Annotated in this window: 60 protein-coding genes and 4 pseudogenes; 21 read left to right on the top strand and 43 right to left on the bottom strand. The window is 51.2% G+C overall.

The window, feature by feature from the left end:
* The first annotated feature begins 231 nt into the window (after positions 1-231).
* The 4 genes and pseudogenes from MWU62_RS17640 to MWU62_RS17625 all read left to right on the top strand — a co-directional run bounded on the left by MWU62_RS17640 (position 232) and on the right by MWU62_RS17625 (position 6167).
* Positions 232-2409, top strand: coding sequence for a TonB-dependent receptor (locus MWU62_RS17640; RefSeq protein WP_247116105.1), 2178 nt, complete (start codon positions 232-234; stop codon positions 2407-2409).
* 4 nt (positions 2410-2413) lie between these two features.
* The gene (locus MWU62_RS17635) at positions 2414-3349 is read left to right on the top strand and encodes an iron-siderophore ABC transporter substrate-binding protein (RefSeq protein WP_247116104.1); all 936 of its coding nucleotides are present in this window, start codon (positions 2414-2416) and stop codon (positions 3347-3349) included.
* Positions 3346-5349 carry a Fe(3+)-hydroxamate ABC transporter permease FhuB gene (fhuB, locus tag MWU62_RS17630; protein ID WP_247116103.1) on the top strand — a complete coding sequence of 668 codons (2004 nt, stop codon included), beginning with the start codon at positions 3346-3348 and terminating at the stop codon, positions 5347-5349. The genes MWU62_RS17635 and fhuB overlap by 4 nt, the downstream gene beginning before the upstream one ends.
* 50 nt (positions 5350-5399) lie before the next feature.
* Positions 5400-6167: pseudogene (locus tag MWU62_RS17625) on the top strand (ATP-binding cassette domain-containing protein).
* A gap of 22 nt (positions 6168-6189) precedes the next feature.
* On the opposite strand, the gene fhuF reads toward MWU62_RS17625, so the two are convergent.
* The 13 genes from fhuF to MWU62_RS17560 all read right to left on the bottom strand — a co-directional run bounded on the left by fhuF (position 6190) and on the right by MWU62_RS17560 (position 27898).
* Positions 6190-6945 carry a siderophore-iron reductase FhuF gene (gene fhuF / locus MWU62_RS17620; protein ID WP_247116102.1) on the bottom strand — a complete coding sequence of 252 codons (756 nt, stop codon included), beginning with the start codon at positions 6943-6945 and terminating at the stop codon, positions 6190-6192.
* A gap of 163 nt (positions 6946-7108) precedes the next feature.
* Entirely contained in the window at positions 7109-7921 is an 813-nt protein-coding gene (locus MWU62_RS17615) for a thioesterase family protein (RefSeq protein WP_247116101.1), read from the bottom strand.
* A 261-nt stretch (positions 7922-8182) separates the two neighbouring features.
* Complete coding sequence (locus MWU62_RS17610; protein WP_247116100.1) at positions 8183-9226, bottom strand: FHA domain-containing protein; 1044 nt, start codon at positions 9224-9226, stop codon at positions 8183-8185.
* 52 nt (positions 9227-9278) lie between these two features.
* Entirely contained in the window at positions 9279-10127 is an 849-nt protein-coding gene (locus tag MWU62_RS17605; protein WP_247116099.1) for a protein phosphatase 2C domain-containing protein, read from the bottom strand.
* Between the two features lie 43 nt (positions 10128-10170).
* A complete protein-coding gene (locus MWU62_RS17600) occupies positions 10171-11454 on the bottom strand; it encodes a cytochrome c family protein (protein WP_247116098.1) in 1284 nt (427 codons plus the stop codon).
* A gap of 85 nt (positions 11455-11539) precedes the next feature.
* A complete protein-coding gene (locus MWU62_RS17595; RefSeq protein ID WP_247116097.1) occupies positions 11540-15289 on the bottom strand; it encodes a hypothetical protein in 3750 nt (1249 codons plus the stop codon).
* A gap of 29 nt (positions 15290-15318) precedes the next feature.
* Positions 15319-17166 (bottom strand): hypothetical protein, encoded by a 1848-nt coding sequence (locus MWU62_RS17590; protein ID WP_247116096.1) that lies wholly within the window; start codon positions 17164-17166, stop codon positions 15319-15321.
* A 2-nt stretch (positions 17167-17168) separates the two neighbouring features.
* Positions 17169-19235, bottom strand: coding sequence for a heme-binding protein (locus MWU62_RS17585; RefSeq protein WP_247116095.1), 2067 nt, complete (start codon positions 19233-19235; stop codon positions 17169-17171).
* Complete coding sequence (locus MWU62_RS17580) at positions 19222-20991, bottom strand: cytochrome c3 family protein (RefSeq protein ID WP_247116094.1); 1770 nt, start codon at positions 20989-20991, stop codon at positions 19222-19224. The genes MWU62_RS17585 and MWU62_RS17580 overlap by 14 nt, the downstream gene beginning before the upstream one ends.
* A 4-nt stretch (positions 20992-20995) precedes the next feature.
* On the bottom strand, positions 20996-21889 hold the full coding sequence (locus tag MWU62_RS17575; protein WP_247116093.1) for a hypothetical protein: 894 nt from the start codon (positions 21887-21889) through the stop codon (positions 20996-20998).
* Positions 21886-24432 carry a cyclic nucleotide-binding domain-containing protein gene (locus tag MWU62_RS17570; protein ID WP_247116092.1) on the bottom strand — a complete coding sequence of 849 codons (2547 nt, stop codon included), beginning with the start codon at positions 24430-24432 and terminating at the stop codon, positions 21886-21888. The genes MWU62_RS17575 and MWU62_RS17570 overlap by 4 nt, the downstream gene beginning before the upstream one ends.
* 14 nt (positions 24433-24446) lie before the next feature.
* The gene (locus MWU62_RS17565; RefSeq protein ID WP_247116091.1) at positions 24447-25877 is read right to left on the bottom strand and encodes a serine/threonine-protein kinase; all 1431 of its coding nucleotides are present in this window, start codon (positions 25875-25877) and stop codon (positions 24447-24449) included.
* Positions 25878-25891: 14 nt separating this feature from the next.
* Positions 25892-27898, bottom strand: a complete 2007-nt coding sequence (locus MWU62_RS17560; RefSeq protein WP_247116090.1) for a caspase family protein — start codon at positions 27896-27898, stop codon at positions 25892-25894.
* Positions 27899-28353: 455 nt separating this feature from the next.
* Here MWU62_RS17560 and MWU62_RS17555 point away from each other — a divergent pair, with 455 nt between their 5' ends.
* A complete protein-coding gene (locus MWU62_RS17555) occupies positions 28354-28905 on the top strand; it encodes a hypothetical protein (RefSeq protein ID WP_247116089.1) in 552 nt (183 codons plus the stop codon).
* Here the strand turns inward: MWU62_RS17555 and MWU62_RS17550 are convergent.
* The 7 genes from MWU62_RS17550 to pedF all read right to left on the bottom strand — a co-directional run bounded on the left by MWU62_RS17550 (position 28902) and on the right by pedF (position 36810).
* Positions 28902-29792, bottom strand: coding sequence for an EamA family transporter (locus MWU62_RS17550; RefSeq protein ID WP_247116088.1), 891 nt, complete (start codon positions 29790-29792; stop codon positions 28902-28904). The two genes, MWU62_RS17555 and MWU62_RS17550, sit on opposite strands and share 4 nt — an antisense overlap.
* Positions 29793-29818: 26 nt before the next feature.
* Entirely contained in the window at positions 29819-31576 is a 1758-nt protein-coding gene (locus MWU62_RS17545) for a NahK/ErcS family hybrid sensor histidine kinase/response regulator (RefSeq protein ID WP_247116087.1), read from the bottom strand.
* Positions 31560-32723, bottom strand: a complete 1164-nt coding sequence (gene ercA, locus MWU62_RS17540; protein WP_247116086.1) for an alcohol dehydrogenase-like regulatory protein ErcA — start codon at positions 32721-32723, stop codon at positions 31560-31562. Before ercA ends, MWU62_RS17545 begins: the two co-directional genes overlap by 17 nt.
* A gap of 244 nt (positions 32724-32967) precedes the next feature.
* On the bottom strand, positions 32968-34488 hold the full coding sequence (locus MWU62_RS17535) for an aldehyde dehydrogenase family protein (RefSeq protein ID WP_247116085.1): 1521 nt from the start codon (positions 34486-34488) through the stop codon (positions 32968-32970).
* A 122-nt stretch (positions 34489-34610) separates the two neighbouring features.
* Complete coding sequence (locus MWU62_RS17530) at positions 34611-35573, bottom strand: quinoprotein relay system zinc metallohydrolase 1 (RefSeq protein ID WP_247116084.1); 963 nt, start codon at positions 35571-35573, stop codon at positions 34611-34613.
* The gene (locus MWU62_RS17525) at positions 35570-36340 is read right to left on the bottom strand and encodes a quinoprotein dehydrogenase-associated SoxYZ-like carrier (RefSeq protein WP_247116083.1); all 771 of its coding nucleotides are present in this window, start codon (positions 36338-36340) and stop codon (positions 35570-35572) included. The genes MWU62_RS17530 and MWU62_RS17525 overlap by 4 nt, the downstream gene beginning before the upstream one ends.
* Positions 36341-36384: 44 nt before the next feature.
* On the bottom strand, positions 36385-36810 hold the full coding sequence (pedF, locus tag MWU62_RS17520; protein WP_247116082.1) for a cytochrome c-550 PedF: 426 nt from the start codon (positions 36808-36810) through the stop codon (positions 36385-36387).
* Positions 36811-37178: 368 nt separating this feature from the next.
* On the opposite strand from pedF, the gene MWU62_RS17515 reads away from it, so the two are divergent.
* Together MWU62_RS17515 and MWU62_RS17510 are read left to right on the top strand one after the other, a co-directional pair.
* On the top strand, positions 37179-39029 hold the full coding sequence (locus MWU62_RS17515; protein ID WP_247116081.1) for a methanol/ethanol family PQQ-dependent dehydrogenase: 1851 nt from the start codon (positions 37179-37181) through the stop codon (positions 39027-39029).
* A gap of 72 nt (positions 39030-39101) precedes the next feature.
* Positions 39102-39752, top strand: coding sequence for a pentapeptide repeat-containing protein (locus MWU62_RS17510; protein WP_247116080.1), 651 nt, complete (start codon positions 39102-39104; stop codon positions 39750-39752).
* 46 nt (positions 39753-39798) lie between these two features.
* On the opposite strand, the gene MWU62_RS17505 is transcribed toward MWU62_RS17510, so the two are convergent.
* Complete coding sequence (locus MWU62_RS17505) at positions 39799-40482, bottom strand: response regulator transcription factor (protein ID WP_247116079.1); 684 nt, start codon at positions 40480-40482, stop codon at positions 39799-39801.
* 204 nt (positions 40483-40686) lie between these two features.
* On the opposite strand from MWU62_RS17505, the gene MWU62_RS17500 reads away from it, so the two are divergent.
* Together MWU62_RS17500 and MWU62_RS17495 are read left to right on the top strand one after the other, a co-directional pair.
* On the top strand, positions 40687-41217 hold the full coding sequence (locus tag MWU62_RS17500) for a rhodanese-like domain-containing protein (RefSeq protein WP_247116078.1): 531 nt from the start codon (positions 40687-40689) through the stop codon (positions 41215-41217).
* Between the two features lie 223 nt (positions 41218-41440).
* The gene (locus MWU62_RS17495) at positions 41441-42121 is read left to right on the top strand and encodes a response regulator transcription factor (protein WP_247116111.1); all 681 of its coding nucleotides are present in this window, start codon (positions 41441-41443) and stop codon (positions 42119-42121) included.
* A 16-nt stretch (positions 42122-42137) separates the two neighbouring features.
* Here MWU62_RS17495 and MWU62_RS17490 read toward each other — a convergent pair whose 3' ends face one another.
* The 3 genes from MWU62_RS17490 to MWU62_RS17480 form a co-directional block, all read right to left on the bottom strand.
* Positions 42138-44333, bottom strand: a complete 2196-nt coding sequence (locus MWU62_RS17490; protein WP_247116110.1) for a hybrid sensor histidine kinase/response regulator — start codon at positions 44331-44333, stop codon at positions 42138-42140.
* Positions 44334-44376: 43 nt separating this feature from the next.
* Complete coding sequence (gene nosP, locus MWU62_RS17485) at positions 44377-45531, bottom strand: nitric oxide-sensing protein NosP (RefSeq protein WP_247116077.1); 1155 nt, start codon at positions 45529-45531, stop codon at positions 44377-44379.
* A 254-nt stretch (positions 45532-45785) separates the two neighbouring features.
* On the bottom strand, positions 45786-46886 hold the full coding sequence (locus tag MWU62_RS17480) for a porin (RefSeq protein WP_247116076.1): 1101 nt from the start codon (positions 46884-46886) through the stop codon (positions 45786-45788).
* Between the two features lie 297 nt (positions 46887-47183).
* On the opposite strand from MWU62_RS17480, the gene MWU62_RS17475 reads away from it, so the two are divergent.
* On the top strand, positions 47184-49226 hold the full coding sequence (locus tag MWU62_RS17475; RefSeq protein ID WP_247116075.1) for a TonB-dependent receptor: 2043 nt from the start codon (positions 47184-47186) through the stop codon (positions 49224-49226).
* A 44-nt stretch (positions 49227-49270) separates the two neighbouring features.
* Here the strand turns inward: MWU62_RS17475 and sstT are convergent.
* Positions 49271-50330 (bottom strand): annotated as a pseudogene (sstT, locus tag MWU62_RS17470) (serine/threonine transporter SstT).
* Positions 50331-50762: 432 nt separating this feature from the next.
* Positions 50763-51356 carry a hypothetical protein gene (locus MWU62_RS17465; protein WP_247116074.1) on the bottom strand — a complete coding sequence of 198 codons (594 nt, stop codon included), beginning with the start codon at positions 51354-51356 and terminating at the stop codon, positions 50763-50765.
* Between the two features lie 327 nt (positions 51357-51683).
* Between MWU62_RS17465 and MWU62_RS17460 the strand changes: the two genes are divergently transcribed.
* Complete coding sequence (locus tag MWU62_RS17460) at positions 51684-52268, top strand: hypothetical protein (RefSeq protein WP_247116073.1); 585 nt, start codon at positions 51684-51686, stop codon at positions 52266-52268.
* Between the two features lie 3 nt (positions 52269-52271).
* Here MWU62_RS17460 and MWU62_RS17455 read toward each other — a convergent pair whose 3' ends face one another.
* Entirely contained in the window at positions 52272-52469 is a 198-nt protein-coding gene (locus MWU62_RS17455; protein WP_247116072.1) for a hypothetical protein, read from the bottom strand.
* Positions 52470-52638: 169 nt separating this feature from the next.
* Between MWU62_RS17455 and MWU62_RS17450 the strand changes: the two genes are divergently transcribed.
* Positions 52639-53091, top strand: coding sequence for a DUF302 domain-containing protein (locus MWU62_RS17450; RefSeq protein ID WP_247116071.1), 453 nt, complete (start codon positions 52639-52641; stop codon positions 53089-53091).
* Positions 53092-53206: 115 nt separating this feature from the next.
* Here the strand turns inward: MWU62_RS17450 and MWU62_RS17445 are convergent, their stop codons facing one another.
* The 4 genes from MWU62_RS17445 to MWU62_RS17430 form a co-directional block, all read right to left on the bottom strand.
* Positions 53207-54709, bottom strand: coding sequence for an NAD(P)/FAD-dependent oxidoreductase (locus MWU62_RS17445; protein ID WP_247116070.1), 1503 nt, complete (start codon positions 54707-54709; stop codon positions 53207-53209).
* A gap of 204 nt (positions 54710-54913) precedes the next feature.
* A complete protein-coding gene (locus tag MWU62_RS17440; protein ID WP_247116069.1) occupies positions 54914-56536 on the bottom strand; it encodes a GMC family oxidoreductase N-terminal domain-containing protein in 1623 nt (540 codons plus the stop codon).
* A 66-nt stretch (positions 56537-56602) separates the two neighbouring features.
* On the bottom strand, positions 56603-58258 hold the full coding sequence (locus MWU62_RS17435; RefSeq protein ID WP_247116068.1) for an acetolactate synthase large subunit: 1656 nt from the start codon (positions 58256-58258) through the stop codon (positions 56603-56605).
* A 76-nt stretch (positions 58259-58334) separates the two neighbouring features.
* Positions 58335-59948, bottom strand: a complete 1614-nt coding sequence (locus MWU62_RS17430) for an FAD-dependent oxidoreductase (RefSeq protein ID WP_247116067.1) — start codon at positions 59946-59948, stop codon at positions 58335-58337.
* A 146-nt stretch (positions 59949-60094) separates the two neighbouring features.
* On the opposite strand from MWU62_RS17430, the gene MWU62_RS17425 reads away from it, so the two are divergent.
* Positions 60095-61108, top strand: coding sequence for an AraC family transcriptional regulator (locus MWU62_RS17425; protein ID WP_247116066.1), 1014 nt, complete (start codon positions 60095-60097; stop codon positions 61106-61108).
* On the opposite strand, the gene MWU62_RS17420 is transcribed toward MWU62_RS17425, so the two are convergent.
* From MWU62_RS17420 to MWU62_RS17395, 6 genes are all read right to left on the bottom strand, one after another.
* Positions 61105-62847, bottom strand: a complete 1743-nt coding sequence (locus MWU62_RS17420) for an amidohydrolase family protein (RefSeq protein ID WP_247116065.1) — start codon at positions 62845-62847, stop codon at positions 61105-61107. The genes MWU62_RS17425 and MWU62_RS17420 overlap by 4 nt on opposite strands.
* A gap of 64 nt (positions 62848-62911) precedes the next feature.
* Complete coding sequence (locus MWU62_RS17415) at positions 62912-63613, bottom strand: FadR/GntR family transcriptional regulator (protein ID WP_247116064.1); 702 nt, start codon at positions 63611-63613, stop codon at positions 62912-62914.
* 117 nt (positions 63614-63730) lie between these two features.
* Entirely contained in the window at positions 63731-64714 is a 984-nt protein-coding gene (locus tag MWU62_RS17410) for a DMT family transporter (RefSeq protein ID WP_247116063.1), read from the bottom strand.
* Between the two features lie 127 nt (positions 64715-64841).
* On the bottom strand, positions 64842-65576 hold the full coding sequence (locus MWU62_RS17405; protein ID WP_247116062.1) for a ribonuclease activity regulator RraA: 735 nt from the start codon (positions 65574-65576) through the stop codon (positions 64842-64844).
* Between the two features lie 83 nt (positions 65577-65659).
* Complete coding sequence (locus MWU62_RS17400; RefSeq protein WP_247116061.1) at positions 65660-67237, bottom strand: aldehyde dehydrogenase (NADP(+)); 1578 nt, start codon at positions 67235-67237, stop codon at positions 65660-65662.
* Between the two features lie 90 nt (positions 67238-67327).
* Positions 67328-68104 carry an SDR family NAD(P)-dependent oxidoreductase gene (locus MWU62_RS17395; protein ID WP_247116060.1) on the bottom strand — a complete coding sequence of 259 codons (777 nt, stop codon included), beginning with the start codon at positions 68102-68104 and terminating at the stop codon, positions 67328-67330.
* A 532-nt stretch (positions 68105-68636) separates the two neighbouring features.
* Here MWU62_RS17395 and MWU62_RS17390 point away from each other — a divergent pair.
* The 6 genes from MWU62_RS17390 (at position 68637) to MWU62_RS17365 (ending at position 76134) form a co-directional block, all read left to right on the top strand.
* Complete coding sequence (locus MWU62_RS17390; protein ID WP_247116059.1) at positions 68637-69605, top strand: tripartite tricarboxylate transporter substrate binding protein; 969 nt, start codon at positions 68637-68639, stop codon at positions 69603-69605.
* A 26-nt stretch (positions 69606-69631) separates the two neighbouring features.
* Positions 69632-70102 (top strand): tripartite tricarboxylate transporter TctB family protein, encoded by a 471-nt coding sequence (locus MWU62_RS17385; RefSeq protein WP_247116058.1) that lies wholly within the window; start codon positions 69632-69634, stop codon positions 70100-70102.
* On the top strand, positions 70102-71607 hold the full coding sequence (locus MWU62_RS17380; protein ID WP_247116057.1) for a tripartite tricarboxylate transporter permease: 1506 nt from the start codon (positions 70102-70104) through the stop codon (positions 71605-71607). The genes MWU62_RS17385 and MWU62_RS17380 overlap by 1 nt, the downstream gene beginning before the upstream one ends.
* A gap of 185 nt (positions 71608-71792) precedes the next feature.
* Complete coding sequence (locus tag MWU62_RS17375; RefSeq protein ID WP_247116056.1) at positions 71793-73514, top strand: GGDEF domain-containing protein; 1722 nt, start codon at positions 71793-71795, stop codon at positions 73512-73514.
* Between the two features lie 27 nt (positions 73515-73541).
* On the top strand, positions 73542-74480 hold the full coding sequence (locus tag MWU62_RS17370) for a hypothetical protein (RefSeq protein WP_247116055.1): 939 nt from the start codon (positions 73542-73544) through the stop codon (positions 74478-74480).
* Positions 74458-76134 (top strand): S8 family serine peptidase, encoded by a 1677-nt coding sequence (locus tag MWU62_RS17365; RefSeq protein WP_348645660.1) that lies wholly within the window; start codon positions 74458-74460, stop codon positions 76132-76134. The genes MWU62_RS17370 and MWU62_RS17365 overlap by 23 nt, the downstream gene beginning before the upstream one ends.
* A 527-nt stretch (positions 76135-76661) precedes the next feature.
* Here MWU62_RS17365 and MWU62_RS17360 read toward each other — a convergent pair.
* From MWU62_RS17360 to MWU62_RS17345, 4 genes and pseudogenes are all read right to left on the bottom strand, one after another.
* The gene (locus MWU62_RS17360) at positions 76662-76961 is read right to left on the bottom strand and encodes a HigA family addiction module antitoxin (RefSeq protein ID WP_247116054.1); all 300 of its coding nucleotides are present in this window, start codon (positions 76959-76961) and stop codon (positions 76662-76664) included.
* 12 nt (positions 76962-76973) lie between these two features.
* Positions 76974-77066: pseudogene (locus MWU62_RS17355) on the bottom strand (plasmid maintenance system killer protein); the annotation flags it as partial.
* Between the two features lie 57 nt (positions 77067-77123).
* Positions 77124-77255 (bottom strand): annotated as a pseudogene (locus tag MWU62_RS17350) (ATP-binding protein); the annotation flags it as partial.
* 96 nt (positions 77256-77351) lie between these two features.
* Positions 77352-79106: a RyR domain-containing protein gene (locus MWU62_RS17345; RefSeq protein ID WP_247116053.1), complete on the bottom strand. Its 1755-nt coding sequence runs from the start codon at positions 79104-79106 to the stop codon at positions 77352-77354.
* Between the two features lie 198 nt (positions 79107-79304).
* Between MWU62_RS17345 and MWU62_RS17340 the strand changes: the two genes are divergently transcribed.
* Both MWU62_RS17340 and MWU62_RS17335 read left to right on the top strand, forming a co-directional pair.
* Positions 79305-82634 carry a tetratricopeptide repeat protein gene (locus MWU62_RS17340; protein ID WP_247116052.1) on the top strand — a complete coding sequence of 1110 codons (3330 nt, stop codon included), beginning with the start codon at positions 79305-79307 and terminating at the stop codon, positions 82632-82634.
* A 71-nt stretch (positions 82635-82705) separates the two neighbouring features.
* The gene (locus MWU62_RS17335; RefSeq protein WP_247116051.1) at positions 82706-83905 is read left to right on the top strand and encodes a hypothetical protein; all 1200 of its coding nucleotides are present in this window, start codon (positions 82706-82708) and stop codon (positions 83903-83905) included.
* A 205-nt stretch (positions 83906-84110) separates the two neighbouring features.
* Here the strand turns inward: MWU62_RS17335 and MWU62_RS17330 are convergent, their stop codons facing one another.
* Positions 84111-84830 (bottom strand): hypothetical protein, encoded by a 720-nt coding sequence (locus MWU62_RS17330; protein ID WP_247116050.1) that lies wholly within the window; start codon positions 84828-84830, stop codon positions 84111-84113.
* A gap of 234 nt (positions 84831-85064) precedes the next feature.
* Positions 85065-85385 carry a hypothetical protein gene (locus MWU62_RS17325; protein WP_247116049.1) on the bottom strand — a complete coding sequence of 107 codons (321 nt, stop codon included), beginning with the start codon at positions 85383-85385 and terminating at the stop codon, positions 85065-85067.
* Positions 85386-85482: the final 97 nt, after the last annotated feature.

The raw sequence follows: 85482 nt of genomic DNA, 5'->3' as shown, positions 1-85482 counted from the left end.
CTGGCAGCAGGACAAACAGGTCGAACAAGGAAAGTACCGATCGTTACGAACACTGCAGAGGTCTTAGCGTACGATTTTTTCCGTTTCGTGAGCTGACCCCTTTTACTCAAACTTACCTGCCCTTCCATTGGTTGAGAAAGCTCACCAAGTTTTTCGACACATCGCACACCCATTGAATCTATCTGATAATCATTTACAATCGCGCTCTAATTTTATCAGGAGAAAGTGACAATGGCTGCCCGATACACCGTTTCTCGAACCCTTTTATCTTTGGCCATAGCTGCGCCATTTGCAGTGCATGCCTCGTCAACGTCTTTAGATGAACTGGTTGTGGTTGGCAGCCGCGCGCCAGCTCAAATAAGCCAGATTCCCGGTTCTGTTTGGGTTCTTGAGGGTGAAGAATTGGAAGAGCAGTTCCACGCTGGTCAGGACCTGAAAACGGTCATCGGTAAATTGGTGCCCAGCATGGATTTGGCACCCGAGACCCGAACCAACTATGGCCAGAATATGCGTGGTCGAAGTGTGCTGGTAATGATTGATGGCGTGTCTCTCAATGGCTCCCGCGGGCTAAGCCGGCAATTCGACTCTATCGACCCATTCAACGTCGAGCGCATTGAAGTGCTTTCCGGTGCCACGGCAGTATACGGTGGCGGTAGCACAGGTGGCATCGTAAATATCATTACCAAGAAAGGTCGGGAGGGAGAAGCGCGGTTCAGTACAGAAGTAGGTGCTTCTAGTGGTTTCAATAATACTGAGGATCGGCAGTTTCGCTTCGGCCAATCCATTTCCGGAGGCAACGACACTCTCAAGGGCCGGCTCGCCTTTGCAACAAAAGACAATGGAGCAATGTACGATGGGAATGGCGATGCCATCATGCCAGATATTTCCCAGACAGATTTGCAGTACAACCGCAGCCTCGACGTAATGGGCAGCACCCAAATTCGCATCAATGAGAACCAGAAACTTGACCTGACAGCCCAGCTTTATAACTCCGGCTACCAAGGAGATCAGGGTGTTTGGTTGGGGCCCTATCTTGCCGAGATAAACAATCCTGAAATCCGTAAAGGTTTCTCCAGTGACCGGGATCCCCAAACCGACCGGTACATGTTCAATTTAGCTTGGCAACATCTAGACTTTCTGGGTCATACGGCCTATCTACAGGCTTCAATGCGGAATGAAGAGTCCAGCTTTCACCCCTACCCTTATCAGCGCGCAACCCTACCCCAAAGCTACTTCGGCGCCTCGCAGCAGAACACCCGGCAATACCTGATAAAAGGGCTTTTGGCTAAAGACATTGGCGCCGTTCGGCTTAACTACGGTATAGATCTTGATCGCGAAGACTTCTCCGCCAACCAAATGATCTTCGACAACGCAACCGCGTTTCCCAGCGGCGGCATGACGTTTGATGAAGAATTCACTATCGATCGCTATCCGGACTATCGTGTGGAAGGTATCGCAGCCTATTTTCAGGCTGAATGGCAGGCTACCAAACGGCTACAACTGAATGCCGGTATTCGCCAAAGGCATGCACGACTTGAGATGGAAGACTTTGTCGGCACCCAACAAGCTGTCGAGGTTGAGCGTGGATTGGTAACGGGTGCCGATACAATTCCGGGCGGCGAGAACGATTACGATGTCACCCTGTTAAACGCCGGTGCTATCTATAACTTAAATGACGATCAACAAGTTTGGGCCAATGTGAGCCAGGGTTTCGAGATCCCGGATCCCGGCAAGGTAGCTGGTCGCGGGAACTATAGCCTCAGTGAGGGCCGCTACGTGCTAACCGACTCTCTGAATATTGATGACAACACGGTTCCGGGGTTAAAAACCAATCAGGTTGAGCTTGGCTGGCGCACCTATCAGTTGCAATGGGATGTGCAGGTAGCTGCCTACTACACCTGGTCGGATAAAGAAGCAGTAACAAACCGAACTACGCTTACAGTGGATGTAGTTGATAACAAAACCCGAGATTACGGCCTGGAAGGGGCCCTCACCTGGCGAGCAAACCAGCAATGGTCATTGGGCGGAACCGCTCACTATGTTCGCTCTGAAGTTGAAGATGCGAATGGCGACTGGCAAAAGAATCTTGTAACTGCCGCAAGCTTGCCCAATGCAACCGCTTTTGTTCAGTGGAGAAACAGCCAAAACTCTGCTCGCCTCCAAGGCTCCCATGCATTCGGTATTGAAGACGATGCTGGCGATGAAGTCGACGGGTTTACAACGTTTGATCTGCTAGCTGCTCATGAGCTTCCTTTGGGTCGTGTCAATTTTTCCATAACCAACTTGCTGGACAAACAATACGACACTGTGTGGGGCCAGCGAGCGCAGCTGTTCTACGGCTTTGAAGATCTCTTTGATTTCAAGGGGCAAGGCCGAACTTATACGCTGTCTTATTCCGTGGACTATTAATGGCATGTTGGTTAGTAAACGCTCAGGGCTCGTGCTACGAGCTCTTGCTTTTATGCTGCTAAGCTTCACTGCCAGTGCGGATGGCCTAGAGCTACACAATGTCGGCGATCAGAAACCGAGCGCCGCGCCCAAGCGAATTGTGGCTTTGAATTGGTGGTTGGCAGAGCATTTGCTGGCGCTTGGCGTTACACCCGTAGGCGTGGCAGAAATCGAGCGCTACCGGCAATGGGTGGTAGAGCCGCAGGCCCCGGAATCTATAAAGTCTGTGGGTCGGCGTCAGGCCCCAAACCTAGAGGCTATTCGATCTCTCAAACCGGACCTGATCTTGGTGACCGGCCACTTAGAAGCAGCGGTGCCTGCTTTGCGAGCCATAGCACCAACATTGGTGCAAACCACCTACGAACCCGATTCGAATCCCTGGGTTAAGGCTCGCGAACACCTTCTTGCGTTAGGAAAAATACTTGACCTTGAAGATAAGGCTCAAGCTGTTATTGCGCAGGCGGAGCAGGACCTTGCAGCCACCCGGGAGCAGCTTTTAGAGGCTGGATTAGCAGGAAATACAGCTTTTATTGTCCGTTTTCTAGACGACCGGCGTGTGCGTGTTCACGGTGCCAACTCCATGTTAAACCAAGCTCTGGAACAAGCTGGCCTCACCAATGCGTGGGACCGACCTACCAATCTATGGGGTTTCACTCCGGGAACCATTGCTGACTTGGGCGGCGAGCCCGATGCTTGGTTAATCTATATACGGCCATGGCCAGAGGCAGACAGGGAGCGCCTGCAGGCAAGCGGCCTCTGGCCTTATCTGCCTATGGCCCGCAGTGGTCGAATAATTGGTGTCGGGCCGGTTTGGACGTTCGGCGGTGTGGTGAGCGTCCCCCGTATGGCTCGCATGCTTGCGGATCAATTGCTGCAAGGTGCTCAGGAGCAAAAACCATGAAGCAACTTGTTGTACAGCGCCAGCCTCAGCTTTGGCTGGCGTTTTTAGTGATGGTATCGCTATTGGCGGGTGTGTTCTTATCTCCTGCCACAAGCTTTGAAAACTTGTTGCGCTTGCCCGACGCTCTTGTACTTAGCCAGTCTGCAACTTTCGAACAAGCCGTGCTGCATTACACCCTACTACCGAGGTTAACCATCGCCTTGCTAACCGGTGCTGCCCTTGGCTTTGCGGGCACACTTGTGCAGCAAGTCTTGCGCAACCCCTTGGCAGCTCCGACCACATTAGGTGTTGCCGCTGGTGCTCAGCTAACGTTGGGGCTAATCATGCTGATGGCGCCTTCGCTCCTAGTTTGGCGGGAAATATGGGCCATGGTTGGCGGGCTCGCGGCCCTTGGTCTGGTTTTGTTGATGGGGGCTCGGCGCGGATTCGATCCGCTAACGCTTACCCTTTGCGGGCTGATTGTAAGCCTTTATCTAGGGGCCATAAACACGGTGATCTTGTTGTTCAATCAGGAACAACTTGCCGGTTTATTCATTTGGGGAGCCGGGGAACTCAGCCAAAACGATTGGCACAGCACTCTTGCATTGCTGCCCCGTTTGCTAATTGCGGCTGGGTTGGCACTGGCTCTCCTGCGCCCTCTGCAAGCGCTGGACCTAGGAACCGAGGGAGCAAAATCGCTAGGATTGTCGCCAAACACCATCCGCATTCTAGCGTTGACTCTGGCAGTCTATCTTACAGCTCTTACCGTAAGCCATGTGGGCGTGATTGGGTTCATTGGTTTGGCGGCACCCGCTATTACTCGCTTACTGGGCGCAAGAACGCTTCGCCAACGCATGTTCACCAGCGCCCTTACCGGCGCGCTAATTTGTTTGATCGCCGATGGTATTGCCCAACAACTAACGTTTGCGTTCGGACATATGTTGTTCCCCACCGGCGCCGCCACAGCATTAATAGGCGGGCCAGTATTGTTATGGGTATTAACCCGCAATCGGTTAATGTCCGCTCGGCCATCCCAGCCTGCATCTCTGGCCACAACCCGGCGTGAGTTCTCGAAAACCGGCTTGCTATTGTTATGCTTAATTACTCTGGGCAGTTTGGCAGTTACATTGTCGCTCGGCCCCACATGGGAAGGCTGGCGCTGGACCAGCTTCAACGGAGAGACAGCGCTCCTAGCCATGCGCCTACCGCGAATGACCACAGCGCTGATGGCCGGCGGACTACTTGCCGGTGCTGGCGTCATTGTTCAAAGGTTGACCCGAAACCCCATGGCTAGTCCAGAGCTACTAGGTATTAGCACAGGTGCGGCGTTAGGCATGGTGCTATTAATTCTTACAGTTGGCACAGGTAGCCGTACTCTGCAGATTCTTGCTGGAGGTGCAGGCGGGACTTTGGTTCTGCTGATGCTGCTCATACTGAGCCGGCGAAGCGGCTTTTCTCCGCAGCGCTTGCTCTTGGGTGGTATCGCTCTTTCAGCTCTTTTAGATGCAGGTATTCGCATGATTTTGGCCATGGGCGACGCCCAATCGATCATGCTCCTAAACTGGCTGGCGGGCTCTACTTGGCTTTCTGGACAATCCGACGCTTGGACCCTTGTTTTTGCAACACCTATCCTCGCACTGATGGCTGTTCTCGCAAGTCGATGGCTAGACCTTCTGCCTTTGGGTGACACTGCTGCCAGTTCGCTGGGCTTGCCCATGGCACCCGCTCGACTGTTGCTTCTATTGCTTGCGGCGCTCATGACCGCCGCTGCAACTCTGGTTGTTGGTCCCTTGTCGTTTGTGGGTTTGATGGCTCCGCATTTGGCGCGGCTTCTAGGTTACCAACGCGCCTTACCACAAATTCTAAGTGCTTTTGTTATTGGCAGTTTGCTTATGCTTTGGGCTGATTGGCTGGCGCGTTCACTAGTGTATCCCCATGAGTTGCCCGCGGGCTTGGTAGCCACTCTGATTGGCGGTGGCTATTTTCTGGTACGGATGTATCGAATGCCAAGTCGGCACTAACGCCAATACTTTGATCCTGTCCCCTCGACACTACAAAGAGAGATCGAGCCATGTTCGCACTGAGTGCTACCAGCTTTAGCTTGGCAGAGAAAACACTGCTTCACCCTATCGATCTTAAGGTTGCCCCCGGCCAGATGGTGGGGCTGATTGGCCACAACGGATCCGGAAAATCGACATTATTGAAACTGCTGGCTCGCCAGCTAAAACCTACCTCAGGCCAGATCACGCTGGAGGGCAAGGAACTGCATCGTTGGGGTGATCGTTCTCTCGCCCAGAAGGTCGCTTATCTTCCGCAATAACCACCCGCCACCGATGGTTTGACGGTTAAAGAGTTGGTTCGTTTTGGACGTTATCCGTGGCATGGCGCATTAGGCCGTTTCTCACATGAAGACGCAAAACAGGTTGAGAAGGCGTTAGCACTGACCGACACTGAAAGCTTTACTGACCGTAGCGTCGATGAACTGTCTGGTGGAGAACGCCAGCGAGTTTGGCTGGCAATGTTGCTAGCACAGAATGCTCGTTTCCTACTGTTAGATGAACCTACCTCTGCTTTGGACGTGGCGCACCAAATTGAAGTGCTTTCTCTTGTACGTAAATTGGGAAAGGAATTGGATATAGGCGTGGTAGTAGTGCTACATGACATCAACATGGCAGCCGGATTTTGTGACCATTTGGTGGCTTTGCACGGCGGGAGGCTGTTAACGGAAGGTTCACCTGATGAGTTAATGAACCAACAAACCCTGAAAGACATCTACGGAGTAACTATGTCCATACTACCGCACCCTCACCGAGAAGGTGCTCGCATCGCGGTAGCATAGTGCTCCAGCGATCTGCCGAATTTTAGCCTGGTAACAGCGCACCCTTCGGAGGACGCCCTATCAGTGGGCAGTTCTGGCACAGTGGCAGTTCCGGCAACCGGTAGCGTAGGCAGCACTGTTGTCGCAGGCGTTGTGGTTCTATCCCCTCTCCTCGTTCTACATAACGAACTGGATTTGCCATGGGGTTCGAGAGCCCATTCGGCCGCTTTCGCAGCTTAACCAGTTGTTGGCCATCCAACAGAAGACTATCGGGTAGACCTGCAGCCTCCAAAGTGCGTATAAGCCACTCGAAATAATTAGCCGCGTTGTTCCACAGCACACGGCGTGAAATCTTTATGTGGGTACACCAGCCTTCAATAAGAGGCGCGAAATTTAGATCCAACAAGGCCCTGAAACGCTCAAAGGAATCCAAAGGAGTTGTTTGAAAAGGTCCTCCTTCGTGCGGTAGGCGGAATGCTTCGGGCAACCCGCTTTCATCTAAAATCACTTCTACCTGATCAAGAGAAACCGGCAAATCATGCCCAGACATTAAATTGGCGACCACCACAGGCACAGTGAGTTTTGCGAAATAGTGCTTGGACCATAATGAGATAAGCGCACGCTGGTCTTCACCCGATTGCGACTCTCGAAACCGCGAAAGCAGCCGAGCCAGCCCCTCTTCTGAAGCCAAATCACTGGCAGGTACACCCACTCGTTGATCCTGACCCTTCATAACTAGCGCATCTCGGTAGCGCTCCAAATTACCGGTAAACAAATGATTGAGAGCAGGAATGGCCATGGCGTATCTACGTCATCCTTTGGCGTTACCTCTTTAAGAGGCAAGGTGATCTGGCAAATAATGATAATACGAATGTTTATCATTATACACGCAAAGGAGGTGTTGACGAACTCAGTAAAAGTGCCGAATGCAACGCATCCGAGCATGCACGGTGACTAGCTTCCTAACCTTTGGCCCCTGGCATCTCCATAGGAATAATTGCTTGTAGGATTTTTCCTATAGGACCCCCGCTATCAAACAAAGTGGTTTCCACCAAACCAACACCGGAATCCTGCATACGGCTGCAAGCGTCCAATCCTAACCACTCGCCAACGGGCTTTCGATGAAGGTATAAGCTAACGTCCGCGTTAATACAGCCTACGTTGCTGCTTAGGCTGAGTTGCGCAACACCATTACCAAAATCACTAAGTGTCGCTGCCATAACTGTTGGGCTGGTTTGGATTCCTTGAACAACCGGCACGGGTAACTTCATCCAGGCAATTCCATGTCCCTCGGCGTTCACGCCCTCAACAACCTCTGCTTTAGCTGTGCTGTGCAACCCTACCGGGCTGTAAAGATTCTGCCACCCGGCAGCTTCGGAAATATTTGCGTCTACTGAGCCGACAGGTGGGTCAAACTCTCCCTTCGGGAATCGACCGTGCTCCGGAACCGATGTTGTTCTATTTTCTAAAAAAAGTGCGCTTGCGCGAGCAACCTCATTAGTACCGTCGAATAACGAGGCCTCTAAAACCTGCAATCGCGCTCCGCCCCGAACCAACCTAGTAGACACCGTAAGCGGTGAATAAGGGACTGGTCGCAACAAGTCCACCGTAAGCCTAGACAAATTTAAACTTGTATTGCCGGACGCCTGCTCCACAGCATGAGCCATCAACCCCACTACCGGCCCACCGTGCAAATGATTAGGACTCCAAGGGCTACAACTTGCCGGCGTTGGTACATACAATTCGTTATCACGCTGAAAAAGTGCTCCAGTCATTGTTTTCCCTTCTTTTTATGATAAAACCAATGGTGTTCATTGGGTGAGTCAGGTACCCATCCTAGCATTCAGTAGAAATGTATCATTTTGAATTCAGCATCACGCAATAATTGAGTAGTGCCTTATACTTAGGAGGGAATGATTAACGCCTGATTTACCAGCAAGCACTATGTCGTGGGCATTAGCATTTTGCCGAGTCCGTGCAGAATTCTAACGGCACAAAATAAGAGAAGATCGCTCACTTTTATTGTGAGCGATCGTTTAAAAGAAGTTCGTTACAATGAGCAAGACAAGGCCAGCCACGGCAGCAGTCGCTATAAAGGCAATAGCGGCTGTTTTAATATCGGTGCCGGACACCTTCGCCGGGCTGCCAGACTCAACCATAGGTTCCGGCTGTTGCTCACCTTCCGGCAGCATAAAGGCACACTCCACACTGCCAAAGCAAACAATATCACCACTGGATAGATAGCCTGTTAGACACTTTTTACCGTTGGCGTATGTGCCATTAGCCGACATTAGGTCCACGACTTTCCAGCGACCTGCGTCGTTGATGATCTGTGCATGGGCGCCGGATACGCTCTCATGGTTCAGCATCACATCTGAATTCGGTGAACGGCCGATCTCCCATTGGTTTTTACCCTCCCCTATGAGCTGAAAGCGCAATCCCACAACCGGATCGCTCGTGCCGATCAGTGTGGGCTCTTCCACTGCTTGTTGAGGGATCTTTTTGTCATCGCTGTTAGGCTGTAACCCCGGCAACGAATCCTTGGAAAAGAATGCGGTGCCATCAACGCTTTGCTGGTTGTTAAGCACCCAAGAAGGCGGCGCTTTGGAGTCACCTGCTTCCCGCTTAGAGTCATCAACGGGCTCTTCTTTGGGGAGAGGCGTTTCATCGGGTGCTTGGGCTTCTCCCTTATCCAAATCACCATGCAGTAAAGTAGCATCGGGATCGGCGCTGGCACCGTACAGCAAGGTCGCATCTGGATCTTGTTCCACCACGGGGGCTTTGATGACGAGCGTGAATACCGATTGGCCAACCTGCAGCTGGTCACCCTCTTTGAGCAAGCAAGCCTGCTCAATGCGCTCACCATTCACAAATGTGCCGTTGGTGGACCCGCTATCCTCAACCCAAACCCCTTCTGAGTCTGGAGTTAAAACGGCATGCTGGCGGGATGCACCTCCTTGGTCCAACACGATATCGCACTCAGCGCTGCGCCCCATTTTCAGCTCCTTAGCAACCGGTAGCTGTTGCTCACCGTTCACGGAGCGGAGAAGAAATAACAGGCTATTTTGTTGTGTTGTCATGGCTCGCCTAACTCACTGACTATAAGAAAGAAGTTGTTGGTTACTCTCTACTCTACCCGCTAAAATGCCAGAGTAAGCCAATCGTTAACACTAAAACAGCAGCGCCTGCTCCTAATAGAATGGGCAATAAGGAATGCCGTTGTGCCGCAGCTGTTGTCACAACCTTTGGCTTATCAAGCATATCATCCGCCACATACCGGTTCTCTGCTATCAACACTGTAACGTTATCCTTGCCGCCTGCCTCAAGCGCTTCAGCAATCAGTTCATCCACTGCCACCGCACTGAAATCGTCAGCGCTAAGAGCTTGATTCAGCGTATTTTCAATAGAGCGGTCATCCAGCTCATCTGTCAATCCGTCTGAACATAGCAGCAAACTATCCCCCGCTTTCCATGCCACTGTGGTCAGTTCCGGCTGCGGAGCGCTAAGCCCCAAACACTGGGTAACCAAGTTGCGTTTGGGATGGTTGCGGGCTTCATCTTCAGTAATCTTGCCTTGAGAAAACAGCCAGTGTACGTAGGAGTGATCTCTGGAAACCCGCCTAAGGCCAGTTTCGCGGTTGAACAAATAAGCTCTTGAGTCGCCAGCCCAGCAAACGCTCAACTGTTTGGGCTCCAATTTGGCCACAACAACCGCTGCACCCATACCCTTGCTCTCCGGGTGAGCTTTGGAGTGCTGCAGAATGCGTGCGTGGCATTCCATTAAGGCGGCCACAAGTCCTCCAGAAGCGGGGTTCAGCTCACCCAGAGATTCCACAATAATAGCGCTGGCCACTTCGCCCGCAGCGTAACCTCCCATACCGTCAACCACAGCCGCCAACCCAGTTGAGTCATTGCTGTAAAATGCATCTTCGTTCTGCTCACGCACAGCCCCCGGATGTGTTTTACCCAATAATCGAAACATGGCTATGGTCTCTTATGGTCTTTTATGGTGTTCAAGCAGGCTGCTAAGGCAAAACCCTCGCTAATGCAGCGCAGGCCGTGGCAAAACTCTTCGGCTTAAACTCGGTTTCGTCACCCAAACTGGCAAACACTTTATCCAATTGAGCTGTTATCTTTTTCCGATCTCCTAAGGAGTAGGACAATGATTCCAAGGCGAGAAATGCTTGTTCCGCGCTACTGTAATCAGCGTAACGGCCCCGTGCGCTGTTATCGGCAATACTCTGGCGCAGCGCCTTTATGGTCTCGGGGCTTGGTGGTTTGCGTTTAAGATTAGCGGCCAACTCAACGAGTTGTGCGCGCAACTTTTCTGTTGCGATGCCAACAGCGTTGGGTGTGTTGTGCGCTTTGTGCAAATCCCGCACCGAACTGGCGTATTTTTCGTAGCTAGCCGGTGCCGTAGCTTTAATAATTACGGCCACCATATCGAAGCTGTGATCCATTAACCGCAGGCTTCCCATAGGCAGCCGGGAGCTGAAATCATCAGGCCTGCCACGGCGGGGGCTCATACCTTGATGGCAACTATGGCAGTCGTATATGGACAGCTCTATCATGCCTCTACTCAAGCTTTTGCCAAGGTTATGAGTATCGATTAGGGCGAGTTGCCGTTTGGCCATTTCCACTTGCCCTACAGCCCATAAATAGCCCACCGGGTGATCGCCTTTGCGGGCAATATAGTCCTCGTCTACTTGATAATGTGCTGGCTGATTAGCTGTGAACGTATCCAGCTCGAAGCTTAGGCGAGGATGACCAGCCGCCATAATGGCATGGGTGGCGAACTTGTCTTTGGTGCCCATGTGGCAGGATAGGCACAAGTCTGCGCGGGCTGCCGGGTCCGACAAAGGGTAAAGCCCATTATCAAGATTATCTTGATGCGTAACATTCGGTTCGGTGTGGCTCCTTAGCCAGTCTTCCGCACCTCCGTGACAGCCTTCGCAGCCAACGCCATCGGTTAGCTGAAATTTGGGGCCACGCCTACCGCTAGGTACGTGGTCTGTGTGGCAATCGAGGCAGATAGTCGCATTCTGGGCGTTGGTTAACCCCAATGCTTTCGCCATGGCCTTGGATTCGGGATTGCTCAGCACACGGTAGGCTCGTGAGTGAAAATCCGTGGTAGACCAGAGTCGGTACTCATTAAGTTGCACATTGCCGTCTGCCTGAGCGGACGTTTTACCGTGGCAAATAGAGGATGCACAGGTTGCGACGCCCATATGTTTGTAGTCGTCGTTCTGAGGCAATGGCGCGGCCGTTGCCGACGCCGCACCCAGCATCGCGCCCATGATCAACGACATCAAAATTCTTGTTATTCGAATAAACCCGGCCATTGTTTGCTCTCAGTGGCGATAAAACGGCGAACGCAAAGTAAGGAGCCCTGCCCTAATCCTTCACGAACCACGGTTCTCCATTTTCATCGAGATAAAGCTTTTCCATCTCTTCCTTATTCAAGGGCCTTGAGCCTTTACGGCCAAACACCGCAATCTGGCCACCGGTTTCATCCACACCCCTATCCCGATCAAGGCCGCGCGATAAACTCAGGGCTGGCGACGCTGTGGGGTAGCTGGCGATAAACTTCGGCACAGGCTCAGGGCTGAAGCCATAGAAATTCGGCTGCAGCTCGGGCGAAGTGAGCTGAACAATCTGCAAACCATTTTTGCCATCGGCAACATAGGCAAACAGTGAAGCATTGGTGGCGCCTACAACCACGTCGCGGCTATCGCTCAAACGCCCGCCTGCATCAAACTGCACGTGCAGCTTGGGCTCCTCGGTGGATTCAATATCCACAATTAACAAACCTTCTTTGCCAGCGGCAATGTAGGCGTAGGTGCGGGACAGGTAGAGTTTTTGAGCATCTTTGATCGCAAGCCTTGCTTCAGAAACGAGTTTTGGCCTATCCGGATGGGTTACATCAATTACCTGCAAACCTTCCGCATTGGTGACAAACAGGTAGCGGAACTGCAAGGCACTGGCACGCGCATCTTGCATGGGTACCACGGCGGCAACTGTGGGTTTGAGCGGATCAGACAAATCCAGTATCACCATCCCTGCATCTGCGGCCACATAAACATAGTTTCCGCCAATGGTGAGATGTTTTGCGCCTTTGAGCACATCGTCTTCATTCCACGTAAGTGCGCGCTTTAGCTGATTATTGGTGGGCTCTCCATCCATGAGCGTGTCTATATCCACCAGAATCAGACCTTCTTCTGTATCGGTGATCAGCGCGTAATTATAAATAGGCGCGAAAGGCTGCTCCTGGTTTGTCTTACGCATTAGCTCGCCAGTGTTTAACGAGGGGCGAATGGGTTGATTGCTCGGCAGAGCCACGCAGCTCGCATTGGTACTGGAGATGTGGGTGTCGTGACCCAGAGGACTAGCCGGTGCGGTAATAATGCGCTGGGAGACACCTTTGTTGGCGATAGAAGCAATATCGTAAACACGGAAGCCGCTCGTGCCTTCGGCAACATAGAGATACTCGCCTCGCATTTGCACGCACTGGGCCTTGCCGGAGCTGTGGGTATAGGCTGTTTTTAGGCGCTCATTATTGTCTTGGTGATCCTTAAACCAGTCCGGGTAGGCATAGCGGTGCAGATAGCTTCCAATCACCGCTTGCGGCTCATCCCATTCAGTGACTTCTACACCGGTAACATTCGATTCAGTGCCAAGCCAAGCGTAATAGCCAATAAAGTTAATGGAGTTAGTACCCATCACCAGCAGTTGCGACATGATGGCATTGTTGTCGTTGGCCTCAGCCAAATGGCAATTCGAGCAGGTTTTGGTCTCCGTTTTGCGTGTGGTGTGGGGGAAATGAGGGTTAAATGCCTGTGAGCTGAAACCACTTGCCGCAATAGGTGGCTGCTGTATATAAATTTTTTCACGGTTGGCGTTTTCGGATGAAAGCACAAGGGCTGAAGATGAGCGAACGGGTGCGTACTTTCCGCCTTTGCCCGGAGAGTGCTTGCCCAACAAAAACATTTGGTCGCCAGCGACTTGCGGGTTATAGCTGGCAAAGTTGCGTGTTTCGCCGCCCTCGTAATGGTGCCGCTCGGTCTTTTCGTTGGCTTTTATGGGTAGGTGGCAGCCGCCGCAGGTGTTGGTCCACGAGGTATGGCAGGCAAAACATTCCATCTTGTCGTTGGAATGGGCCAGATCTTCCATGGGCACGTCAACGCCGAAGTGCTGCACGGTTACGTCGTTACTCATGAGCTTGGCCCGAGCAGCCTTCTCATTGTAGTCGGCGCTGGTTTTGCTAACGCTCTTCTTCACCAGACTAACTTTCCACTCCTTGTCTGGGTACATGATTGAGCGTTGGTACAGGTCGTTATTGATCCACTCAAACCGTCGCCGACCATCGGGTGTTCGCATCAACGACATATCGGTACCACCTTCGAGCGCGGCTGGCCCCGAGGTAAACAGATTGGGGAGTTCCTGTGCAGTTCCGTGACAGTCTTTGCACCCGACTTCTACAGCCATAGCCACTTCACCATATAGGTAGCCGTTACCATGGTTGTCCTGTGAGAAGTGGCAGTCCGCGCAATGCATACCCGCGTCTAAGTGCGTAGACGTTAGATGAACCGCCTTTTTGAATTTTTCCGGGTCGTCATTGGTAACGATCTCACCGTTTTCATCCAGCAAGTGCCCTTTGCGATCACGCTTGAATACAGCTCGGAAGTTCCAGCCATGGCCGTGGTAATCGGCAAACTGGGTATCCTGATATTGGTCATTGTTTTCCCAAACCTTCTTTAGGAAATCCAGATCCGCCCACTTGCCTCTTGGCGCTGCACCTTCGGGGTTGCGCTCCAGCACTTTTCTACGTTCTTCAGCCGTTGGATATTGCTGCTTTTCCGGCCACATAAAGGGTGCGTCAGACTCGTAGTCCCACATGGTGTAGCCCAAAAAGGTGTTCATAAACATATTGGGCTGATGCATGTGGCAACTCATACACTGACTGCTGGGTACTGCCCGGGTAAATTTGTGTTCCAAGGGATGGCCAGACTCCGCTTTGTTGATGGTGGGGTCTTTAGTGGCAGGTTTGCCATCGTGCCCGAACTGCGCGTACGGCCCCGAGTGAGCAACTTCACGATCGTTGGCATACACCACGTGGCATGATGCGCACCCGGAGTGACGGTAGTCACCTGGCTGGTCATTCGTACCAATGAACCAGGTAAGTGGATCATTCAAGCGGGTCTTGGTGATGTTCAGCAAAGGCACAGCAATCCTCTGCCCTGTTCCCGGCCCGCGGTTAGACTGTTTGAAATCTGGGCGGCCGGGCTCTTCCAAGCGTTGAATCAATCCAGGCACATTGGGTAACCCTGTTTCGGGAAACAGGGTTCCGATATTACGACCGCCATCCTCGAACACCCTGAAGATGTCGCCCGGTTTAACCGTTTCCCATGCAGCCAGTGGTAGTAATTGCGGCACAATTCCCATAGCTGCCGCTTCATCTTCCAGATCCTTGGGTATCTTTGGACCTTTCAGAACCGTTCCTACACCGTCACGGTTATAGGACTCACCCATAATGGGGTCTTTGTAGGGCAGAATACCGTTATTGTAGGAAGCCGCCGCCCAGAACATCGCTGTCGTGCTGTGCAAACTGCGGGTTGATGCTTCAACAATCTCCTGGTGGCAGGCTCCACAGGATTCATTCGCAACACGCAAATCCGAAGGGTTAATGAAGCGCACAAATTCCGGGCTTTCTTTGTTCAAGAGCGTGTAAGTGCGCTCGGGATTTCTGCTGGTGGGCCAAGCATCCGGATAGCGAGGTAAAACGTGGGCTTTTTGCATCGTGGATTTGTAGGTCAGGTTGCTCAGGTTGGCACCCTGAACTCCTGAGAATGTGACTTCTGGATTGCCTCCGTGGCAATCAACGCAGCCTAGCTTGACCGACTCGCTAACATGCATGTTTTTGGCATCGGAGTCTGTATGGCAACTTACGCACCCAGCACTTTTAAGCTCCACATCACTATCACTTTGGGTAGCCGGAGCATGGGGGGCAGTAACGTATTTCCGATCGACCTTTTCATATTGGCTTGAACCATAAACCTGAGCACTCGCAGCTCCCAGCCCGAGCAGCACTGCGCCCATTACGAGAATGTTGCGAACAGCATCTAATCGCCAGAATCCATTTTGCATAAGAGCCGCCATTATTTTAGTTATTTGGTTCAATAGGTTAAAACCAGATTAAAAAGGAAGTAGTCAGGGCTTTCGTCCTCAAACAAAGACTTGAAGCCATCACCCGGTAGCAAACGGGAGTAAGAGCCTCGCAGAATAATGTTCTGACTATTGAGTGGCCGGTAAATTGCCGACAGTGAAATGTCCTGCCCCAATGTCCGGTCAATCCCGCCCTGATTGCGGGCCGTTTCCAAAACAGTGGTATCGTCAAACTGCAAGAGGTTCCAATTGCCGCTAACGCGCAGCGTCGGTAGAACATCCGCATCAAAACCTAGCCCTGCCATACGCAAACCCGGGTTCGCAAAGTTGGCCTGACCCTGCTCTTTAGATGAGCGCAGTGAGGGTAAAATGCCGTTGCGCCCGGATAGAGCCACACGCCCACCACCAATCAAGGGAACGGCTTGGCGAATCCAATAGCTGGTGTCTGCTCCGGCAATCAACGGGTTCTCGAATACAGCATCAAAGCCCGTTGACTTGTCATCGAAGGGGTCGCTGTCGCCGGAGGCATAAACAAAGGATGATCTCAGCCGAAACCAGTCGAAATCGATTGAAGGCTCCATTGCGAAAAAGAAAGCTTGGATATCTGTGCTGGCATCGCGAAAGGTGCCTACAGATTCTTCGCCAAAGGCATAATAGGCTTGGGCCGACAAGTTAAGCCTGCCGATATGCCCATCAACCGCGTAGCCCAAATAAGTCACCTGATAACTGCGTGGTTTTTCCAAACCTATAGACGCGGGGCGGGCTACAAAGTCGTTATTGTCGTAATAAAAGGTATCTTCATTGTTTCGGTTGTGCAGCACACTGAACTGGGAAATCAGGCCTTTCTTGAACAAATCCTGCCAATAGAGATTGGCAACGAAGATATCGTCATCCCGCAAGGATTGGCCAACATCGTTCAGGCCGCTGTTCGTGTCTTTTTCCAGACGTCGGAACCAGCCTAGGTTGTATTGGAAAATGTTATTACTTCGGGTTCCAAAGAGGCGGATACCCACAGGGCTGTCGTTGAATAGAAAACCGCGGAAATCGTTGGTGAAGGGCTGAATACCCACCCGCACGCTGTCAAAATCATAGTTTGCCGACACGTTCCGCAAATGGTAATCCACGAAAGCACCCTGAATGCCAATGTGGCTGTCGCTGCGTGTTGTACCGTCGTTGGGATTTGCATTGACCCCCTGCACTTCTTGCAGTTCCAGACGGTTGTAGTTAATAACAGGAAGGAATCGAAATTCTAAATTGGGCGGCTTAAACGTCGTGTTGCCTTTGTAATAGACGAACTCCATCAGCAGGTTCTGATTAAAGAACTGCTGCTCGCCGTCGCCGATCAAATCCAGCTTGCCGCCGTCTCCGGTACTGCTGCTACCTACAGGGGTTGGAACAGTGCGGCTTTCGTAAACCGTGTCCCAAATTCCTGTGAAGCTGAAAAACCAATCATCGTATAGAGGCTTATCACCCTTAAGCAGGTTGCGGTTGTATGGGTCCCACCAGTGCTCTTCATATAAGGAATCGACGATACGCCAACGATCGGGTACTGGAACCGAGGCTTGATAATCGCTTAACTGGGGGCGTGGAATGGGTGAAACCGGATTGGTGCGACGTTGCTGAGCTTGCCTGCGGATGATTTGGTCTTGTTGGCCAGTGGAAGTTGGGGTTTTGCCAGCTCCGGTCTGCTGGGAGTTAACACTCGGTGAGTCGACTGCAGGAAGGCACTCTATTGCAGCCTGCCCAGGCCGCCGTCGACGCCCGTCATTTTCTTCACAGTTCTGCGCGGCAGCCAGATCTGAAACCAGCATCAGCGTACCCAGCACGGTTAACGAAGCGAAAAGCGAGTTAGGCTTCATGATCATTTACCTTTGCAGGGCTGTTGTTCGTCACTGCCCAGAAAAGGGGCCTGCGGACACTGGATGTAACGCAGCCGTGTTCCCTGCGGTGTGAGCGTATCGGCACGCATGTGCTCGGGCGCATTGTTTATTGGGTTTACACCCAACCGCGCATTGGCACGGTCGATGGCTAAAAACGCGATCATATCGTCTTGTTCTATGCCATCTCCGCTGACCCCTATGCCTCCTACGAGTACATTGCCGCGATAAATCGGAGCACTACCTGGGAAGATTTGAATGCCATTGCCCAACCGTTTGTGGGTGAAGCCAACCGTAGAAAAGGTACCCAAACTTGCATGAGTGACGCCTCCACAGCTTTGCGGGGTGTCTGTAACAATGGCGCCAGCAGCAAAGAGCACATGCTGGATGACGCCATTAATGACCAGATCTAACTGTAAACCCGTGGAAAACGGGCTCCATTTACCCGAAGGTTTGCTGAACGGGCCGGGGTCGGTGGTATCTATGCCATCCGGAAAGAAGGGGCGAGACAGATTACCGCCAGCCCGATCGGAAAACGCCACGGCGCCATCCGTCAGGGCTGTAGGTAAACCAAGAAAGCTCTGCACGGAGGTAACGTAATCGCCTAGGTCGATGGTGTCGACCGTATTCAGCCCGCCAACCAAACTGATATATCGGGCGTCCATACCGGTTGTGGCAAGCGTGCTAGCAGCGGCACTGGAAGAAAACAGAGCTGCTGTACGGGCTTTTTGGAGAGATACATCGGAACCAAATACAGGCGCATCCCGGCTTCGCAGCATGCCCAATATATTGCCGTCAGTATCTACCACGCTGATGGTGACCCGCGCTTGGCTGCCATGAGGCCGACGTATTTGGGCGCGGGCTTGATTGGCCACCCGCAACGCCTCCTGCATTAACACTTCCACCTCGTTCGCCAGAAGTCTGTCGGCGACTGGCTGCACGCCCGCGGTTGCCGGATAACGATTATTATTGGCGGCATCTACAAACACATAACCGTCGTCACCCACATAAGGCGCCTCATCCGATTTGGCACTGTCTGCGGCGCGAATGCCGGACGCGGGTGAACCAAACACCAAGCCGGGTTGAATGGTGGCGCCGGTGTAGCCTGTTACCGCAACTAACTGCCCGTTGGCTGGTGGAAAGGCGGGAGCGCTACCGGGGTTGCTCTGCAATTCGCTGGAATCACCATCAAGGAATCGGAGGGTCTTTCCCTCAATAGCAATCCGGTTGGCCCGCCGTTCAACGGGCGCAACAAAGCCAAAACTCGCGGCCAGAGCAATCAGTTCGTCAACATTGGCGTTTTGATTGCTTCGATCGTTATCAATCACATTGCGATCGAGGCCGTAAAGATCATCAGCGATCACGCCAACTCCGCCAATGACCGTTCCGTTTTTATAAAGGGGAAGACCACCGGGATCTGCAGACAACCCAAGTGGCGAACGATGAGGGCCGATGGAGGGGCCGGAATTATTGAACCGCTGACTAAAGTCCGAGCAAGCAAGCTGGCTGAACTGCACACCAAATAGTGGGCCTGCAGGTTGAAAGAACTCGCCGGGGTTAAAGTGCTCTTGAACAATTTGGCTGGCAGTGCGGGTAGAGAAGGCATTGCCTTCGGACGACAAATAGGCGCCAGTGATGGCTTTGGCAATGGCTGCAAGACCATCTATTCCAGCCTCGATTCCTTCCAGTCCGCCCATGATCTCGGAGCCGCCAGATCCATCCGGAGAACTGGCAATCAATACGTCACGCGGCATTCCGGTAGTGCCAGTGCGCCAAACCCCTAGAACGTTGCCAACACGATCAACCACCGCCAAAGTAGCATCGATGCCGCGCGCGTCGGCTTCAGCTACGCCCTGAGCGATCACAGTTTCCACGTCGTTAATAGTTAGGCGGACATTGTCGGGGTTACCACCTTGCTCGGTGTTAACGCAGGATCCGTCGCAACCACCAAGCGGCACAGCCCCTGCTGCCGGATCCAGTTCACCGGAGCCACCGCCACATGCGGTAAGCAGGAAGGACAGTAAAACACTTAAGCGCTTAAGGCTGGTCATGAATTGCTCCTTGCATTAATTCACCTATGCCTTCTGTACCCTCAGGGGCACTGTGTCTGTGGTAAGCGTGGCACGAAATACAGGTTAGCGCCACTCGACCTGCCTGAGCGCGGCTATCATGACAGTCGACGCACTGCTCTATGTTGGGCATCAGGACATCGCTGCTCTGCGCGGAGGTAGTCGCATTGTGACAACTTGAGCAAACTGCATCGCCAGTCTGATCCCATTGCGTTAAATGGCTTTGATGATCAAAGCGTGCATCGGCATACCAATCGTGGTTGATTTTCACTGGCAACACCTCCCAACGCTCGGAGCCTTCAGCGTTTTCTTGCTCGGAGACTTCATGGCAAGTAACGCAGCCACGTTGAGAGAACTGCCTACCGGTTTCACGCAGGGCCTGCTGCTTGGCACATTGGTAATCCTGATCGCAGTCCTCTTCCGTAAATGTACGCCCGGGAATCCGTCTCCGTTCGAATCCAACGAGTGTATCCGGGCTAAATGCAAGCTTTACGAAATGCGCCTCCAGCGCATCGTATACCTCCTCGGGCGCACCGTGGGGCAGCTGTTTTTGGGGAGTACGTGGATCAAAGCTCAAATCGTGGCAGCTGGCGCAACTTGCTTCCATGCTGATTGGTTCAAAGTGCTCCCGGTCCGAACTCAGCCTGTGGCAATCCAGGCACTGCAGAGCATCGCCGCGGCGAGCGTGTTTCACTGCCTCCACATCCAGATGGGTATCATGGGGGAACTTCAGATGACTTGTTTCGTTAACGTCTGCCACCTGGAATCTAGAGCCGTCACTCGCCTGAGGTCTCAATTTCTCAAGCTGCCAATCAATAGCCAGAAGACCGTTTTGACGTGTCACTTCAGGGCGTAAAAGACTAAGGGCAAACTCCGGATGAGAATCCTGACTGAAGCCTTTCACTGCAGGTTTCATCTGTTGATGACAGTCCAGACACAAACCTTCATTGCGGGCCACTAAGCTTGCTGGCTCGTTGTGCTCTTTGTGGCAATTTTGGCAAGCAAACTCATCGAGGGCGGCCACCCATCCAGCGATCTCAGCCGAATGCTCTGCGGGCATCACATGATCCCCCAACTCAACATGGCATTGCTGACAAGCGTTGTCTTTTACTTGAACAAAAGGCTTTTGGTGGCATGCGGTGCAGTTGTTGCCGGTAGTCAGCTCATGCGCCGACAATAACGGCCCCGATAGCCATAGTTTATGTAAAGCCATGTTTTCGTTAGCCAGCTCATCGGCTGTTTGAGTGGCGAGTTTATCCGTCTGCCAAATATCGCTTGACAATGGCGACAGCCCCACCAACAACACCAGCACAAACAATACCCAGGATGCTATACGCGGGCTAAATCCGAGTTGTGATACGGAGGTGCGATAAGCTTCGGAAAGCGCCCCCTCTGGCATTTCAACAAACTGCCACTCCAACGCAAGATCAAATCCTGTTGGGGCTTCAGCGCAGACAAATGTCTGCGCACCAATACAAATTTCATCCCCTGACTTTAACTCGGCCTGTTTCTGGATTTTACCGTTAACGATGAAGGACTGGCCTTTTGATGCCACTAGGCGCAACTTATCGCCGCTTTTGGTTAAGCAAGCGTGTTCGGGCGCAATCCCTTTGTCCAATAGCTGAATGTCGCTCTTTTGCGAGCGACCAATCACGATGTTGTCCCGCGTCAGTTCGCTATCGGCGTACTCTGGCAAGCCGCTGCTATCGTAGGTGATTTGTCTCAGAAGCAGTTGCATGGGGTTACCAGTAATAGAAAACAGACAGAATGTGGATGGTCAACGCAGCAAGCAGTGCAATGGTGAACGGAACATGAACCCATAGCCAAACCTTTAGACAGGCGTTGAATTTGATATCTTGCCGCAATTGCCGGGTTACGGTCTGCCGCCGGCAAACCACTTCCAGCAAGCTTTGTATATTTGCGGCTTCACCCTGCTTGCGTGCACGAGGAATGCATTTGGCGACGTAACCGATAATGGTTTGTTGGTCGCGATTAGATACCGGCCTGCGCTGAACGCCGCCTTTTTTATCTTTTTCGATCAACACGACGGTTGAGCCATCGCGGCCCAATAGCTGGTCCAGCAAGCCACCACCTATGGCAGTTCGGTCAATAGCAGTATCAACGGCGCTGGCCAAATTTGGATGGCAACGCTTGGCCAATGCCCGGCCTTTTTGATTCAAGTCGTTGAGCTCTGAAAAGAGTTGGCGCTGCGACAGGTTACGACGGTTTCTTGCCATAAGGTGCGGGTAACGCCGATAGAAATATAAGCCTACAAAGCCCGAAAAAATCACAACACACATCAACACATAGGCAAGGCTATGAACGTTCAAACCAATCTGCAGTGCCGAATGCAAACTCACAACAATCAGCAAAGACGCGCCCAGATAAACATGGGCAGAGGTCCATGCCTGCACGTTACTTTTTCCGTAGCGCCGCTTAACAATGCCCAGCGTGGTTAACCAGACAATCAACGCCAACCCAATACTCCCCAATATATACCCTTGCCAGGTACCTCCATTGGGGGGCTGGAAATCGTTATGCGAGCCAAAGAGCACGATCGCACCAAGAATTAGCAGTAGCGCCCACCAGCCATACCGCCCTTTGCGATATTCAAGGATGGATTGATGCAGCTTCATTGTTTTGCCACCAGTTTAACCAGATGCTCTGGAGCCAGACGCGCTGCCGCACCAGTGGGACACGCATTGACACAAGCAGGGCCGTTGGCAAAGTTCATGCAGGCATCGCACTTCACCGCTTTTTTGCCTGCACCTGAAGCCCCCTGATCTGCGTCCTCCCGCCCAATACTCAGCTTGTCGGGCGCCCCCTTGAGTAGCCAACTAAATAGGGATTGTCTGGGCTGGGGTGTATGGGCAAGCTGAATAGCATCATAGGGGCAATGGGTGACGCAGTTGCCACAACCAATACAACTGTCATCAATAAATACCTCACCGGATTCAGCCCGGTGAATGGCATCCGGTGGGCAATCCTTCATGCAGTGGGGGTGCTCACAGTGTCGACAGGAAATGGCAAGGTGCATCTGCGCAAACGATGGCCCTTCCGAGCGGTTCAAGCGGGAAATGCCGTCATGGGTGTCGGCGCAGGCCTTCTCGCAATGGTCGCAGCCGATGCAAAGGCTCTCATCAATGACCATAGCGTTGGTGGCTTCCCCCATGCCCTCGCCCATCATGAATCCGATTAACGAGCCCTTATCTGCCTGAGCTTGCATGGTGGTGTAGGTTCTAGCGTGCTTGCTGGCGCGCGCTTGTAATTGGGAAATACTGCTGGAATCAAGGTTGACCAGCTTCATAAAACTGTCGCGATGCAGCACGATGGTTTCTGTCAACACAGACGCTTTTGCCGTGTGCCTGCGCACGGGCTCGCCCATCAGGGCCATCTCCCCTACCAGCTCATCAGCCTGAAGCTGTGCAACTACCAGATCACCCTCTTCACTGCTGCGCTGAAGCGTTACGGCGCCCCGGCGAATAACATGCAAGCAGTCGCCTTCTTGGTCTTGGCGAAACAGCGGCTCGCCCGCTTGGTAGGTGTTCAATTGAGTGGTTTGGGCGATCTCCCGCAACTCACCAGGGGAAAGCTCCGGGGCAAAATGTTTCTGCAGCGCACGTACGGTGAAAATCCAATCAATGCCGCGGCGTACTTGGTCGTTGCTGTTCAGCAACTTGATCATGGTTCGGCGCGGGGTTTCCACCAACACGCAATCACTGCCAGCAACCGCGGTGTATTCCCGGGGGCGACCGGATACAAGGCTGTCTTCACCAAAAAATTGGCCGCGCTCCAAACGTACCGGCTTCGCACTTTGCTCATGGCGCTCTAGAATGACTTCGCCATCAACAATCATAAAGAAAGTGTTGGTGTAGTCACCGCGCTGAAAGATGGATTCTCCCGCGCGTATGAGCTTACCCGTTTTTGGTGATGGTTGACGCTGCGCCGCGGCTTCAGCCAGCTCCGCGGCCTGTTTTTTGGTGTTCTCGAATGATGGCCCTTCAAGCGCCACCCATATACTGCTTTCTATAACCAATTGGCGAAATACCAATACGTTCAACTGACTGAACATAGGAATTCGTTGCTGAAACAGGTGCAACAACTCGTCAGGTGGGCGGCGGTATGGCAAAAGGCCAAATTGAAATTCCAGCAATTCGTGATCGGCGGGCTTTATATCGTTGCCGTGGATGTACTCCACCACATCGTAGCCCTGATTCATGGCCTGCTTGATCAGCGGGTAACCAGCCAGAGAACCAACCACATAAATGCCGGGTACAGACGACTCATACTGTCCATTTAGAATTGGCGCAGCGTCAATCGCCTCACTGCTGAACTCAATACCTATGCTTTCAATAAATTTACGCGGCGGGAAACCACCTAAGCGGGCAATAATGCGATCACAGGAGAGAACTTTACGCCCCGTTGGTGTTTCCACTGCGAAATTTATACCGTCGTCGTCAGCTTCCAGAGCTGCCGGGTTGGTTTCGTAAAGGCAGTCCAGAGTAGTGCGTCGGTCATTTATCGCTTGAAGGATAGCGTTCAGGTTTGCTTCTTTGGCCCGGGAAAACTCAGCGCGGCGGTTTATAACCGTGACATGATTTTTTTTGCTCAGTGCCAAAGCATTTTCCAATGCCGAATCTCCAGCACCCACTACCACAATTCGCTCGCCGTTGAATTCCTCAGGATCATCCAACGTGTATTGAACGCGATCGGCTAGAGCGGAATCGCCCTCGCCTGCTATGTTGAGCTTGCGTGGATTACCTTCCAAGCCGATGGCTAGGATAACAACTTCTGCTGTAACGACATCTCCATTGGCCAACGCCAGACTGAAGTTACCCCGCTCACCGGTAATGGCCTGCACTTCGGCCTGATACCTTACCTTGATACCGTTACGTGCTATGTCCTCTTGCCACTGCTCCAGAATTGCTTCGCGTGAGCCTGCGCCAAATTCGCAATCGCTACGCAGGTGCAAAAAACCCGGTTCGGCCATTACAAACTTGCCTTTCTGGTAACGCTGAATAGTTTTTGCGGGCTGACTAAAACTTTCCAGCAAGATATGGGTCGGCTCGGAGATTTCTCCGGCTTCCATTCGAGCACGGTCGCGCTGAGCGGCCCGCGCAGCAGCACTCAAGCCCGCTGGTCCCGAACCAATAATGGCTATATGAACATGTAGCGTCATCGCGCATGTCCTCGTTAGTTGTTATTATTTTCCAATACTTCGTTGCCTAAACGGTCAAGCTCATCCCGCAATGCGCGAAACTGGGCGTTGTCAGGAAAAGCGTCCAAGCCTGCTTTCAGATGAGCGTTGAGCGTTTTGAAATCCTTTTGGCGATAGTAAGACTGCGCTTGCTTTTCAAGCTTATCCTCCATCTTACGCAGCCCTGCCCGAGCCCGCGGATTACCCGGGTCCAACTCGAATACCGTGTTGTAGACATAATAGGCACTGCTACCTGACGGGAAAATCAGCCTGTTCGCGCTTTCGTGCATGTTGGCAACCCTAAGTAGCTTTTCCACTTTTTCCTGTGTTGCAGGCGAGACATCATTGGCAAAAGGCTGAACGTTTTCCAGTTGGGCGGGCTCCGCTTCGTCCTTGCCGGAGAGGGTGTAAAAGCCAATACCGCCAGTAAGCAAAAGGGCCGCCACAACCCCGCTTAAGAGCGCCATAGACGGTCGGCCCTTCCCTTTTGCGTATAGCTTCGGGTCCTTGCCGCTTAGTTCCGGTTGCGTAACCAGAAGGGTTTCTTCACCAGAGGCCACCTCACTCCCTTGAGATGCATTCTTGCTTCCCTGTTTGAACGGTTCCAAAGCCCGCGCGAATTCGGCAGCACTTTGAAACCGATCGTCAGGTGACTTGGCTAGGGCCTTTGCCATTACGGCATCTAAAGATTTAGGCAAGGAGGGATTGAATACAGAAGGCGGTTCAGGATTGCTCTGAACCAGCTTCATCATGGTGGCATGGACGCTGTTGGCGCTAAAGGCTTTTTCGCCCGTCAACAATTCATAAAGCACCACAGCAATCGAAAACAAATCGCTGCGAGAATCCATAACCTGCCCGGAACACTGCTCGGGTGACATGTAATTTGGTGTACCCATTACAGCACCGGTTTGTGTCAGGCTACTGTTATCGACTCTGGCAATACCGAAGTCAGCAATCTTTATGCGCCCGTCTTCGGTTAAAAATATATTGGCGGGTTTAACATCTCGATGAATAATGCCGAGTTTATGTGTGTACTCGAACGCATCCAGAACCTGACAAGCGATATCGATGGTTTTGGTCAGCGGGAAACGTGTTCCACCCGTCAGATACGCTTGTAAGTCTTGCCCATCGACAAACTCCATCACAAAATAGGGTTCGATTGCACCGTTGGCACCCTGTGCTTCGTCGGTGTCGAAAATTCCTACAATGTTGGGGTGGCTAAGCTTGCCAACCGCGCGAATTTCGCGGCTAAAGCGCTGCCGCAACTCTTCACCTTCAGCGCCTTGCAGCAAGTGTGCGTGAATGGTTTTGATCGCCACCCTGCGGCCGATGGCGGAGTCGTAACAAGCGTATACAACGCCCATTGCTCCCTCGCCTAAAACCTCTTCAACTTTATACTTAGCGAAGCTTTCTCGCACTTGTGTCATAACAGAAAGACCGATTAGATGGAGTCAACTGGCTTTAGAAAAAACTCACCACCTTCATGGCCTGCATGTTTAATGGGTGCGTATTCCGGCACCTGGGCCTGATTGATACGCGCCATGGAAACCCGCATCTGGCGCATTACCTGCCGGTATAGGCTATGCCCCTCAAGCAAAGTACTGTTCTCGTTCAATACCGATAAAAAGGCCTTGGCAAACACCGAATGTTCGCCTCCACCAATATCCAACACCGGCCGCACCCCACCGGAAGTTAGCACTGTACGTGCGTTTACTTCACTCATAGCAGACACCCACTCCGCACTGGGCTGGGCTTGTCCCTCAACGCCGCCCGCGGCTAGATTGGTCTGCCCTAGAGTTCCCGAGTAGCAAGAGTCTGCAATTACCATGATATGACGCGCAGGGATGGCGTTAATGATATCCGTAATGGCAATGTTGGAAATCCAGTTGGTGCGGCGCTCTGGATCAGCATCAACAGGCAGCCAATAGCCACGATCATTCACCCTGTCGATCTCGCCATGACCTGCGTAGTAAATCAGCAAATTGTCATTGGCCGTCATGGTTCGACGCATTTCATCAAGGCTGCTCAAAATCTCGTAACGGTTAGCATTGAGTAGCACGGTGGTTTCGAAACCATAGCGTTCGCGCAAAACTCTGTCCGTTGCTTGGGCATCGGCTACGGCAGTGCTTAGGCTCGGAATGCCTTGATAGCTATTGTTGCCAATGATTAGCGCCCTGTAGCGGCCCAGTTCCAGCTCAGTACTTTGGTTGAGCGCTGCTTTCTTGTTAGGCGTTTGGTCGGAAAATATCGTGAACGAATAGTCTACTTTCTGCCCCAGCTTATCGGTGGCAACGATATCTACGGGCGTAATACTGCCCTGAAGCGGAACATTGGCCCAAAACATACTAAATTCGTCCAGCTCGTGGAGCGAACTATTGATAAGCAGTTCTTCAAGACCTCCCGGCACATTGATTTTGCCAAAGATTTCCTTCTCTTTTACGGACTCCTCAACCACCGCCCCACGCACACCGCGGGTAATGCTCATGGGCGGATCGATGAGCTGAATACTCATGCGGCCCTGATTCAGCTCCGCAGAGGCGAGTTGCATGGTGTTAGCTTCAATTTCTTTTTCGAGACTTTGCTCCTTCGACTGAAAGTCTCGCAAAGCCTTTTCTCCAGCTGAAAGCTGTTGCTCGTAGTCTGTGATCTCCGCTTGCAGTTGTTGCTCCATGGACGGATCCACGCCATCGCTTTGCTCGGATTTGGCTAAACGCAGCTCCAGTTCTTTGCTGCGCTTTTGGGCACGTGCCAGTGCCAACTCTTGATCAAGGTTATTCATTTGGTCACGAACCGAGACCATTTCCTGTTGTAAGCGCAGGTTTTTCTGCTGTTCGGCTTCAAGTTGGCGTTGCAGTTTGGCGAGCTGATCCTGAGAGACACGAGCCACTTCAATGGTTGAAGCAAATTCCAAGTTATCGTTCTCAATTCCAGAAGCTTGGCGATATAGATTCAGCGCCTTGGCCGAATCCTGTGCCACTCCCAAGCCTTTCTCATACAAATAGCCTAGGTTAATTTGCGCCTCTGAGAAGCCCTGCGCGGCGGACTTCTCATACCAATAGGCCGCCGTTTGGAAATCTTCTTTAAGACCCAAGCCTTTTTCATAAATCTGGCCAACATAGTTCTGCGCCTCGGGATCGCCAGCTTCGGCCTGAGGCAACCACACTTTGAGTGCTGTTCGGTAGTCAGCCCTATCGTAGGCTACGTATTCGCCACCACGGATTTCGCAGTCTGCGGCACTGGTTTTTACTGGGCGTCGTGCAGCAGCATAGGCAAAGCTGGTTCCTAATTTGCGAACTTGAGGGGGTAGAAGACAATCGACAATCAGCAGCTTGTCGGCATCGTCTGGCACTGCGACAGTTTGATCCACATGTGCACAAGAGCTGAGGAGTATGGCGCTAGTGATACTTGCAACCATTGCTGTGACAGGCATTTTTTTGTTGATAGGCATTCTAGTCTCCGTTATCCCTAACTTGGCCCCAACACAGTGCATATACACTGAGTTGGAATGCTGATAGTGGTGTCGTGAAGCTTTTTCCCACTTTCACATTGCCGGTTCAACTAACTGGCATTTATTTGGCTCGTTTTTAGTATAGTCACCAAATGCATTTACGACACTTCCTCACTATAACCTGCTTGTGCTCCATGCTTGTTGGCTGCACGTCCTTCACTTACGAGCGCTTGCTGCGTGAGGAAAAAATTACCGGCCTTAGCATTCACTCCGATCATTTTGAGCACCGCGTATTTAAGTCTACGTTATTAATTCAAGAAAGTTTCAAAACTCCCCTATACCTTTATATAGGCGGCGACGGGCGACCGTGGCGAACATCCAGAGAAGTGGCTAGAAATCCCACATCTGAGCACTCAATTGTGCTTAAAAGCATGTTGCAGGCGGAGCCCAACTCTATGTATATCGGCCGCCCCTGTTACTACCAAGTGACGGATGCGCGGTGTCAGGGGACTTGGTGGACACATGACCGATACCACCCGGATGTAGTGAATAGCTTGCTGAAGGTAGTCGAGCAGGTGTCAGAAAGCCACAAAGAACTTTGGCTTATCGGCTACAGCGGGGGCGGCACCCTAGCCGTTTTGGTGGGCCGCAGGCTGAAACGACCAGTGAACGTGGTTACAGTGAACGCAAATTTGGATCATCAAGCTTGGACCAATCACCATCAATACTCTCCCCTTACTGGCTCGCTCAATCCCATTCGCGATCTAAAACGCAATCCAGAGATGCGAGAACTGCATTGGCATGCAAACCAAGATCGAACCGTTTTACCGGAATGGATAGTCGCTTATTGCGAGAAGACCCAAACCCGCTGCTTGCCTTTCGAGGGCAGCCATACGAGCTGGACTTCTCTATGGCCATCGATGCTGCACTGCAGTCAGAACGTTTTCAGGCAAAGTGGGAACAAAACTCACGCTTTGCCAGTCCCAGAGAATTGCTTCAGGCCTTAGCCTGCTTCAGCAGCCAGCCGAGCAGACCAACGTGATGCCCGCTGAGACAACACGGCCTGAACTGCACCAGACACGATAATTAACGCACAGCCAGACAGTTGCATGACGTTCAAACTTTGACCAAACAGAACCCATCCCAATGCAACAACCGTAATGGGCTCCAAATAAGCCAGAGTGCCATAGGTGGCTGCCGGAAGAGCCTTCAACGCAACTACTGCAAGCATTATGGCGAGAAACCCGGGAACAATGCCTGCGGTAACCAGCCAGCCCCACTGGGCCCCAGCAATACTGTCATTTTGTTGCAGCATGAAAGGCAGCATACATAGGGCGCCCACTAACATTTGAAAACCACTACGAGTCAATACATGTACCCGCTCATGAATTAAACGGTTCGTCAGTATGAATGCTGCGTAGCAAAGCATTGCACACAGCGCGTAAAAGAGGCCGACAACCTCCTCCCCGCGCCCTGAAAGATTAAAGTTGAACTCCATCATCATGGCGAAACCAAATAAGGCTGCGCCTATGAGGGCCGCGCTGCTTCCTGACAGTCGCTCCCCCATAAAAAAGTGGGCAACAATAGAGGCGGTTACAGGCGCCAAATACAGCAACATTACAGCGTTCGCCATGCTGGTATAGTTCATGGCGACGATATAAAAAACTACGAATCCAGCTAAGAATGCGCCGGTCACCAAAACCTTTACTCCGGGCCAGACAAATATTTTTGCCTTTTGGCCTGTCGCGAGAAGGAAGCCGCCCATTAAAACCGCCCCTATGAAAAGGCGATAAAAGGTTACTGTTTCAGCACTAACATCGGCGTAGATAGAAATTGCACCGATAGTGCCCATGAAAACAGCTGCAAAAATGGCAGCCAGTACATGTAAATTCATTCGTTCAAAAGTCCTTATGCTGTGTGCTAACCAGATGCTAACAAGCTCGACAACAGTGCACGCAAACGATTGGGTTTCACCGGCTTATTGAGAATGGGCAGTTCCTGAAGCCGCATCAGTTGTCGCGTTTCTGCGCTGTGGTCGGCGGTGATTAAAGCTGCGGGTATTTTCTGCCCCAACATGTTGCGGATGGCGTGAATTGCATCAGAGCCAAGTTGCTCATGATCAAGATGATAATCAGCCAGAATGGCTACCGGATTCTCGTTTGTGGTCTCCAAATATGCAATAGCAGCGTCGCTACTCGGAGCTGTAACAACCGAGCAACCCCAACGCTTAAGTAACAGCTTCATGCTTTCCATAACCGAAAGATCATTATCGATAACCAGAATTTTTGCACCAGAGAACCCTTTGGCAAAGATTTGGGCCGTATTAATAGTCGGTTTCGACACTTGTGGCTCTCGATTCCCTTCCATCGGAAGCGTCACCGCAAATCGAGAACCTTGCCCTGAGCGGGAAACCACATCCATTTCGCATTCAAGCACTCGAACCATTCGATCCACTATGGCCAGCCCAAGCCCTGCGCCCTGCCGGCCACCGGTACCCTGTGGTATAAGCTGGTGAAATTCAGTAAAAATCTCTTCCAGCTTGCTTTCCTCGATGCCCACTCCGGTATCCCACACCTCAATCCGAAGGGCGTTGGGCCTTGATCTCAGTGCAAGCAAAATCCGACCTCTCGGCGTATACCGAAAGGCATTGCTGAGCAGATTTCTTAACACTCTGGTTAGCATTCTCTGATCGGTTTTCACCATGGCTGGTATTGTACGAATGCGAAAATCTAACCCGGCATTGGCTGCAATTGCTTCGAATTCCTCCCCTAGTCCTTCAACCAAAGCCGCAACGTCGGTCATAACCCAATCTGGCACCATAGCTTGCTGATCAAGCTTCGATATATCCAGCAGGTCTGCCAGCAAATCCTCTGCGCCTTCGAGGGCGCGGTGAACCTGCTGAACCATTCGGCTTTCTTCAGCTGGCAACTGGCTTTCCTGTAGCGCTGAGATCATAAGGCGGGCAGCATTCAGCGGCTGCAGCAAATCATGGCTAGCTGCGGCCAGATACTTGTCTTTGCTGCGGTTCGCATCCTGGGCAGCCTTTACTGCAATCACCAGTCCGCGCTCTGCTTTCTCTCGTTCTTCAATTTGATAGTGCAATCCCGCGTTGGCCTGTTGCAGGGCTGCTGTGCGCTCATCCACTCTGCGCTCAAGGTCTGCATTCAACTGCACCAGTTTTTCGCGGGACTGTACTCGCTCACTGATATCGGCAACAAAGGCTTCAACCACTTCTGGTCCTAAGTCAGGCCGCCGAAGTAATGTAATTGCCACATGCACGGGGGTTGAATCCGCTCGCCTAAGGCGGGTCTCGCGCGCACTCAGGCTGCCATGGTCAAGCAACTCCTGACGGAGGGAGTCGAACTCGCTGGCGCTGCAGAAAAGCTGTTCCCTAAGGCGAATTACGCGCTGCTGAAGATCCTCCGGGTTTTCGTAGCCACAAATCTTTGCCATAGCTGGATTACAGGCCAGAAACCCTGCTCTCAAGTTGCCCTGAAACACACCATGCAAGGCGTTTTCAAATAACCACTTATACCGGTTTCGCTCTTGCTCAAGCTCTTCAATGCGATCCTGAAGCGCCGGGTAATAGTTCTTTCTGACGGATTGGCTGCCAAACCCCAGCAACTCCCCAATGCCGTATCCGCCAGCTTGAGCTTGCTCGTCAGAGGGCTTCTTCATATACAACCTGAACGTCTCTCAACGATGACTTGCGGGGGTTGGTTAGTATGCAAGGGTCCTGAAGAGCAAACCCGGATAGGTAAGGTATATCAGATACGCTAACACCGAAATCAGCCAGACTTTCATGTAGGCCAACTTTGCGTTTGAGCTGGATAATGCGATTCATCAGGTGTTTCTGGATTTCCGGCTTGCCCATTCCTCGGGTATCAATATCCATAGCCTCGGCGACACGCTTGAATCTGTCTTCCGCAGATCGATAGTTGTAAGCCACCACGTGTTCAAGCAGCAACGCATTGCAAAGGCCGTGGGGCAAATCAAGAAAGCCACCCAGACTGTGAGACATGGCGTGAACAGCGCCGAGTATTGCGTTGGAAAACGCCAGCCCTGCTTGCATAGATGCCAGCATAATCTGCTCACGTAGGAACGGATCTGCTGTGTTCTCGACCAAGGGCTCAAGGTTGCGGTTGATCAACCGAATAGCTTCCAGTGCATGGGAGTCTGTTAAAGGGCCGCTTCCCGTCGAAACAAATGCTTCAATCGCGTGAACCAGTGCATCCACACCTGTGCAGGCTGTCAGGTACCCGTTCATGGTTTCAGTGACTTCCGGGTCGATCAAAGAAACATCCGGCACCACGGCTTTACTGATTATCGAGAATTTGAAGCGGCGGTTAGGGTCAGAAATGATGGCAAACTGAGATACATCAGCTGATGTGCCTGCAGTCGTCGGAATAAGGATTAGCGGCGGAGGCGGGTTAGAAATAGTGTCTACGCCCTCAAAATCGAGAATATGCCCACCGTTGCTGACAATAATCCCGATTCCTTTGGCGCAATCCATTGGACTGCCGCCGCCGATGGCAACGATAACATCACAGTCGGAAGATTTATAAAGCTCGGCACCGGCCATCACCTCGTCTACCCGAGGGTTGGCAGACACCCCAGTAAACACCTTTGTTCGCAAGCCTGCATCGGTTAGTAAAGTGACAATTTCACCCACCCAACCTGCACCCGCAACACCGGTATCTGAAACAAGAAATACGTGCTTTGCCCCAAGATTGCTTGCAAAGTTCGCAACAGACTTACGCGCCCCTGCGCCGAACACAATTTCAGGCGAAACGAATTTTCTCAAAACAGATATGTCGTGACTCATAGGGTTCGCTCAACATTATGTTTTTTTTATTGAAGTGAGCGAGAGTTTAACCCAGTTTGCCTATGGCTTCATGGGCTTTGAGTGAGCCTCTTGCACGCTGTAACTTTACCGGCTGAGAAAAATAAAAAAGGGCCCTATAAAGGGCCAAAAGTGCAGAACACAACAGTGAACAGCTTCAGAGAAAACCGCGGAGGGATTGCAGTCGCCCCTCGTGGCAACAAGGGGCGACTCGTTTAGCTATATGTCAGAAAAAGCCCAACGGATTGACGTCGTAACTTGTCAGCATGCACTTGGTTTGCTGGTAGTGATCCAGAGCCAGTTTGTGGGTTTCTCGGCCAATGCCGGATTTCTTGTAGCCACCAAAAGCAGCATGGGCAGGGTAAGCGTGGTAGCAGTTCATCCACACCCGGCCGGCTTGAATGCTGCGGCCCATACGGTAGGCTCGGTTAGTGTCTCGTGTCCAAACGCCGGCACCCAGACCAAACTCTGTATCGTTGGCAATCGCAAGAGCTTCCTCTTCGGTTTTGAAGGTTGTAACACCGACAACCGGGCCAAAGATTTCTTCCTGGAACACCCGCATGCTGTTATCACCCTTGAAAAGGGTGGGCTGAATGTAGAATCCGTTATTGAACTCGCCTTCCATGTTCTCACGATCACCGCCTGTGAGAACAACAGCACCCTCCTGCTTACCTATCTCAAGGTAAGACATGATTTTGTCGAACTGCTCTTTACTGGCTTGCGCACCAACCTGAACGTCAGTATCCAGAGGATTACCGCGCTTGATCGCTTTGGTGCGCTCCACAACCTTCTGCATGAATTCTTCATACATGTCTTCCTGAACCAAAGCACGCGATGGACAAGTGCAGATTTCACCCTGATTGAAGAAAGCCAGAACCAGACCTTCAACACACTTATCGACAAACTCAGGCTCCGCATTCATTACATCCGAGAAGTAGATGTTGGGAGACTTGCCACCAAGCTCAACCGTTGAGGGGATGATGTTCTCGGCAGCGCACTTCAGAATGTGGGAGCCAACCGGAGTTGATCCGGTGAACGCTATCTTGGCAATTCGGGTGCTGGTAGCCAGAGCTTGCCCGGCCTCAATACCGTAGCCATTGACGATGTTCAGCACACCCGGTGGCAACAGATCACCAATGACTTCCATCAGCACCAGAATGCTCACTGGCGTTTGCTCTGCTGGCTTGAGTACGGTGCAGTTACCTGCAGCCAGACAAGGCCCTAACTTCCAGGCTGCCATCAAAATCGGGAAGTTCCAGGGAATTATCTGGCCCACAACGCCCAAAGGCTCATGAAAATGATAGGCCACGGTATTTTGGTCTATTTCACCCATGTGCCCTTCTTGAGCCCGGATGCAGCCTGCAAAATAGCGGAAGTGGTCAGCCGCCAGCGGAATATCCGCATTTAGGGTTTCGCGAACGGCTTTGCCGTTATCCCAGGTTTCTGCAACTGCCAGTTTTTCGAGATTGGCTTCAATGCGATCTGCAATTTTCAGTAGAATGTTAGAACGCTCTGCTGCAGAGGTTTTACCCCAAGCCGGTGCAGCCTTATGGGCTGCATCAAGTGCCAGATCAATATCTTCGGCAGTCGACCGAGGAACCTCACAGATCACCTCACCAGTTACCGGCGTAGTGTTTTCAAAATACTGCCCTTTAACCGGGGCAACCCACTCACCGCCAATATAATTTCCGTAGCGTGATTTAAAAGAAACAACGGAGCCTTCTTGTCCTGGTTGTGCGTAGATCATGGTATGAACCTCTTGTTGTGTTTTTGCTGAACAACGCTGTTTTTGCGCTTACGTATCTAATCTAAGTTCACAGAAGGGCTAACAAAATGAGTCGTTCGAGGCGAATAACTCCTCCCTTAGTACTAGTGTCTTCTCAGAGCATGCTTTTCGTAATCTGAATACAGATGGCTAACGGTACGAACCAGTTCGTATCTCGCCCCTTCCACTTCTTCAAAACGTTCAGGAATTGCGCTTTCAATCACCTCTGAAGCGCTCAATCCCCGCGCAGCAGATCCAACCAGAACATCATCCAGCCAGGTCAAGTAATCGATCATTTGTAGAAATGCCCGGTCATCTCGAATAACCGGCCCGTGACCTGGCACCACAACGGAGAACGGCAGCTGCGCAAGCTGGCGAATTTCGGAGCGCCATAGGGCTAACCCAGGTGTTTGAGGTGTGGTTAATGCCCTGTTGAAAAACACCATGTCTGAAGCAAACAACACCCCGGAGGTTTCATCCAGCACAACCAAATCCGCACCGGTATGCCCCTGCATGGAGATCAAACGTAGCTGCCGAGTCCCCAGACTGAGCAAGCCTGGCTGCACCCTGTTCATAGGAACAGTTACCTCGGTGCCACGCATCCAGTCGCCGATCATGCGATACATGTTGTCTGAAAAAGCTTCACCATCCTGCTCAAGCAGTCTGGCCGATTCATCAAGCATGTAGAGTGTGTCCGGTTCAAAAGCCTGACTTCCAAAGGCGTGGTCGGGGTGATGATGGGTGATTAGCACTTTCACGATTGGCTCACTGGTGTGACTCTCAATCAGCGCACGAAATTCTTCGCCGTACCTGCGGGAAGGCCCCGTATCAATCACAACAACGCCCTCACCTGTTTCAATAAAGCCGGTATTGAGAATGTTGCCGCCATTGGTTTTCGAGAAGTTGTCTGTAGTTCCGGCAACCACCCAAACACCGTCCGCAACCAGAGTCGCTTCTAGGTCATAAGACTTGGTGCTTGCACCGGCGCCCGACGAATAAGCAAAAACCCAAAGCATCGCGGCAACCAGCCATGCGATATTTCCTTGGAAGGAACGGAGCCTGCTCATTTCGCAGCCTCCCCAATGGCAGATTCAAATTGGTAGCCATTGTTGTCTTTCATGTGGATAGATAGATGAGGGACGCCGCCTTCGAATTCAAAAACAAACATCGGGTTCTCAGCGGCGGACTCGGCCAGAGTCATTGTCAGCAGCAGGTTATCCGAGGCCTCATTCCGAACTTCAACATCACCTACAAAAAAGGCCGGTATATTCCCAACCATTCCGGAGTCCATGGGGTGCAACAAACTGGCCTTGATGCGCGTATTACCACGATCAGAAAATAAGCCGGTTTTCAGGGTGCCGAACTCACTCTCCCAGTCCGAGTTGCTTAAGACCTCCCGGGGTGCAGTACACCCGCCGCCAGCTGCATCGACATAGCCGCTATCAATGTGCCAAACACCGCGTTCATCTAGCACAGCTGCTCGAACACTGCTGGCCTGCTGCACTCGAAAGTTAAGGGACACCAGTTCGAGCTGCCCGTCAGTGCTATTAGCCGTGAACAGGTGGGGAACGGGATTCATATCCACCCATGTCACCACCTTATTCACCTTGTGTGGAAATTCACGCAAGTTAACGGCCAATGGAACCTGAGTACTGTCCTCAGCAAAGTCAGGAACCGACAAGCCGACCCGCTCGTCCACTACTACCGTTACATCTTGCCCCAGATAGCGCTCAATGTTGTAGGCCCATAAAGGCGAGCCCAGCGGGTCAGACGGAAGATCCGCCCATGAAGCGCTCGCAAACAGAGTAAATGCACATAGCCAATATCGCCTCATACCTCACCTCCTGGTCAGGATTTCGAGTATTTATGCGAAAGCTGTTACTGCCCGGATACCGATTCCACATAGGTTCGTATTGACCAGATGGCTGTTTGCCCGAGATTGCTTTTAAAGGAAGGCATACCCCGGTCAGTTCCATTCATTACCCGCCCGATAAAGTACTCATCGTCCCATTCTGTAAGCTCACGTAAATCCGGCGTTAAACCACCGGATTGGGCCTCAATTCCGTGGCAACCGGCGCAATTTCCGGCATAAGCACTCATACCGACTTCAACGGCTTCTGAATTCAATTTGCTTAGCTCATTTCCGTCGCGAAACGGGTTTTCGTTCAGAGCTTCACGGCCCAGGTCCGGCAGGTCACCGGTATCAACTGGCTGTGGCGTCACGTTACCGTGCCCGCTGGCGGCTGCAGCCCATACTAAGGCCCCAGCACAAAGAATCTTTTGAATCGACTTGGAGTACGACATAACCTCATACCTCTTTTTGTTTTGTCTGCCATTATTTTCCCAAGTAGCCGTGCGGCGTATCGGGCTGTCTCCAAGTCTAAGAAATGCCTTACTTGCCGGTGTACTCCACTTTGGCTGCTGCGCCTTAGATCTTTGGTAGTAGACCCTTCGACCAGAGGCCAAAGCACGAGCCTCTGCCCCGAGAAACGGAAAATCCGAACAATCAGCGTGTTGCGCATCTGTCAGGAATATTTCCCGGGTTGTACTGGCCTGAATCCCGATCACCTCGTGGTTTTCTCCGTCGCCTGGTGGTGCACTCCATGCCAATACTCAAGGCGTCAACGCACAAAACGAATGCGTTTGTCACAACAACAATTAAGGGGAAAGTCATGAAAACAATGTTTACCAAGCGCCCGCTGATGCGCAGTATCAGTCTGGCGCTAACCATCGGCGCAGCTGGATTAGCAACTCAGGCACATGCTGCGGGCGTTACATGGAATGACATCGTTAACGATGCTGAAACCACTCAGGACGTTCTCGGGTACGGAATTGGCCCCAAAGCCCAACGCTACAGCCCAATGACCATGATCAACAAAGACAACGTTGAGCGAATGGTTCCGGCCTGGTCGTTTTCGTTCGGGGATGAAAAGCAGCGAGGTCAGGAATCTCAGGCGCTGGTACACGATGGCATTATCTATGTGACCGGTTCCTATTCACGTTTGTACGCTCTGGATGCAAAAAGTGGTAAGCGGCTTTGGGAATACAGCCATCGTTTGCCGGAAGGCATTCGCCCCTGCTGTGATGTGGTAAACCGGGGTGCAGCGATTTTCGGCGACAAGGTTTTCTTTGGCACCCTCGATGCGGGCATAGTTGCTCTCAACAAAAAAACCGGAAAAGTCGCATGGCGCGTAAAATTTGGTGATCACGAAGCGGGTTACACCATGACCGGCGCTCCAACACTGATCAAGGATCAGAAAACCGGCAAGGTTATGCTTATCCACGGTTCATCGGGTGATGAATTTGGCGTTGTCGGCAAGCTTTACGCTCGGGATCCCGAGACAGGTAAAGAAATCTGGATGCGCCCGTTTGTTGAAGGGCATTACGGCCGTTTAAATGGTGAGAAGAGCACACCCTCTGGCGACCCAAGTGCCCCTAGCTGGCCAGATGACCCCAATACAGAGACCGGAAAAGTTGAAGCCTGGAGCCAAGGTGGTGGAGCCCCGTGGCAAAGCGCAAGCTTTGATGTTGAAACCAACACCATCATTGTTGGCGCCGGCAATCCTGCCCCCTGGAATACCTGGAAGCGCACAGCTCCCGGTGGTGATCCGGCAGACTACGACAACCTATATACCTCTGGACAGGTAGCGGTGGACCCCACAACCGGTGAGGTGAAATGGTTCTATCAGCACACGCCAAACGATGCTTGGGATTTCTCCGGCAACAACGAGTTGGTTCTTTTTGAATACACCAAAGACGGCAAAAACGTAAAAGCGACCGCTCACGCTGATAGAAACGGCTATTTCTATCTGGTTGATCGCACCAATGGTGAGTTCCAGAATGCCTTCCCGTTCGTGGATAATATCACCTGGGCCACCAGCATTGGTTCCGACGGCCGCCCCGTGGAAGGCAAAGGCCAGCGTCCACCACCGGTTCCCGAGGGAAAAACCCGTGGCGAGTCCATCGAAGTCTCACCGCCTTTCCTTGGTGGTAAAAACTGGAACCCCATGGCTTACAGTCAGGATACCGGGTTGTTCTACATCCCAGCTAACCACTGGAAAGAAGACTACTGGACAGAAGAAGTCACCTACAAAAAAGGTGCGGCTTATCTTGGTCAGGGCTTCCGTATCAAGCGCATGTACGACGACCACGTTGGCATACTGCGGGCGATGGACCCACTTAGTGGCAAGGTGAAGTGGGAGCATAAAGAGCCCATGCCTCTATGGGCTGGCGTGCTGGCCACTAAAGGTGGCTTGGTATTCACCGGTACAGGCGATGGCTACTTCAAGGCATTTGACGCAGATACTGGCGAAGAGCTTTGGAAGTTCCAGACAGGCTCGGGAATTATTTCCCCACCCATCACCTGGGAAATGGACGGCGAACAATACGTGGGTGTTACCTCGGGCTATGGCGGGGCAGTGCCTCTCTGGGGTGGCGATATGGCTGAACTGACCAAGCCGATTTCTCAAGGTGGGTCTTTCTGGGTATTCAAAATTCCCTCTTGGGCAACAGCGGCCAAGTGATCCATTAACCTAGTCCATCAACGAAAGGAGCCGCCGATACAGGGCGGCTCCCGACTTGTTCGGGAGTACACCATGAAGACAATAATAAAGCTGGCTCTACTCACCTTGACTACGCCTGCTTTAGCAGAGGACTATCTGGCGGACGTGCGCCCACCAGAATTTAATGGCTGCATACTGGAGCAACACTCTGTGTGTTCTGGTGCTGACCTTCGGGGTGCAGACATGTCAAACCTGGACTTGAAGTCTGTGGACTTCAGCGGCGCCGATCTGACCGGAGCTATTCTAAATCATACCAGTTTGAGGGGCGCCAATCTCAAAGGGGCCAAGTTGGACAAGGTAACTGCCTATCGCGTCAACTTGTATAGAGCCGATGTGCGCGGAGCGAGCATTCGCGAGGCGGAACTTCAGGGCGCTACCGGGCAATACCTGTTCGCTCAGGGCGCGGATTTTACTGGCACCAACATGGCTGGCGCAAACTTCGATTTTGCAAGGTTCTCTGGCGCAACGCTTATAGAAACCGACCTGACCTTTGCAAGCCTTGAGATAGCCTGGCTACCAAAAGTCGATCTGGCTGATGCCAACCTGTTTGGAGCCAACCTGCAAGAAGCAAAATTCGGAAGTGCCAATCTTGCAGGCGCCGATTTACGAAGCACCCGCATCCACTACGCAACGTTTGTAGGCACCTTTATGGACGAGTGCACAGGCTGCCCGGTAGATTGGTGAGTTTGATTGTGCTTTAAGGGTAAAGGGAAAGGATGCCCTGCAGGATTCAGCTAAAGCAGGCAGGGCTTTCACTCCTCGCAGTTCCAAGCTGGACCAGTCCGGAATCCACAGCAAAATGTAACAGGCCAAGCGAGGATGAAATTTCCAGCTTGTTTTTGAGGACTGACAGGTGGTTGGCAACGGTCTTCACACTTATATTCAAGCGCTCGGCAATGGTTTTATTGGGGACTCCGCGTGCGGTAAGAATCAGTACCTCCAGTTCGCGCTGCGTCATCTCTGTTAGCTTGTTGCCAGCAGTGTTTTTAAGACAATTACGACCCGACTGCACCATAGCCATCTGGGTAGCCAAGTCGTGCTCAAGGTACACTTCCCCGCCCGCGGACTTCTCTATGGCTTTGGTCAGTTCAATAGAGCTACAGTTCTTCGATATATAACCCTGGGCCCCGAGCCCAAGAGCTTGCTTAACAAGGCCGGCGTCTTCCATGGAGGACAAAAACAGAACATTGGCCCTGCGCCATCTTTGGTGGATGCGCCTGCACAGCTCCAGACCGGAATAATCGGGAAGCAACATCTCCGTAATAAGAATATCTGGCGCATGATCAGCGTACTCATTGATTGCTTGCGCTCCATTTTCGGCAGTTATAACGATAATGCCCGGCATTGTACTCCTGAGCAGGCAGGCTGTGGCATCCCTTACCAACCGTTGACCATCCACAAGTACAACTTTCATGGGGCATTACCTCTAAACGCCCGGCCTAATTCAGACCCGGCTTAAGAAAAGATGCCTTTATCCTACCCCGCCCCCGCTCAGGCTAAATGGTTCTTTAGTACTGTCTACTTAGTACGGTTCATTTACGACTTTTCGAATATTTACCCTCTTTTGAGGCTCACGTAATTTGGCACATACACTTCGTGAAGCTACTGGAACACCAAGATGAAAGCTCTGTGTTTACTCATGCTTGTTTTTGCCCTGCCTGTGCTGGCATCCACCTCTCTTTTTTCTTCGGATGGCTACCGGATAGACCGTTACCGAAGCCCCACGCCGGACACTGCGCTCGGCGCCGAAACAATCAATACGAAAGAGCTTCAAGCGCTACTAAAATCAAGCCCGCACCCAGTAGTGATTGATGTTATCAACTCCGAATACAGAGCCGGGCTATTCATCGAGACAAAACCTCATACATCCGTGCCTGGTGCCTTCTGGCTGCCGAATACCGGGCGCGGCGAGCTAAGCCAGCTCTGGCAGAACTACCTTGTTGAAAATGCACTCAAACTTACAACCAACAACCTGGACCATCCTGTTGTAGTGATGTGTAAATCCGACTGCTGGCTCTCCTGGAACGCAACCCGGCGCTTGCACCTGGCTGGTTTCACCAACCTGTACTGGTTTAAAGACGGCATAGATTCCTGGGAGAATTCTGATCTCCCTGTTCAGGTAATTACCCCTGTCCCACCGGAGTTCTGAAGATTCATCTCTGACAAAAGTCAAAAATAGTACTTTAGTCTCTAATTTTTGATGCAATGGTCGCATTCAACTCCTAGCGACAGTGGCGTGTAATGGCACAACTACAACAAAAATCAGGGGCCTCGCCATGCTTAACCAAGCCAGCACCGCATTTGCAGACGAAACCAGTTATCATAATTCGAAAACTACTTCCGCCACTGACGACCAACGGGCAGGCACTTTAATGGAGCCGACTTATAAAATTCTAATCGCTGACGACCACCCTCTTTTCCGCGAGGCTATAAGCAGCGTTATTGTGTCTGGCGTTGAAGGTAGCGAGGTTCTGCAAACCGATGATCTGGACAGCGCCCTTTCCCTGACTCGCGAAAACGATGATCTTGACCTGATTCTTCTGGATTTGAATATGCCAGGCATGAACGGGCTGAACGGGTTAATGACTTTACGAAACGAAGCACCAACCATTCCAGTGGTTATTGTCTCGGCAGAGGAAGATAAGCAGGTGGTTTTGCAGGCCATCACTTATGGTGCTGTGGGCTTTATTACCAAGTCTTCGCCGCGGCAGGAGATGACTAAAGCGATTCAGCAGATTCTCAACGGTAATGTTTATTTACCATCAGATATCATTCGCACTGGCAAAGAAAGCAACAGCAACCGGCGCACCCGCAATGATGACAACCCGGTTTCTGCAGAAATGTTGAACTCCCTCACGCGGCGCCAATTACTGGTGCTCGAGCGTATGGCGAAAGGCGAATCCAACAAGCAAATTGCCTACAACCTCAATATTGCTGAGACAACGGTTAAAGCCCACGTATCTGCAATTCTGCGAAAGCTGGGTGTACACAACCGAGTGCAGGCCATTCTTTCGGCAGGCGATGTCGATTTCAGCCACTATCTGAAACGCTAGTAGCTGCACTCACAGCTCAGCCGCTTCGTAGTATGTGATTCAAAGCGCTGCGAAGCTTGAGTGGCTTCACGGGCTTATTCATCAACACATAACCCAACTCACGGATGTGCTGCTTCAGTTCATTGGTGTAGTTCGCGGTGATCATCACAACCGGCACCGGCGTGCGCCGACTCCCATTGATAGCGGCGACTGTATCGACACCGTTCTCATCGTTATCCAAATGATAGTCTGCCAGTATTACATCCACTGGCTCTTCTGATGGATCCAGTTGGCGCTCCAAGTCTGCCATAGACACTGCGGTAATAACCTCGCAACCCCACGTCTCCAGCACCACCTTCATGCCGTTGCAAATGGCAGAATCATTATCGACAACCCATAACCTGCACCCATCCAGTTCTTGGCCAATATGGGTTATTGCATCCCGCTTAACGAGTGCTGGATTGGGCTTATGTGTGGCTAAAGGTACACGAACACTGAAAACAGAGCCCTTACCTTCCTCCGAAGACACACAGACCTCGTGGTTCATTATTCGAGAGATTTTATCGACTATCGCCAAGCCCAACCCAAGCCCTTTATCCGTCTGGGAATTCATTGGATGCACACGCTTAAATTCCTGAAATATCTCAACCAACTTATTCTGTGGAATGCCCGGGCCTGTATCCCAAACCTGCAACACCACGGAACCGGCTTCCCTGCGAGAGCCAAGCAACACTCGGCCTTCGCCCGTGTAGCGGATTGCATTAGTAAGGAAGTTACGAAGAATCCGTGCCAGTAACTGGGAATCCGACTCAACTATGGCGGAGCTTCCTACGAAGTCGAACTGCAGTCCTTCTGCATTCGCCAACTGCCTAAATTCCCGCGCGATATTAATGAGAAGATCCCGCAGATCAAATGCAGTCACATCTGGCTTGATAACCCCCGCATCCAGCTTGGATATGTCGACCAGGGTGCCTAGCAGACCCTCGACATCATCCAGGGATGCACTAACCGAGTGAACCAGATCTTCGGCTCTTGGACCGAAGGAGTGCGCCTGTAATGCGCTGGTGAATAACCTTGCAGCATTCAGCGGTTGCAACAGGTCGTGGCTCACGGCCGCCAGGAATTTTGTCTTGGAAAGGTTGGCACGTTCAGCCTCCAGTTTCGCATCCCGCAAACGCGCTTCTGCTGCATTGCGCTCTGCGATCTCTTGCCGCAATTGGGTGTTTGCGTCTGTCAGCGCCAGGGTGCGTTCTGTTACCCTGGCTTCCAGTTCATCATAGGCTCGCTCAAGGGCCTCCGCAGCTTTGCGCCGATCGCTGATATCCCTGATGAGAACAAAAAAACCGGCAATCTCACCCTGCTCGCCAAAATTAGGCACGTATGAGCGAAGCATATAGCGTTCCTGGCCTTGCTCGCCGAACTCTTCAAATTCAAAAGTGACGCTGTTTCCAGACATTACACTTTCTATGTACGGTTTCAGCCGCTCATACAAATGCGGATGATGGATATCGCTCAAGCGTTTGCCCAAAGGCGATTCGCCACCGCGTCCGTACCAAGCGGCATAAACCTGATTACAAAACTGAATGCTGTTGTCTGCACCTACATAGGCGATCAGCGCCGGCACATGGTCGGTCACAACCCTAATCCAGCGCTCGCTTTCCTCCAGTGCACTCAAACGGCGCGCCATTTCGCTGTTTTTTACGTCGGTAATATCTGAGTAAAGCACAACCAAACCGCCCTCACGGGTGGGGCGTTCGGTCATTTGCACCCAGCGCTCATTGCTGAGTAAAAACACTTCACCCTCAGAGCCTGGTTCGCTGTGTTCCTCGAGGATCATTCCGGAGTTCATGGCAAGTGCGCGAACATCATTGATATGGGTGCCGGGCGAAGGCATGGCCACTCCTGCCTGACGCCAATAACTTCGAAAACGGCTGTTGCTTTGAATCAAACGGTGGTCATGATCAAAAAGCACAAAGCCATCAGCAATACTCTCGATAGCATCACTTAGGCGTTGGCGAGTAGTCTCCGCCTCCTCGCGGGCATGGGTCAGGGCTTCGGTGCGTTCACGCACCTGTTCCGCCAGCACAACAGAGTGCTCAAACGCCGCGTAGGGCTCAGGCTTGTATACAGATCCCGATTCAACCCGAACGATCAGGGCGTCCCTGATTTTTCGCAAACGTTCATTGTCGGCCTCTAAATGTGCAACTTTTTGCTGCAGGGCCTCTGTCGCCAGACAGGCTTCCTTGCTTGAAGCTACAAACAAGTGTTCGTTGGCACTAGCGATCGGGTTGACCAATGACCACCCCCGTAAATGTCTGGTTGATGTGCATTCCGTTGTACTGCTCACCGTAAGTATTGAATCCAACCACTTTATGGCGGCTTAAAAAGCCTGAAACTGCCTCTGATTGACCAGTCAGCTCTGACTCCAATCTGCGCAAAAAGCAATCACATCCGATAGTCACCAAGGGTTTACCGACAACCCGCTCGGAGTCTTCCAGCTGATCCCGCACGGCTCCGAGCAGCGAGCCTTGCGCCATGGCCGTCATCACAATTCCCGTTTCCACGGCGCAGTAAAAAGTCAGGCTTTTATCAGGGTTAACCCGTTGGATTGAGCGTACAAAGTAATTACTTCCAATCTTTACGCCCAGGGGCTGTAGTGCAAAAACCTCCCGGCTCAACGCATCGACTGTTACGCCAACCGCACGGGCGTAGGCTTCTGCGGCGGGCTCGGCGTTGAGTTCGTATACAGTGCGGGTATCTGAACTCGCATGGGTTACAACAAGCTTTTCGCTACCTTCAACCAAGTGATGGGTAGTAAACACCCGGAAATCCAAAGGCGTATTAATCAACAATACGGTTGCTGCTCCGGCATGAAAGCGCCCCTGGTGGAAGACATAGGTGTCTGCCAAGTGTTCATCATCACCCGCTGAACCGCCAAATTGGGGAATGCTGCCAAGCACAGAGTTCAAGGCTGCCAGCACTAACTCCTCACGGCTTGAGAGCCCATCCAATAGCGTTAATGCAAAGGTGTTTCCCTTTATCGGGGCAAGCTTCCGGTCTCGGCATCCAGAAAGCAGGTCATCAATCACACTCTGGGCATCCCTCAAGGTAAATCGATCCATTTCCCCGATCAATGCACTCTCAAGCGCGAAATATCGGCGATCGAAACCGATGGCTGTAATGCTGCCACGGTCGTATCCCTGTGCGGTGATCTCACCTGCTGACGTACATCCTGATAGTCCGACGCCTGCAAACTCACGCTCAAGAGCCAAGCCGAGCTGGGCAAGGTCATACTCCGCAGAGCAAAAGAACAACACATGGCCCAAGTGTTCGTGCAGAAGTTGGCTGGCTAGATCCCGTGCGGCTAAGCTCGGGGCTCGGATACCGGAACTTGCAACTTGTACTGCAGGCGGGGTTGATACTGACGTCATAGAGGTTGGTTCCACTGGGAATAGCTGTCTCTAAATTTTACGGTATCCAGATAACACGCCAATGCGACTTCAGTGCTTTTGATTGACTCAAAGCAATCACTATAACCTTATGTTTAATAAGGCATTAAAACGAACCCGTAAGACACGATGGCTTGGCATGAGCAAAAGCCAGTACTTTGGTATTAGCAGCCTTGATAAGCGGGCGGCACACACGCTGTTGTGCCGCCCGCTTAATCAGCCGCAATCGCATAAAATCAAAAGTTAACAATAGCGCCAATAGCAATTGTGTCTGTGTCGGTGCTTATCACGCCAGATGCTCGGTTTTTATCCTCGTACATGTTGTACTCGGCCACCAACTTGAAGTTGCTGTTCACATCGTGGAAGAAGCCAAACGTGTTGCTTTCGGTTTTTAGATTCAGGATTTCTGCGTCGGTTTTTCCATGGGACAACACAATCTTGTTTGGACCAAAAGCGTAAGAAGTCTGAATCAAATAACCGTCTGAACGGTCTTCCGTTAGCGCTTCATTCACAACCAGTACCGGGCTATTGCCTTTCGAATCGAACCCCGAGGCAGCAAGTGTAAAACCGGCAACTGAGCCTTTTACGCCATAACCGACGCCGGAACTATCAATGGTGGTGTTTCCGTTGGTTGAGGACTGATACCGGCCATTCAGCCAGCCGGTTAGCACAACACCATCAAGATCAACTGTATAGGTAATCTCTGATTCCATCCGCGGTGCAGAGTTCTCATCACCTGCTCCCGTTACCGTGTCAGCTGGGTCCAGAGCACCTACGGCAATCTGGAACCCACTTAGGTCTGGAGAACGATAGGTTATCTGGGCGGAAGGCGTTGGGTACGGGTAGCCTGCTCGAATATTGCCAAAGGACACGCCACCCGCCGCGCCCGGAGAGCCAAACCCCATCAAGATTTCATCAATGAAGATATTCGAGCGAGCGAAAAGGCCGAAATCTTTACCCATCAGCACCTGGCCAAATGCCCCATCCACAGTCGCGTAAAATTGGCGAACATCAATTGCCGTATCGGTTGGGGAATCAAGACTATCGTTTATGGTTGTCCAGAATGACGATCGACCACCCAACACCAGGTCGCCCATTTCCTTGGTGAAGTTAAAGCCAATAGTATTTGGCAGGAAGCCCATTTTGATTCGGGTATCACGTGTGTCTGGAACTTCATCCTCACGGGTTACGTAAAACGCGTTGAAGTAGCCATCTACAGAAAAGGACGTACCATCTTCGTTATACAAATCGACGGAAGCGCTGGCACCCATGCTTGTGCCCAGAGCAGACGTTATTGCCAAAACCATGGCTGACTTTTTCAAATTGTTATTGTTCATAAATCCCCCAGTCCATTTTAAATTCCTGCACGGTTGGTTAGCAGGTGTAACCTCATGCTGTGCTATCAAAGCAATGGGAGAAATCGGCCAAGGGGGCTGGTTTAATGATCATTTAGAAGGCAGGACAAACAGAACTTTGGGACTAAGACCTACTTTGGCTGTACTCCTTTGGTCGCTTCATTTCGAAGAATTACGACCAGAAAGGCCCATTGAGGCCGAAGGGTGATCACTGAAAGTATGTATCCCGGTACTACTACAACAGTCGATACGGGTTAACGACTCCTTGAGGCCAGCGTAATGAAAAACACTAACTCTGCCATTGTCTGCTTGATTGGGCTTACAGCCATCCCCTTTGCGGCTCATGCCGAATCTGGTGCAGTCATCACCGTTACAGCACCGGTAATAGAGCGAGAGCTATACGAAACGCCCGTATCCATGTCGGTTATAAGGTCTGAAGCCATTAAAAATGGCCAACCCATGTTGAAACTCGATGAAACCTTGAGTCAGGTGCCAGGTATTTATCTGCAGAATCAGGAAAACTATGCTCAGGGAGAGCGAGTAGCAATACGGGGCTTTGGTTCCCGCGCACCTTTTGGCGTTCGGGGTGTAATGATTGTAGTAGATGGGATTCCCTACACCTTGCCTGACGGGCAGGCACAGTTAGACGCTATCGATCTGGACAGCGCTGAGCGCATAGAGGTTATTCGAGGCCCTGCTTCGGTTTTGTACGGAAATGCTGCAGGCGGTGTAATCAGCGTGGCCACGACAGACGGGCAAAGGAACCCGGACCAGACCTCAGTTCGCGCTACGGGTGGAAGCAACCGCTTCGGCAAACTTTCCCTCAGCAACAGTGGCAGCGCTGGGAACTGGTCACACAATGTGAACCTCTCGGCCTTGAACTACGAAGGCTACCGCGATCAGGCAGAAGTCGAAAAATACCTGTTCAATTCAAAGCTACGTTGGCAAATGGACAGCGATCGTTCCATCACGACCATCATCAACTTGCTTGATAACCCACGCTCACAAGATCCGGGCGCCCTTACCGCAGAACAGGTCGCTGAAGACAGAACCCAAGCTGGGCGTTTCACCGAGGAATATGACACAGGGCAAACCGTAGACCAGCAGGTAATTGGCCTGCAATACCAGGATCTTTCAGCTGGCGCTGGGGAACTGCGTGGGAAGGTTTACTACCTGCGGCGCAACTTCGAACAGCAGCTTCCTTTTCCTGGTCCCAGCCGTATTGACTACAACAGAGACTACTTCGGGGCGAGCACAGACTATCGCCAGTCATTCAAGGTTGCAGGTTTGCCGTTTCGATATGTAGCTGGAGTGGAAGCCCGGGAACAACGGGACGACCGCATTCGAACACAAATGAGTTTCGGTGGTGATTTGCAGGGATTAACCGCAGATGAGCTTCAAACTGCCACCTCCTTGAGCACCTTCGCTCAGGGCGACTTGAACTTAACGGACCAGCTGATTCTATCCATTGGCGGTCGATTCGATCGAATTCAGATGGACGTTTCCGACGAGTATCTTTTCGATGGAGACCAAAGTGGGGATCGCACCTTCAGGGAATGGAGCGGTTCTGCAGGGTTAAGCTATCGCTACCTGCCTAACCACCAAATTTTTACCAATATCAGTACCGCCTTTGAGACCCCAACCTTCTCGGAATTCGCCAACCCATCCGGCGTAGGCGGGCTAAACCCTGATACTCAACCGCAAAAATCCCTCAATCATGAACTGGGACTGCGTGGTGCCTTTGATTACGGAATGGATTACGACCTCACATTGTTTTGGGTAGATGTTCGCGATGAGCTAATTCCCTACCAGCTACCCGGGCCTGATGACAGAACCTTCTACCGCAATGCCGGAGACACAACGAGAAAAGGCATAGAAGCCACGGCGGGCTGGCTGCTTAACCAAAGTTGGCGGCTTGAAACTGCCCTCACCTTGGCGGACTACACATTTGATGAGTACACATCAGGCGGCAACGATTATCGTGGAAACCGGCTGCCGGGACTGCCAGAACAACTCTGGTCCAACCGACTACAGTGGCAGGGCTTGGGTGGCACCTTTGTAACGTTAGAAACCCGCTATGTCGGAAGCACGTTTGCGGATGATGCGAACAGCGTGAAAGTTGAGGACTACTGGTTGGCCAACCTGCGTGGCGGGAACACGTTTTACGTAGGAAGAAAGCTTCTCCTCAAAGGTTTTGCAGGCGTTCGCAACCTGACGGACAGAAATCATTTTGCCAACGTTCGAATCAACGCCAGCAATGACCGCTATTATGAGCCGGCTGCCGGCCGTACTTGGTATGCAGGGTTGGAGTTGAGCTTCTAACATAGTTAGCTCTGTCCAACGACCGCTGGTTTTCCATAGATAGCTTAACGCTGCTTGGCGTCAGCCCGTCGACAAGCAGCTGCGGTAAATAATACATCAGTAGATGAGTTCAGCGCTGTCTCCATAGAATCTTGGACCACGCTAATCACAAAACCAATCGCAACCGCTTGCATGGCTACTTCCGTTGGAATTCCGAACAAACTGGTTGCCAGGGGGATCAGCAGAAGCGACCCACCAGCAACGCCAGACACACCACAGGCTGCCAATGCCGAGACGACGCAAAGTAGGAGCGCCGTTCCAAAATCCACCGGGATTCCAAGCGTATGCGCCGTAGCGAGGGTAATCACAGAAATGGTAATCGCCGCGCCAGCCATGTTTACCGTGGCACCGAGAGGGATAGAAATCGAGTAGGTGTCGGGATCCAGTTTCAGGCGCTCCGACAGCTCCAGATTAACGGGGATATTAGCTGCAGAACTGCGCGTAAAAAAGGCCGTAATCGCACTGCCCCGCAAGCACTCAAACACCAACGGATAGGGATTGCTGCGAATCTGCCAGAAAACAATGAGTGGATTCGTAACCAGAGCCACGAACAATCCCGGAGATGGCGTCAGACAAGTCTTGAAGGCCTTGCTGAGTGGTATCGCTGGCTGTACGGAGCATAAACCCGAAACCAACCGCCCAGACAAGTATGGCAATAAAATTGGACTCCATAAGTGCTCGAACCGGATTGCTTACCGCGCTGAGCACTAGATTATGAAGGATTTCGCCGATGTTCGACGGCGGATTACCACTGACGCCGGTCAAATCGAGCGATAGCTGAGTTGGAACCAGAAAGCTGGCGACCACAGCAACCACGGCTGCCGCAAGTGTTCCTAATATGTAAAGCAGCAACACTCCACGTATGTGGGTGGGCTGCCCCTGAGTGTGGCCGGCAATGGCCGCCGCCACCAACACAAAAACCAACACCGGGGCGACCGCTTTCAATGCCTTCACAAACAGCTGACCAAGCAGCGCCACCGAGCTAGCAGCATCAGGTGATACAACCACCAGTAAAACACCGGCGACAATGCCAAGAGCAATCTGAGAAACAAGCCCCAAACGCATGATCGGTCGAAATAAGTTGGTCAGTGCAGAAAACATGGAAACCTCGCGCGGCTCTTTCAATGGAGTGGATGCTTGGTGGGCGCTTATGGTGCCGCATCGAGATCCCCTCGTTAATTCCACGAGGCGCAAGCGCCACTGTGCTCCCCCCTTTTTTGCCCAAACCCATAGAATCAACGGCGAACCTTACTGGCGCATTTGTGTACATTTGGAACCCCGCATCAACGCGGTTGTTCGTATGAGTTCTGTCGAGTGCGCCTAAATAGCCCCACACGTAGAGCAAAACTTACTCGTGATACAGGTTATCGCAAGGGGTAAGGTGATGGGCGTCGTACGGGGCATATAGCAAGCGCTACAAGACATACTTTTGGGTTCAGTATGTACAATAATGAATTATATTCCCTATAGATTTCATATGACTTATCAACATCCAAATCAATCTTTTCCATAATCTTGCAATGCATAAATTAATATGCCGAGATGCACAGGTAAAAATAAAATATCGACCGCTAATGCCGGGATAGCACCTATCGCCCTAACCCATGGCGCCCAAGGTTCACTGTAAACTCTGTAACCATCATAAATGATAACCTTTTTATTAGATGGATTATAAATCGAGAAAGCAAATGACGACGAATTTCGAGATGGATGGACAAACACAGCAATATTCTCTGGAGAGTATTTTCTTTCAATAAATCTTGCATCTCCACTGGCTGAGTTAATCAAGAGCACCTCTTCTTCTGAATCATACCAATTAGGTAAGTCATCAATAATCTCATGCCTGCTTGACTTTATATCTATCAAAACATATTTTTCAGATCGCGATATCTCTTTACGGTAACTTTCTTTTCCTAAAGATGAGACGTATTTTATAATATACTCGTCACCACGATTTTTCACTACCGCGTTTCTGTCACGTATATTCTCAACTTTTTTACCTGCTGAACGAACTGCGCTAGTGGCAACACAACCACTTATCGCATTAAATGAGAATATTGCCATTAAAAACCAACATGCTATTTTGCGCACTTTTTTTACCTGAAGATTAAAAAATAAAAAGTAAATAAAGGCCTCTCATACCGAAGACCTTCCTTGCGAGCTTGCCAATCGCGCGTCGGAGCATATGAACTCAGAGTTGACGGGCTACCGGAAAAATGATTAAAATTTGTTTAGTTTGAAGTAAGCATGGATTGCTGAAGCTATCTTACAGGGAAATTTGCCTACGTATTGCGCTAACTGCTCGCCATCGCTACCTCAGATTTCACAACCTAAATCTCTCTCATCGGGCAACCGTTTTAGCTTAACGGGAAGCCTGAAAATTTTATATGGGTAGTAAAAATGATTAGAAATTGGCTAATGAAAATATCCTTTTATGCCATCATTGGTGGTATTCTTATTTCTGGTTGGGGTTTGTATCAGACCTATCTAAAACGCAACGTTGGTTCAGAGATTACTGCACTCACCACAAAACAACTCGACACTCTTGAGCAAGAATTCATCTACGCAGAAGTTACCGGTGGCGTTCCGGATTTCAACAATTCGTATAAGATTAGCCTCACAAGAAAGGGAAAGCGAGAGCTTTCGTCCTACATTTTTACGCCCATACTCAACCCCAGCACGGGAAAGCTCTCATACATTCATAAATCCAATGATGGACTTGATCCAAGCGCTGTCGTACAAGGTGCAATCGATCAGAAAGGGCTTCTGGAGCCCGCAAGTGAAGTTGATTCAAAGCTCGTGGAAGCACTGCAAGAGTCCTATCCGGAAATCTCGAAGACCTTTGTACTTGACACGAACTACAATCCCAAAACAGGCACCAGCGATCTCGCTAAAGCCGGTATTGGGGCGCTGATGCTGCTACTCGGCATGGGGGGGCGTTTTGGTTTGCGGCGCAAAAGCAGCAATGGTCCAGTCATTCAAAGTGACAACTCAATGGTGTAATTTTTAAACCAATGCCAAAGGCGCTTCCGAAGCGTTGCGCCCAAGGTTCTGAGGAATAGTACCCGGCAATGAATCGCCACACTGATCCAGAATAAAGAAACCATCAAAACACGGAGCCTGAGTGGCGAAAAGAAAGGCTAGTGTCGTCTGGCGCAGTCCAAGCCGGTGGTCAGCGACTTCTTCCACGAGGCATGTAGCCATTCATCATTATGATGTTCGGTTGTCTGCTGATTGTTTACTTCTTCCTTATTGTCGCGCTTAACTTGCCCTTATACCTATATCGAGGGCAAATCAGGTGATAGGCTGATTTTCAAATCACGTACGACAGAATGTCGTACTACAGGCACAAACATCGTCATCGAAGTAGGTCATGAAGACAATAAAGTACGCTGTCGCACTCTTTCTGGTTATGGTATTCACCCAAGCCCACGCCGCTGATGGCCTGATTTCGGTTAAGAGCCCTTACAGCGCTCAGGAAACCATGAACAAGTTCGAAGACGTTGTGAAAAGCAAAGGCTTGAACGTGTTTGCGCGCATAGACCATGCAGCAGGTGCTGAAAAAGCAGGTACGGTTCTTAGACCTACCGAGTTGCTGATTTTTGGAAATCCACAGGGCGGAACCCCATTCATGAAGTGCGCACAAACTGTCGGGATAGACCTGCCACTTAAGGCCTTGGTTTGGGAGGACGAATCAGGACAGGCATGGCTTGGTTACAACGACCCGACATATTTGGCCAAGCGCCATAAGATTCCAGAATGTGCGGTAGCTGAGAAGCTTGGCGGTGCACTGGCAAGTTTTGTAAAGGCGGCATTGGCGCCTTAGTAAGGCCTAGCCCGTAAAGTATTCTGATCGCTCCGCATCCCGTCAATCAGTATGACCGTAGGCTTGCCGTTGTGCACCTTATCCATACCCTTCCCGTTTTTATTGTAGGTTGGTATTAGGCCGTAGCGGCTTGCTGAAGATCTGACTCCCGGGAGGGTGTGGAAGCTGCAGCTTTAAACAGCAGGTTCCCATCATCCACAGGGTCTTTAACTAGCATTTTTTTATCCTTACCGTAATGCATGGTTATCCTCCATGGGTCGGCCTTTCCCTGCCGGGGCATTTTGTCGATTGCCCGCATGATGTAGCCAGGTGCAAACCCTTCCAGCACACTGGCATCGGTCGCGTTATTCCCTGTGTCTACTGCTGTGGCGACTCGCATTCCGGCTTTGTCCATGTGGGCAAGCAGTCGACATAAATAGCGCCCACCAATATCGCATTTGAGGGTCCAGGGCGCGTTGGTATAGCCAAAAATCCACCCGTAATTGGGTACGTCTTGAATCATAATGCCCTTGTACGCCATTTTTCCGGGCAGGTTCACTTCTTCATTGTCGATGCTGAGTGTCGACCCACCCATCAACTGAACCTCCAACCCTGTCGCAGCCACAACAATATCTGCGGCAATATGCTGGCCTGTTTTCAACACAATGCCGGTTTCATCAAAGCGGTCGATATGGTCGGTTACGATAGTCGCCTTCCCCGAGCGCAAGCTTTCAAAAAAGTCTCCATCAGGCGCAGCACACAGGCGCTGATCCCACGGCATGTACTCAGGTGTAAGATGACGTTTATCAATGTTTGGCGCATGTTTGTACATATGCGACAAAAACATCTTTCGCATCGTGTTAGGCCAACGTTGGCAAGCTAAGTAAAGAGCACGCTGGAAAAGAATGTTGCGCCTGCGGGCCAGTTTGAACACCCAAGCCCTTGGTAATACTTTGTTCAACACCATCGACATCTTGTCGGTGTTCGGTAGGGACATAATGTAAGTAGGTGAGCGTTGCAGCATGGTAACTTTTGCAGCTTTTTTCGCCATGGCTGGCACCAGCGTTACTGCAGTAGCACCACTACCGATGACCACCACTTTCTTTCCGCTATAATCGAAATCTTTAGGCAAGCTCTGGGGGTGAACAATATCCCCTTTAAAAACGTCTTCCTTGGGGAAGCTTGGGCGATAGCCCTGATCGAAGTTGTAATATCCGGCACAGTTAACCAGGAAGTTGCAGCTAAGCACTGCCTCCTCACCCGTTGCTTCCTGTACAGAAGAAACTATCCACTTTTGTTCTTTGGTCGACCAATTAGAGTTCTTGAGCTTCAGGCCAAATTTGATCTTCTCGTACAATCCGAATTCTTCTGCCGTTTCGCGCACATACTCACGTATATCGTCGCCTTGGGCTAATACGTTTTCGGAATACCAAGGCTTGAAGTTAAACCCGAAGCTGGCCATGTCGGAATCCGAGCGTATGCCGGGATAACGAAACAGATCCCAAGTGCCTCCCACGTTTTCACGGCGCTCCAGTATCGCAAGAGATTTTTCAGGGTGTTCCCGTGCAATGTGACATGCCGTTCCAATGCCGGAGAGCCCGGCACCAATAATGATGATGTCGTAGTGTTTTATGGCCACCTGAGTTTCCTTGTTGTTGTTTTCTAACCAATGTTAACGTTGATTTTCGCAAAGGCTGCCGAGACAATATCGATAGAATAAGACATTTTTTTGATATAACACGCCATTCCAACCTCTTGCACACACAAGTGTACCGATAAGCATCGCTCGAAAGTTGGGTTCGGAGATAGCCCCTGCAGCCTGCCAGAATGACCCTCTACTCGTTTACCCAGAGGTATTCAGAGCCTGTTTCGGTGCGTTCAAAATACTGTAAGCACCCTTCTCGGCAATCATCACAGTCGGTGCATGAATATTGCTGCCGGTAATAGTCGGCATCACAGACGAATCGACAACTCGCAACCTCTTCACTCCATGAACCCGCAACTCTGCATCCACCACAGCCATGGCATCTACTCCCATGACGCAAGTGCCGGCCGTGTGATAGACCGTCTCAACATTTTTTCGTATCCACTGGCGCAATTGGTCATCGTTCTGAACCATTGGCCCCGGGCTCTCCTCACCGCCGTGGAAGCGTTCCATGGCTGGCTGGGCGAGAATCTCACGGCCCAGACGAATACCCCGCACCAGAGCATCAAGCTCTTTTTTCCGGCCAAAGTAGTTGGCATGAATAACCGGATGCACAAACGGATCAGCACTGCGTAGCCTTATACTGCCGCGACTCTCTGGGCGGAGATGGCAGATATGAAGCACGAATCCCGCTCGCAGTGATGTGAACAAGCCACGGCCATGGGGCTGCATCCGGATGGCGGCAAACTGCAGTTGCAGATCTGGGATAGACTCATCTGGGTGCGAGCGTACAAAACCACCACAATCCGTGGGCGTAAACACGAAGTTTTTCTGCCTCAGCATCCGCACGCAAAAAGCCATGCTGTTACGGGTCGGAGCGACCGCCAGCGAGGTACCGGTCTTGTCCCGGCAGCGAATGATGACATCGGGATGATCCTGCAAGTTTTCACCAACGCCCGGCAAATCATGGACCAATGGAATGCCATGGGCCGTCAGCTCAGCGGCCGGGCCCACACCAGAGAGCTTCAGTAGTTGCGGTGAATTGATAACACCGGCACTGAGGATAACTTCTCTAGTGGCCGCCAGAATGTCACGCTTACCCCGCTGCCCGTTCCGAGCAAATTCCACCCCGGTGGCAACCCTACCATCAAAACAAATTCGGGTGACATGCACGCCCGTTAGAACGGTAAGATTGGGCCGAACCAAGGCTTCGTCCAAAAATGAGTAAGCGCTGTTTGCCCGTTGACCTAAAGGTGTCTGGGTTACCTGAAAAAAACCACAACCTTCCTGTTCTCCATCATTGAAGTCTTTTCTAATGGTTTCGCCAGCTTCACCGCAGGCATCCACAAAAGCCTCACTGACAGGAAAATGGTAGTTGGTATCCACAACATCCATGGTGCCTTGATTGCCATGACAACCATCAGCACCGCGTTCCTGCCGTTCCGAGTGACGGAACCAGGGCAGCACACTCTGGTAATCCCAGCCGGGGTTGCCCAGTGAGGCCCAGTGGTCGAAATCCTGCGGGTGGCCACGGGTGTAAATCATGGCATTGATGGAGCTAGACCCTCCCAACGCTCGGCCCCGAGGCCAGAAAAACGGGCGATTGCCGGTGTATTCATCCGGCTCGGTATGATAGCGCCAGTTGTATGTACGGCTGTTCATCAACATCAACATATTCAACGGGTTGCAGTTGCGTATCCAGTGTGTGCGATCACTGGGACCAGCCTCTAGCAGGCAAACCCGGTTACCCGGATCTTCCGACAGTCGGTTGGCCAACACACAGCCGGCAGATCCAGCCCCGATGATGATGTAGTCGTACATGGCGGCTCCTGTTTTGCTGATCTTTTTGGCATCAGGGCAACCGGCCAGAGGTTGCCCGTTGACCGGTCAGGGCGCGATCTTGTTTTTCAGGGTACGGGTGACCGACAAAGGCAAGCTCGGTAACGAACGCAGCACCCAAGGCAGGATTTTGCGTTTCAATCCGTTGAGGGATTCCGGCACCATGGCTTCGATCAAGTGTGGGCCCGGCTGTGACAACGCATATTCAAGTGCGTGATTGAAGGCTTCAGCGGTGTCTACCCGAACGCCATGAACCCCCATGCCCTGCGCCAACTGGGCAAAGTTCAGCACCGGCCCGTTCAGGTCCAACTGAGATTTGGCCTTGTCTCCGACATCTTCTGCACCCACTCGCTCCAGCTCTATGTTCAGCACCGAGTAAGAAGCGTTGTTGAATATAATGGTGGTGACATTCAACTGCTCACGGGCCATGGTCCAAAGGGCTTGAATGGTGTACATGGCGGTGCCATCGCCGATCAGTGCAATCACTGGCCGTTCCGGGCAAGCAATAGCCGCGCCGACTGCGTTGGGCAGGCCCTGGCCAATGGCACCTCCGGTCAAGGCAATCATGTCATGACGGGGCGAGCCTGCGGTCATGGCATTCAGCATCAGCCCTGAAGTAATGGCCTCGTCGATAATAATGGCATTCTCTGGCAGGTAGTGGCCTACGGCCTTGCAGACTTTGGGTGCTGAGAGGCGACCACGAGGTGCCGATGGGCGCTGCAGTTTTTGAGTCTTGGGCTGAGCTTTGTCGGCTCCCAATGCCGCGACCAGTTTTTCAAGGCTGGCCAGAGCGTCCTGTTCTGGACGGGACAAGGTGTGAACCGTGCAAGTATCCGGCACCAGATAGCTCTTTTTGCCAGGGTAGGCAAAGAAGGAAACGGGCGCCTTGCTGTCTACCAAAATAAGGTGATCAATGTCGGCCAGTTGAACGCCTGCCAGTTCCGCCAAATAGGCTACACGCTCAACCGGCGGCAGGCCTTCACCACGTTCCATACGAGTCGGAAAGGTTTCTGCAAGCAGCGTCACACCGTTTGCAGCGGCAACCTTAGCGGCCGCCATCAATGCCCGCTCTCGCAAAGCCCGGCCCCCAAGTAGCAGTGCTGTCTTTTTGCCGGAGCGAATGGCGTCCACCACAGCGCGAACGGCACCATCATCGGCAGCCGGGGGCGCTACCTGCGCCGGAAGCGCGCATGGGCTACCCCCCTCTCCCCAAGAGACATCGGCGGGCAGGATCAACGTGGCCACTTGGCCGGGCAGGCCGCGGGCGGTTGTGATGGCTTCTACCGCGTCTTTACACAATTCAGCGGTAGTTTGTGACGTACGGACAAAACCCGGTGACACATTGCGAGCTACAGTTTCAATATCAGACTGCAACTGCGCATCGTATTTCACGTGGGCAACAGCGTGGTCCCCTACAATGTTTACCACCGGCACCTTGCCTTTGCGAGCATTGTGCAGGTTTGCCAAACCATTACCGAGCCCGCAACCTAGGTGCAGCAGAGTGGCGGCAGGTTTGTCGGCCATTCTGGCGTAACCATCTGCCGCACCGGTTGCCACCCCTTCAAACAACGCCAGCACGGCGCGCATTTTCGGTTCATCATCAAGCGCCGCTACAAAGTGCATTTCGCTGGTTCCGGGATTGCTGAAACAAACTTCGATACCAGCATCCACCAGGGTTTTCATCAAGGCTTGTGCGCCGTTCATGGGAAATCTCCTTATTTTTGTCTTGTCACGGTTAGTACCGCGTATGCAAGCTTGATCATTGTTGTACTGCTCTCAACTAGGCTCTGGCTAAAATGGACCTTGCTGCTGCCCGGGCGGTCATAATGCAACCCGGTAAAAACGTGCCTTCGAGAGATCGTTTGCCATTACAGCCGCCCCCACCAAAACCAGCAGCTTCACCCACACAGTAAAGCCCGGGTATGGGCTTATTGTCGGCTCCAAGCGCACGGGACATAAGATCGGTACGCAAGCCTCCGAGGCTTTTGCGTGTAATCAGTTGCATGCGCACAGCGATAAATGGCCCGGTGCCTTTCTTTTGCAGCGGCGCAGGCTTGCTGGTGCGCAGCTTATCCGGCCCCCATTGGCGGGCATGCATTATGCGGCGGATTTGATCATCGTTTTCCAGCTTGCTGCCAGCCGAAAAGTTTGCATCGAACGCATCAGCCGTAGCCTGCAACGTGGCTGGGTCAACATCGTGGGAGCGGGTCAGCGCATTCATTTTCTCTGCTAACTCAACGAGCGTGTCTGCAACGAGGAAATCATCGCTTTCACGAGCCATCTGTTTGACCAGATTGTGGTTGCCGGTCAAGGTTTCGAACACAAAACGAACCAACTGTTTGTCGCGTATACGCTGGTTGTGCTCCGCGCCGGAGATGGCAAATTCTTTGGCTGCAATGCGCCAGTTCAGCAGGTGCCAGGTCCATGGCTGCTCCTGCTCGGCAACACGCTGGCATAGCCAGTGGGTATCAAAGCCGGTTACCAGTGGCTCCGGGCCAATCCGCCTGCCTTTATGGTCGAGCCACAGGGCAGATTTGCAAGGGATGGTTGATAGGCCGTGGCCTTTAAAGTGCGGATAAGGATGGGGGAAGCCAGCGGCGTAGTTCCACATTTCCCCAGCGTTAACGATATTGCCACCGAATTTGTCGACCACTTCGTGATGGAGTTTCCCATCGGCGTAAGGATGGGCACCATTCAACATGGCTTTTGGCATGGGTCGATCTTTTGGCCAGTTGGCACGGGTTTGTTGATGGTTCCCGTTGATTCCACCAGTCGCTACCACCACCGTCTGGGCCGTTAAGTGGATCGGTTCACCCGTTCTATCATTGGTGCCAATGGCACCGGTAACGCGACCATCACGGCTCTCCAATGAACTAATGCTGTGCTGATGCAATACTGTGAGGCGATTGCCTATTCCGGCATCCCGCATGGCCGCAATCAGAGTGCGGGTAAGCTCCCGGGAGGTTCCAAACACTATGTGATAGCGCGGCACACTGTTCCCTTCACCTAACCGCCCCCGCTCAACCCAGTTCACCGCAGGCAAAAACTTTATACCTTCGGCTTTCAGCCAGTCATACACCTCACTGCAAGAATTCTGCACATAGTAACGGGCCCAAGCGAGGGAGTGCTCGTCTTCAGTATCTAGCTCACCGAAGCTGACCCAGTCTTTCAAGGCGCGCTCGGGGTTATCCGGAATACCCATTTTGCGTTGCAGCGGAGTATCAACCAAAGCCATACCGCCAAACGCCCACAATGCTAGCCCTCCCAGACGCTCAGGTGTATCCCGGTCTACCAACGTAACGGTTTTGCCCGCCCGAAGAAGTTCCAGCGTCGTAACTATGCCAGCGATACCGCCGCCAATAACCAGTGTGTCTGAGGTAATCTGATTGGCCATATAGAAACTCCTTGGGGCTAGTAGGACATCAAGCTGGGTTGGCCGTAAGGATAACCAGAATAATGCAGATCAACTTTAATTACTTGACCAAACACGAACCAGAATTTGATAATACACGAACCGAAGTCATTTTCAGGACAGGCGTCATGCAATATTTTGCACGCAGTGGGGCGTTAGTGGGCTTTCCCGAAATGGTACGTGGCTACGGCGAGCATCCTTACCGGTTAATGCGCGAGGTCGGCCTTAGCCCCGCCCTCTTGAAAGATACCGACCTGTATATTCCTTACACAAGTCTCGCGGAATTGCTAGCTTTGGCTGCGGAGCGCTGTGGTGCACCGGAATTTGGCGCCCGGTTGGGGTATCGACAGGGATTGGAAGCGGTGGGTGCCCTGGGGTCTTTGATGTGTATGCAATCTACGATTGCAGATGCCGTCCGTATTTTGTTGCGCAACTTGGCCTTCCATGCCCATGGCGTCCAGATTGATGTGGATGTTAATGGGTCTGCGATGGAGATGCGGATGGCGTTCGCGTTCGAAGCCCGCACGGACTGCCGGCAACTGATCGCTCTGAGCTTGGCGCTACTTGTAAGCGGCACAAAGCAGCTGAACGCGGGGGCACCGCAGCCCGAAGAGGTGGAACTGGCCCTAGCCGACAACGGAAACTTCGAGGCGTATCGGGCTTTCCTAGGCCCAAACCTGCAATTTGGCGGGTTAGAGAACCGAGTGCAGTACCCTACTTCACTCCTGAACTTACCCGTTCTGGCAACAAACGATGTGCGCCAGCGCATCAGCCAGCAATGGCAGAGGAACCAAACACAGATCAAGGTGCCTAGCCTGCGATCCCGAGTAGACCGAAGCATCACAGCTCTACTGCCTACTGGCGAATGCAATCTGGATACCGTCGCTAGGGTGTTAGGCAGCCATCCGCGGAGCTTGCAAAACCGCCTAAAATCCGAGAACACCAGCTTTGGTGAGCGCTTGCGAATAAACCGCCAACGTCTCGCCTGTCAGTATTTGAAAAACACCGATATGGATTTGGCCCAGCTGGCTCTGAATTTAGGCTACGCCGACCTAGCACCTTTTAGCAGGGCCTTCAAAACATGGAAAGGATGCTCGCCTCGGGTCTGGCGCAAACAAACTCGAACAGAGCCACGCCTTTAACGTGCGGGAATAAACGAACCGTAGCCCATCTCGCGTCCAAACTCCGGCAAAAACTCTTCCTCATCTACCGCCAGCTTTCCATTGACCATTACAGTTTTCACGATACCCGGATTCCGGTTAACAAGTCTTTGCAGATCAAAGTTTTCCATTTCTCCCCAAGAAACCTCTTCAAGGTTCTGGTTAAAGCCTGATGGATCGAGCACCACAATATCGGCGCGATCGCCCTCCCGAATTTTGCCCGCTTCGATACCAAACCAATCGGCCTGGTCACCGGTCAAACGATGAACTGCCTGTTCCATAGTCATCACCGCATCGCCCTCGTCGATGGATTCCTGAACCAACTTCAACATACGTAGCGGCAAGTTGTAGAAAGCCATATTGCGGATGTGAGCACCGGCATCGCTGAAAGTAATGAGTGTGGTTGGGTCTTTTACTAGTCGTTTCAGAACCTGCTTACGGTGGTTTCCAACCGTGGTGTACCAACGTATTTTTTTGCCGAACTGCACTACCAGATCGAGAAACAAATCCACCACATGGATACCGCGCGCCTTCGCGACCTCCTCAAAGTTTTTACCGATTAGTGATTCATCGGGACAGTCGATGATCATGGCGTCACCAAAATCCCGCTGCCAAACCCGAGGGCTCAGTTTTTCACCGTAGAATTTGCGGAAATTACGGCGGTATTCCTCACTTTGCAGGAGATCGTTTCGTTCAACTGCATCTTTCAAATCCAGAGCCATTTCACCTGCCCCAAATTCCTCAAAGAACACAACATCAATACCGTCTGCGTATACAGTAAAAGGTGTAGGCAGAACCTGCCATCGGAAGTCTCCCCGCAAGGCATTGGTAAACAAAGAGGTTAGCTTGGTAAGGGTTGTTAACGCGGCGCTGCCCTTTAAGTCCATCTGGCTAATCAAAGTCGTTTTCAAGGGTCGCCGCAATAGCCCAACGCACTCGCGAACATACTGAAGAATCTGCAAAGGCGTAGCGGCATTCGGCGCACCTTGATGCACCCGGCCATACTGGCGCACAAGCTTATTCAATCGCGCGATCTCACCCCACTTGGCGTAAGTGCTCGGCAAGCTCTTGGACCATTCGCGATCACCATCCACCTTGTCCCACTTCAGGCACATGGTCGACAGGCCGAGGAAGCCTTCATCAAGCGCCTCTTTCAGCAAACCCTCCATGGTCTGCAATTCTTCTTCGGTGGGCTGGATGGACAAATCTGTGGCTCGGCTTAATCCCATCACCCCAACCCGCATGTCGCTGTGGCCTAGAAAACTGACAACATTAGGTCCAAGGGGCACCTTTTTGATGTGCTCGACCCACTGTTTTGGAGTCGACCAGGTTTTGTGTCCCTTCAGAATCGGCAGTACCCGCTCTCTCGGCACGGTTTCAACGCGGGTAAAAATGTCTGATGCATCCTCATAATCACTGCAGATCATGCTTAAAGAGCAACTACCCACCAATACAGTAGTCACACCATGACGAACCGATTCAGAAAGGCTCGGGCTCACCAATAACTCGGCATCGTAATGGGTATGAGTATCCAGAAATCCCGGCGTGACCCATTTACCAGCGGCGTCGATTACACGGTTGGCCTGATCATGAGGAATAGGATCTGCAGTAACTTTCGCAATGCGACCGTCTTTGACCGCGAGATTACGAATAGATGATGGTGCGCCAGTGCCGTCGAAGTAACGGCCGCCTTCTATGATGAAGTCGTACGGAGTGGTCATCTCGTTTTCTCTTTTTCGATCTTGTTATTGTAGGTATTCGATCATATCAGGATAACTGGGATTATTACTCTGTAACTCCTTCAAACATTCTCCGGCGAGCATTCTCCAAGTGTTGGCGCATGCTCTCCCCTGCCTTATGTTCATCCTTTTCTGCGATGGCATTTACTATAGCCAGATGCTCGTCCTGAACTATTCTCAAACGCTTCTCTGGCGCAAGCAACGACAGGCCACGCGTAATATTCATGCCTTCCTTGATGCTTTCGTGGAGGGACTTGAGAACAGTAGCGTAATAGTGATTGCTCGATGCCTCAGTAATCGCCAGATGAAGTTCGAAGTCTTCGTTCGTTGCCAGATCATGCTTGCTATTTGCCTGGTTGATCGCTTCGTACTTTTCCCATATGCGTTTCAGTTGCTCATCCGTTCTTCTAATTGCAGCCAGCGATGCCGCACTGGACTCTACGTTGGTGCGAAATTCAAAACACCGCTGTATATCTGCAATGCTGGCGATGCGGGCAAACTCTAACACTGCACTATCAGGGCGATTAATTACAAAGCTGCCCGACCCGCGACGAGATATAACCAGATTATCCTCACGCAAGCGTGCGAGCGCCTCCCTCAGTATGGGGCGAGAAACGTTATAGGCTTCACACAAGTCGGCTTCTGTCGGTAACTTCTGATTAACCGGATATTCACCATCGATAATGGAAGACAAAATCTTCTCATACACAACCGATGATAAAGAATGCTTTTCAGTTTTAACTCTCATTCGCTATGAGCCTTAATTGCGCATTCTCTAATCCACGAATGCACTTATGAAAATACGCTAAAAGTGACGGTACTCTATATAACAGTACTTCAGTGGCTGTGAATATTGGCCTCAAACCTAGGAGTCTGCCATGCAGGTTTCTCTACACTTGACGGTTTTAGATTCACGAAGAGGCCGTGACAACTGCCTGTCAGGTATTTTGGTATAGGCGAGCATAACGATTCCGCTAACCACAATAAAGCTGCCAACAACTTGAATCCCACCTAAAACCTGATCAAGAATCAGCCACCCAAATATCAGCCCAGCCACGGGCTCGACGTTCATTACCGGTGCATTGCGAGCAATGTCCAGCCGTGTCACGAGAGTGAATAATACTGAGAAAGCCGCTCCATACAAAATGGCCAAACTGCTTAATGCAACCCAACCCATTGAAGCACTAGGCAGGCTCATTCCATCTGGAACCAGCCCGGCAGCGCCTGCGATAGCGGTCGAGGCAAACACAACCATAATAGTAAGCATACTGCGCACCAACCCCGGCATATTCCCCAGCCGATGATCTGTAATCCATAGAGCACAAGCAAATACTGCCGCAGCAGTGAGACCAAATAGCAAACCCTCTACAAACTTGATATCGATTTCGCCGGAATCCGAAAAACGAGAGGGCAAGTCCAGTGCCAGCGCCAACCCAAACAAGATGAAAAGCATCAATAGGCTCGCCGTGCGCGATGGGCGTGCACCGCCCAACGCCCAAGTGAGCAATGCAAGCATGATAGGCGCAAGATTAACAACCAAAAGCGCCAACGCAATCGGGATTCGCGCCACTGCGGAATAGATGCTGAAGCTTTGGATGGCGATAAGCAGCCCCATCACCAACTGCCAACCCCAGGCTTGTGGTTTGAATCGCAGCGATTCACGGCGCCAAATTACCAATAATATAAGGCCCACCATGGCCACCCCGGAGCGGAAGAGTATGGCTACCAACAATCCGGCGTCGTGATCGAATGCAATACGGGCGGCAACATGGTTGCCAGCGAATGAACAAGCTAGTATTACAAGAATCAAAACCGCAAATTGGCGGGGTAATTGAGCAGACGACGTCATGGCAGCAGCTTCCACTTCAGATAGGTTTACTCGTCAACAACAGAATGGTTTATGTCCGAATTTACTGTGCGGCAGGCCACCCGATGCAGGTGACCTACCGTTCAGATCAGCACATACTCAGGCCTTGTTAACGACTTTCCATGTAGCGCTTGTATTCGGCCTGAGCGTCTTCGCTGGGTGGGTATAGCCCGATGACGGGGGTTCCAGTACGGACTTTCTCAAGTACGTAGTCTTCAAACGCCTCCATTTTTACGGCTTCTTCAGCCACCTCATCTGCCAGTTCCAACGGAATGACGATAATTCCGTCGTCATCACCTACCAATACATCGCCCGGGAAAACAGCCACCCCGCCGCAACCAATGGGTACCTGAATATCAACCCCGTGATGCTTGGTCAGGTTCGTTGGTGCGCTGGCCTTGGCGCAAAAGATCGGCATATTCATGGCTGCTGCATCTTTAGAATCACGAATACCCGCGTCCGATACAAATCCCGCGCAGTTACGGTATTCAAGCCGATTCAGCAAAATGCTTCCTGCGCTTGCGGCGGAGGCATCCTGACGACAGTCGGATACCAGCACCATACCTTCCGGAACAGATTCTACGGCAACCCGCTGCGGGTGCTTTGGATCCCTGAATGCGGCAACTGTGTCGATATCTTCCCGTGCGGGAATATAGCGCAGAGTGAAGGCTTGGCCGACCATTTTGACCGAACCGCTATTTATTTTGCCGACGCCTTGAATGTACGTATTACGGAGGCCTCGCTTAAACAGAATCGTGTGTAGCGATGCGGTAGATGCGCGCATCAGGCCTGCTTTAGCTGTGCTGGATAGGGTTTGCTTTGGAGCGCCTTCAGAAATACCCATGTCATATTCTCTTTTTGGTATGTAGTGGATAGAGCGCCCGCTGGTTTTGAATCGCGGCGCGCCTTGCTTACAAATTGACGGCCTTACTCCCGAGCGCCATCGACCAAACGTGAAACCGCCAAGGGGTTTCCATCTCTAAGCGCATCAGGTAGTAGTGCTTGCGGTATCCCTTGATAACAAACCGGGCGCAGGAAGCGCTGAATAGCCGCGGTGCCAACAGACGTGCTCCGGCTATCAGAAGTGGCCGGCCATGGGCCACCGTGAACCATTGCCTCACACACTTCGACACCAGTGGGCCACGCATTTGCAAGAATTCTTCCGGCTTTACGCTCCAGGGTCGGCAGCAGCGCCTCAACCATGGAGTAATCGGCCTCGGCCATGTGAACCGTGGCTGTCAACTGGCCTTCCAAATGCTCCAGTACCTCTTGAAGTTGAGCCATGTCCGAGCATTCGATAATCAACGAGCAGGAGCCAAACACTTCGGCGTGCAAACGCTCATCCTTGATAAAGTCAGCCGCACTCGCTGCGAACAAAGTGCTGTGGCATGGACTGTGTGAATCACTATCGAGCTTACTTGTGGCGACCTCTTTAGCCTTGCCAGTCTCCCGCAACTGCGTCAGCCCGGCGCTATAGGCTGAATGTATACCCGGTGTCAGCATGGTCTGCGGCGCACTTTTACTCACTTCCGCTGCCGCAGCATCCTTGAAGCGATCCAGCCCCGCACTCTTCACAGCGAGGATCAAACCAGGGTTAGTGCAAAACTGCCCTGCGCCCATGTTGAGTGACGCTACAAACGCTTGCCCCAGTGTTTCGGGCGTTTCTTCCAGAGCGGCTGGCATGAGTACCACAGGGTTAATACTGCTCATTTCAGCATATACGGGTATCGGCTGCGGGCGGTTGTTTGCAGCTTTCATCAGAGCCGTTCCGCCACTCCGTGAGCCGGTGAAACCAACTGCCTGAATACGGGGGTCGGTAACCAGTGCCTGGCCCAGCTCTTTGCCAGCGCCATAAAGCAATGAAAACACACCGGATGGAAGCTCACAGATAGCCACTGCTTTTTGCACGGCACGCCCGACCAGCTCAGATGTCCCTGGGTGAGCAGAGTGAGCTTTAACCACAACCGGGCAACCCGCCGCCAGAGCTGATGCCGTATCACCACCGGCAACCGAAAAAGCTAAAGGAAAGTTACTGGCACCGAATACAGCTACCGGGCCAATGGCGATGTGCCGCTGCCGTAGATCGGTGCGCGGCAGAGGGCTGCGATCAGGCAATGCAGGATCGACGCGCACATCGAGCCACTCGCCTGCACGAATGACTTTCGAAAAAAGCCGCAACTGGCCGCACGTTCGACCGCGCTCACCTTCCAGCCTGGCACGAGGCAAGCCGGTTTCCTGCATGGCGCGCTCAATCAGCACATCCCCAACTGCTTCAATTTGATCAGCAATTGTTTCGAGAAATTCCGCTCTGCGTGTCAACGATGTCTCGCGATACAGGTCAAATACTGACCATGCCAACTGGGTTGCTTGCTCGACCTCTTCCTGGCCGCAACTGCCGTAGCCGGGTTCAATAGGTTGGCCGCTAGCCGGATTGATTGCGTAGATCGGCTTACCCGTCGCTGCAATGGATTCTTGCCCGATGAGCTGGTGTCCTTTGAGGTGCATAAAAGAATACCCTGAGATAGATAGGAAGTGGGCGCCCCGCTGAGTTAACAGGGCGCTATAACATGCGAAGCTGTTAGCGGATGAGCGCCATTAAGGGCACATCTGGCCTCCGTTAACGTCAATTACTTGCCCGGTGATATAGCCACTTGCCTGGTGTGAGGCCAAGAATAGGTAGGCGGGAGCACACTCCTCCGATGTACCGAAGCGGCCCATGGGGATTGAATTGCGGATTTTTTCTTTCAGTTCAGGGCTTTTGTCATCGTGAAAAGCGGTATCGATTGTGCCCGGCGCCACAACGTTGAACCTAATATTGCTGGCAGTCAGTTCCTTTACCCAGGTTCTGTGTAAGTTGTGAATAACTGCTTTGGAACCGCCATAGAGGCTCGCGCCAGGACCGCCACCCTCACGCCCCGCTATGGAGCCTGTGCTGATAACAGCCGCTGTGGTGGCACTTTTGGCCGCCGACTCTTTAAGGTGGGGCACTGCGTATTTAGTGGTCATGACAACAGACCGAATATTCAGATCGAAAACCAAGTCATAAGCCGCGTCGTCCAGATTCTCCAAGCCCTCACGTACACCTAAACCGCCCGCATTGTTCACCAACACATCCAACCCGCCAAATTTTTCGACAAACTCGCTAATCAGCGCCGCGCACTCTTCGCTGCGGCTCAGGTCATGCTGGAAGTAGGCGAAGTTGGCACCAATACTTTCGAATTGTGCAATAGCATCCTTTGCTGAAGCGTCTTCAACGTGGCTGTTAATTCCCACAACTGCACCCTGTTTGGCGAACTCCAGTGCCGCCGCAAGCCCAATACCCTTGGTTGAGCCAGTAACTAGAACCTTCTTATTTTTCAGATCATTAAACATGTCAGTTCCTTGTGTCTCTTGAATAAGCTTTAGGTGATGCGAACGGGGCTAGCATTGACCCATCGCAACTGCCAGACACTTACAATATAGCCGAGACTTAGGAGGCAATCAAACAAATTTTTACAACTTGAAATTCTTACAGCAATCAATCAACGAAAACCCTTCATCACGACATAAAACGAATAAAAAGGAATTGTTGAGAAAGAAAACAAAAACACGTAATCGTTCTATAACAACAGCTTATAGAACTCATCAGGAAAACCAAACGGGCAGAGAGACTAAAAAAAGAGTCACCCAAACCGAGGAGTTTGAGCTGAGACAGCCAAATAAAGCCGCAATAATTCATGCATTGAAATAATTGTTGTAAATACTTGCAAATTTTTTTATCCCCAATGATACTCCTTCAAGCAAACGGACTCCTGGGAGCTCCTGTCTGCCATTGGCTTCAAATGGGCGCAGCAGCACACAACCTCGTTTTGTCGTGCTCGCACCCCGCCAATCGTTAAACCATCTAAAAATAATGAGGTTTGTAATGAGCACGCTATCCAAAATTCTATACGCCACCGCACTCACTCTCGCAGCAAGCACCGCGTTCGCTGCCACCCCGTATCCCGTAAAGCCGATTACGCTGATTGTTCCCTGGTCTGCTGGAGGCGGATCAGACGCTGTTGGTCGACAACTGGCAATGGGGCTACAGGAAGAGCTTGGACAACCAGTAAACGTTGTAAACAAAACAGGTGGAGCGGGCGTGATTGGGCACATGACCATGAAAATGGCAAGACCAGACGGTTACACTCTGGGGCTCGGCACGGCTGAAATTGCAACGTACAAGCACATTGGCACGGCAGACATTTCGTACACAGACTTCACACCAATCTCACTACTAAACGTTGATTACGCCACATTTACTGTTAACGCAGAGTCGCCCTGGAAAGATCTAAGCGACGCACTGAGCGATCTAAGAAGCAATCCCAACACATACACCGTTTCAGGCTCAGCTCCAGGTGCCGCATATCACCTATCATTTGCCGGTTTTATCGACCAACAAGGCATCGACCCTCAGACAATCAATCTGGTTCCAAGCGAAGGTGCTGCTCCAGGGCTGCAGGAGCTGGCAGCAAACGGAGTGGATATTGTTTTCAACTCACTCCCGGAAACCGTGTCTATGAATAGGTCTGGCCGCACTCGCACACTGGCCGTGCTGTCGAACGACCGTCTGGAGAGATTTCCCGATGTGCCCTCTGCCAAAGAGGTGACTGGCGACGAGTGGACTCAAGGTTCATGGCGCGGCTTAGTTGGCCCCGCAAACTTGCCTGAAGATGTCACCAAACGCCTTGCTGTGGCTGCAAAGAAGGTATTCAACTCTGAATCATTTCAGGAGTTTATGGAGGGACGTGGATTCGGCGCGGTATGGGCTGACGCTGAAGGGTTCAAAGCCTACATGAAGGAACAAGACGAAAAGAATGCCGTAACAATTGATAAGCTTGGCCTGGCCAACTAAGCCGGCACCACCCAGAGGGCAGCCATATGCGCAGTAATGACAAAATCACAGGGCTGGTGACAGTAACATTCGGGGTGTTGGTAATAACCAACTCCAGAGGGCTGGCAAACCTACCGCAGCAGGATTATGGGGCGGGAACCTTCCCCATGGTCATTGGAGGGCTTTTGATCGCGTTTGGAGGACTGTTGACTCTGAGGGGATTGCGCAGCAGCGCTCCCCTGATGGTCTGGGTTAACGACGTCCCGATCAAACGCTTCTACCTGACCTTGCTGGCAATTATCGCAGCAATAGTCGCGTACATATTGCTGGTACCGGTTGTTGGATTTCCTATTGTCTCTACTGTTCTGTTGAGCCTTCTACTGTATGGCTTTTATCGTCAAAACTGGACGCTAGCGGCCTGTACAGCAGTAGCTTCAACGGCTGTCATCTGGGTTGTTTTCGGCCGCCTTCTTCAGGTGCCGCTCGAACTGGGTATTCTGGAAAAGGTGGTCTACTAATGGATAGTTTTCTGGCAGCGACAGCGCTCGTGTTCACCTGGGATGTGATGCTTATCGTTCTTTCGGCATCCGTTTTCGGATTATTTATGGGTGCGATTCCGGGACTTACGGCTACGATGGCAACAGCGCTATTGGTACCGGTCACTTTTTTTATGGAACCGCTACCTGCAATTGCAGCAATTGTTTCAGCGACAGCCATGGCTATCGTCGCTGGCGATCTACCCGGCGCCCTGCTGCGCATGCCCGGCACACCGGCATCTGCAGTTTACACTGATGAAGCCTACCTCATGGGCAAGCAAGGCAAGATTGGTGTCGCGCTTGGCCTTAATATTGTTTGCTCAATGCTTGGCGGCATCATTGGCGTAGTGTGCCTGGCAATGCTTGCACCACTTATTGCTGATTTTGCAATCAAGTTTACAAGCGATGAGTACTTTTGGCTTGCACTACTGGGGTTGTCCTGCGCTATTTTGGTTTCAGGCGGGGACCGGCTAAAAGGCGTGATTTCTATGCTTGCCGGCTTGGCTATCTCAATGGTTGGCATGGACAGCGTCTCTGGACAAGCTCGCTTCACCATGGGTAGCTATGACCTGCTTGCTGGCATCTCCATTTTGCCAGTGCTGATCGGCTTGTTCGCGATCTCAGAGCTCATTCGCCGCATGCCCGAAAGTCATAACCCGCAACAAGAGATACAAACACGGGTCAAAAAGCCCTTCGCCGGTGTCGGCCCCCTACTTTGGAAATACAAGTTCGGCGTAGCACGAGGCGGCGTGCTGGGAACCTTAATAGGTGCACTTCCTGGCGCAGGTGCAGATATCGCCTCGTGGATTAGCTATGCCATCGCCCGCAAGTTTTCGCGTTCGCCCGAGAAATTCGGCACGGGCCACCCGGAAGGGCTGATCTCTGCAAGCTCAGCCAACAACGCATCACTATCCGGAGCGTATATCCCTGCACTGGTATTCGGCATCCCCGGCGACGCTATCACCGCGATCATCATCGGCGTTTTAATGACGAAAGGTATTACACCAGGGCCAGATGTTTTTGTTAGCGAAGCCCCGCTGGTTAACGCGATTCTGCTGGTTTTTATTATCGCCAATTTGCTCTTGCTTCCCCTTGGATTCCTGGCCATCAAAGGGGCAAGACACATACTCTCAATACCCTCTGGAGTGCTCTTTCCCCTAATTCTCATATTCTGCATGGTGGGCGCTTTCGCTGCGAACAACACGATGTTCGATGTTTGGATTATGCTGGCCTTCGGACTACTTGGTTACGTAATGGCAGAAAATGATTTCCCGGTCGGTCCTTTAATACTGGCCGTGATCCTCGGCCCGATCATTGAGAGTAACTTCATGCGCTCAATCATTAAGGCCAACGGGGATCTAACAGCATTTGTCGATCGCCCCATCGCAATAACACTAGCGGTCGCAGCTGCACTAATCTGGGGGATGATCATGGTTAACGGTATTGCCTCTAACCGAACGAAAAACAAGCTTTCATTCAACCATTAAGCCGCGCTTCCTCCGAAATACCAATCCCACACCGCGCCAAACCATATCAGGCTTGGCGCGGTTAAGTTCAGGCTTTACGCATTGACCCCACCGTATCCAGTACTACATTATTTTCCGAATTTCAGCGTTTTGAGTATGTCCTGATACTATACTATCCAACAAAATCATTTTAATGGATTGAGATCATGGGGTCGTCACGAGTGCCAAGGATTGCCATAACGCCGATGCTCTCGCTCTCTTTTTTTCTGATTATCATTTGGTTGGCCAGCAGCCCTGTACAAGCAGCTCCGGTAGTGGATGTAGGTGGCGCCGAAGTTGAGTTAACTGATTTTCAGGTTGGGTATTTCACCGGCGATGCGCGACTGCTGGATTACGAGGCGGTTCGTGAACAAACGTTTGAAGCATCAGGAAACATAGCCCCGGTGGGCACTGGCCTACAGGCAACCTGGTATCGAATCGCCCTGCACAACTCAGGCACCGACGAAAAACAGCTTTACCTCCACCTGCCTCAAGCGTATCAGATTCGCTCAATAGAAGTTTTTGAAGAGCGTGCTGATAAGCTGATTGGCCAGACACACGTTGATCTTAACGACGCCAGCAATCACCCACTGATGCATTTGGGAACGGTCATCTATCCATTCTCGGTGCCTGTCGGAGAAACAACGGTTTTCTATGTGTACAGTCAACTGTACTCCCATCATTACTTTGCAGCGGAAGTTTTCGATCTCAAACATTCACGCGAGGCTGTCAGCAGAGGGGGGCTAGACATCGCTGTGCTGGCAGGAATGCTATTGGCACTGGTGTTCTATAACTGCTTGCTTTTCCTAGCCTCTCGCAAGCAAGAAAACATCCTTTATTCTCTTTATCTGGTTTCAGGCCTCATCTGGATCTCCCTTTCCTACGGGCTGATTTCCAGAGTGTTCAACGCATATGGCGATTCCGTTTTTATACTTAATCTGTCGGGATTTACCATACTGATTTTCTTGCTTTTGTTCATGATGGCCATTTTTGAAACCCGACGTTTTTATCCAACGGAACATCGCTTTTTACAGGGCATGCTGGCCGTGATTGTTGCGGGCTTCTGTTATGGCTTGATCGATCTCATCGCGATGCTTGAGGTTATTAGCAGCCTTGTGGCATTGACGATGGTAGTGACAAGTTTAGTCAGCGTTTCACTGCTTTTAAAAGGCAACCCGTTAATCAAATTCTTTCTTATCGGTCACTTATTCTTCGTACTATTCAATGGCCTTGCCATGATGTACTACAAGGGAATCGCTGAACCCAATTATTTTAATAGCCATGGAGTTGTACTCGGTATAGTGCTTGAAGCTCTCATGCTCGCGTTTATTATCTCGTACCGCATCAGGGTGCTGGAAAAAATTCGGTCCCAGCAGGCTGAACTAAAACGGCAAGCCGCTACCGACCCGCTTACCGCTGTGTTTAATCGACGCTACTTTATGGTTGAAGGTGAGCAAATGGCAAGACAAGCAGCCTCAAAAGGCGAACCGACTTCTGTCATCGCTGTGGATATCGATAATTTCAAAACAGTCAACGACACCTATGGCCACCAAGCCGGTGACCGTGTATTGATTGAGGTAGCTGAAATTTTCCGTAAGATCAGTAGGGATCAGGATTTAATTTCACGGTTCGGCGGCGAAGAATTTATGATTCTTTTACCCGGTACGGACAAATCAGAGGCTCAAGACTACGCAGAGCGCATTCGTGGGAGTGTTGAACAACATGTTACTGCGGCCGGAAATGGTGTCTCCGTTCGGGTAACGGTCAGTGCGGGTATTGCGGAAATGATAGCCGCGTCAGAGTCTCTAGAAAAAGCTCTCAGCCGGGCCGACAACGCCCTATACGAAGCCAAGGCGGCGGGCAGGAATCAGGTACGCTGTGCGCCTTAACGAATTCAGTCAGGCCAAAACATGAATTTGGGAAACCCAGCATTAGTTTTGTTGCTCGGCATTCTAACTCTACCCATAGCCGGTTGCGGAGGTGGCAGCTCCGGAGATAGTGCAACGGCTACCCCTGGAGCAACCGAAAATACCCTATTCCCCGAGCGCCCAGCACTCGAAAGCAGCTATCTTTCCATCGACGAAGAGTCGGAAGTGTTTCTTGCTGTAGATCTCAACGGATCCTCTTTTCAAGACTTCGAGAATGAAAACGGTACCTCTTTAAACATTGTCATCGTAGCGGGCGACGAGGGAGTTTATGTCCACACTCCAAGCATTGACTCCCCGAAAACTGTTGAACTATTTTTGACGTTCACTAATGAGAACTCGACATTCAGCGAGCCTATATCTGTTCACGTACGAAACACTTCAGCTGAAACCTTGGAAAAACGTACCCGACAAACTATCGACGATAGCGCCTCCTTTCTAGGCCTTGAGCAGGACTTGGCGCTGTATCACTTTGCCGTCGATACCGCCTATTTGAACGGCGTGATTAAACATTCAGAGAAAAACCGGTTAATGGAAGACTTCGTTCCCAAGCTTTCACTTGCCTATAGCTCGCTCGACTCTGCACTTTCAGAACTTGGAGCGAGCTATTCAGGTTATAGACAGGGACGCGTAACAGACGTTGAGCTGGAACAGCTAATACAACAGATCGATGTGCTTGCTAGAGATCACGGAGCCTATGGGGTTGAGAAACTCAGGAGTATTTCTCACTTCAGTGAGATTTTCGCTCCCACGCTGACGGCTGGCACCTTATCATTCTCCGAACAAGCAGGTTTTTTTTCCCGTTTTGTCGGCCATCCTGTTTACGGCGACTGGCACGGACAAACATTTCAGCTAAAGCCACCTTACAACATGATCACTAGCCTTCTTCGAACCAGCTTGTCTCAGGATGTTCTCTGCGATGCGATCTGATAGAACACTATGTTTAGTGATCTCACTCATGTTTTCCATGGTCGTTGAGGCTGGCGAAATACCTCGCCAGCTCGCGCATACTCCTGCCAAACAACAAAAAAACGAGGTGGCATTTGTTGTCAGTTATCGAACAGATGAACTATCCGCACAAAGTTCCGGGGGGGTTAGACGCGCCGAAGTCGTATATGTAAATACAAAAGATGCAGATGGGTATGCGGCTTATCTAAAGCAAAAACCCGGGGTAATCGCCGTCGAACCGAATTATCCAGTTTCAAACCCCAGAATGCCCAAGGCCCCAATAGTTCTGGCTCCTAGCTCTGTAAGATCACAGTCAATAAGCAGCACACCAAATGATCCTGCTTTCTCTGATCAATGGGCCTGGCAGGCACCTACACAAGAGTACCCCGGTGTACATGACATCCTCGCTGCCGCCAAAAAATCTGTTCAGAAGCGAAAGCTGCGCATAGGCGTAGCTGATTCAGGATTCCACCAAATTAGTGATTTGGAATATACAAAAGGATATAACTTCTCCACCGTTGATGGCCCTGGTGCTGATTTCTATACCTCTCAAATTAATCCATCCTGCACAGATAACCACGGCACAGCTGTGGCAGGCATCATTGCGGCAACCACAAACAACTTTGAGGGCGTTGCAGGAATTGTGGATACAGAACTTTATGCCGCCCGCGTGATGAGCTGCGGGTATGGTGCCTTGAACGATGTCGCCACAGGAATTTATTGGCTTGCAGGCCAACCCACTGACGCCGCCCCTACCCTCACTAAACCCGTAGATATTATAAATGCTTCTCTTGGGTCATCCGCATCTGAGTGCCCAACTTATCTCCAAGAAGCTATAGATTTTGCGGTATCAAAAGGTATTCTCGTTGTTGTCGCTGCTGGCAATGATGGAATAGATGTTAGCGGCTATTCGCCTGCAAACTGCAACAACGTTATCACCGTGGGTTCTGTGGATCGCAGAGGCAAACCTTCTGACTTTTCAAATCGCGGCACCGGGATCGACATTGCGGCACTGGGTGAGCTAGTTCGCACTTTAAATGGTGAGGGTGAGGCTAGTCTGTGGTTCGGAACTTCGTTTGCGGCGCCAAGCATTACTGGCATTGCAGGGCTACTGAAACAATATGCGCCGGCCCTGCCCCTTGAACGGCTAGCCCTTCGAGTAAAGGAAGCCAGCCGCTATCCGCAGGATTACGACACGAACGTGTTCGCAGGGGGTATTGCAGATGCAAACAGGATGATCACAAAATTTGATGAGGACTTGTCCGATATACGACCAAGTTTCAAACCGGCGCTGGCTGATACCGCAAGATGTCACCGAAATGCATACCTAAACACTTCGGTAGACCCATCGCAGCTAGAGACGCTTTATGAAATAGACAGCAGCAACCTGGGCACCCTTGCTACCGATGAACACTATACGGTTTTTGCTCTCCCGAAAAATCAGCCCACAAGCGAAGCTACGATTATAGCTGCAAGCCAAGAATCCAAATTCCTAGCCCCGAACATTGATCTCACAGAAAACGAGTATCTGTTCGATATCTGCAAACGTGACGGCACTGGCTGCCGCTATGGGAGAACACTGAGCCTCCTTGTCAGCGAGCAGGTTGTGGGCGTTAGATCCTGTTCTGGGGGTTGAATTGTTGTGGACTAATAATTCCGGACATCAACTCGGATGAAGGGAACTGGAGAAAACGTGAATCGATGTCGCCATTTTGTCGTCACCAATACTCTGGCTCAGGCGAAAAAAGATAAGCGATTGATCAAAAGGAAAATAATGGAGGCGCGGGTTGGAATCGGACCGGCGTACGCGGAGTTGCAGGCTTGGCATTAATTAGAACAACTAACCCTTATTATCAGATACTTATAGCGCTTTATTAAAGTGTATTATTAGTTAAAAACGCCTTATTTCGCCTATATAAATCAGTTAGTTACCGTCGTTTTGTCGCCATGAATTTTACCTTTTTGGGCTACTGGAGGTGTGATATCAAGAGGCAGTGACACCACCCATTTTCGTACCCTGTCACTCGGTTAGCCAAAGCTAATTGGTGGGCAACTTGACGAAAACGGATCTAATGAACCTTTTGAAACAGAGCGTCGCGAAAACTTGAGACAGGCCACGCCATAGAAACACGTCCTCACTTCGACATCGAGCATTTGAGGCAGTCAGGCCGGGTAAGGACGAATCTCTTTCTCAACCTGAGCCGCCTTGCTTATCTGTACTTGGCGCAACTCATACTCTGTGTGCAAATTTAGCCAAAAACGCTCACTTGTACCGAAGTATCGAGCCAGACGTAAAGCAGTATCTGCGCTAACACCCCGGTTCTCACGAACGATTTCATTCATTCGAGTAGCCGGAACATGTAACGCCTTGGAAAGTGCGTTCACACTCATTGCCAACGGCTCCAAATACTCTTCCCGAAGAATTTCCCCCGGATGAATGGGGCGCATACCATTACGAGTCATTGCGCGACCTCCTCAGTGATAATCAACAATTTCAACATCTTCAGGACCGTCCTCTGTCCATCGAAAGCACACCCGCCATTGTTTGTTTATGCGGATACTATGCTGGTGCGTATTCCGGCGAACGTGAACACTCATTCCGGCTGACCGTAAACACCCTTTTTCTTAACGCATTCCCCACCGAGGTTTGTACCCCAGGTGTTCACGTTCAGTTAATTTCCTGAGTCGTTTTCTCATGGATTCTCCATTCAGAGCCCAGCGATGGGCGTTGTGCATCAGTCGATCCAGAATAGCGTCATCGGTGACGCTGTAATCTGCTATTGCGCCACCCTATATCGACTTACGCCGGTCAGGGACTATCGACGGACCCTTAAATTGCTCTGTAGTGGTTAACTAACCAAGGTCTTTTTCGGAGATGATTAACCCCTCATGGCGAAATACCTTGGCGACTTCAAGCACAAAATCACGATCTTTCTGTTTGTCTGATTCGCTGAGCGCCTCATATGGCACCATGTTTGGATGGACCTTCTTTCTATCATCTCTTTGCTGTCCATAAGTCCATCCATTCAGTGCACGATCAGCCCACCAACGGTTGTGCTCCATCTCCGCGAGCATTTCCAAGTCCTCGGATGTAATTACAGCTTCATTTCCTGCGTTTCTTGGAACGAGGTGACAGCCAAGGGCTCTGACCTTGACCTCGAAATGGTCCGCGACACGTCGGTTTGAATCTCGGACATTCTCTTTGAGATCCTCCCAAGACTTCACGTTTGGCAATAACGGTTCTCCCCGCTGCTCTGCTTTGGACTGTTCTTTGGCGACATAAGCTTCATGGAGAAGTCTCGCGCGTCGATCTACTTCTTCACTGATCAAAGTTTTATCGACTGAATCGCTCTGCTCCGGCGTCATATTTGCTAAAGAGTACGAATGGAACTTCCCGTTATGACGGCCGTGCACCCAAAAATCTGAGAGCACCGTCCCTCCTGGCGGGTCAATAGCGACCACATCAAGGCTTTCACTGAGATCAGCCTCTGCATCCAAACTATAATCGACCAACGTTTTGGAGAGGCGTAAATTGACAACCTCATTAATGTGACAAACGTAGGCTCTAATCATTCCTCGAAGCTCTTCCTCCTCAATCCGGAAGTCACTTTTCTCTGAGCACTCATGCAGTCGAATTTCAAGCCAGTCCTCGATATTTGGAAACGCTTGCAACAGCATTTGCCACTGCTCCTTGAGGTCCTTCGCGAAAATCGAGACGATCGCTTTCTTTCCACTTCTGTAGTGGCCAACTCGTGCAAACTGTTCAACAATAGCTTGTCCGATCTCTCCAAACCCGAACAACCCAATATGCACAGCCGCCTCCTCGAGTGGTGCGATGTTCTGGTCTGGTGGGAAGCTTCGCAACAGGTCACGCGCGATCATTTGAGACTCATTAAAGGACCTGAACCGCACCAAAGTCTCGGCGTCGTAATAAAACTCGGGATTAAATCTGCGCATCTCGCTCTGAGTTGGAATCTGGCAGTAAAGTTTCAACGACGGCTCGGAGAATTCTGGAGCTAGTGCCACCCGACAAATTGCGATGTTCTCGTCCAACTCAGAACGCATAGCCACTAACTTCTTCGCTCGCTTTGTACCTGCATCCCTAAGCAAGCTTGGAATATTTTTCTGGTAGTCGAGAACTTTCACGCCCGCACTCCACAGCCGTGCTCGCGTATCATCCGAGACGCTGGGGGCAACGAACACAACTCCGGAACGTTTGGACATATTCAGGGCAAGGTCGAACGCAAGATAGAAATTATTACGTCCAATCTGCGAGGTTGGGAAATCAACAATATTGCTCTCAGCAATAATAATCACATGGTCACGAGAGAATCTGCGCGCTGAAAAACGGTCGAATGACAAGCCCGCTGAGGCCACATAGATCCGAATCACCGCCCATGCTAGCGTTACTTTAATCAAAAACGCCAGATAAAGGCCGTATCCATCTTCAGATTCGCTCAATGTAAATTCCAAGACGGCTGCGCGCCAGAGCGACATGGTTTCGTCCAAAATCATTTTTTCTCGGATAGTGAGAACGAACAGGATGCAGACTCCGATGATCAAGCCGATTATTATTTTATTTTCAAAGAAAGAAATGAGGCGGTTCAATATTATTCTCCGATTCAGCCAACTCACGACGAGCAATTTTATTAGTTTATTTTATCTGCAATTGAGACGCGCAAAACTCTTGGCCCATCATAACTGTCCGAGTTTGCTGTTAGTTTTAAGATAGTTCTTAGTCGCTCCGAAGCAGATTGCAGTCTAGCCTCAATGGCACGCAAATTGAAAAATCGATGGTATGCAAACATGAATAAAAAAATTTCCTCGGCTCAACGCGCTGTAAGGGTTTTTCTATCCTCAACCTTTCGTGACTTTACGAAAGAGCGTGATCTTCTTGTAAGACAAGTGTTCCCCACTTTGAGAGCAAGACTGGCAGAACGCTTCGTGGATCTCGTCGACGTCGATCTTCGATGGGGCATCACTGAACAAGAAGCAGAGCGTGGTGATGTCTTACCGATCTGTTTGGCCGAGATCGATCGATCTCGGCCCTTTTTTATTGGGCTTCTCGGTGAACGATACGGCTGGGTGCCGCCCTCAGAAGCATACCCTGCCGAGATTCTGGAAACGCATCCATGGCTGGAAGAGCATCAAGGTGGAAAGAGCGTCACCGAGCTCGAGATTCTGCACGGTGTGCTCAACAACCCGGACATGGCTGGCAGAGCGATGTTTTATTTCCGCAGCCCAGAATATTCACAAAATCAGGGTGGCGACTATTTACCCATGTCCGCGGAAGACCAGACCAGGCAGGACGCTCTTAAAAACCGCATCCGCGAAAGCGACTTCCCGTTCGTGGAGAATTATGAAAATCCACAGGCCGTCGCCAACCAGATATTAGAGGATCTTTGGGCAGCACTCGATGGTGCATTTCCGGCCACTGATGTGCCCGATGCCTTTACCCGCGAGCTCCTGCAGCACGAGGCCTATGCGGCACCCCGGCGACGTATCTACATCGGCGGCTCGTCCTATCTAGATGCACTGGATCAAGCTCTCAATAGCCAAATGCAGTGGATCTTGCTTGAGGGTGAGTCCGGGAGCGGTAAAAGTGCCCTGCTCGCAAACTGGATTGATCGACTCACAGATCAGGACAATCTTATCGTCCACGCTCACTACATCGGGGCGAACCCCAGCGCGGCTGACCCAGTGGCGCTCGTCCGTCGCCTTGTTGAGCGGATTCGTCTTGAAACCGAGACAGAAGACGAAGCTGAATCTGACCCAGAGGCTTTGCTGCAGGCTTTTCCCGAGTGGCTTGGAATCGCTAGCGCGTGGGCCGAGCAAAACAATAAGCGGTTTCTATTTGCACTGGACTCACTCAACGGCCTCACGGACCGGCGTGAGCTCCGCTGGCTCCCAAACCGGCTCCCAAACAACATACATTTAGTGGTCTCCACACTACCGGGAGAGGTCCGCGAACACCTCACTCAAAAAGCAGAATGGCGGCACATTGAGGTCAAGCCTCTTGACCATGAAACTTCGCGTCAGGTGTTTACCGCTTATCTGAGACTGTATAACAAAACTTTGCCGGAACCGATGATCGAGCAGGTGATGACTCACCCTCTGGTGACCAATCCACTGTTTCTGCTCACCCTTGCCGAAGAATTGAGACTCTTTGGGGAGCACGAACGACTCAGTGAGCAAATTGACTACTACAAGGAAAGTGAGACGGTTGATGACCTCTTTGAGCGTGTGCTCGCAAGGATCGAAGAAGATCATGGGGCTGCCATCATGCGGCAGATCATGACGGCCCTCTGGGCCGCCCGCAGTGGTCTTCGAGAAGAGGAGCTTCTCGCCTACACAGGGATTCCCCTGATGAAGTGGGCACACATCCGCCATGCCCTGGGCCCTGCGCTCATAGAAAACACCGGGCGCTACGTTTTTTCTCATGATTACCTTAGCATTGCTGTTTCCGATCGCTATATGGCAGGCAACAATTGTCTTGAGGATGAGGGACAAAGCGATAGTGCCCTTTCGCTGCGTCGTGAGGCTCATCGAAAACTAGCAGAATGGTTTGAAGTGAATGCCTTCAAAGATGGTAATCTGATAAGTGATACCCGTGCTTCTGAGGAAATTCCCTATCAGTGGCAAAAAGCCAACCGATGGGACCGCCTCTCGGCATCACTAACTAACAGTAACCTCTTTCAGTCAATCACTACCAATCGAGATAAGTCTGAGCTACTCGGCTATTGGCTCGCTGTTGAGAAAAATCTCAATCTCAAGCTGGAGGATGCCTACAAAGACGTCTGGTTGCGATGGAAACTTGACGGAAGCGCTGAATCCACTGGCGACCTTGCGGCCAATGTTTCAAAATTGCTGACATATGCGGGCCGATACACGGACTTTGCCATTGAAATGGCAGAGTTTGCCCTTCAAGTGGCCTCAAAAATTCAAGGCGAATACAGCCCAGAGGCTGGGGAGAAACTGAACGAACTCGGTCTTCTCCAAAAACTTAGCGGTAATGTCGGTCCGGCTTATAATCTTTTTCAGAAAGCGGTGAAAGTGAACGAGCGTGCACTCGGCCCAGAACATCCCAACACCGCAGCCACCATCGCTAACCTCGCCATCCTTCTGGATGGAATGGGCGATCCCTTTGATTCAGCTGAACAACTCTTTAGAAGGGCGGTTGAAATCAACGAGCGCGCATTTGGTCCCGAACACTCCAGCACCATAAGTTCAATCAATAACCTCGTCTCATTCCTAAGCGAGCACAATGACTTCTATACAGCGGAACCACTTTTTCGAAAAGCACTGGAGATCACAGAGCGCATATTCGGATCCGACCACCCCAGTACCGCCAATTTAATCAACAACTTCGCCGATTTGCTCTATAAACACGGTGATCTAGATGCGGCGGAACAATTTTCCAGAAGAGCGCTGGCGATTACTGAGCGAGCACTCGGTCCCGATCATCCCTGCACGGGTGACAGAATCAATAGTCTTGCTCGTGTCGTTGGCGAGCGCGGAGATCTTGATGCAGAGGAACTGCTTCTTCGAAGGGCGCTGGAGATCAACCAGCGCGCACGTGGCCCAGAGGACATAGACACCATGTTCCGCCTAGAAAATCTGGGCAACCTTTTCCGAAAACGCGATGATCTTGATGCGGCTGAACCATTTTTTAGAAGATCGTTGGAAATCAGCGAGCGCATATTCGGCTCTGAGGATTGTGCCTTCGTAGTGAATCTTCAGTTTTACGGGGTGCTGCTGAGGTCGATGGGACGCTACGATGAGGCGCATAAACATTTATTGGGGGCCCTAAAACTTAATGAGAATAACGAGGGTGAAAACAGCGAGGATGTCGCAAGCAGTCTGAGCGCCTTAGGTAAACTTTACGAACTTAAAGGGGCCTACAATGAATCCCGAGGCGCATATAACCGCGCTATTGGAATCCGCGAGTCCCTGCTTGGACCTAAACATCCAAAAACGGCACGCCTTTACTACAGACTCGGAGAATTGGAGTTGGCCTGTGGACAAAAGGCATCGGCTAAGATCGCTTTCGGGAAGGCTTTGGAGGCATACGACTCAGCCTTTGGCCAAGACGGCAAGGACACACAGGCAGCCAGATTAGCCCTTGAAGGTTGTTAAAGCCTGCGTGGGAAACTCCAACGAAATTTTCTGACAATAAGCGATACGGATACGGGGTCTGATTCACCATCATGAAAATAGAAACTAAAACCTACAAAGCAATTGACATCGTCGAGCTTCTTGAGCGCGGCCCCCTCATTGGCCACCTCCCCATCTCCAGATTCTCCGTAAAACCAATAAAGAATTCTGTGGAAATCGGTGGAGGCGGAATTTACGGGATCCTCATCGATGATAAACTCAAATACATAGGAAAATACCAAGGTAAAAAACACAACTGGAAGAAGGGTTCCGTTCTAAGTGACAGATGGATAAAACATATTGGAACACTCACCTTACTTGATCGCACTCTGTCGTTTTCGAAAAGAGCTTTCGGCAAGATTGTTTCCGACGCGCAAGAACTAACACCAACAAATCAGTTTGCGCGCGAATTAGTCAACGGACTTATTCAAGGGAACGACGAACTGTTAACCACGGATCGAGGTTGCAGTAGCACCTTTGAACGTTATGCTGCCAGCAAGCTTTTCTGGCCAGAACTTAGTGAGGTGTCTCCTGATTGGAAAGCTATTCTTAATAGAGTGACCTTGGTTTACGTCAAATTAACAGGTAATTTCACGACAGAGACCGTCAGACACCTCATTAGTCTTACAGAATCACAACTCGTCGAGCAAATCGAGCCATCGGTCAACTACATCGCTAAAAGACAGAATAAAGATATCGAAGCCCTCTCGTTAGATCGGACCATAGGCCTCTTTATCGACTCACTTCGGAGAAATCAGAAACACCATGGGGTAGTCTCAAAAACTCAAGATACCGTGTGCGATGGCATAGAGAAAACAATGCCAACGGGGAACGAAACACTGAAACAACCGTCCGATGATTTTGAAAACCCCAAGTTTATGGAGAACCTTGAGCAAGCTCCAGCTTGGGCTAAAAAGTTTATAAGTAACATTCAAGACGCAGTTGAACTTCGCAATGACGCGTTTATAGAATATACGAACACCAATAACGGCGATCTTCGTTTACGAAAGATTCAGAATACAAGCCGCGGATTTTTAAACGTTTTGACCATTTGCTGGAGGCCTCGCCTTGAAGCGCTCGCCATCAATACAGCACTTGCGAATTCTGCCATTGTGAGAATGGGGCTAAAAGTTTCTAGGCAAACAAAAGATAGATTAAATCAACAGATATTGATCACGTCGGACACAGAAGATGTGCACGATCTTTCAAAGTTAACTCAATATATGATAACTGAGGCGTTAGAGACTAACTGATGCCAAGACGATCTTTTTAATCGTACGCCCAGCTTTTCGCAAAATTGCTCTTCACATCTAAAAAATATTAGTAAAGGAGCTTCAGGCATTACTTTCGTTTTCGTTTATTCGTTTTCATTTATTTGTTTTCGCCCGTTTCCCGCCATCTTGGCGAAATTCAGGCGAAAAGCTTGTGCGCCAGCAGGTATTTTTGCCCATCAGCAAATTATAGAAAAAGGTAAGGATTCCACGACAGAGTGCCATCTTCTTCTCGCATATATATTCTAGCCTCTCCACTGCCGCCCTGAAAGTTTAGGCCTAGGTCAAGGTCTTTACCTTTATATGAAACTTTATGGATTTCGAGTTCACATAGAGATCCGATTAAACCTTCGCCATATGTCAGTTCCTGCAATTCGCCTTCGCCATCGACACTGAGCAACTGAATCTTAAAGTCTTTCATATCAAGATCTTGAAGATTTACATCATCTTCAACCTCAAACCAACCCACAAGCTGACCACTCATATAATTGATAATTTCTAGCATCACACTTTGTTTTTTGGACGGATCATCAGACTTGGTTAGATATATCTGATTATCAACATCAACTGCAATTATTGCTTTTGATTCCTGAAGATCATGGTCTGCTATCATCTCTTCGAAAGATTCATATTCGCCGTCAAAATAAGAAATTAGGTTAACACTGAGTGTTTCATCGCCGTCGGAAATAGTACACGTGATATTTTCATCATCAACAAACATACCATTGGATACACAAACTCCATCGCCATCTCGATACTCTCTAATAGACTCAACGATTTCGTCCTCTTCGTATGCTCCGCTAGAAATCATGTCTTTAATCGTTTCTTGTGTCTCGGCGCTAAAGTAGTGAGCATCTACCTGTGCGCTTTCTATTATTTCGAAACTTATTTTCATTTGCTTGGGCATTTGAATAACTCCTTGTGTGATATGCTTACTTCCAAATTTGCAAAAATTTACTTTTAAATCTTAATGAGCGCATGTTCGACTTGGAGATCTGTGTAGTGGTCAACTAATCCCGGACAACATTTTAGGATCTGGCTCAGTGCGCAGGCGAATCAACGTCACAAATCACGTGACCTTATTAGTCACAGTTTGTGTAGCCCAACCCTCTTTCTATCTGACCTCGTCAATTGATTTGAGCTAAACATCAGCATCTGCTCTCCAAGCCTGCATAATCATCACCATGGCGAGCGTGTCGAGTTCACAATACTGGCGTAGGCTCCTCTCAGTCGCCCTTCTGATGTCAGGATCCATCCTGCCGGATTGAGCGCGCGTGTACGCCATCATCGCCCCACCTCCGTCTTTTATCGCTTTAAATTGTTGGTTGCTCGCAAAATCTGTGATGCTCGAGAGCTCAGGGACAGTTGTTCCCTCTAGCATTGCATAGGGGTCTTTTGGCTTGCCCTCATTGCCAGCCTCAGGAACCCACCAGGTTTTATTTGAAAAATTCTTACTCGGCATCTGCCCCCTCTGTCAGCCTAGTTGTCCAGTTGGCGATTTCGCCTGAATTTAACCAATCAGGGGCGGCATGGGAGCATTCATGCCACGTTATTCCGAA

The organism is Marinobacter sp. S6332 (assembly GCF_023016045.1).
Taxonomy (GTDB): Bacteria; Pseudomonadota; Gammaproteobacteria; order Pseudomonadales; family Oleiphilaceae; genus Marinobacter.
This window is presented reverse-complemented; position numbering and strand designations above follow the sequence as displayed.

Bases quoted from the DNA above. Each gene is read 5' to 3' on its own strand.
- MWU62_RS17365 (WP_348645660.1), top strand. From the start codon at position 74,458: ATGTTCTCTGCGATGCGATCTGATAGAACACTATGTTTAGTGATCTCA.
- ercA (WP_247116086.1), bottom strand. From the start codon at position 32,723: ATGAGTCACGACATATCTGTTTTGAGAAAATTCGTTTCGCCTGAAATT.
- MWU62_RS17395 (WP_247116060.1), bottom strand. From the start codon at position 68,104: ATGTTTAATGATCTGAAAAATAAGAAGGTTCTAGTTACTGGCTCAACC.
- MWU62_RS17570 (WP_247116092.1), bottom strand. From the start codon at position 24,432: ATGACGCTACATGTTCATATAGCCATTATTGGTTCGGGACCAGCGGGC.
- MWU62_RS17590 (WP_247116096.1), bottom strand. From the start codon at position 17,166: ATGAAGCCTAACTCGCTTTTCGCTTCGTTAACCGTGCTGGGTACGCTG.
- MWU62_RS17390 (WP_247116059.1), top strand. From the start codon at position 68,637: ATGAGCACGCTATCCAAAATTCTATACGCCACCGCACTCACTCTCGCA.
- MWU62_RS17500 (WP_247116078.1), top strand. From the start codon at position 40,687: ATGAAAGCTCTGTGTTTACTCATGCTTGTTTTTGCCCTGCCTGTGCTG.
- MWU62_RS17510 (WP_247116080.1), top strand. From the start codon at position 39,102: ATGAAGACAATAATAAAGCTGGCTCTACTCACCTTGACTACGCCTGCT.
- MWU62_RS17605 (WP_247116099.1), bottom strand. From the start codon at position 10,127: ATGTTTCGATTATTGGGTAAAACACATCCGGGGGCTGTGCGTGAGCAG.
- MWU62_RS17380 (WP_247116057.1), top strand. From the start codon at position 70,102: ATGGATAGTTTTCTGGCAGCGACAGCGCTCGTGTTCACCTGGGATGTG.
- MWU62_RS17325 (WP_247116049.1), bottom strand. From the start codon at position 85,385: ATGCCGAGTAAGAATTTTTCAAATAAAACCTGGTGGGTTCCTGAGGCT.
- MWU62_RS17375 (WP_247116056.1), top strand. From the start codon at position 71,793: ATGGGGTCGTCACGAGTGCCAAGGATTGCCATAACGCCGATGCTCTCG.
- MWU62_RS17615 (WP_247116101.1), bottom strand. From the start codon at position 7,921: ATGACTGGAGCACTTTTTCAGCGTGATAACGAATTGTATGTACCAACG.
- MWU62_RS17420 (WP_247116065.1), bottom strand. From the start codon at position 62,847: ATGACCACTCCGTACGACTTCATCATAGAAGGCGGCCGTTACTTCGAC.
- MWU62_RS17565 (WP_247116091.1), bottom strand. From the start codon at position 25,877: ATGACACAAGTGCGAGAAAGCTTCGCTAAGTATAAAGTTGAAGAGGTT.
- MWU62_RS17545 (WP_247116087.1), bottom strand. From the start codon at position 31,576: ATGAAGAAGCCCTCTGACGAGCAAGCTCAAGCTGGCGGATACGGCATT.
- MWU62_RS17440 (WP_247116069.1), bottom strand. From the start codon at position 56,536: ATGTACGACTACATCATCATCGGGGCTGGATCTGCCGGCTGTGTGTTG.
- MWU62_RS17635 (WP_247116104.1), top strand. From the start codon at position 2,414: ATGTTGGTTAGTAAACGCTCAGGGCTCGTGCTACGAGCTCTTGCTTTT.
- MWU62_RS17460 (WP_247116073.1), top strand. From the start codon at position 51,684: ATGAAAATATCCTTTTATGCCATCATTGGTGGTATTCTTATTTCTGGT.
- MWU62_RS17595 (WP_247116097.1), bottom strand. From the start codon at position 15,289: ATGCAAAATGGATTCTGGCGATTAGATGCTGTTCGCAACATTCTCGTA.
- MWU62_RS17340 (WP_247116052.1), top strand. From the start codon at position 79,305: ATGAATAAAAAAATTTCCTCGGCTCAACGCGCTGTAAGGGTTTTTCTA.
- fhuB (WP_247116103.1), top strand. From the start codon at position 3,346: ATGAAGCAACTTGTTGTACAGCGCCAGCCTCAGCTTTGGCTGGCGTTT.
- MWU62_RS17535 (WP_247116085.1), bottom strand. From the start codon at position 34,488: ATGATCTACGCACAACCAGGACAAGAAGGCTCCGTTGTTTCTTTTAAA.
- MWU62_RS17480 (WP_247116076.1), bottom strand. From the start codon at position 46,886: ATGAACAATAACAATTTGAAAAAGTCAGCCATGGTTTTGGCAATAACG.
- MWU62_RS17410 (WP_247116063.1), bottom strand. From the start codon at position 64,714: ATGACGTCGTCTGCTCAATTACCCCGCCAATTTGCGGTTTTGATTCTT.
- MWU62_RS17455 (WP_247116072.1), bottom strand. From the start codon at position 52,469: ATGGCTACATGCCTCGTGGAAGAAGTCGCTGACCACCGGCTTGGACTG.
- MWU62_RS17530 (WP_247116084.1), bottom strand. From the start codon at position 35,573: ATGAGCAGGCTCCGTTCCTTCCAAGGAAATATCGCATGGCTGGTTGCC.
- MWU62_RS17360 (WP_247116054.1), bottom strand. From the start codon at position 76,961: ATGACTCGTAATGGTATGCGCCCCATTCATCCGGGGGAAATTCTTCGG.
- MWU62_RS17610 (WP_247116100.1), bottom strand. From the start codon at position 9,226: ATGACAACACAACAAAATAGCCTGTTATTTCTTCTCCGCTCCGTGAAC.
- MWU62_RS17495 (WP_247116111.1), top strand. From the start codon at position 41,441: ATGGAGCCGACTTATAAAATTCTAATCGCTGACGACCACCCTCTTTTC.
- MWU62_RS17475 (WP_247116075.1), top strand. From the start codon at position 47,184: ATGAAAAACACTAACTCTGCCATTGTCTGCTTGATTGGGCTTACAGCC.
- MWU62_RS17600 (WP_247116098.1), bottom strand. From the start codon at position 11,454: ATGTCGTTGATCATGGGCGCGATGCTGGGTGCGGCGTCGGCAACGGCC.
- MWU62_RS17585 (WP_247116095.1), bottom strand. From the start codon at position 19,235: ATGACCAGCCTTAAGCGCTTAAGTGTTTTACTGTCCTTCCTGCTTACC.
- nosP (WP_247116077.1), bottom strand. From the start codon at position 45,531: ATGACGTCAGTATCAACCCCGCCTGCAGTACAAGTTGCAAGTTCCGGT.
- MWU62_RS17415 (WP_247116064.1), bottom strand. From the start codon at position 63,613: ATGAGAGTTAAAACTGAAAAGCATTCTTTATCATCGGTTGTGTATGAG.
- MWU62_RS17400 (WP_247116061.1), bottom strand. From the start codon at position 67,237: ATGCACCTCAAAGGACACCAGCTCATCGGGCAAGAATCCATTGCAGCG.
- MWU62_RS17640 (WP_247116105.1), top strand. From the start codon at position 232: ATGGCTGCCCGATACACCGTTTCTCGAACCCTTTTATCTTTGGCCATA.
- MWU62_RS17560 (WP_247116090.1), bottom strand. From the start codon at position 27,898: ATGCCTATCAACAAAAAAATGCCTGTCACAGCAATGGTTGCAAGTATC.
- MWU62_RS17505 (WP_247116079.1), bottom strand. From the start codon at position 40,482: ATGAAAGTTGTACTTGTGGATGGTCAACGGTTGGTAAGGGATGCCACA.
- MWU62_RS17435 (WP_247116068.1), bottom strand. From the start codon at position 58,258: ATGAACGGCGCACAAGCCTTGATGAAAACCCTGGTGGATGCTGGTATC.
- MWU62_RS17450 (WP_247116071.1), top strand. From the start codon at position 52,639: ATGAAGACAATAAAGTACGCTGTCGCACTCTTTCTGGTTATGGTATTC.
- fhuF (WP_247116102.1), bottom strand. From the start codon at position 6,945: ATGGCCATTCCTGCTCTCAATCATTTGTTTACCGGTAATTTGGAGCGC.
- MWU62_RS17580 (WP_247116094.1), bottom strand. From the start codon at position 20,991: ATGCAACTGCTTCTGAGACAAATCACCTACGATAGCAGCGGCTTGCCA.
- MWU62_RS17550 (WP_247116088.1), bottom strand. From the start codon at position 29,792: ATGAATTTACATGTACTGGCTGCCATTTTTGCAGCTGTTTTCATGGGC.
- MWU62_RS17425 (WP_247116066.1), top strand. From the start codon at position 60,095: ATGCAATATTTTGCACGCAGTGGGGCGTTAGTGGGCTTTCCCGAAATG.
- MWU62_RS17525 (WP_247116083.1), bottom strand. From the start codon at position 36,340: ATGAGGCGATATTGGCTATGTGCATTTACTCTGTTTGCGAGCGCTTCA.
- MWU62_RS17430 (WP_247116067.1), bottom strand. From the start codon at position 59,948: ATGGCCAATCAGATTACCTCAGACACACTGGTTATTGGCGGCGGTATC.
- MWU62_RS17405 (WP_247116062.1), bottom strand. From the start codon at position 65,576: ATGGGTATTTCTGAAGGCGCTCCAAAGCAAACCCTATCCAGCACAGCT.
- MWU62_RS17335 (WP_247116051.1), top strand. From the start codon at position 82,706: ATGAAAATAGAAACTAAAACCTACAAAGCAATTGACATCGTCGAGCTT.
- MWU62_RS17385 (WP_247116058.1), top strand. From the start codon at position 69,632: ATGCGCAGTAATGACAAAATCACAGGGCTGGTGACAGTAACATTCGGG.
- MWU62_RS17575 (WP_247116093.1), bottom strand. From the start codon at position 21,889: ATGAAGCTGCATCAATCCATCCTTGAATATCGCAAAGGGCGGTATGGC.
- pedF (WP_247116082.1), bottom strand. From the start codon at position 36,810: ATGTCGTACTCCAAGTCGATTCAAAAGATTCTTTGTGCTGGGGCCTTA.
- MWU62_RS17555 (WP_247116089.1), top strand. From the start codon at position 28,354: ATGTATATCGGCCGCCCCTGTTACTACCAAGTGACGGATGCGCGGTGT.
- MWU62_RS17330 (WP_247116050.1), bottom strand. From the start codon at position 84,830: ATGCCCAAGCAAATGAAAATAAGTTTCGAAATAATAGAAAGCGCACAG.
- MWU62_RS17515 (WP_247116081.1), top strand. From the start codon at position 37,179: ATGAAAACAATGTTTACCAAGCGCCCGCTGATGCGCAGTATCAGTCTG.